This is a genomic window from Flaviflexus salsibiostraticola, assembly GCF_003952265.1.
Lineage (GTDB): Bacteria > Actinomycetota > Actinomycetes > Actinomycetales > Actinomycetaceae > Flaviflexus > Flaviflexus salsibiostraticola.
On sequence record NZ_CP034438.1, the window covers coordinates 687995 to 803337 of the forward strand.

A 115343-nucleotide genomic window follows, 5' to 3' on the forward strand; every position below is an offset into this window, starting at 1 on the left:
CGCTGTGAGGTTCTCACTATGCGACTCCCGCACCGCATCCTCTGCCCCCGGCAGGGTGACGATGACGATCGCCTGGCCCTCAAGGGTGCCCGCGATCATCTCGGGGGCCAGCGATTCGAGGCCCTCCCGGTAGGCGGCGGACCGACTCTCCGCCTCATCGGCGACAATGCGGGCATCGTCCCTCGACTGGCGAAGCGACTCGACCTGATCGTTGAGTGCGGAGCCGATCGAGTTCTGCAGCGGCCCGGCGCCGAGGACGATCCCAATCGCAAGCGCCATGAAGACGGCGATGAGGGAGACGAGGTGGTAACGGAAATCAACCATGATGTGCTTTCACTCAGCGGAACAGGTTCGTGAACCAGTTCCCGATGTCGAGGAACCAGGCCTGTGCGAGTCCCAGCGCTGTCTGTCCGACTTCGGTCGTTGTGAGCGCGGCAGCCATGGCGAGCACGCCGGCGAGGACGAGAGCGACGAGCTGCCAGGATGAGATGCGGGACTGGTAGAGCTGGGAGGCGCCCTTGGCGTCGATGAGGCGACCGCCGACCTTGAGCCGGGTGAGGAATGTCGAGGCCATTCCCTCGCGGCCCTTGTCGAGGAATTCGATGAGGGACGAGTGGGTGCCGACGGCGACGATGAGTTTGGCGCCCTTCGAATCTGCAAGGATCATGGCGGCGTCCTCGCTGGTGCCCGTCATCGGGAACACGATGTAGGGCACGCCGAGCTCCTCGACCCTCTTCACCCCCGGAGCGCTGCCGTCGCGATAGGCGTGGACGATGACTTCGGCGCCCGAATTGAGCGCCTCGTCCGAGACGGAATCCATGTCGCCGACGATGACGTCCGGGCGCATCCCGAGCTCGAGGATCGCGTCCGCACCGCCGTCGACGCCGACGAGAACCGGGCGATAGTCACGAATGTAGGAGCGCAGCGACTGGAGATCGTCCTTGTAGTGGTAGCCGCGGACGACAATGAGGACCTGACGGTCGTCGAAGTCGGTCCGGACCGAGGGGATGCCGACCGAGTTGAGGATGAGGTCCTGCTCCCGCTCGAGATAGGACATCGTGTTGTGGGCGAAGGCGGAGAGCTGGACGGAGATGCCCGACCGGGCCTCCTCCATCTTCGCCGAGTTCAGCTCGTCGGTCTGCCATTCGCCCTCGGCGATGAGATCGTTCCCCCGGTGGACGGCGCCGGACTCATCGACGCGGACCACATCACCTTCGTGCAGGTCCATGATCTGCGAGCCCAGATCATCGATGAGGGGGATGCCGGCGTCGAGGAGGATTCCGGGCCCCATGTTCGGGTAACGTCCGGATGTCGACTTCGCCGCGTTGAGGACAGCGGCGGGCTGGCAGGCAACAAGGGCCTCGGCGGAGACACGGTCGATATCTTCGTGGTCGATGACAGCGACGTCACCGGCTGATAGCCGCTTCGTCAGATTCTTGGTGCGCGAATCGACGCGCACGTGACCGCCGAGGGTGTCGGGCTCGGCGGGTGCGGGTCGGCGTCGGAACTTCCAGGTCACGTCTCTATCGTCCCACGGTCGACTCAGAAAGAAGATCTGCGGCATGTCGACGTGCCGAGTCGAGGTCCGCCGAGCCGGAGAGCATCCTCGCGAGCTCAGTGACGCGCTCGGAATCGGCAACGGCACGCACTTCCGTTGCTCTCTCACCGCGAGCGACGACGATCTGCCGGTCCGCCCACGACGCGACCTGGGCGAGGTGGGTGACGACAATCACCTGAGCATGCTCGGCCAGGGCCGCCAGTCGGGCACCGATCGCCTTGGCCGCCTCACCGCCCACCCCGGCATCGATCTCGTCGAAGACGAACGTCGGCGGGACGTTCGGTGCGGACCTGGACAGGACGAGCTCGATGGCGAGCATGATGCGCGAAAGCTCACCGCCCGATGCCGACGTCGACAGTGGGACTGACGCGGCGTGCGGGTCGGGTCTGAACATGAATGTCACTCTGTCCATCCCATCCGCCCTCGGTTCGACAGATTCGACGTCGATCGAGATCTCGGCGCGGCCAAGCGCAAGCTGGGCCAGCTCGCCATTGACCTCCTGCGCAAGCGTCTCAGCGGCGGCTGACCGAACCTCGTGAAGCAGTTTCCCGCGGCTGCGCAGGTCCGCCAGTGTCGTCGCGACCGCCGCCTCGAGTTCTGCGGCTCGGAGTTCGGGATCGTCGAAGACGGCGAGCATGGCGCGAGCACGGTCGGCTTCGCCAATCGCCTCGTCGATGCCCATGCCGAGCTTCTTCGACAGCGATCGCAGCTTCGCGCGCCGGGCGTGGAGCTCATTGAGGTCTTCGTCCGTCTCGAGCCCGCTCAGCATGGCCCCGACATTGGCGATGAGGTCACGTGCCTCGACCTCGGCCGCGGCCGCCCGCGCACCGGATTCGGCGGCACCCGGCTCCTTGAGGGTGGCCAGTGCCTGTGCGGTCTGACCGAGCAGGTCAGCCGCGCCGAGCATCATCTCTCCATCCCCCGACAGGGCTGAGAGCGCCCTGGCGAGACCACTGCGCGTCTCCTCGATCGAGTCGAGGCGTTCGATCCGATGCTTGAGGTCCTCCTCCTCGCCCATGACTGGCTCGACCTCATCGACGGCCTCGACGAGCGCGGTCAGTGCGAGACGTCTGGATGCAATGTCGCGCTCGTCAGCTCGGAACTGCTCCAGCTCTGCGAGGGCCCGGCGGTGGCCCTGCCAGGCTTCGGAATACGACGTGAGTGCGGACTCTGTCTCTGCCCCGCCAGCACTGTCGAGGGCCTGCAGCTGCGCGGACGCGCTGCGCAGCCGCATCTGCTCCGACTGACCATGGATGGTGACGAGGCGGCTTCCGATGCTGTCGAGTACAGATCGCGGGACGCTGCGACCTCCGAGGTAGCAGCGGGAACGGCCCTCGGCTGGGACCTGGCGGGCGACGGGGACCTCAGTTCGGCCTTCTTCGGCGTCGAGATCGGCTCCGGCATCAGCGGCCTCCGCAGCGACGTCGCTGTCACTCGGGACGTCGAAGATGCCTTCGACAAGGATTCGGTCGGTGCCGCGGCGGACTTTGGACGAGTCAGCCGGCGCTCCGAGGAGCAGCCCGAGCGATGTCAGCAGCATGGTCTTGCCGGCGCCGGTCTCGCCTGTGATGGCGGTGAGCCCGGGGGCGAAGGAGATGGCGGCCGTGTCGATCACGCCGAGGTTCTCAATGCGGACCTCGTCGATCACTGCCGGCCCCGATCACGCCAACCCCGGACAGGCAGAGCGAATTTCTTGACGAGACGTCCGGAGAACGGGGTCTCATTGAGGCGTGCGAGATAGACCGGGTAGTCCGACTTCCGAGCCGTGATGAGACTGCCGGCGTCGACGGGCAGGTCGCGCCGGCCGTCGCAGACGAGGACCGCACCGTTCGTATGAAGGGCGATCTCGAGCTCCGAGCCCGGGCCGACGACAAGTGGCCGTGTGAAGAGCGCATGCGCCGCGATGGGGACGAGAAGCATGGCCTCGACGTCCGGCCACACAACGGGACCGCCCGCGGAGAAGGAGTAGGCTGTCGACCCGGTTGGAGTCGACATAAGGACCGAGTCGCAGGAGAAAGACGACACGCCCCTGCCGTCCACGCCGAGGCTCACCTCGATCATCGGCTTCCCGTGCTTATCGAGGGCCGCCTCGTTGAGGGTCCACGTGCTCGCCTTCCTCCCATCCGAGAGGGTGACCTCGATGTCCATCGTCATCCGCCGGTCCAGGGTCCACTCCCGCTCCGTGATCTGCTCGACCACGCGCGCGAGACCCTCTGGTTCCACCTCGGCGAGGAAGCCGACATGGCCGTAGTTGATGCCGACGATCGGGACCTCGGTGCCACGGGTCAGCTCGGTGGCGGATAGGATTGTCCCATCACCGCCGAGGACGACGACGATCTCAGCGTCCCCGAGCGGGCCGCTTCTGCGGACCTCGAAGCCGTGACGGGTCAACTCGTTCTCGATGATGGCTGCCGAATGCTGGGCATCCGGCCGGTACCTGTGGGTGACCAGATAGATCTCGCGGGTCATCGTCCCTCCTTCGGAGAGACTCTACCGAATAGCCCGGGCGCGGGGCCGTTCATGACGGCGCTGTGGACCGCCTCCGGCAGATCACGAACTGGGTCCGGATGGTCGTGGCGCATCGACAGGAAGTACTCAACGTTGCCCGCGGGACCCGGCAGTGGCGACGCTGCGACGGCAGCAACGTCCAAGCCGAGTCCGATCGCGCAGTCCGCCACCTTGAGGACAGTCTCAACATGATGGTCGAGATTGCGGACAACGCCGCCATGCCCGAGCCGGTCCTTCCCGATCTCGAACTGGGGCTTGACCATGAGAAGGAAGTCGGCATCCTGGCGGCAGGCGGCGACCAGGGCAGGAAGAATGAGGGTGAGGGAGATGAAGGACAGATCCCCGACGGCCATATCCGGCGCCGGTGCCACATCCTCCGGCTTGAGCTCGCGCACGTTCATGCGCTCCATGACGGTGACGCGGGGATCCTCTCGAAGCCGCCACGCGAGCAGGCCATAGCCGACATCGATGGCGAGCACCTCTGCTGCGCCTCGGCGCAGCAGCACGTCGGTGAAGCCACCCGTGCTGGCCCCCGCGTCGATGATGCGGCGGCCCTCGATCCGCGGGGCACGGTCGCCCAACAGATCGAGGACGCCGGCGAGCTTGTAGGCTCCGCGAGACGCGTAGTGATCAAGATCGGCGTCATCGACGACAATCGCCTGAGCGGGATCGACCTGCCGCGCCGGCTTCGTCACCGCGGCGCCATCAAGGCGCACTCGCCCGCTCTCGATCAGCCGCTTGGCATCGTCGCGTGACGCGGCGAGTCCGCGCCTCACGAGCTCCGCGTCGATCCGCCTCAGCCTGCCCACTAGCCCTGGGCCCTGCTCAGAGCTTCTGAGAGCTCTCGCGCGATCTGATCGAAACGCCCCGCAGCCGAATCGAGGCCCTCACTGTCGTAGGGCTCGTCCGGCATGAGACCCTCGACGATCGCCTCGAGGTCACGCCCTGGTGTCGGATCCATGGCGTCAGGCGACGACGAGATCGGCGATCTGGTCGGCAAGTGCGTCACGGCCTGCACCAGCATCGGCCGCAGCCCAGCAGGCGGCGACGACGCACCGATACAGATCGAGGGAGGCCCCGGCGAGCGGACCGGACGCCGTGAGTGCACCGTCGCTGAACTCGGCCCATTCCGTGCCGAGCTCGGCCCGTGTACCACTCACCATCGGCGCTTCGTGGGCCTCATTGAGCCCGACGAGGGTCTTCGACAGGTAGGTCGGTCGCTCCTCGGGCACCGCGAGAGCAACGTCCCTCTCATCATTCACACCCGTGAGGACGTGGAGGGAGTCGACATCGGCGGCGACTGCGCCCCGGATGTCGGTGTTGAGCCGGTCGCCGACTGCGAGGGGGCGCGTTGCGGACACGCTCTGCGCGGCCTGATGAAACACCCTGGGGAGGGGCTTTCCGGTGGCGATCGGGACGACCCCAGTGGCATGCTCCACTGCTTTGACGAGCGCACCGTTGCCGAGCATGAAACCACGCTCCTGGGGAAGGGTCGCGTCGAGGTTCGAGGCGATGAAGACTGCTCCCCTGTTGATCGCGAGAGCTCCCTCGGACATGAGTTTCCAGCCGACGGACGGATGGAATCCCTGAACGACGGCCGCCGGTTCGTCGTCGGCCGAATCGACGACCGCGAAGCCCTTCTTCGTCAATGCTTCGACGAGACCTTCGCCGCCGATGACGAACACCTTCGAGCCTGCCGGAATCTCCTCCGACGCCAGCTCGGCGGCCGCCATCGCTGCCGTGTACACCTCCGAATCCTCCGCCGGTATGTCGAGGGATCGAAGGTGATCGCCGATCGCGTGCGGTGTGCGGGCGGCGTTGTTCGTCAGGTAGACGGCGAGCTGGCCTCGACCGCGTGCCTCAACAATCGAATCCGCAGCGTCCACCACCGGGAGATTCCCGCGGTAACACACCCCATCCAAGTCATAGATCGAGGCGTCGTAGGCCTCCGACAGCGGCGCAGCCGATGACTTCAGGCTCACCGGTCCTCCTCGTCTTCGTCCAGCTTCGCGGCGATCTCGTCGTCGACGCTCTCGAGCTCTGCCTCAAGTTCGGGGTCCGACTCTCCCGTGTCGAGCGCGGTGACATCGGCATCGACCGGTGCAGCCTCCGCGGGGACGTCAAGGTCGGCCGGAAGGTCCCCCTGATCGATGAAGTCATCCGACTCTGCGTCGTCGATGAAGTCGTCCGCGTCGACCTCGGGATCACCATCGGCGTCAACGTCAGTTGCGTGTCCGGCTCGAACGTCGCCGAGATCGTCCTCCCCGGCTGTCAGGTCATGAAAATCCCGATCCTCGTCGTTCACTTCGGAGTTCTCGATTCTGTCCATGTCATCCTCCTCGGTCATCGGTGCGTCGTCGTCCGAAAACGTCTCGTCGTCGGGCGCATCGCCCGCCTCAACGGCTGCGGTCCTCGGCTGCCGAATGTCCGCGAACCGGTCATTCTCCGACTCGCTCAGATCATCCAGGTCGGCATCGAGCTCATCCTGAGTGTCGGGCGCCTCGAGCTCCTCGAGATCGTCCTCGTCGTCCCACTCGTCGAACGACTCGGGATCGGCATCATCGGCTGGCATGGGTTCGTCGAAGACCTCGATGGTCTCTGAGTCCCACAGCGGAGCCCACTTCGCGCGAATCTCAGCTGCCTCCTCATCGCGCCCGAGCTCCTTGAGACGCTCGACACGGACGAACTCCACCGGTGCCCGCATCTCTTCAGAGAACGTGTCGACCTTGAGGGTCTCAATGAGCTTGAGGCCCATCTCCGACTGTTCAATGTCCGCGTAGGCTCCGGAGATGACAAGGGCAAGCTCGATCTGTGCAGTCGGTTCGAGCTCCTGGATGTTGATGTCTTCGAGATACTTGACGGCGCGCTCGGGTTTGCCCATGCCGCGCTCGCAATCAGCCTCGAGGTAGGCATGTGAGATGTCGCCCGACATCCTGCGGTAGGTGCGCAGCTCGCGAAGAGCCTCGCCGTACTTCTCATTGGCGTAGGCGGTCAGACCGAGCGCCTCTCGAACGATATCGATACGGGCAGCACGGCGGTACGCAGCCTTTGCATGCTCGTATGCAAGCTCGGGGTTCTCATCCATGAGAGAACCCGCCATGACCAGCTGGCGCGCGACCCGATCGGCATTGTCCTTATTGAGCGACAGCAGATGGCGGCGCGCCTCCCTGCTCAGATCCTCAGCGGTGATCTCGTCAGGGATGTACGGCTCCGGCTCACGGTCGCTGCGACCTGCCCCGGCCCTCGGGGCGTGCTGACGATCTCCGCCGTCTCCCCTACTGTCGAACCCGCGACCACCGCGGTCATCGAAACGTCGCCCACCACGGTCCCCGCGATCATCGAACCTCCGGCCACCATCACGACGGTCACGATCGTCGAACCGGCCGCGATCGTCCCGACGCTGACCGCCACGATCCTCGAACCTGCGACCACCCTCACGATCGAACGAACGACCACCGCGATCCCCTCGGTCGTTGGACGTGCGACCGCCATCGAAGGAACGCCCACCGCGCTCATTGGGCCTGCGCTCACCACGATCCTCGAAGCGACGCCCGCCCTCACGATCGAACGAACGACCACCACGATCGCCACGATCATCGAACCTGCGCTCACCGCGGTCGAACGAACGACCGCCCCGGTCGTCGAACCTACGCCCACCATCACGACGGTCACGGTCATCGAACTTACGGCCACCGTCACGATCGAACGAACGACCGCCATCGGACCTGCGCTCACCACGATCCTCGAAGCGACGCCCGCCCTCACGATCGAACGAACGACCGCCACGATCATCGAACTTACGGCCGCCATCACGATCGAACGAACGACCGCCATCGGACCTGCGCTCACCACGATCGAAGGAACGGCCACCCTCACGACGCTGACCACCACGCTCATCAGACCTGCGTTCACCACGATCGAACGAACGACCACCGCGGTCGCCACGGTCGTCAAACCTGCGACCACCGCGATCATCGGACCTGCGCTCACCACGGTCAAAGGACCGACCACCCTCACGACGGTCACGATCCTCAAAACGGCCACGATCCTCGCGACGCTGACCACCACGCTCATCAGACCTGCGCTCACCACGATCAAACGAACGACCACCGCGGTCGCCACGGTCGTCAAACCTGCGACCACCACGATCATCGGACCTGCGCTCACCACGGTCAAAGGACCGACCACCCTCACGACGGTCACGATCCTCGCGACGCTGACCACCACGCTCCTGAGAGCGTCGATCCCCCTGGCCGCCACGACCCTGGTCACCGTCGCTCGAGCGAGATCCCCTGCGTCTGTCGGAGGCGGACTGCCAGGAGGATCGGCGGTCACCTGATTCGTCATCAAAGCTGTTGGACATGGGAGATCTCCACTCATTCAGTTCTAAAAAGGCGGCCCATACGGCGCGCAACACGATCAAGACTAGTTCATCGAGGTGAGGGATGGGCGGGTCGGGCCGTGTTGTTTCGACCACCGCGAAACGCGAGCAGCGGCTGGAGCGGTGCTCGTGTGGCACGCCAATGACTGCACGGGCGCCGACTCTGGCGCTGCTCGATCGAGCCGCGTCGCAGTGGTGATTGAGATGGTGGACATGACCGCGGCCCCCTGCATGATGCAGAGGGCCACGGTCATCATTGACGCCTAAGACTACTTGGCAACCTCGTGGTCGACGAGCTGGTGGATCGAGTCGCGAACCTTCGGGTAGAGCTCCATGTAGCGCTCCAGGTAGAACTGGTACTGCTCATGGACGTCCATGCGAGGCTCGATGGTCTCACGAACCTTGACCATGTTCTCGGCCGCCTCCTGCAGATCGGAGTAGATTCCGGCGCCCACGGCGGCCATCATCGACGAGCCGAGTGCGACCGCGTCGCCGACCTCAGTCAGCGTGATCGGCACACCGGTGACATCCGAGTGCATCTGCATGAAGCTGCGACCGCGGGTCGCGCCGCCGGCGGCGACGATCTCCTTGGGCTCGAAGCCCTGGTCGCGCATCACCTTGAGGTTGTGCGCCGTGCCGTAGCAGATGCCCTCCTGGATCGCCTTGTACAGGTGCTCCGGGCCGTGCGAGAGGGACAGGCCGTAGATCGCGCCACGGGCCTTTCCATCGACGTACGGGGTGCGGTTGCCCTGGAAGTACTCGTTGACGATGAGGCCGTCGGAGCCCGGGGGGATGTCCGCCGACTTCATGTTGAGCACGTCGTAGATGCTGAGGCCAGCACGCTCGGCGGCCTCGACGAGATCCGGGGTGAACTTGTCCTTGAACCACTTCATGACGGAGCCGGTCGACACCTGGCCGCCCTCAACGGTGTACTGGCCGCGGACGACGCCATCGGTGTACGAGCCGAAGAAGCCCGCGCCGTGGATCGGCTTGTCGGACTGGCCCGTGATGACGTGCGAGGAGCCGGTGATGAGGGCGAGCTTGCCGGCGTTGACCACACCGAGGCCGATCTGGCCTGCCCATGCATCCGCCGCGCCCTGGGCGACCGGGATGCCGGCGACGAGGCCGAGGGTGTTGGCCATGCGCGGGGTGAGCGTTCCGATCGGCGTACCGAGATCGAGAACGTTCTCCGGGAGCTTGCCGAACACGTCGCCGATGCCGAGGTGCTCGTACAGGTCGATGGGCCATCCGCCCTTGTCGCGGTTGTAGTACATACGGTGCGCAGCGGTGTTGATCGAGATCGACCATTCGCCGGTCAGCGTGTAGGTGAGCCAGTCAGTCGCATCGACGATGCGGAATGCCTTGTTGTAGGTCTCGGGCTCGTTCTCCTTGAGCCACGCGGTCTTGAAGGGGTACCACTCGGCGGAGGCCGGGGCGGTGCCGTTGCCGTTGTAGAGCTTTGCGACGGAGTCAACACCGGCGATGCGGCCGGCCTGCTCGGTCGCGCGCACGTCCATCCACATGATGGCAGGACGCAGAGCGGTGCCGTTCTCATCGAGGGCGACCACGGTCATCGTCGTCGCGTCGTACGAGACGCCGAGGATCTTGGACGGGCTGATGCCGGACATGTCCAGGACCCGGTGGCAGGACGCGGTCAGGCAGGCGAGCCACTCGTCCGGGTGCTGCTCCGCCCAGCCCGGACGGGGGTGCGACGTCTTGTACGGGGTTGCGGCGAACGTAATGGGAGTGCCCTTCGTGTCATAGAGCGCAACGCGCACGCTCTCTGTACCGAAGTCGATTCCCATCAAGTAGCCATCGTTAGATGCAATTGTGTTCGTCATTGAACGCCTTTCAACTGGGGTGGCCGGACAGTTGCCCGGGAGGCCATTCATCTTGCTCATCGCAGCAGAATCGCCGCTCCGAAGGTTCTGGCGCACCCGACTTTGGGCTCGCCGTGGCACGAGTTTACACAGATACAGTCCGATTCACCAAATATTCTGTGAAATTCGCATGAACATCTGTGTCAACCGCTCGGAGAATGATCCGCCCGGCCCGCCTGCTTCTCGAGTAGGCTCACGGCGCGCTGCTGATCGAGGCCAGAGATCCGCAGAATGTCGACGACTGCAGATCGCACCTGGCCGATGAAGACGCTGTCGGCCGGCGTGGCGCCGCGGTAAGCCGAGGACGCGGTTGCGGCGGCTTCGACCGCTGCGGATTGGAGTGACTCTGTCGAGCACTCGCCTCGTGTCCATTCACCGACGACCAGGACAGCATCTCGGAGCTCCTCGAGGGAGGCGATCAAGGCTCGATTGACGCGTGCGCCGTGTCTGATCACGTTCGCACCTGCCCGGCACAACGACCGCCCAGAGGTCATGAGGAGCCCTATGCGAGCATCGAGCAGACGCAGCGCGTCCACTCGTCGTCGCCTTTCGATGCGCACGTCCCGCCGAGCGAGGCGAATGCTCTCGCCCACCGCGGCGAGCGCATCTGAGAGATCCTGCCGGGCTCCGCCCAGGTGCTCCATGCGATCGAGCGCGGCCTCCACTTCCGTCAGCGAGCCGGCAGCGACACCATCCTGGAGTTCACGCAGCACTCCCGCATATCCATCGAGGACTCTTTTCACGGCGATGTCAGCGGATCGCAGAGGGTCGGGCGCCAGAAATGAAGTGAGGACAATTGCCACCACTCCCCCGACGAGTGCGTCTCCCAACCTGATCCACGGGCTCGAGTCGAGGAGCGGAACGAGGATCATGACGACGACCGCGGCAACGGCAGCCTGGTTGCTGAGAAGACCACTTGCTCGGAAGGCGACGGCGGCTGACATGGCCAGGAGAACAGCCAGGGACAGCTGCCAGGGCCCCGCGCCCAGCCAGCGCGTGAGAAGATCTGCGGCGATGATTCCCAAGACCACGCCGACGGTGATCTCCACTGCCCTCCGGTGTCGCTGACCCGCTGTCAGACCGGTCGCCACCACCGCGGCGACAGGAGCGAATACCGCCTCCTGTGGACCGAACAGCGCGCCCGCGAGGAGATAGGCCAAACCCGCCGCGGCTGAGGCGAGCAGAAGAGAGAAGATGTGCTGGCGGATTCGTGAGGCGACGCCGGCGAGGACGGTGCGCAGGCGCCTGAACAACCGACGGATCATCAACGACCGGGTGTCCCCGGCAGTGCCGTGACCGCGAATCGACCGTCGGCCGTATCGACGTAGACGAGCTGGGCAGCGACTCGCACATCGGATGTGATGGCGAGCCCGTAGGGCACGCCATACGGCACTGCCTGCGGATCGATGAGATCGTTGATCCGCACATGGCGCACCCGCTTCGCCGGCAGGCTGATCCGGTACGGGCCGACCGGCTCGCGATCCTCGTGGAAGATCATCACCTCGGCACAGCCATCAGACTCCGTGGCATTGAGAAGACACAGGACGTTGCGGCTTGTGTTCTCCGGCTCTCGACCGCTGCTGCGTTCGGGGATCATTCCCGCCGCAAACGTCCACTCCGTACTCGTTGCAGAATCCATTGTCATCCTCCCGTGCCGAGAAGTTCGCGCAGATAATCATTGAGGAAGAGACCATGCGGATCGTGACGCGCTCGAAGCCGCTGGAAGGCCTGCCATTCCGGATAGTGAGGCTGCAGCTGCTCCGCCACCATCGTATGCTTCTTGCCCCAATGGGGGCGCCCGTCGAAACTCTGGAGGATCGGTTCCATATCGTCGAAGTATGGTCTGTACGGCAGACCGACGTTCTGGAGCAGTGCGATTGTCATCGTCGGCCGAGAGTGGGCGTTGCTCAACATCGCACGGTCCGGTGCGATTGTGCGGACAAGCACTCGCCATCCAACATAGGAGCGGTGCTTCTCCTTGATCCGCTTTCGGACCTGCTGGAAGGCTGTCATTCCAGCTTCGAGCGGAAGCATGTATTCCATCTCCTCAAAGTGCAGATGGCGATCATTCGGCAGGATCTCGTACGAGGGACCCATCTCGTCGGTGCGCAGCTCTCCAGGAGGCAGGAGCTCCGGCTCATCGCCGGGGATGTTGACCATGCGGACCTGCGCCAGATCGCTGCGGGGATACCAATAGAAGTCGAGCGATCTGTTCTGCTCGATCAGCTCCCCAAAATTGTCCATCACCCAATCGATGTGGGTCATCCAGTTGAGCCGGTGCAGATCGAATGCAGGTCTGACACGGAGGGTCAAGGTTGAGAGGACCCCAAGGGCGCCCAACGACACCTGGACCGCCCGAAGGAGCTCGTCGTCCTCGCCGCGATCGGTCTCCACCCCGAACGGAACACTCTGCCCCGTCCCATCAACGAATGTACCTCCCACCAAGAAGGAGGAAAGATTGCCCAGGCGCTTCCCGCTGCCGTGCGTGCCGGTGCTGATCGAACCCGCAATGGTCTGATAATCAACATCCCCGTAGTTCTCGATGGCAAGGCCGGCCTCGGCGAGTTCGGATCCCAATGCAGATAGACCCGTCCCGGGCCGCACCGTCGCGAGCCCCCTCTCCGAATCAGTGGACACCACTCCACTCATTCTGTCGAGCGACACCATGATCTCATCGGTGGCAGCAAGCGGAGTCGACGAATGCCCGGATCCGACCGGCCGAACATGGGCGTGGGCCTCGCCTGCGCGAGAAATGATCTGCACCAGCTCAGTTTCGGTTCGGGGATACAGCAGATCAGACGGCTGGGATTCGATACTGCCGGACCAATTGGTGAATGTCTCTGGTGGGCTCATGTTCCCCACCGTAGCCCGCAGATGCGGCGCAGGTCACCTTTTACTCTGCTCGTGAACCGAGTTCGCTGCGGCTCTCAGGCAAAAGGAAAGGGCCCGGGACTGGTGTCCTGGGCCCTTTCCGGGGGTGTTATGGCGGCGGTGTCCTACTCTCCCACACCCTCCCGAGTGCAGTACCATCGGCGCTGGTGGGCTTAGCTTCCGGGTTCGGAATGGGACCGGGCGTTTCCCCACCGCTAGAGCCACCGCCAAAATCTTGGGGTCACGTCAAACGTGTGGTTATTCAGTTATGGACTGGTCACGGGTGGGTTGGGTGGTGACCGTACAGTGGACGCGGAGCATCGGAGCTCGTATGGAACAGTGTGTTCCCTTTTTTGTGTGTTGTGAATTCTTTGGCCATTAGTACCAGTCAGCTTCACACCTTGCGGTGCTTCCACGTCTGGCCTATCAACCCCGTGGTCTTCAGGGGGCCTTCACCAACAATGTTGGATGGAAACCTCATCTTGAAGCAGGCTTCCCGCTTAGATGCTTTCAGCGGTTATCCCTTCCGAACGTAGCCAACCAGCCATGCACCTGGCGGTACAACTGGCACACCAGAGGTTCGTCCGTCCCGGTCCTCTCGTACTAGGGACAGCCCTTCTCAAGTTTCCAACGCGCGCAGCGGATAGGGACCGAACTGTCTCACGACGTTCTGAACCCAGCTCGCGTACCGCTTTAATGGGCGAACAGCCCAACCCTTGGGACCTACTCCAGCCCCAGGATGCGACGAGCCGACATCGAGGTGCCAAACCATGCCGTCGATATGAACTCTTGGGCAGGATCAGCCTGTTATCCCCGGGGTACCTTTTATCCGTTGAGCGACGGCGCTTCCACAAGCCACCGCCGGATCACTAGTTCCTGCTTTCGCACCTGCTCGACCTGTCAGTCTCACAGTCAAGCTCCCTTGTACACTTGCACTCGCCACCTGATTACCAACCAGGCTGAGGGAACCTTTGAGCGCCTCCGTTACATTTTGGGAGGCAACCGCCCCAGTTAAACTACCCACCAGGCACTGTCCCTGAACCAGATCATGGTCCGAGGTTAGATGTGCAATACGACCAGAGTGGTATTTCAACAATGACTCCACACCCACTAGCGTGAATGCTTCACAGTCTCCCACCTATCCTACACAAGCCGTACCGAACACCAATACCAAGCTATAGTAAAGGTCCCGGGGTCTTTCCGTCCTGCTGCGCGTAACGAGCATCTTTACTCGTCGTGCAATTTCGCCGAGTTCGTGGTTGAGACAGCGGAGAAGTCGTTACGCCATTCGTGCAGGTCGGAACTTACCCGACAAGGAATTTCGCTACCTTAGGATGGTTATAGTTACCACCGCCGTTTACTGGGGCTTAAATTCCCAGCTTCGCCCACCACAAGGGTGAGCTGACCAGTCCTCTTAACCTTCCAGCACCGGGCAGGCGTCAGTCCGTATACATCGTCTTACGACTTCGCACGGACCTGTGTTTTTGATAAACAGTCGCTTCTCCCTGGTCTCTGCGACCCTCGCCCCTAACCCGCATGGGGTTTCAAGGCTCGGGTCCCCCTTCTTCCAAAGTTACGGGGGCATTTTGCCGAGTTCCTTAACCACGATTCTCTCGATCGCCTTAGTATTCTCTACCTGACTACCTGTGTCGGTTTCGGGTACGGGCGGCTGGTACCTCGCGTCGAGGCTTTTCTAGACAGTACAGGATCACCCTACTTCCCCCATACGGGGTCATCATCAGACCTCACCCTCATGTCTCCCGGATTTGCCTGGGAGACGGGCTGCGTCCTTAAACGTGCCAAGCCATAAGACACGCGGTGGCTACCTCTCTGCGTCACCCCTGTTAATACGCTTGCCTACCGTAAGATCAGGTCCCACGCGCACCACCACACCATCCCGAAGGACGCTGCGGCGGCTTGGGTGGTTAGTATCCCTCACCTCAGCATTGGACGGTACTTCGCCGGTCACCAGAATATCAACTGGTTGTCCATCGACTACGCCTGTCGGCCTCGCCTTAGGTCCCGACTAACCCAGGGCGGATTAACCTGGCCCTGGAACCCTTAGTCATTCGGCGGACGGGTTTCTCACCCGTCTTTCGCTACTCATGCCTGCATTCTCACTCGTCACCATTCCACCGACGCTCACGCCCCGGCTTCACCACGATGACGACGCTCCCCTACCCAGCAACACGACTGTGCTGCTGCCATGGTTTCGGCGGTGTACTTAAGCCCCGCTACATTGTCGGCGCACAATCACTTGACCAGTGAGCTATTACGCACTCTTTCAAGGGTGGCTGCTTCTAAGCCAACCTCCTGGTTGTCACTGCAACTGCACATCCTTTCCCACTTAGCACACGCTTAGGGGCCTTAACCGATGGTCTGGGCTGTTTCCCTCTCGACTACGAAGCTTATCCCCCGCAGTCTCACTGCCACGCAAACGTAACCGGCATTCGGAGTTTGGCTGACGTCAGTAACCCGGTGGGGCCCATCAGCCATCCAGTAGCTCTACCTCCGGCACGCTACACGCAACGCTGCACCTAAATGCATTTCGGGGAGAACCAGCTATCACGGAGTTTGATTGGCCTTTCACCCCTACCCACAGGTCATCCCCTCCATTTTCAACTGAAGTGGGTTCGGGCCTCCACACGCTCTTACACGTGCTTCACCCTGCCCATGGGTAGATCACCCCGCTTCGGGTCTAGAGCATGCGACTCAAACGCCCTATTCAGACTCGCTTTCGCTACGGCTACCCCACACGGGTTAACCTTGCCACACACCACTAACTCGCAGGCTCATTCTTCAAAAGGCACGCCATCACCCCAACAAAGGAGGCTCTGACGGATTGTAGGCGCCCGGTTTCAGGTACTATTTCACTCCCCTCCCGGGGTACTTTTCACCATTCCCTCACGGTACTTATCCACTATCGGTCACTAGGGAGTATTCAGGCTTACAAAGTGGTCTTTGCAGATTCACACGAGATTCCACGAGCCCCGTGCTACTTGGGATACGCATAAGACAACATGCTGCAGTTTCATCTACCGGGCTCTCACCGTCTACGGCCCTGTTTCCCACCAGGCTCGACTACCACAACACATCCATCCCGGCCCCTTTACGGAGGACCGACAACACGCTCCCACAACACCGCATGCGCAACGCCCGTAAGCTCTCACACACACACGGTTTAGCCATCATCCGCGTTCGCTCACCACTACTGACGGAATATCTCTTCCTGCGGGTACTGAGATGTTTCACTTCCCCGCGTTCCCCCCACACACCCTATACATTCAGGTGCGGGTAACCCACCATAACGTGGGCCAGGTTTCCCCATTCGGACACCCTCGGATCACAGCTCGTTTGCCAACTCCCCGAGGCTTATCGCAGGCTACAACGTCCTTCTTCGGCTCCCAGTGCCAAGGCATCCACCGAACGCCCCTACAAAATTCACAACAAAAAGAACTCTTCGATTCACACAAACCAAAGATGCTCGCGTCCACTATACAGTTACCAAACAACCCACCCACACCACACACACCAACCACAGGCCGGCGCACACAGCGGAGCAGCCAGGGCTGCTGACCCCAAACCCCAACAGCATGCCGTTTCTCATTCAAAAACATCGTGTCCCGAGTGCACACTCAAGCAGCACACCACTCGCTACCCCATCGGCAGGAACATCGCCACCACACCACCAGCACAGACAAAAAGCCTGTGAACACTGACCATGTGGATTTCGGGAAAAAATTCTCCCTAGAAAGGAGGTGATCCAGCCGCACCTTCCGGTACGGCTACCTTGTTACGACTTCGTCCCAATCGCCAACCCCACCTTCGACCGCTCCCCCCACAAGGGTTAGGCCACGGGCTTCGGGTGTTGCCAACTTTCGTGACGTGACGGGCGGTGTGTACAAGGCCCGGGAACGTATTCACCGCAGCGTTGCTGATCTGCGATTACTAGCGACTCCGACTTCATGGGGTCGAGTTGCAGACCCCAATCCGAACTGAGACCGGCTTTAAGGGATTCGCTCAGCCTTACGACATCGCAACCCTCTGTACCGGCCATTGTAGCATGCGTGAAGCCCAAGACATAAGGGGCATGATGATTTGACGTCATCCCCACCTTCCTCCGAGTTAACCCCGGCAGTCTCTCGTGAGTCCCCACCATCATGTGCTGGCAACACGAGACAAGGGTTGCGCTCGTTGCGGGACTTAACCCAACATCTCACGACACGAGCTGACGACAACCATGCACCACCTGTACACCACCCCGAAGGCTGCCCCATCTCTGGAACATCGCAGTGTATGTCAAGCCTTGGTAAGGTTCTTCGCGTTGCATCGAATTAATCCGCATGCTCCGCCGCTTGTGCGGGCCCCCGTCAATTCCTTTGAGTTTTAGCCTTGCGGCCGTACTCCCCAGGCGGGGCACTTAATGCGTTAGCTACGGCGCAGAAGTCAAAGACCCCCACACCTAGTGCCCAACGTTTACGGCATGGACTACCAGGGTATCTAATCCTGTTCGCTCCCCATGCTTTCGCTCCTCAGCGTCAGTTATAGCCCAGAGACCTGCCTTCGCCATCGGTGTTCCTCCTGATATCTGCGCATTCCACCGCTACACCAGGAATTCCAGTCTCCCCTACTACACTCAAGCCTGCCCGTACCCACTGCAAGCGCGGAGTTAAGCCCCGCGTTTTCACAGCAGACGCGACAAGCCGCCTACGAGCTCTTTACGCCCAATAATTCCGGACAACGCTCGCGCCCTACGTATTACCGCGGCTGCTGGCACGTAGTTAGCCGGCGCTTCTTATGCAGGTACCCTCAACCAGGCCAAAACCTGGACTTGTTCCCTGCCGAAAGAGGTTTACAACCCGAAAGCCGTCATCCCTCACGCGGCGTCGCTGCATCAAGCTTTCGCTCATTGTGCAATATTCCCCACTGCTGCCTCCCGTAGGAGTCTGGGCCGTATCTCAGTCCCAGTGTGGCCGGTCACCCTCTCAGGCCGGCTACCCGTCGACGCCTTGGTAGGCCATCACCCCACCAACAAGCTGATAGGCCGCGAGCCCATCCCCTCCCAATAAATCTTTCCAACAACCACCATGCGGCAGCCGCTGAATATCCGGTATTAGACCCAGTTTCCCAAGCTTATCCCGAAGAAAGGGGCAGGTTACTCACGTGTTACTCACCCGTTCGCCACTAATCCACCCCCAGCAAGCTGGAGACTTCATCGTTCGACTTGCATGTGTTAAGCACGCCGCCAGCGTTCGTCCTGAGCCAGGATCAAACTCTCCGTAAAAACCTTACAGAAAAGCTGAAACAGCTCCATAAAAATACAGAACAAAAAAATCATCAAACAAAAAACGACACACTATTGAGATTCAAAACAAGCAACCCACAACCGGAGAAATGCTGGGCATTCCGCCGAAAGAGGCGTTTCACAAGCTTACAATCAGCGGGCTATCCCGTCAAGATCTGTGACCGAGCGAACTCGTCCACCTGCTTGGCTTTGGGGCGCATGAAGCCCAGGATCAATTTCCTGACTGGCTTTCCGCTTCCCCGCGGCGAGACATAACTTTACGGATCCGACCCCAGTCGGTCAAATCCGGTGCGGGTGAGCCGCGCCACCAAGCGACTTTTCGGCTCACCCGCGCGGTTTTCCCGCCTTTGGCTCAGTCCGCCCGACCGACTGCGAGGTTCTTCTTGCCCTTGCGGACCAGAATGATCCCGCCCGGCAGAATCTGGCTGCCGTCGATCACGGCGTCGACATCGACGACTTTGACGCTGTTGATCGACAGGCCGCCGGCCGCGATGGTGCGGCGTGCAGCGCCGCGGCCCTTTTCGAGGCCAAGCGATTCGACAAGCTCGACGACGGGCATACCCACATGCGCGGGGCGCTCGGCAGTTCGGCGACTGCGTCTTGGAGGGTTGCCCCGTCCAGGTTGGACGGATCCACCGTGCCGAAGAGTGCAGCTGAGGCCTCCTTGACGCGAGCAGTGGCCTCTGCCCCGTGCACGAACGTCGTCACCTCGTCTGCGAGCCGGCGCTGCCCAAGCCGCAGGTGGGGCTTGTCGACAGATTCCGCGACAACGTCGGCGATCTCCTCGAGATCAACAAAGGTGAAAACCTTGAGCAGCCTCTCAACATCACTGTCGGCCGTATTGAGCCAGAACTGGTAGAAGGCGTACGGGCTCAGCATCTGCGGGTCGAGCCAGATCGCCCCACCTTCGGTCTTGCCGAACTTCGTACCATCCGCCTTGGTGATGATGGGCGTCGTGAGCACGTGGGCCGACCTGCCCTCGGCTTTATGGATGAGATCGACTCCGCCGACGAGGTTGCCCCACTGGTCGTTGCCGCCGGTCTGAAGGACGCAGCCGTAGCGACGGTAGAGCTCGAGGAAGTCGTTCGCCTGAAGGATCTGGTAGGAGAACTCCGTGTAGGAGATGCCCTCGTCGGACTCGAGCCGCCTCGCCACTGTGTCCTTCGCAAGCATCGTGCCCAGCCGGAAGTGCTTCCCGAGTCCGCGCAGGAAGTCGATCGCCGACATCGCCGACGTCCAGTCGTAGTTGTTGACGATGGTCGCGGCGTTCTCCCCCTCGAAGTCGAGGAAGCCGGAGAGCTGCGATGCAAGCCGTCCGGTCCACTCCTGAACCTGCTCCGCAGGGTTGAGCGTGCGCTCCCCCGATGCGCGCGGGTCCCCGATGAGTCCGGTCGCCCCACCCACGAGGACGAGGGGCCGATGACCCGCGTTCTGCAGGTGGCGCATAAGGATGACGGCGACGAGGTGGCCGTGGTGGAGGGAGGGGCCCGTCGGGTCGAATCCGCAGTAATACGTGATCGGTCCCCCGTCCAGCGCCGCGCGCAGCTGAGCCAGATCCGTATGCTGGGCGATCAGGCCACGCTGCTGAAGCTCGTCAAGAATGTGGGACACGTACCTCTCCTCGTGTTGAAAAATTCCCCCACAGTATCGCACGCAGGCAGATCACGTCCGTGCGGCGGGGATGTCGGTCTCAGTGAACAGAATATTCCAGATCGTCGCTGCCGCCTCATCGGGCAGGCGCGTGCCCGACTGACGCGGCGTCCAGATCACACCGGGCGCCGCCGCACGGAGCTCATCAAGGGTGACGGGGTCATCGAGATCGATGACCGCCTTCATGGCGATGTCGACGTAGCCGGCCTCCAGAGAGCGGGCCTCGGGGTTCCAGTGTGGGCCGACCGAGACCTCTGAGACGACCTCGCAGGCACCGACGAGGCCCCGGGGCTCACTGCCGACCCTGACGATGAGACCGCGGTCGCCCGGGGTGATGCCATGCCTGCGCGTACCCGTGTTCCAGCGCGACTGCGGCGTCTGACCTGCACGGATGAGAGGCGCCCACCGCTCCCAATCGGGGTACGGATCATAGGCGAGCTCGGGGTTGACGAGGAAGAGGAACGTCGCCGTCACGGTTTGCCCGGGCGGTAGGGGCTGACGTGTCGGTCGCCGGGAATCCAGAAGCGCAACGGGTATTCGTTCGTGCCGCCGGCTCCGGACACGCCGACTCGCGGGCCTGAGGTCCACTCGACGGGCTCCGGCGATGCCTCGAGCCTGATGCGATCACCGATGCGGGTCCCGTTGAAGGATCCGTCGATGCCGAGAGCCTGGGCGAGCCGGGCCGGTCCACGCGCCAGGTCGCGGTCCGTCTTTGCCGCAACCCTCCGGGTGCGGGCCACCTCGTGATTGTCGACCACCTCGCCGGCTCGGAGGAGGACACCGCCGGCCTGACCCTCGGGCCAGCACACGATGTTCGCCGACCAATGCATCCCGTAGATGTAGTAGACGTACAGATGACCGGGCGGGCCGAACATCGAGGCGTTCCGCGCTGTCCTCCCCCGGAACGCATGCGAGCCGGGATCGAACTCACCGCGGTACGCCTCAACCTCAACGATCCGCACCGCCACGTCGGTCGAGATCGTCGCGCCGAGCAGCATAGGGGCGACCTCGCACGGGTCGCGCATGAGGTCGATCACGACTGGACGAAGCCTCGAAGTCGCTCGAGTTCGGCTGCCGCGCGGCTCCGCTGCTCTGCCACGCGCACCGGCGCAGTCCCGCCCCTGCCATCGCGCGACGCAACGGATCCTTCGATCGTGAGAACGTCGCGCACATCCGGAGTCAGGCGCTCGTCAATCGCACGGAAGTCCTCGTCGGAGAGCTGATCGAGCTCGATGCCGCGCTCCTCGCACACTCGCACACAGGAGCCGGAGATCTCGTGGGCATCCCGGAACGCGACCCCCTGCTTGACGAGCCATTCGGCGATGTCTGTGGCGAGGGAGAACCCTTGGGGCGCCAACTCCGCCATGCGGTCGCAGTGAAGCGTCATAGTCGCGATCATGCCGGTCATCGCCGGCAGCAGGGCGTCGAGCGTGTCGACCTGGTCAAACACCGGCTCCTTGTCCTCCTGGAGGTCACGGTTGTACGCGAGCGGCAGCCCCTTGAGCGTGGCGAGCAGGCCGGCGTGATCGCCGATCAGTCGACCGGACTTGCCGCGGGCCAGTTCTGCCACGTCCGGGTTCTTCTTCTGCGGCATGATCGACGAGCCGGTCGAGTAGGAGTCGTCGAGTGTGACGAAGGAGAACTCCTTCGTGTTCCAGACGATGATCTCTTCGGCGAGGCGCGACATGTCGATGCCGATCATCGCGAAGATGAACGAGTATTCGGCGACGATGTCCCGCGACGCGGTGGCATCGATCGAGTTCTCGGCGACGGCATCGAAGCCGAGCTCGTCGGCGATCGCCGACGCGTCCATCCCCAGTGTGTTCCCCGCGAGCGCACCCGCTCCATAGGGCGAGACGGCGGCGCGGGTGTCGGCATTCTCGAGCCGTGCCACGTCCCGCAGCAGCGGCCACGCGTGGGCGAGCAGGTGGTGGGCGACGAGGACGGGCTGTGCGTGTTGGAGGTGGGTGCGGCCGGGCATGATCGCGTCCCCCGCTCTCTCGGCCTTCGAGAGAAGGGCGGCCACGAGATCGAGGACACGGGTACCGATCCTTCGGGACTCGTCGCGCAGGTACATGCGGACGAACGTCGCGATCTGGTCGTTGCGCGACCGGCCTGCGCGCAGCTTTCCGCCAAGGGCTCCTGCGCGTTCGAGGAGTCCGCGCTCGAGCGCCGTGTGCACGTCTTCATCGGCCTGCGACGGCGCGAACGCGCCGCTGCGGACATCATCTTCGAGACGATCGAGTGCGGCGATCATCTCTCCGACCTCGGGCTCGGTGAGCAGGCCGGCTCGGCCGAGCTCGCGGGCGTGGGCGCGGGATCCCCTGATGTCGTAGATTGCGAGTCGCCAGTCGAAGTGCGTCGACTTCGACAGGTGGGCGAGAGCATCGGCGGGGCCGCCCTCGAAGCGACCTCCCCACAGGGCCATATTCTTGTCGGTCATTCCTCCATTTTGCCCCACGCGCCACCGACGGGAGAATCTTCCCTGCCGACCGTGAGATATCCGCCTAGGATGGCGCCATGATCGGCAGAGCAGCCCACCGCATCCTCCCGCCACGGCGACGGGATTCGTTTGAACGACCGCGCGACGGCGGGCCAGCCGAGCTGTGAGGAGCCCGGTGCGGGCGCTGATCGCACCCATCTATCTGCCGTCGCTCGTCTACTCGGTCGGCAATGGGGCACTCCAGCCGGTAGTCGTGCTCGCCGCACTCGAGATCGGGTTCTCGCAGGCCGGTGCATCGGCAGTCCTGGGCGTGGCCGGCCTCGTCGGCGTATTCTCCGCCCCCGTCCTCGGCCGTGTCATCACGCGGCTCGGGGACCGAAGGTCCCTCATCTGCGCGAGTGTGCTCGCGCTCTTCGCGCTCGGAATGTCGATCAGCGCCATGCTCGTCCCCGACACGCCGTACGCGACCGGCGCCTTCATGGTCGGCATCGCCCTCGTCGCCATCTCCCTCAATGTGTGGATGCTCGCACGGCAGGCCTACATCGCCGATGCTCTGCCGGGTGAGTGGCGTGGCCGGGGTCTGTCGACACTGGGCGGCATGCTTCGGCTCGGGGTTCTCATCGGCCCGCTTGCGTCGACGGCGCTCATTGCCCTCTGGGGCCTGGAATCGATCTTCGTCATGAACGCGGTGACCGTGGCGATCGCGCTCGCTCTCATCGTCCGCTTCCTGACGCCGCTGCCATCACGGGCACCGAGCGAGACCCGTGCGGACCACAGTCCGGATGCGCATCCCGGCGGCGTGGTGCGTCCGGATCTCCGCTCGACGGCGATCGCCGGCATCGGCGTCTCGACCCTCATGGTGCTCCGCTCGAACAAGAACGTCATCATTCCCCTCTGGGGGACAACTCTGGGGCTGGACAACGAGATCATCACCCTCGCTTTCGCCGTCTCCGCACTGATCGACACTGCGATGTTCTATCCGGGCGGTCGACTCTCCGATCGCCACGGTCGGCTGTGGGGGCTGGTGCCCAGTCTCGCGATCATGTCGGTCGCCATCGGGCTCATGGTGGTGTGGGTGGATTCGCTCGGTTTCTTCGTGGCGAGCGCCCTGCTCGGCCTGGGCAACGGCTTTGGCTCAGGCATCCTCATGACGATCGGAGCGGATCTCTCCCCCTCGACCAATCGTGCACACTTCCTCGGCTACTGGCAGGCGATCTCCAATTCTGGCATGGCCGCAGGGCCATTCGTCGTCTCGACGATGACCGCGGCGATCGGGATCTCGGCCGCGCTGTGGGCGACGGCCGGCATCGGAATCCTTGGGGCGGTATGGTTCAGCGCGCTGCTGCCCCCGACATATCGGCGCCTCGGCCTCACGCTCAAGGGCATGCCGCTGCGCGAGGACTTCGAGTGACATGCGGCGGCGCGGGGCCCTCTGCAGGTGACAAGCCCCATCGCCGGAGGCGACTCCGTCGGACATCGCGGTCGCGCGTATGCCTGTGGTGAGGCTTACACTGGGGCCATGGACGACACGATCGACATCAAGCCCCGCTCACGCGATGTCACCGACGGATTGGAGCGGACGGCCGCACGCGGCATGCTCCGTGCCGTCGGCATGGGGGACGACGACTGGGAGAAGCCCCAGATCGGAATCGCCTCGTCGTGGAACGAGATCACGCCGTGCAATATGACGCTGTCGAAGCTCGCAGGATTCTCGAAGGAGGGTGTCCACCAGGCGGGCGGATACCCGCTCGAGTTCGGCACCATCTCCGTCTCCGACGGGATCTCGATGGGCCACGAGGGCATGCACTACTCCCTCGTCTCCCGCGAGGTCATCGCCGACTCCGTCGAGACGGTCATGTCCGCGGAGAGGCTCGATGGCTCGGTCCTCCTTGCTGGATGTGACAAATCGATTCCCGGCATGCTCATGGCCGCTGCCCGGCTCGACCTCTCGTCCGTGTTCCTCTACAACGGCTCGATCATGCCGGGTACGGCGAAACTCGAAGACGGCACCGAGCGGGAGGTGACCCTCATCGACGCGTTCGAGGCGGTCGGGGCCTGCCGGGCCGGGACCATGTCCGAGAAGGACGTCGATGCGATCGAGCGGGCTGTCTGTCCCGGCGAGGGTGCCTGTGGTGGCATGTACACCGCGAACACCATGGCCTCTGCGGCCGAGGCCATGGGAATGTCCCTGCCCGGGTCGGCCGCGCCGCCCGCCATCCACCGCGACCGCACGCTCTTCGCCCACTCCTCGGGCAGCGCCGTCGTCGAGCTCCTTCGCCGCGGCATCACCGCCCGCGACATCATCACACGGGAATCGCTGCTCAACGCGATCGCCGTCGTCATGGCGTTCGGCGGGTCGACCAATGCCGTCCTCCACCTCATGGCGATCGCCCACGAGGCTGAGGTCGAGCTGTCCCTCGACGACTTCAACCGCGTGGCGGACAGGGTTCCCCACCTCGGCAACCTCAAGCCGTTCGGCGAGTACGTCATGAACGACGTGTTCAAGGTGGGGGGCGTTCCCGTTGTCATGAAGGCTCTGCTCGACAACGGTCTCATCGACGGTGACTGCCTAACGGTGACCGGGAAGACCGTCGCCGAGAACCTCGCCCACATCAATCCCCCGGATCCGGATGGCAGGATCCTGCGCGCCATGGACAACCCGATCCATGCCACGGGTGGCCTTGCCATCCTCCGAGGCTCCCTCGCCCCAGACGGCGCGGTGGTCAAGACCGCCGGTTTCGACGCGGAGGTGTTCGACGGCACGGCGCGCGTCTTCGAACGGGAGCAGCCGGCGATGGACGCGGTCCTCGCGGGCGAGCTCAAGGCCGGCGATGTCATCATCATCCGGTACGAGGGACCCAAGGGTGGGCCCGGTATGAGAGAGATGCTCGCCATCACCGGTGCGATCAAGGGAGCCGGCATCGGGAAGGATGTCCTCCTCATTACTGATGGCCGGTTCTCCGGCGGATCGACCGGGCTCTGCATCGGTCACGTCGCCCCCGAGGCCGTCGATGGCGGCCCCATCGCACTCGTCGAGGATGGGGATCGGATCCGGGTCGATATCCCGAACCGGACTATCGACCTTCATGTCGATGAGGAGATCCTCAAGCAGCGCCGCGAGCGCCTCGTCCATCCCGACAACCCGCGGCTCCACGGCGTGCTCGGCAAGTACACCAAGCTCGTTCAGTCGGCGGCCATCGGTGCCGTCTGCTGGTGACGTGCTCAGGCCTCGAGCCTGAGCACGTAGCGGGCTGACGTCTGCTCATCGCCCGTCACCGTCGTCGTGACCCGGAGGATCTCATCCTCGTTCGGCACGGCGAAGGTGACGCTGCGCCGTGTGCCGTCCGACCCGAAGACAGCGTGGAGGTGGCCGGCTGTCAGGTCAAACGCATCGATCTCGAGGGGGAACATGAGCGCACGGCGGACACTGTGGAAGAAGCCCACGGTGACGATGTCCGGCACGGCGTCCCCATCGACCCAGAGACGGACCCTGCCGTCCCGCACCGGCACGAGGATCGGCTGGCAGGCGGCGCGTGCGAAGTGACCGTGCACGATGTGGAATTGTCGCACCCGCTGGACGGGATTCACTGCTGCGACACTGGAGGGGCCGCTGTCGATGTAGATGACCGGCCCGCGCGACGCCTCGTCTGCCATTCTGTCCTCCCCCATCCATCCCGACCGATCAGCGGTCCGGCCATATCCACTCGGGGCCGTCGGCGTGCGAGGAGGGGCGGTGCAGCATGCCGGACACAGGGGTGAGGACAAGTGCATCGGTCTCATCGGCGCCCGCGACCAGGCGCGGGCTCGCAGGATCGACACGTCCGTCATAGATCAGTGTCCACCCGTGGGCGACAGTCGGCTGCCAGACGATCGTCATCCGGCTGTCGCCGGCGGCGGCGTCGAGGATCGAGCCGCGCACCCCGGTGATCGCGGCGCTGCCCTGCTCGTCGAAGTCGGGGTCGACCGTGAGGACTCGAATACCCTCCTCAGGGTGGTGCGCGATGAGAACACCGCTGGCAAACGCCTTCGTCACTCGGGCGAAGCGTGCTGGTTCCACAGGGATTGACATGGCGGCTCCTTCAACACGGCCATGCTATCGACCGCGAGCGCTCGGCGGATCAGACTTCCGGCCCTTCCCTCCGGGCGATCCGCCTTACCCGCGCCACCGAAGCCGCGCCGGTCACACATCATAAAGGGGCCGGGGCGATTGTGAACTGTTCCCCATTTGTTGGACAAGTTAATTAAACACCTAGGCTGCAGCGTGGCGTCGACCAGACGCTCGGGCTTCTGCTCGGCGAGCGCGACGGTGCCCGGGTTCTCCGACTCGAAACGCTGTCGTTCAGCTGCATCAGCGAAGCTCGCGTCGTGGCAAACCACGGTATAGCCATCCCGCGTAAGCGCCTCGACGGCGGCGGGGCCTGCAAAATGCCGTGCATGAGTCACGAGGGCGATCTTCATTGTTCATTTCCTCTCAATTGGTTCTGGAATTCACGGAGGTCGGCGACCAAGAGGTCGGGCACCTCCAACGCGGCGAAGTGTCCACCGCGAGGCATATCTGTGAAGCGCTCGAGCCGAAACATCCGCTCCAACCACTCGGCCGGCGGTCGTCGAATTTCGGCGGGGAATCGAGCGTACGCAGTGGGCACGTCGATGATCTCGCCCGGAGGAAAAGTCCACCCTTCCCGCGCTCGTTCGGCGTACAGCCGGGATGAGGAGTCAGCCCACTCCCGCGCGCAGCATTCAAATCATCTGCTGACATCGATTGTTAGGCACATATGTGCAGAGTTGTTGTGCAACGACGCGTGTGTACGCAAAGCTGTTCCCAGCTCGACCTGTAGGAGGAATGAGGAATGATGAACGAAAACAGCGATTCGCTGGTCTTCGTGCTCCAGCACAAGAACGACCGCTTCGACCCGATGCCATTCAGCATCGCTCGGAGCTGGACAGAGGATCTGGGCGCCGACATCGCGCTGTACGTGATGTATGACGCGCTGGAACTGATCAAGAAGGACGCAGTCGAGGGCGCGCCCGATATTCGGGAAAGCTTGGACGCACTACTCGCTGCCGGCGTGTCCATCTATGCATGCGGGTTCTGCTCTCGTGCTTGCGAGCTGTCGACCGACGACTATTACCCCGGTATCCAGGTCGCCAACCGGCAGATTTTCCACGGCCTCATGTCTGACCGTCGTCCGCTCTACTGGTGACCGCGGTGAGTCCCACGCCGTTCGAGATCGCCGTGCCAGACGAGGTACTTGACGACCTCCACAAGCGGCTCGCCAACACTCGATTTCCCGCGTCGATAGAAGGTGCTGGATGGTCCTACGGCACCGATGTCGGGTATCTCCAGAGTCTGGTCGACTACTGGCGCACCGATTTCAATTGGCGTGAAGCCGAGCGGCGTCTGAACGAACTCCCGCAGTATCGCGCGCGGATCCAGGACGTCGACCTCCACTTTGTCCACGTCCCTGGAAAGGGACCGGCTCCGACGCCGCTCCTGTTCGTGCACGGTTGGCCAGGATCCTTCTCGGAGGTTTCCAAGATCATCGGCCCGTTGACCGATCCGGCGGCACACGGCGGCGATCCGGAAAACTCCTTCTCCGTGGTCGCGCCGAGCCTCCCAGGCTTTGGATTTTCGTCAGATATCGGACGTCCTGGTATGAATCCGGGCACCATGGCGGAGATACTCGCCGAGCTCATGACGGACGTTCTCGGTTATTCCGAATTCGTTGGGCAGGGCGGCGACTGGGGTTCTACCGTCCTCACCCGACTCGCGCACGCGCACCCCGACCTCGTGACCGGCCTGCACCTTAACTACAGCTCGGTACAGCCCAGCATGATCGATGCTGCCCCGCTCAGCGCAGCCGAGCAGCAGTACCTCAGTGCGAACCAGGAATGGAGCGCGCGCGAGGGTGCGTATAACAGTCTGCAGTCGACGAAGCCCCAGAGCCTCGCAGTCGCACTCAACGATTCGCCCGCGGGGCTCGCGGCGTGGCTGGTGGAGAAGTACCGCAGCTGGTCGGACTGCAACGGTGATGTTGAAAGCTCGTTCTCGTCGGACGAACTGTTGACGCAAGTGATGATCTATTGGGTGACCCAGTCCATTGGACTGCGAGGGCGTGGGTCCGGTATTCGATCGGGCTCATGCCCTTGAGCGTTAGGGATAGTCGCTGGGTGTTGTACCAGGCGATATAGGTGTGCAGGGCTGATTCGAGAGCGGCGATGTCGTCGTGGGTGTCGTGGTGGAACATCTCTTCCTTGACGTGTCCGAAGAAGTTCTCCATCACCGCGTTGTCCAGGCAGTTGCCCTTGCGTGACATCGATTGCCGTGCCCCTGCGTTGGCCAAGGCAGCACGCCAGGCTCCATGCTGGTACTGGAATCCCTGGTCTGAATGGACAAGCACAGTCGCTCCTGGAGGCAGGGCGCTGAGCGCGGCTTTAAGCGGGGTCAGGGTGAACTCCACTGTCGGGCTGGGACCGATCGAGTAGGACAGCACCGAGCGGTCGAAGAGATCCATGATCGGTGACAGATACAGCTTGTCGGCTCCGATGCGGAACTCGGTGACATCGGTGACCCATTTCTGGTTCGGCTCGGTGGCGGTGAAGTCCCGATTGAGGACATTGTCCGCGATGGTGCCGACCTGTCCGCGATAGCTGACATACCGTTTCCGTGATCGGGTCTTGCACTTCAACCCGAGCTCGCGCATCAGTTTCCATACCGTCTTCTGCGATATCTGCATGCCGCGGCGGTGAAGTTCCAGACGAATGCGTCGGTGCCCGTACCTGCCCTGCCTGCTGGAGAAGATCTCCGTGATCAAGGCTTTGACTGCAGCGTGGCGGTCGGGACGGTTCAATGCGCGCAGATGGTAGTAGAACGTGGACCTGGGCAGGCGTGCGATCTCCAGCAGCACCGCCAGATTGTAGTCCGACTTGAGGGTGGCGACAGCGAGGGTTCTCACCTGTGCCCCTGATCCCTCAAGTCCCGCAATTTTTTCAGGTACGCGTTCTCCGCCCGCAACCGCTCGTTCTCCCGCTGGACCTGCTCGAGCTCACTGAGCTGGCGCGGCGGAGCATCATCGTCTTTACGTGGACGGCCTTTGGGCTTGGGTCGAAGGCCGGCCTCACCCTCATCTCGATAGCGACGCACCCATGCATCGATGAGCTTAGGAGAGGACAGCTGGAACTCCTGAGCCAGGGCTGGTTTCGACTCCCCGGCCAGGACACGCTCTACGACGACCTTCTTCTTCTCATACGAGTGCTGAGTCCTGGTTGGCTTGTTCATGAGGCACAATCTGCCATGGATCCGCCACCGGTCATAGAGCCGCGCCACGCGACCTTCAGGCACGCACAGCCGAGTCGCAACAAACCATGCGCCGTAGCCCCGTTCGAACAAGCCAACAGCCTCTTCACGCTGCTGTGGCGATAACAAAGACCTCAAATACATGAAATACTCCCCGGAAATCGGAACTGACTTCTACAGTCCAACTTCCGGGGAGCACTTCAGATTGCCCCGGCCCCTCCTGTTCTGGTCGGTCAGCGAACCACGCGGTTCACACCGGGTGTGTCAATGCCATCGCCGTTCCAGTCGCCGACGAGGACGGAGTCGCCTGCTCGACCGTAGACAAGGGTCGTGTCGGCGCTTCCACCCGTGTGGGCGTTGTTGATGTAGAAGACGTTGCCGCGCACGAGCGTGATCGTGTCGGCGCCGTCCCCATCGAAGTCTCCCGCGAGCGCCCGGTCACCGAGGCGGCCATAGGCGTAGGAGGTGTCGGCGATGCCGCCGCGCAGCTCGTTCGAGACGAAGAACGTCGTGCCGCGGCGAACCGTGATCGTGTCCGAGCCGGACGCGTCCCAGTCGCCGACGAGCGCCTCGTCGCCGACTCGACCGTAGTCGAAGACGGTGTCGGCGGCGCCGCCGCGCAGCTCATTCGCGATGTAGTACGTGTTGCCACGACGCACCGCCAGGGTGTCACCGCCGGTGCCATCCCAGTCACCGACGACGACCTCGTCCCCGACACGGCCATAGTTGAACTCGTGGGTGGCCCGGCCGGTGGCGAGTGCATCGTTGAGGAAGAAGGCATTGCCGCGGCGGACGCCGAGCGTGTCCTTCCCGTCACCGTTCCAGTCGCCGACGAGGACCTCATCGCCGATGCGGCCGTAGGAGAACGCGTCGTCATGGGTGGTCGAGGTCCAGCTGTTCGAGAGGTAGAAGACGTTGCCCTTCGGTGCCGGTCCGGGCTCCTCCGGTTCGGGGGTGACGACGGTCGAGGACGAGACCGTCCAGTTCTCGACGAAGAAGTCGGCCGGATCGATCGTGCCGGCCTCGATCGCCCAGTCGATCATGAGGTCGCGGATCGCCTTCTGCTCGTTGTAGACGACGGGAGCATCGACGACGTGCGGGTAGCCGCTGCCGCCGGACTGGCGGTAGTTGTTGAGGACGAGCACCATCCGGTCGTCGTCGCCGACCGGCGTTCCGTCCGGGTAGGAGAGGTTCTCGATGCGCTCGCCGACCGGCTTGGAGATGTTGATGTGGTAGTCGACGCCGGCGAGGATGTCGTAGGCGTAGTCGGGGATGCCACGGGTCTCTCCCGGGTACAGCGCGTTCGTCACGTCGAACCAGTCGGTGATCTCAGCGTCCTCCTCGACCTGCTTGTAGTAGCGGGCGGCGTACTCGAGGTAGTCGCGCACCTGCTCGCCGGTGAGCTCAACCGCCATGAGCGTGTTGTCGTAGATGTAGAGGGCTGCCATGTCGGCCACCGTCACGTCACCCTCGCGGAAGATCGCCGTGCGGGAGAACGGGGCCGCTGCTGAGAGGAGCGGCAGGTCCGCGTAGTCCGTCCCGGCGAGCGCGCGCTCCGCCTCGTCCATCTGAACCCGGGAGATGAAGTCGACGATCGCGGTGTCCTCGTAGACGGACGTTGCGGCCGACATCGTCTCGGTCGCCTGCGCAACGACCTGCGAGACCCACGCGAGCGTCTTGTCATGCCAGGGCGCGATGACGTCTTCGATTGCGGGATCCGGTGCGTAATCGGGGGCGCCTACGGCAACCGCGGTCGGCTTGACCGTGTCTGACCAGATGACCTCGGGCGCACCGTCGGTGTCGAGCTGGAGCGGGATGTCGACGTTCGACAGGAAGCGGGCATGGTAGCCCGGCTGAGTGAAGAGCACCTGCTCACCGTCGGCGTTCTGGAAGTACTCCTGGACCTTGTCCAGGCGGTGGGAATGCCCGCCGACGATGACGTCCACCCCACTCGTCTGCCTCGCGATCGAGGTGGCGACGTTCTCCTCGAGATCAGCGGGGTCCCATACGTAGCCCTCTGCGTCGAGACCGGTGTGGGCGAGGACGACGACGACATCTGCGCCTGCCTCCTCAACCTCCGGGACGAATTCCTGGACGGCGAGAACGGGGTCCTCGAAGGTGAGCCTGTTTTGCACGTGGAGCCGGTCCCAGATGCGGACACCGGGGGTGACGACGCCGACGACGCCGATGTTGACCTCTTGGCCGGCGGTCGACGTCTTCGTCACCATCGTCCACGGCTCGAGATAGGGGTCGCCGGTGTCCACGTCGATGACGTTCGCTCCCAGCAGCGGCATCTCCAGGTTCATCTCATACTGGGCGAGATCCTCGAGTCCGTAGTTGAACTCGTGGTTGCCGACGACGCCGGCGTCGTAGCCCAGGTGGTTGAAGACGGACGCCATGGGATCGACCGTGTCACCCGCGCGCTCCGAGTGGTAGACGCTCTCAAGTGGATTGCCCTGATTGGCGTCACCATTGTCGAGCAGAATAACGGATTCCGCGCCCTTCTCGGCGCGGATCTCGGTGATGGCAGTGGACAGGCGATCCATACCGCGCGCGTTTTGGGCGTTCGACGCTCCGAACGTCGTTCCGGTGAAGTAATCCCAGTCGAGCGCGGTTCCGTGAAGGTCAGTCGTGGCCAGCAGGGTGAGGCTGTCCTCCGGCGCCTCCATCTTCCGGATTTCGGCGTGGGCTATCGATGGTGTGAGGGCGACAGCGGCTGCAATGCCGGCCACCCCCAGTGATCTGGATAATCTCATTGGTCATACTCCTTCGTTGAGACCAAGGGAAACCCGCGCGCGTGTGCGGGTGGGCACGGGTCTCCAGCCTAAAGTCTCACAACTCCAGCGTCCACCGATTTCGGTTGTATACCCATGGCAGGGACCGCGGCAGGACCGAGTTCGACCAGGGCGTCCGGCACGCAGTCGCCCCGCCACGCAGAAGGGCGGCGGTCCGAAGACCGCCGCCCTATGCTGGATCAGCTGAGAATCGACTCCCCCAACGCCTCACCGTGGCCGAACGCCACGTCACGGGCTGCTGCGAGCTTCGACGGGAGGCCCGTGATCTCGATGAAGCCGCGGGCCGCCGACTGGTCGAACGTATCGCCCGCGTCGTAGGTCGCGAGGTTGAAGTCGTACAGCGACGTGTCGGAGCGCCGTCCGGTCACGGTGGCGCGGCCGCCGTGGAGCGTCATCCGCACATCGCCGGACACGTAGCGCTGGGTGTCGGCGATGAACGCGTCGAGGGACTTCTTGAGCGGCGAGAACCACTGGCCCTCGTAGACCATGTTGGTCCACTGATCGGACACGGTCCGCTTGAAGCGTGCCTGGTCACGGTCGAGGGTGACGTCCTCGAGCTGGCGGTGCGCCTCGATGAGGGTCATCGCACCCGGGGCCTCATAGATCTCGCGCGACTTGATGCCGACCATGCGGTCCTCGACGATGTCGATGCGGCCGATGCCCTGGGCGCCGGCACGCTGGTTCAGCTGCTGGATGGCCTGCAGGGGGGTGACGCGGGCGCCGTCAATCGCGACCGGGATGCCCTCCTCAAACGTGATGATGACCTCGTCGGGCAGGGGCGGGTACGTCGGATCGTCCGTGTACGAGTAGACGTCCTTTGTCGGTGCGTTCCAGATGTCCTCGAGGAAGCCGGTCTCAATGGCGCGGCCCCACACGTTCTGATCGATCGAGAACGGGTTGCTCTTCGTCGTCTCGATGGGGAGGCTGTGCCTGGTCGCGTACTCAATCGCGAACTCGCGGGTCAGCGCCAGGTCACGAACCGGGGCGAGGCACTGCAGATCCGGGCCGAGGGAGGTGATGCCGACCTCGAAGCGGACCTGGTCGTTGCCCTTGCCCGTGCATCCGTGGGCCACCGTTGTCGCGTTGAAGCGGCGTGCCGCCGTCACGAGATGCTTGACGATGATCGGCCTCGAGATCGCCGAGACCAGCGGGTACGCATCCATGTACAGGCCGTTGGCGGCGAGCGCCGGCATGCAGTACTCCTCCGCGAACTCGTCGCGGGCATCGGCGATGTAGGCTTCCACAGCTCCGCAGTCGAGCGCGCGCTGGCGGATGACCTCAAGGTCTTCGCCTCCCTGCCCGACGTCGACGGAGACGGTCACCACTTCGGCGCCGGTCTGTTCCGCGATCCATCCGATTGCGACGGAGGTGTCGAGCCCACCGGAGTAGGCGAGGACGACACGATCCTTGTGTTCGCTCATGCGTTATTCTCTTTCTCTGGTGACCGCTGTTCGGCCAGATGTAGAAGGTACGTTGCCAGTGATGTCGCCCGATCTCCGGAATCGGTGACGAGGAGGACGGTATCGTCGCCCGCGACGCAGCCGAGGACGCCCTCGAGGACTGCGCGGTCGACTGAGGAGGCGAGGATCTGTGCGGCGCCGGGCGGAGTGCGGAGCACAACCTGGTTGAAGGCGACCCTCGCGGTGAGCAGGAAATCGCGGCAGTAGCGCTCGAGATAGTCGCGCGCGGCGACCGTCGCATCCGGCATGTCATCCGGGTTCGGCAGGACGTAGGCCTGCCGGCCGCTGCTGAACCGGACCTTCGTCGCCCTCAGGTCGTCGAGGTCGCGGGACAGCGTCGCCTGGGTGACGACGATTCCGCGATCGGCGAGCTCGACCCGCAGGGCCTCCTGTGACGCGATGTGGGAGGTGTTGATGATCTCGGCGATCACAGCGTGACGGGCGGCCCGAGTGGTCGGCGTCGTCTTCACGTCATCCCCTCAGGTCCCGCAGGGTCTCGACGAAGGGCTCGAGATCGGTCGGGGTGATGATGAGGGGCGGAGCGATCCGCAGCGTGTCCTCACCGGTGGCGTTGACGATGAAGCCGCGCTCCCTCATCTGTCCCACCAGTCCGGGGGCGTCCTGGACCGTGATGCCGAGGAGCAGGCCGGCGCCGCGAACCGCGAAGCCCGCATTCTCAATGGCCTGCCTCAACCATGCACCCGTCTCCGCCACGTTCTCGAGCAGCCCCGCAACGCGGTCGATGACGGCCAGGGAGGCCGCCGCGACAACGGGGTTGCCGCCGAAGGTGCTGCCGTGGCTGCCGGGGGTGAACAGCTCGGCGGCCGGGCCGGTCGCGATGATCGCACCGACCGGCATGCCGCCGCCCAGACCCTTCGCGAGGGTGACGACGTCGGCCTCGATGTGCTCAGTATGGGCGAACCAGCGTCCGGTCCGTCCCATGCCGGTCTGGATCTCGTCGACGACGAGGAGGGCGCCGACGCGGTCCGCCGTCCGCCTCGCGGCAGCGAGGAACTCGGGGCTGAGGGGGACGACGCCGCGCTCGCCCTGAATCGGCTCGATGAAGATCGCGGCGACATCATCGCCGAGGGTCTCAAGGGCCTCGACGTCCGTGCTGATGAACCCGCATCCCGGGATCTGCCCGAAGGGCTCACGGATGGCGGGCTTGTGGGTGATCGAGAGGGCACCCAGGGTGCGGCCATGGAAGCCGCCCTCGAGGGCGATGATCCGCCCGCCGGGCTTGTGCAGCATGGCGAGCTTCATCGCCCCTTCGTTCGCCTCCGCGCCCGAGTTCGCGAGGAACACCTTGCCGGAACGGCCGCCCTCGCCGACAAGGAGGTCGACCAGCTTCGCGGCCAGCGCGATCTGCGGCTCGGTCGTGAAGAAGTTGGAGACGTGGGCGAGCTTCGCGGCCTGGTCCGCGATCGCGCGCACCATCGCCGGGTCCGCGTAGCCGAGGGCGTTGACGGCGATGCCGGCGAGCAGGTCGAGGTGCTTCTTCCCGTCGGTGTCCCAGACGTAGGCGCCTTCGCCTCGGTCCATGACGAGCGCGGGGGTGCCGAAGGCGTTCTGGTACACCTTCTGGTAGGTCTCAATCATTCGTTGTCCTTCGTGACGAGTGTGCCGACTCCGGCATCGGTAAAGATCTCGAGAAGCATGGAGTGGGCCATGCGGCCGTCGATGATGTGGGCGGCCTCCACTCCGGCGTCGATGGCATAGAGCGCCGCCTCCATCTTCGGCTTCATCCCCGCATCGAGGGACGGCAGGAGCTCGCGCACCTGCTCGGCCGAGACGGTTGGCGCGAGGGAGTCCTTGTTGGGCCAGTCGAGATAGAGACCCTCGACATCGGTGAGCATGAGCAGCTTGCTCGCACCGAGAGCACCGGCAATTGCGGCGGCCGCGGTATCGGCGTTGACATTGAGGATCCCATCACCCTCAACATCGGTCGCGATCGTCGAGACGACCGGGATGCGGCCGGCGTCGAGCAGCTCGAGGATGCCGGCGGGATTGACGTGGTGGATGTCCCCGACCTGGCCGAGGTCGATCTCCTCGCCCTCGATGGTCGTCGTGCGCTTCGTCGCCGTGAGAAGGCCGGCATCCTCCCCCGACATGCCGACCGCGTAGGGCGCATCTCTATTGATGAGGGAGACGAGTTCGCGCTGCACCTGGCCGGTCAGCACCATTCGGACGATGTCCATCGCCTCCGGAGATGTGACCCGCAGTCCCCCGCGGAATTCCGACTCGATGCCGAGCCGACCCAGCATCGAATTGATCTGGGGTCCGCCGCCGTGGACGATGACGGGGCGAAGCCCGACATGGTGGAAGAACATGACGTCGTGGACGAAGGCCTGCTTGAGCTCGTCATTGACCATCGCGTTGCCGCCATACTTGATGACGACGGTCTGGCCGGCGAACTCCCTGATCCAGGGCAGTGCCTGAACCAGGACCTCCGCCTTCGTCTGTGCTGCCTGCAGCCTGTCGAGAATGCTCATGTTGTGTACGCCGAATTCTCCGTGACGTAGTCGTACGTCAGGTCGTTGGTCCAGATCTGTGCCGACTCCTCGCCGGAGCCGAGCTGAAGCTCGATGATGACGTCCCTCTGGGCCGCCATGTCGACCTCGTCGCGCCTGCCGGTGTCGACACCGTTCTGCGCGACCGGGACGCCATTGATGATGACGGCGAGGTCGGCCGGATCGAAGGGGGCCACCGCCTCGGGCACCGTGCCCGCCGCGGAGATGATCCTGCCCCAGTTGGGGTCGTTGCCGAAGATCGCGCACTTGAAGAGGTTAGACTGGGCGATCGCGCGGGCGACCGCGAGGGCACCCGCTGCGGTGGCCGACTTCGTCACCCGCAGGTCGATATCGTGGCTGGCACCCTCGGCGTCGGCGATGATCTGCCTCGCGAGGTCCCCGCACACCGCCCGCAGGCCCGCCTGGAACTCGTCCGGATCGGGTGCGATTCCGCTTGCTCCGGACGCAAGAAGGAGGACCGTGTCATTGGTCGACATGCAGCCATCGACGTCGATCCTGTTGAAGGTGAGGTCGACGGCGACCGCCAGTGCGTCCTGTGCCGATGTGGGGTCGAGGACGGCGTCGGTCGTGATGACGCACAGCATGGTCGCCATGCCCGGAGCGATCATGCCGGCGCCCTTCGCCATGCCGCCGATCCGGAAGCCCGCCGCGAACTGCGCCTCTTTCCGCTTCGTGTCCGTCGTCATGATCGCCTCAGCGGCGGCGGAGCCGCCGTCCTCGCTCAGCGCCGGGACGGCGCTGATGACGCCGGTGACGAGGGGCTCGGCCGTGAGCGCGGTCCCGATAACGCCGGTCGAGCAGATGGCGACGTCATGGACGTCGATGCCGAGACTGTCGGCAGCCTGCTGCGCGGTCGCCTCCGTCACCGCCATGCCGCCCGGTGTCGCGACGTTGGCATTGCCGGAGTTGAGAACCACGGCCCGAATGGTGCCATCCTCGATCGCGCTCTTCGTCCACGTGACGGGCCAGGCGACGACACGGTTCGTCGTGAACACGCCGGCGGCCGTGTGGTGGGGCCCGTCGTTGACGACGAGAGCCAGATCGGGCCTGCCCGATGCCTTGAGGCCGGCGGTGACGCCGGCGGCGCGGAAGCCGAGGGGATACGTGATCATGGCGCGACTCCGATGCTGGTCAGGCCCATCTCCTCGGGGAGTCCGAGGGAGAGGTTGAGTGCTTGGATGGCGGCGCCCGCGGTGCCTTTGACGAGGTTGTCCAGCGTGCAGACCGCCGTGAGCCGCTCGCCCTCCCGGTCGAGGACGGCATGGACGAGAGCTGTGTTGGCGCCGATCGTGACCGCCGTGTTCGGCGGGGTCGGCGACCACCGGACGAAGGGTTCGCCGTCGTAGGCCGAGCGGTAGGCGTCGGTCACGTCGGCCGCGGTCGTGCCCGGGACGACGGGAATCGACACGGTGGCGATGATGCCGCGGACGACGGGGGCGAGCACCGGGGTGAAGGACAGGCCGCCGAGCGTGCCTCCGGCCAGGCGGAGGTTCTGCATGATCTCGGGGATGTGGCGATGGGTGCCGCCGACGGCGTACGGGTTGAGATTGCCAACCGCCTCGGAGGCGAGCAGGTGGGGCTTAAGGGCCTTACCGGCTCCGGAATAGCCGACGGCGAGCACGGCGACGATGTCGTCGCCGGTTGCGATCCCTGCACTGACGGCGGGCTGCGCGGCAAAGGTCACGGCCGAGGCGTTGCATCCCGGGGCAGCGATGAGGCTGGCGCCGGCGAGGATGTCGCGCTGGTTCCCGTCGGTGCGGATGAGCTCCGGCATCGCATACGCCCACGGCTCGGACCACCCCTCACCGTAGTAGGCCGCCCAGTCGGCACTGTCCAGGAGGCGGTGGTCCGCCCCGAGGTCGACCATGCGCACGTCCGGGTTGATCTCGAGGATCTCGGCCGTGAGCCGGCCCGACGCTCCGTGGGGTAGTCCGAGGATGACGACGTCGGAATCGGCGAGGATCTCGGGATCGAGACCGACGAGCTCGCGATCCGCCAGCGGCGCCAGGTGCGGCTGGTGATCGCCGAGTGGACCTCTCGAGGAGTGGGCCGCGAGCGCCCCGATCTCGAGCTCCGGGTGGGCAAGGAGAAGGCGTAGAGCCTCTCCACCCGCATATCCGCTTGCTCCTGCAACTGCTGCCATGACCATGCGAATAACTATACGCCGGCATGTATTGAATGTGGAAATCCAGTTCTGTTAGCCCGGTTACACCGTACGCGCCGGAGCCGGACCGCGCGCCGGGATCCCGCCCTGCGGGACGGCGGGAACGGCTATCTCACCGGGTGACCGGAGACGATCGAGATCCGATTGAAGGTGTTGATCGCCGCTGCGACCCAGGTTGCGGCCGAGAGCTGCTCCGGCGTGAGCACGGCGGCGGCCTCCTCGTAGCGCTCGTGTGCGTCGCGGGGCTGGGGAAGGTCCGTCACAAGCTCGGCGACCTCGAGGACCGCGCGCTCCTCGGGCGTGAAGATCTCGGAGTCGCGCCACGAGGGGATGACGGCGATCTTGACCGAATCAAGGCCTGCTCGCACCAGCTGCGGGACGTGGGCCTTGAGGCAGGCAGGGCACGCGTTCATCTGTGAGCAGCGGACGTTGATGAGCTCGACGAGATCCCGCCCGAGACCCGCCTCCTCGGCGGCCTTTGTCGCGGCCCGGGCGAAGCTGAGCGCCGACCGGTTGACGATCGGGTGCTCCTGGTCGATGTAGAGGCGACGCGATGATTCCATGGATCTCTCCCCAGCACGAGATTTTCCCCCTAGTCTATGGCCAAGGAGGAGAGCGATGTTTGCGATACAGGTGAAAGCGTCAGGCGGTCCCGAGGTCCTCGAGTGGGTGGAGGTGCCCGATCCCGTCCCGGGTCCAGGAGAGCTCCTTGTCGAGGTCGACTATGTGGGCCTCAACTTCATCGATACCTATGAGCGAAGCGGCGTCTACAGCGTCGACTACCCCTTCACCCCCGGCAAGGAGGGTTCCGGCCGCGTCATCGGCCGCGGCGACGACGTCGAGGGCTGGTGGGATGGGACGCGCGTCGCGTGGGGAAACGCCGCAGCCTCCTACGCGCAGAAGGTTGTCATCCCGACCTCCGCGGCCATGTTCATCCCCGACGACGTCGACATGGACACGGCGGCCGCGCTGCCGCTCCAGGGGATGACGGCGCACTACCTCATCCGGTCCGTCTTCCCCGTCGCGGCCGGCACGACGATCCTCCTCACCGGTGCGGCGGGCGGAGTCGGCAGACTCGCCGCCCAGCTCGCGTCCGCACGCGGGGCGACGACGGTGGGGACGGTCGGCTCCGCCGAGAAGCTCGCCTTCTCCCTGGCGACCCACACGATCATCGCCGGCGAGTGGGCATCGGTGCCCGAGCGGGTCGAGAGCCTCGTCGGGAAGGTCGATGTCGTCTACGACGGGATCGGCGCCGATTCCTTCGACCACACGATCACGTGCCTGCGCCGGCGGGGCCTCATGTGCCTCTTCGGCGGCGCGTCAGGGCAGGTCCCGCCCTTCGATCTGCAGCGGCTCAATCGGCTGGGCAGCCTGTTCGTCACCCGGCCGACCCTCGCCCACTACCTGGGCGATGAGCAGGACTGGCGGTGGGGCGAGCTCATGGGCCACGTCTCCACGGGCTTCCTCGACGTGCTCATCGGCCGGGTCTTCCCGCTGTCCGAGGCGGCTGCCGGCCACGCCCATATCGAGTCGGCCCAGTCCGTCGGCAAGACTCTCTTCAAGGTCAGCCGGTAAATCGTCCTTCGGCCCCGTTCGTTATTCTCTTCACGCGGAACCGTGCATCCCTGGCGGTGAAGTCCGTTGCCGTTACTATGGTGCTCGTGGATAAACCTCCGAATTCAGACCCTGACAGTTCTAAGACCATCTTGCCCGGCCTGAAAACACTCATCCCGAGTGAGGTGGTCTTCTCATGAGCGATCTTCTGCTCGACATCGCTATGGTGTTCCTCTTCGTCATCATCGGCGGCGTCTTCGCCGCATCGGAGATGGCCCTGGTCTCGCTGCGCGAGAGCCAGCTGCGCCGCATGGAACGCGAATCCAAGCCCGGCGCCAAGGTCGCCGAACTGGCCCGAGACTCGGGCACCTTCCTCTCGGCCGTGCAGATCGGCGTCACCTTCGCGGGTTTCTTCTCCTCCGCGTTCGGTGCCTCCACGCTCGCACCCCAGCTCGTCCCCGTCCTCGAGGACATCGGCGTTCCGACCGGCGCCGCCTCCGGACTCGCCCTCGTCATCCTCACAATCCTCGTCTCCTACCTCTCTCTCGTGCTCGGCGAACTCGTTCCCAAGCGCATCGCGCTCTCCCGCAACGAGGGCACCTCGAAGGTTCTCGGCCCGCCGCTCGCGAAGTTCGCCGTTCTGCTCAAGCCCGTCATCTGGATCATCGATAAGTCGTCCCGCGCTGTCCTCCGCCTCATGGGGATCAACCCCGACGAGGACGGCTCGGCCATGAGCGACGAGGAGGTCCGCGACATCGTCGTCAGCCACGAGGGCTTCGATCGCTCCGAGAGGGACATGGTCGAGGACGTGTTCCAGGCCTCGAACACCCTTCTGCGCGAGGTCATGAAGCACCGTCGCGACGTGACGGCGATCCGGGACGACGCGACGCTGGGCGAGGCCATCGCCGCCGTCCGCGACCACCCCTACTCCCGCTACCCCGTCTTCCACGACGAGATCGACGACGTCGTCGGCTTCGTCCACATCCGCGACCTCTACGAGGCGTGGCACGCATCGTCGGATGACGGGCCGATCGACTCGATCATCCGCGAAATCCTCATGGTCCCCGGTACGTCAACGATCATGCCGGTCATGAACCAGATGAGGTCATCGGGTCACCACATCGCCGTCGTCGTCGACGAATACGGCGGGACGGACGGCCTGGTCACCCTCGAGGACATCATCGAGGAGCTCGTCGGCGAGATCTGGGACGAGTACGACTACGAGCAGTACCGCGAGGAGATGAAGCTGCACGAGTCGAAGATGTTCGATGGGCAGACCTCGCTCGAGGACTTCGCGGAGCGCTCGGGCATCACCCTCCCCGACGGCCCCTACGAGACGATCGCAGGCTGGATGCTGTCCCACATGGGCAGGCTCGCTCGGACCGGGGACATCGTCCCCATCAACCATCACTTCACCGAGGATGACGAGGACGACAGCGTCACCATCCGCTATCAGCTCGAGGTGGCCGCGGTCGAGCACAACCGCATCACCGCCATCAAACTCCGAAAGACCACGGTCCCCCACGAGAGCGAGGAGGAGACCGCCCCGTGACGCCGAGGTGGACGCCGGCGATCGAGAACACCCACCTGCTCGCACCCAGCGTGGCCAACTCGATCCTGGCGTTCGGCGCCCAAAACCCGGAGATGGCGAGGCACATCCTCGTCTCAGAGATCAATCCCAACCACGCGGATACTGCGGCGCTGACCCTCGGCACCGCCCTCTTCGATTCGGTCAACTGCGTGATCGTCGCGGGCCGGCGGAACGGCGTCGAGAGGCTGGCGGCCTGCTGCGTGCGGGCCACCACCCGCGCCAACGTCAACCACACGATCAAGCGGAGACTCGACGTCCGCAAGTGCTCATTTCTCCATATGGAGGACGCCGTCGAACGGACCGGGATGGAGTTCGGCGGCATCACACCGCTCGGACTCGACAGCACCTGGCCCGTGTGGCTCGACACGCTCGTGCTCAACGGCCCCGCCATCATCGGCTCGGGCCTGCGCACGTCAAAGATCAAGCTCCCCGGCACGGTCCTCGCCCAGTTTCCTGGATTCGAGGTGATCGACGGGCTCGCCATCGACCCCGTCACGGCGGCCCAGGCGGACCGCCCCTGAGTCCCGCTCAGTCCTGCCAGGGCGTGAGGCGCAGCCTGCGCTCACCGGGGCCCGCACGTCGCGCGGCACGCACCCGAAGCTCATCGAGCGAGTCGACGCCTGCACGGATGTGGGTGCCCGCAAGCCCATCGAGCTCGCCATCGGCAATCGCCGCGATGATGGAGGACACCTCGGAGGGGTCGGTCCACTGGCTCCTGCCGTCGTGCATTCTCATCCCCAGGGTCATGTCGGTCTGGACGACGCCGGGGGCGACTTCGAAGACCATGAGACCCCTGCCGTGCCCGGCCTCATGGAACGACCCGCCAAGCCTCATGAGGGCGGTCTTCGAGACCCAGTAGTCGGCGGAATCCGCGCGGTCGGTGACGGCGGCGCCAGACGACAGGTCGACGATGCGGCCGCCCCGGTCGAGCATGGCCCGTGCCGCTGCCGAGGACAGGATGAACGGGGCGAGGACGTTCGTCATCAGCGTCTGCGCGAACTCCTCCGGAGTGATCTCCCAGGGCAGGCGCTCCGTTCCGGATACACCTGCGTTGTTGACGAGCATGTCGAAGTCCGCGACCTCCGTCGCGAGACGGACCGCGTCCTCCGTCAGTGAGAGGTCCGCGCTGTGGAGGACCGTGGCGGCGCCGGCGGCGCGGCACAGTGCCTCGGTCTCCTCGAGCGCGTCGACGGAGCGCGCATGCAGGTGCAGCTCCCGGCCGGGCCGTGCCAGCGCCTCGGCAATGGCGCGACCGATGCCGCGCGAGGCTCCTGTGACGAGGATCTTCATCGGGGTCCCTGCCTCTCGAGGACGGTGGCGGCCGAGGGCAGCGGCTTCTCGGCCTTCATCTCCGCCCTCATGTGTTCGACGACGGCATCGAGCGATCCGCCGTGCCGCTTCGCGACCTCCGTGAAGCGCTGGTAGGCGGCACCGATCTCGAGGATGTCGGTGAGGCCTGCGAGTTCGTCGAGGCAGCCGAGCCTCTCGGCCGTCGGCTCCAGAGAGACGAGCATGTCCTTGACCGTGTCGGCGACATGCTCCTCGTTGCCGTGCCGGTCGACGATGAGGATCGCGTCCATCCCATAGCGGGCGGCGCGCCACTTGTTCTCATCGACGAACCACTCGGGCATCGTCGGCATGTCGCGGCCGGCATCCAGCTCGGTTGAGAAGTGGTCGATGAGGCAGTGGATGAGGGCGGCGATCGCGCGAAGCTCGTGGAGGTTCGTGTTCGCGTCCGCCACTCGCGTCTCGATCGTGCCCCAGCCCGGCGAGGGGCGAATATCCCAGCGGACCTCGTTGAAGTCCTCAATGACGCCCGTCTTCTTCAGATCGGCCGTGTACCGCTCGAGCTCGTGCCATTCGATGAACTGCCGGGGCGTCCCCGCCGTCGGAAGCTGCTGGAAGACCATCGCCCGGTTCGAGGCGTACTGCGTGTGCTCGCCGGCCCAATACGGTGAGGACGAGGATAGCGCCTGGATATGGAAGGCCCTGCTCAGCATGGCGCGGACGATCGGGAGCACCTTGTCGCGCCGGTCGATGCCGACGTGGACGTGGGTGCCGAAGAGCAGCATCTGCCTGCCCCAGTACTGGGTGCGGTTGACGAGCTCCTCGTATCTGGCCGAATCGGTGACGCGCTGGTAGGCGGGATCCGCGAAGGGGTGGGATCCCGCGGATGCGATGTCAATCCGGAGAGGGTCGGTCACCTCTCGGAGTCGCTCGGCGCCGCGGATGAGGTCATCGACGCAGCCATTGATCGTCGTGTGGACGCCCGAGGTGATCTCGATCGTGTTGAGCAGCATCTCGGCGTGGATGAAGTCATTGTCCTTGAGCTGCTCCATGACGAACCCGGCCGCCTGACGCAGGTCGTTCGAATCCTTGTCGATGAGCTGCAGCTCCCACTCGATGCCAACGGTGGACTGGGCAGACGTAGCGAAATCCATGGGCTCAGCTCCGATATCGGTCGATGAAGGTTGGGAGGATGCTGTCCTCAGTGTAGGCATTCATACACTCCGCCATCACCTTGTCGTGCTCCTCGGCGTCATAGTAGACCCCGCCGTAGAGCCCGATGCGGACCCGCGCCCCGTCCCGGCTGATCTCGGGATGGAACTGCGTGCCGTAGACGTTCTCCGTGATCCTGCCCATCTGGACCGGGACGATATCGGAGCTCGCGAGGACCGTCATCGACTCTGGAACGCGGCCGACCGACTCGGCGTGTCCGACATAGCTGCGGAAGCTCGGCCCGAGGTCTCGCAGGAGCGGATCGGTCAGACCCTGTTCCGTCACCGTCAGAGCGGGCGCCGAGATCGGCTCGGCATGAGCCCGCGTGAGACTGCCGCCCGCCCGCAGGGTCAGCACCTGAAGTCCGTAGCAGAGCCCGAGCGTCGGGTAGTCGCGATCGATGATCTCATCGCACAGGTCGGCGAGCTTCTCCTCGACTGTGATCTGCGCGGTCGTCTTCGCCTTGTCCGCCGTCATGATGTTGTAGGGCGATCCGGAGATGAGCACGCCGCTGTAGTCATCGAGACGCGGCAGCGGCCCGGGCAGATCGAGGCGATGGCTGACGAGCTCATCGGCCTCGATCCCTCCCCGGTCCAGCATCTCCTGCCGCTCCATGTCGGCGATCGTGCCCATGGGTCGGCAGACGAGGAGGAGGAATGGCCTCACGCGCGAAGGGATGCCCCGACCGCCTTCCCCGCGCGCTTGACGATCCGCGAGCGGATCGCGGCGGTCTCCTCGGCGGTCAGCGTGTGATCCGCACGGAACTGAAGCGCGTAGGCGAGAGACTTCGTGCCCTCCGCCATCTGCTCCCCCGTGTAGACATCGAACAGCGTGACGGACTCCAGTGCATCGCCCGCGGCGGCGCGGATGATGGCCTCGACCTCGGCCGAGGTCACGGAGTCAGCGACGACGAGGGCGATGTCCTCCTTCGCGGCCGGGTGCGTGCGCACGTGGCCGACAGCGATCGGCGCGTCGCCGCGCACCGCGTTCATGGCGTCCGTATCGACCTCGAAGGCGATCGAGCGGGCGGGCAGCTCGACGGCCGTGCAGACAGCCGGTGCCAGCTCCCCGGCGTAGCCGATGATCGTGCCATCCGCCTCAATCCGTGCGCACCTGCCTGGGTGGAACGGGGCACGGGTGTCGGCATGGACGGTGACGGCAAGGCCGATGATCCGGCTGATCGAGCGGACCGCTTCAACAGCATCGCGCCAATCCCACACGACCGGGTCGAAGCCGGCACGTGCGCCGAGAGCGCGGGGCACGGCAACGCCGGCGACGTGGTGGGGTTGACTGGGGATCGCCGCCTCGAGGGCGGCGAGCTCCTCGTCCGAGGGCTTGACCCCACCCGGCAGTGCCGGGGAGGGGGTGATGCCGGCGGGGCGGGTGACGAGCCCCGCCTCGATGACGGCCGTGCCCGCATTCTGACGCGCCACGTTGAGGGCCGCCGTCCGCAGGAGCGAGTCGAGGATCGAGGTCCGCATGAGCGGGACGTCATCCTGAAGCGGGTTGCGCAGGCGCAGGGCTGTTCTGCGCTCATCGTCCTCGCCGATGCCCTGATCGTCGTGGATCGAGGAGCTGACGAACGGATAGGAGAGAACCTCGGTCCACCCCATCTCCGCAAGCGTCCGCATGATGTCCCTGCGGCGTCGCTGGGAGTCGGTCAGTCCCCTCCCTGCGGGAGCGGCCGGCAGGAGGGTGGCGATCTCGTCGTAGCCGATGAGGCGGGCCACCTCCTCGACGAGGTGGGCGGGGCCGACCAGGTCGGGACGCCAGGTCGGCGGGATGACCTCGAAGTCGTCGGACACGGCGCAGCCGATCTGGCGGAGGATGCCGGCGACCTCGGCGGGCGTCGGGGTGAGCCCGGTCAGGCGCGTGACCTCGGCCGGGTCGAAGACGATGCTCGGCATCGGAGTCGTCTCGTCGACGTCGGTGACCTCGTCGGAGGCGGTGCCGCCGCCGTACTCGACAAGCAGGTCGACGACCCGCTGGGCGGCGACGTCGGCGATCCGGGTATCCACGCCGCGCTCGAAGCGCTTCGAGGCCTCGGACGGCAGGCGGTGGCGGCGTGCGGTGCGGGCGATGCTCGTCGAGTCGAAGTGCGCGGCCTCGATGAGGACGTTGACCGTGCCGTCGCCGATCTCGGTTGACTCCCCGCCCATGACCCCGGCAAGACCGAGGATCCGCTCACCGCCGGTGTCGGTGATGAGGAGGTCCTCCGGGTGAAGGGTGCGCTCGACATCGTCGAGGGTCGTCAGCCTCTCCCCGCCCGTGCCCGGCGCACGACGATCGGGAGATTCATCAGGTCGAGGTCGTAGGCGTGGAGCGGCTGGCCGAGGTCGAGCATGACATAGTTCGTCACATCGACGGCCAGGGAGATTGGGCGCATGCCCGCCTCGGTGAGGCGGTCCCTCATCCATTTCGGACTTGTCGCCGTCGGATCGATGCCGCGGACAGCGCGGGTGGCGAACCGGTCGCATCCCGCACGGCCGTTGATGGGAGCAGGATCTGACAGGACGACGTTGGGCTCACCGGAGGGTGCGGGAATGGCGCTGCCGAGGTTCTCCGGCAGGCCCGGATCCGTGAACCGGGCACCGGTCGAGTGGGCATATTCGCGGGCAACGCCCCTCATGGAGAAGCAGTAGCCGCGGTCCGGAGTTACGTTGATCTCGAGCGTCTCCCGGCCGAGGCCCAGATGCGGCATGACATCCTCGCCCACTGCCGGAATGTCGGCAATGGCCGCGTCGTCGCCGCTTGTCGCGAGGACGATGATGCCGTCGTGGTCAGTCCCGAGGCCGAGCTCCGCCATCGAGCAGATCATGCCGTCAGAGACGTGCCCATAGGTCTTGCGGGCCGAGATCGCGAAGCCGCCGGGCAGGACGGCTCCCGGGAGAGAGACGACGACATAGTCGCCCTCATTGAAGTTGTGCGCGCCGCAGATGATGCCGCGGGAGGGGACATCGGCGGGTTCACGGCCCTCGCCGGGCTCGTCATTGAAGTCGCCGACATCAACCCGGCAATAGTTGATCGTCTTACCGTTCTTCTGCTCCTCCTTGGAGATGGAGAGTACCCGGCCAACGACGATGGGGCCGGTGATGTCGCCGCGGTGGATCTCCTCCTCCTCAAGGCCAACCTTGACGAGGTCGGCCGCGAGCTGGTCAGCGGTCAGCCCCTCGGGGGTCTCGACGTGGGCGGAGAGCCAATCGATCGGGATGAGTGGCATGTCAGATGCTCCTTCCGTTGGTCGAGAACTGTGCGGAGAACCGGACGTCCCCTTCGACCATGTCGCGCATGTCGGCAATGCCGTGGCGGAGCATGAGGGCGCGCTCGATGCCCATGCCGAAGGCGAAGCCCGTGTACTCGTCGGGATCGATGCCCGCAGAGCGAAGAACATTGGGATTGACCATGCCGCAGCCGCCCCATTCGATCCAGCCCGCGCCGCCCTTCTTCTGGGGGAACCAGATGTCGAGCTCCGCGCTCGGCTCGGTGAAGGGGAAGAACGAGGGACGCAGGCGGGCCTTGGCATCGGGGCCGAAGAGCGCCTTCGCGAAATGATCGAGCGTGCCCTTGAGGTGGGCCATCGTCAGCCCCCTGTCAACGGCGAGGCCCTCGATCTGATGGAACACGGGGGTATGCGTCGCGTCGAGCGCGTCCGTGCGGAAGGTCTTGCCCGGCACGGCGATGTAGAGCGGAACGCCGCGGGACAACATCTCGTGTGCCTGAACCGGTGAGGTGTGGGTGCGCAGGACGAGGCCCGGCTGCGGATCGACTTCGCCGCCGTGCTCGACGCCCTCCACATAGAACGTGTCCTGCATCTGGCGGGCCGGATGGTCGGGGCCGAAGTTGAGGGCATCGAAGTTGAACCACTCATGCTCGACCTCGGGGCCTTCGGCGATGTCCCAACCCATGGAGATGAAGAAGTCGCTGACGTCCTCGAGCAGAACCGTCAACGGGTGGCGCGCACCGAGCGGGGTCCTGCGGGTCGGCACCGTCACGTCGACGGTCTCCTCCTCGAGAACCCGGCGGGCCGCCTCCTCCTCGAGGCGCGCGGTCGCCTCCGCGAGCGCGGCCTGGAGGGCCTTGCGTGCCCCTCCCATGATCCTGCCCGCAATCGGCTTGTCGGCCTTGTCGAGCTCCTTGATCCTCTGGTTCGCGATCGTGATGGGAGCGTGGTCGCCGCTGTGGGCGAGCCGCGCCGCCTTCAGCTCTTCAAAGGTCGTCGACGCATGGAACGCGGCACGTGCCGCGTCGACTGCTGCCGCCACTCCTGCTTCATCGCGCGGGTCGAGCCCCGGTGCCTCAGACATATCTGCCTTTCATTCTCACTATCACTCGCCATCCTAACGCGCGCCCGCGGTCGGCTCCGCATCGACTCGTCACCCGGACCGCCCCCGTTCCGCCCCGTGCCGTGGACCTCGGGGGGAGCCCAGCACGGGCAGACACCCGAGCGCGACGAGGCGATACCGAACTGGACCCCAGCGCCAGATTCGCTGGGAAACCGCTGGTAGGAGCCTCCTCTCCGAGCGTAATGACACTGCACATCCTCACTCACCACCGCACACTGGTTATGTACATCACCTCAACGAAGGAGAATTCCATGGGTGTAGGAGACAAGGCAGACAACCAGTTCGAGGACCTCGGCGGCAAGGCCAAGGAGGGCGTCGGCAAGGCGACCGGAGACGAGAGCCTCGAGCGCGAGGGTCAGGGCGACCAGCTGAGCGCGAAGGCGAAGAAGGTCGGCGAGTCCGCGAAGGACTTCGCGAAGGATGCCGGCGATAAGGCCAAGGACCTCTTCAATAAGAAGTGATCATCCCCGCCGTGTGCGGAGAGGAGGGGGCGGGAACCGAATCGGTTCCCGCCCCCTCTCTATGCTCGCCTGATGCCCGCGCCCGCGCCCGCGCGACGATCAGCCGCTCGCCGATTACGACCACAACCCCCTGCGCGAGCGCGCTGATCGCCGCTAGCCTTCACACATGAACATCACACAGGCCACATGGACCACAGCGAATAGGCTGCCCGGCGTCACCTTCGCCGTCCTCAACTCCGGCCAGTTCGCCGCTGCCCACGTGATGGTCGACGTCGCGCGCCTCGAGAAGGGTGCGTCGCTCCCGCTCAACCTGCGCGGTCGACATCGTCGCCTCTTCGTCGTGTCGGGCCACGGCCGCGTCGTCGGCGCCGATGACGTCGAGCATGCGATCGGTCCCGACACCCTCGTTGAGTGGGAGCGTGCGGAGGCCCAGGCCGCCTGGGCGGACAGCGACATGGTCGCTGTCATCGTTGAGGAGCACAGCTGACGCTGGACCGACCGCACGCCGCTCAGTCGCAGTCGGGCAGGTCGGCGACGACCTCCCTCGAGGGCGGTCAGTCCTCCCGGCGGAACGACATCGTCGCGCTGTAGGCGCCCGCCTCCGAGGGCCAGCGTGTGGTGATGGCCTTCGCGCGGGTGTAGAAGCTCACCCCTTCAGGGCCGTGGATGTGCCGGTCTCCCAGGAGGGATTCCTTCCAGCCACCGAAGGAGTAGTACGCAACGGGGGTGGGGATGGGGACGTTGATTCCGACCATGCCCGCCTCGACATCGAGAGTGAACCTGCGGGCCATGCCGCCGTCGTTCGTGAAGATTGCGGCGCCGTTGCCGAAGGGCGAGGAGTTGACGAGGCTGATCGCCTCCTCGTAGGAGCCCGCCTCGATGATCGTGAGAACGGGCCCGAACACCTCCTGTCGGTAGAGGTCGCTGGCGGTCGATGCACCGGTGACGATCGTCGGCCCGAGGAAGTGCCCGGCCTCGCGCCCCACAACCGTGAGGCCCCGACCGTCGAGGACGACTGTCGCACCACCGCTCTCGGCGTCGTCGATGAGGCTGATGATGCGCTGGCGCGCGGATGCCGAGATGACCGGACCCATCTGCACGCCCTCGACCATGCCATCCCCGACCCGGATCGTCTCCGCGTGGGTCTTGACGAGCTCCGCGAGCCGGTCTCCGACACCGCCGACGGCGACGACGACGGGCAGCGCCATGCACCGCTCCCCCGCTGCCCCGAAGGCGGCGGCAGAGATGTGGGTCGCCGCGAACTCGAGGTCGGCGTCCGGCAGGACGATCGCATGATTGTTGGCCCCGCCCAGGGCCTGCACCCGCTTGCCGTGGGCTGTGGCGGTGTTCTGGATGATGTGGGCCACGGGCGTCGAGCCGACGAAGGAGACCGCGTCGATGTCGGGATGCTCGAGGATCCGGGTGACGATGTCGCGCTCGCCAGAGACGACGTTGAAGACGCCGTCCGGCAGCCCGGCCTCTTTGTACAGCCGGGCGATGATGAGCGACGCGCTCGGGGTCTGTGCGGCGGGCTTGAGGATGAAAGCGTTGCCCGTCGCTATCGCGATCGGGTGCATCCACATCGGGACCATGACCGGGAAGTTGAACGGGCAGATCCCCGCGACGACACCGACCGGCTGGCGGATCGAGTGAACATCGACGCCGGTTGAGACATCGGAGGAGTATTCCCCCTTGAGCGCCGATGCGATCCCACAGGCGAAGTCGAGGGTCTCTCGGCCGCGCTGAATCTCTCCGATCGCGTCCGAATAGTCCTTACCGTGCTCGGTGACGATTGCGCGCGCAATCTCGTCCTGGTGGGCGAGTACCAGCTCCCTCATCCGGAACATGATCGCCGTGCGCTTTGCGAGGGGGGTCTTCGCCCATTCCCGCTGTGCCTCTGACGCGGTGCGGACCGCATGATCGAGATCGACCCCCGACGCCTCGAGAAGCTCGCCGATGATCTCACCGGTCGCCGGGTTCTCGACTGGAATCCGGCCCGCCGGGTTGCCAGCGTACTGCTCGCCGCCAATCCACTGCTGAATCGTCCTCATGTCGGAGCTCCTTCGCTCATTGCCGCCGGCACCGCGCACCGGGGATCAAATGTTCTGACAAATATCTCAAAACTCCGGCCCAGTTTCAAACATAAGCGCTGGCATCTTGAGACTGTCGGCCATCACGAGACGCATTGCCACCGCCGCAGGGTCCAGCCGGGAGGCTCAGAACCACCTCTGCTCGCGCTTCGCCTCGACGTAGGAGGCACGGGCCTTCTGCGTCGATTCGATGCGGGACACCTCCGAGACCGGCACATCCCACCACGAGGTGCTGGGCGGGTTCGGGCCGGTGGGGTCCGTTTCGATGTAGATCATCGTCGCCCGGGTCGACGCCTGTGCGGCACGGTAGGCCTCCCTGAACTCGTCAATCGTCGCCACCCTGAGGACGTGGACACCCCAGGACTCCGCGTTCTTCGCCAGGTCGACCGGGACGAGGTCACCATCATCCGTGTGGGACCCACCCATGCGGTACCGCGTGCCGAACCGCTGCGAGCCCACGGACTCCGAGAGCCCGCCGATCGAGGCGAAGCCGTGGTTCTGCAGAAGCACGACGATCACCTTGAGACGCTCCTGCACAATGGTCGCGAGCTCCATCGGCAGCATTTGATACGTTCCGTCGCCGACGATGGCGACGACCTCAGAGTCGGGACGCGCCATCTTCACGCCCATGGCAGCAGGGATCTCGTACCCCATCGCTGAGAACGCATACTCAACGTGGTATTGCACCGGCGTCCTCGCGCGCCAGAGCGCCTGGAGATCGCCCGGCATCGAGCCCGCCGCATTGATGAGGACGTCGTCATCACCCATCATCTCGTTGAGCGCACCGAACACCTCGATCTGGGCCGGCAGCGGATCATTGCGCGTCGAATAGCACTCGTCGGTGACCTTCTGCCACGCCGCCCGCTCCCGCTCGATCCTGTCGGCGTACTCGGTGGAGACTCGATGGTCACCGAGTGCCGCGGTCAGGTCCGCCAGCGCCTCCCGCGCGTCCGCGACGAGCATCTCCGCGCCGTTCTTCACGGCGTCGAACGGCTTGACGTTGATGTTGAGGAAGCGGACGTTCGGGTCCTTGAACTGCGTGCGCGACGCTGTCGTGAAATCTGAGTACCGGGTGCCGATGCCGATGATGAGGTCCGCCTCTTCGGCGAGATGGTTGGCCGAGGCCGCACCTGTCGAACCGACTCCGCCGACCGACTGCGGGCTCTCGAAGCTGATGGCACCCTTGCCCGCCTGGGTATCGGCAACGGGGATCCCCGTCGCCGCCGCGAAGGCCCGCAGCTCCTCCGCTGCCTCGGAGTAGATGACGCCGCCTCCCGCGATGACGAGTGGGCGCTCCGCGGATCTGATGAGGTCGATGGCGCGGGCAAGGGCCGCCCTGTCCGGGCGGGGGCGGCGTACGTGCCAGACGCGCTGTGCGAATGCGTCGGCGGGGAAGTCATAGGCCTCGGCCTGAACATCCTGTGGCATGGCGAGGGTGACCGCGCCCGTGTCGGCAGGGTCCGTCAACGCCCGCATGGCCTGCATGAGCGAGGGCAGGAGCTGCTCGGGCCGGTTGATCCGGTCGAAGAAGACGGAGACCGGCCGGAATGCATCATTGACGGAGGTGTCGAGAGTCTGGGGGTTCTCCACCTGCTGGAGGACGGGATCGGGGATCCGGTTGGCGAACTGGTCCGAGGGCAGAAGCAGAACCGGCAGCCGGTTTGTCGTCGCGACCGCCGCGCCCGTCACCATGTTGAGGGCACCGGGCCCGATGGACGAGGTGCACGCCATCGTCTGGAGCCTGTTCTTCGCCTTCGCGAAGGCCGCCGCGGCGTTGACCTGGCCCTGTTCGTTTCGCGGCATGTAGTAGGGCATCGACCCGCCGTCCGGTGCCGGGTCGATCTCGTTCTGGAGCAGAGCCTGGCCGAGCCCAGCGACATTGCCGTGCCCGAAGATTCCGAAGGTGCCGGCGAAGAAGCGCTGGGTGTGCCCGTCCCTCTCGACGTACTGGTTGATGAGGAAGCGGATCGTCGCCTGCGCGACCGTGAGCCGGATCGTCTCCATGTCAGTTCTCCTCGTTGAGGGCCGTGAAGGGCACTCGAGGGTCGATGTCGCCCTCGTGCCATGTCTCCCGCTGCCAGGTGTGGCACGGGTCGTCGGTCATGAGCCAGGTTGCGTCCTCGGCAGGCCCACCCATGACATTGAGGTAGTAGAGGTCATGGCCGGGGGCGGCCACCGAGGGGCCGTGGTAGCCCCACGGCACGAGGACCGTGTCACCGCTCCGCACCTCCGCGCACACGTCGATGGACTTCGCGGAAGAGTAGACCCGCTGGAGTCCGAATCCCTCGGTCGAGCCACCGGGGCCGCCCTCGCGGACCTCGAAGTAGTAGATCTCCTCGAGCTCGCGCTCGACTTCGGAGTGCTCGTCATGTTTGTGCGGCGGATAGGATGACCAGTTCCCACCCGGGGTCAGGACCTCGCACACGAGCAGACGGGACGTCTCGACCGCGTTGCCGAGCGCGTAGTTGTTGACCTGACGCGTCATGATCCCCGAGCCGCGGATGCCGGTCTTCACGTCGGTGCGGGGACAGTGCCGAACGGGCAGGTCCTTCGATGCCACCGCCGCCGGCAGGGCGAAGCGACCCGACCTCGTCGCCGTCAGTCGGAAGGACTTCCCTCGCGGGATGAAGAGGTAATCGGTGATGTCGCTGAAGACCGACTCCCGACCCGCGAGCTCATAGGAGACACCGTCAACGATGACGGTCGCTGCGCCGGACAGGGGCAGAACGAGCAGCTCGGTCACGCCGGTGTCGACCTCGACCGTCTCGCCCTCGGCGAGTGCCGCGATTCTGAGCGAGCAGAACTCCCACCCGGCGCGGGCAGCTGTCACGACCGTGTCGAAGGGGCCCTCCGCGGTCTCCCCCGCCCGAATCACGTACCTGTCATTGTCATTCATGTTCACTCCGCTTCATGATCGTGGGCCGTGCCGATGAGGTCGAGGACCTCGCGCTCGTAGGGCATGGCCGTCGAGCATTCGAGGCGGGAGGCGACGATGGCGCCCGCCGCCGAGGCGAACTCGATCGCCCGCCGCAGATCCCAGCCCAGGATGAGCGCGTGACTGAGCGAACCCGCAAACGCATCACCGGCGCCCAGACCGTTGACAACCTCGACGGGGGTGACGGGAACCTCGATCCGCTCATCCGCCGTCTTCGCGAGGGTTCCCCGGGGACCCTGCTTGACGATCGCCAGTTCAATGCCGCGCTCGAGCAGCGCATCCGCAGCGCGATCCGGGTCGCTCTCACCCACGGCGATCTCGCACTCCTCGCGATTCCCGACGGCCACATTGACGCTCTCGAGGACGGCCGAGATCTCACGAGTCGCCGTCTCTGCGCTCTCCCAGAACATGGGGCGGTAGTCGAGGTCGGCAATCGTCCACCTGGCCCTGTCCCGCAGCCGGAGCGCGAAGTAATGCGCCGAGCGCGAGGGCTCCTCGCACAGTCCCGTGCCGGAGAAGAGGAACACCTTCGCGTCCCGCACCGCATTCTCCGGAATGTCGGCGGCGCGCAGCTGCAGATCCGGGGCCGAGGGCTCCCGGTAGAAGTAGAGCGGGAAATCGTCGGGCGGGAAGATCTCGCAGAAGGTCACGGGCGTGTTGAAGGCCCTGTTGATGATGACGAACTCATCGGAGACACCCAGCCGGGTCATCTCCGAGCGGACGAAGCGTCCGAACGGATCGTCGCCGACCCCGGTGATGGCGGCGGCCGAATGGCCCATGCGGGCTGCCGCCACGGCGACATTCGTCGGCGATCCGCCGAGGAACTTGCCGAAGGACGTGACGTCTTCGAGACCGACGCCGATCTGGAGCGGGTAGATGTCGACGCCGGACCTGCCGATCGTGAGGACGTCAACGGCCATGGCATCTCCTTCCGCGTCATCGAGGCATTTCCCATCATCGGCGACCTGTCATATTTAGTCAATTGCGCGCGAACTCCTGCCATGACCGCGACGATGGAGGAGAACGTGCTTTACAAATACCGGCTCTGGCGGCTTAATGTTAAGTTGCCGTTCCCATCCACGAGAGATCATCGCCATGACCCCCGACACGCTTGATTCGCCCTACATCGTTGACATCCGCCTGGAGCGCGAGTCGACGGTCCCGCTGTATCAGCAGATCGCCGAACCGCTGACAAAGCTCATCATGTCAGGCGCCATCGAGCCGGGCCGACTCATCGAGGACGAGGTCTCCCTCGCCCAGCGCCTCGATGTATCACGCCCGACTGCGCGGCGCGCACTGCAGGAGCTCGTCAGCAGCGGCCTGCTCGTCCGCAGGCGCGGAGTGGGAACCCGCGTCACGCCGACACACGTCCACCGCCAGATCGGGCTCACCTCGCTCAATGCGGATCTGGAGGCGGCCGGCTACGTGACGCGGACGGAGGTGCTGAACTACCAGGTCCAGCTCGCCGACGAGGACCAGGCCGCGAGACTCGCCTGCGACATCGGCGACGAGGTGGTCGTCATCGAGCGGCTTCGGTGGATCAACGACAGGCCGCTGGGGATCATGCACAATACGATCCCTGCACCGGTCGCCCCCTCGCTCACCGAGCTCACGCAGAAGGGCCTGTACGCCTGCCTGTCCGAGCGCGGTGTCAGGCTCGCGACCGGGGCGCAGACCATCGGCGCACGGGTGGCCAGCGAACGCGAGGCGAACCTCCTCGCCATCGCGACCGGCGCGCCGCTTCTCTCAATCGAGCGGACGGCCTACGACGCCTCCGGGGACATCGTCGAGTTCGGCAGGCACGTCTACGACGCAACCCAGTACAACATCACGATCCCCCTCGTTGCGGACTGACGCAGTCTCGGGATACGTCGCGCGGCCCCAGCAGACAAGGACGCTTTGTCATAACAATTACTTGACAGGGCTCGGCCATGTACCTAACCTGGGGCCAAAATCTTCCCGGCCGGCAAAGGAGCAGACATGGGCGGTTTCCGCTACACCGAGGGACCTCTTCTCGACGCGACGCGCCGGTTCGACACTGTGCTGTGGAACGATTCGTCGGATCTCGACGAGCTGAGCCTGTCCCTCACATTCGGCGGTGTCGGCGCGACGTGCAATCCCGCGATCGCCTACACGACGCTGAGCACACGCCGCGACCTGTGGAATCCGCGCATCAGGACCATCGCCGATGAGCACCCGACGTGGGGTGAGTCGCGGATCGCCTGGCAGGCGATCAAGGACATGTCGGTCGAGGCGGCTGCGCTTCTCAGGCCCGCCTTCGAGGCGTCGGGGGGACGTGATGGTCGGCTCTCCATGCAGACGGACCCGCGCCTCATGCGCGACGCGGCGGCCCTCGCCGATCAGGCCGAGGAGTTCCACCGGCTCGCCGACAACATTGTCGTCAAGATTCCGGCGACGAAGACCGGCCTTGAGGCGATCGAGGAGGCGACGGCGCGCGGCGTCTCGATCAACGTGACCGTGTCGTTCTCCGTGCCGCAGGCGGTCGCCGCCGCCGAGGCCATCGAGCGTGGACTCGAGACGCGCATGCGGGCCGGACACGACGTCTCGCACATGGGCCCCGTTGTCACGATTATGGTCGGCAGGCTCGATGACTGGCTCAAGGCCGTCGTCGCACGCGACCGCATCTTCATCGATCATTCCGCCCTCGACTGGGCCGGCATCGCCACCGTCAAGAAGACCTATGGGATCTTCCAGGAGCGCAGATTCACCCCGCGGCTGCTCGTCGCGGCCTTCCGCAACCCACTCCAGTGGGCCGAGTTCCAGGGCGGTGACCTCGTCGTCTCTCCGCCCTTTGCGTGGCAGACGCTCATCAACGACTCCGACTACGTCGTCGAGGAGCGCATGTCAGTGCCCGTCCCCGATCACGTCATCGACCAGCTCCGCCGCATCCCTGATTTCGTGCGGGCCTACGATGAGGACGGGATGACCATCGACGAGTTCGAGAGCTTCGGACCGTCCGCGCGCACACTGCGCCAGTTCCTCGAGGCCGACAACGACCTCGACGTGCTCGTCCGAGATATTCTCCTGCCCGCCCAGTAGCAGGGCCGCGCAGACCTATGCTTGACGTATCCCACCCGCCTAGAGAATCGACTGCTCACGTGATCAAGATTGGCATCATCGGCGCCGGCCGCATCGCCCACGTCCATGCGAGGTCCGTGCTGAACCATCCGGATACAGCGCTCACGGCCGTCATGGAGCCGAACCCCTCCTCCGCAGCGGCGTTCGCCCAGACCTACGGCGCCCGACCCGCCGACCAGATCGAGGAGCTGTTCGACCAGGTCGATGCCGTCATCGTCTGCTCCCCCACCTCCTTCCATCCCGAGCACATCCTGGCGGCGGCCCGGGCCGGCAGGCCGGTCCTCTGCGAGAAGCCCGTCGCCGCAGACCTCGCCGAGGTCGACGCGCTCGAGACCGCTCTCGCGGGCCTGGATTCGACGGTCATGATCGGTTTCAACCGACGCTTCGACCCGTCCTTCGCCCGCATCCACGAGCTCACCCAGTCCGGTGCCATCGGCGCGGTCGAGCAGGTCACCATCATCTCCCGGGATCCGGCCCCGCCGCCCGTCGACTACATCCCGACCTCCGGTGGGATCTTCAAAGACATGACGATCCATGATTTCGATATGGCGCGCCACTTCCTCGGCGACATCGTCTCCGTCGTCGCCATCGGCCAGAACCTCGACCCCGCCCTCGCCCAGACGGGCGACTTCGATGGCGCCGTCATCACGCTCGTCAACGCTGAGGGCAGGACCGCGACCATCACGAACTCCAGGCATTGCGCGGCCGGCTACGACCAGCGGCTCGAGGTGTTCGGCGAGCGCGGCACGCTCAATGCCGACAATGTTCGCCCGACGACGGTGAGGGTGTCGAACGCGGAGCTCACCGATGCTCAGGACCCCTACCTCGACTTCTTCCTCACCCGCTACGAAGAGGCCTACATCCGGGAGCTCGACGAATTCCTGCGTGCGCTGGCCGAGGGCAGGCAGCCCACCCCGACGATCGAGGACGGCCGCAGGGCGCTCGAGATCGCGGAGGCGGCCGAGAGGTCCGCCCGCACGGGCACCATCGTCACACTCTGAATGGAAGGACACCACATGAGGATTGCAGGAGCCCCCATCTCGTGGGGAGTGTGTGAGGTGCCGGGCTGGGGTCACCAGATGTCGCCGGACCGGGTGCTGGCGGAGATGAAGAGTATCGGCCTCACCGCGACCGAATTCGGACCGCAGGGCTGGCTGCCGGCCGACCCGCAGGCCCGGGCCGAGGCCGTCGCCCGGCACGGGCTGGAACCGGTGGGCTCCTTCTTCCTCGCGGTCATGCACGATCCCGACATCGACCCGCTCCCGCAGGTCGAGAAGGAACTCGATGCCTTCGACGCGGCCGGGGGTTCCTATCTTGTCCTCGCCGCGGACTCGGGACGAGAGGGCTATGACGATCGCCCTGTCCTCGACGAGACGGGCTGGTCGACGCTCTTCGCCACCATGGATCGCATCACCCGCGCGTGCGAGCAGCGCGGTGTCGAGGCCTGCATCCACCCTCACTGGGGCACCATGGTCCAGAACGTCGATGAGGTCATCCGGGTTCTCGACCATTCGTCGGTCGGACTCTGCCTCGACACGGGCCACCTCACGTGCGGCGGCGCCGATGTCGTTGAGCTGACGAAGACCTACGCGGACCGCGTCTCGATCGTCCACGCCAAGGACGTGCGCACATCGATCTCAGACCGGCTTCTCGCCGAGGAGATCACCTGGAGCGAGGGAATCCGGGCCGGCATGTTCGCCCCCGTCGGCCAGGGCGATATCGACTTCGAGACGATTGCGGCAATGCTGGAGCAGGCGGGCTTCGACGGGTACTACGTCCTCGAGCAGGACATTATGCTGACCGAGGAGCCCGCCGAGGGTGAGGGACCGATCGAGAGCGCCCGCGCCTCCCTCGACGCCCTGCGCGCACTGGCCTGATCAGCGGGCACGGCCCGTTTCCCGATCCGGCACAGCGTCTGGCCCGACCAGAGTTGCGGCACTGAGGTCGGCACGGCCCACTGGCGTCCTCTATCTCACAGGACCGACCGCCCATCGGTCGATGTTCAGACAGGGCTAGACTGGTATGAGACGCGGCGAAGTCGCCGCCGAACCAAACTGCAAAGGAGCCGTTATGCTGATCAGCCTCAAGGAAGCCCTCGACTACGCGGAGAGGAATGACTGCGGTATCGCCGCCATCAACACGCCGACGTACGAGATGCTGCTCGCGACGGTGCGTGTGGCCGAGCGCCGCAATGTTCCGATCATCATCCAGCACGCCGAGGTCCATGAGCCGATCAACACGATCGAAGATATCGGTCCGGTCATGGTCGAGCTCGCGAAGCGCTCGACCGCACCGATCGTCGTCCACGTCGACCACGGCGAGTCGTTCGATTACGTCAGGCGCGGCTTCGACGTCGGCTTCAACTCGGCGATGATCGACGCCTCGCGCATGCCCTACGAGGACAACCTCGCGGTCACGCAGCAGGTTGTCGCACTGGCGAACGAGTATGGCTACGGCGTCGAGGCGGAGCTGGGCGTCATGCCCGGCCGCGAGGACGGCTCCCAGTCGACATCGTCCGATCCGGAGATGCTGTACACGGACCCGGAGATGGCGGAGGCATTCGTCCGCGACTCCGGCGTCACCGCACTCGCGTGCTCCTTCGGCACCGTCCACGGCCTCTACAAGGCTGAGCCGCACCTCAACTTCGAGCTCATCAGCGAGCTGCGGGAGCGCACTGGCGTACCGATCGTCATGCATGGCGGGTCCGGCCTGAGCGAGGCCGAGTACCTCGAGTGCATCAAGCGAGGCGTGCGCAAGATCAACTACTACACGTACGCGGACAAGGCCGCCCTCGAGGCCGTTCAGCAGCTCCTCGAGCAGACGCCCGATACGTACACGTTCTCCCCGCTGACCGTCGCCGCGACGCGGGCAGTCGAGGCGAACATCGAACAGCTCGTCGACGTCCTCTACCGGGGCGCTGCCAGCTGATCAGACGTGAGGGGGCGGGTGCAGTTCACTGCACCCGCCCCCCTCACGCGTGGATCAGCTCCGCACAAGACCTCGATGGTAGGGCTGGGCAAACTCGGGCTTCTCGCGGAGCCTCGTCCGCCAGGCCTGGAGCACATAGGGATCTGACAGGAGCACGCGGCCGAGCATGACAACCTCCGCGCTCTCACGCACGATCTGCTCGGCCTGAACCGCTTCGGTGATGAGTCCGACCGTGCCCCGCGGCACGCCCGCACCCGCGAGTTCGCGAGCGAAGCGAACCTGATAGCCCGGACCGGCCGGGATCCTCACATCGGGAAGATTGCCGCCGGACGAGACATCAACAAAGTCGAGGCCGAGGGCCTTCGCCTCGCGAACGAAGGCGGCTGTCTCCGCCACCGTCCATCCCGTCCGCGCATCGCCGACGAACTCGCACCAATCGGTCGCGGAGACGCGGATGGCGAGGGCGCCCGGGACTTCGCGCCGAACGGCGCGGATGACCTCAAGCGGGAACGCGGTCCTGTTCTCCCCGCCCCAACGGTCGGTGCGGGTGTTCGACAGCGGCGACATGAACTCGTGGAGCAGGTATCCGTGGGCGCCGTGCAGCTCGATGATCTCGAAGCCCGCCTCGACCGCCCTGCGGGCCGCCTGCGCGAAGGCATCGATGAGGGCCTCGATCTCGTCCCCGGTCAGCTCGCGCGGGTCGGTGTAGACGTCCGCAAAGGGGATCGGCGACGGCGCGACCGGCTGCCAGCCGATCTCTGAATCCGCCGGGTAGAGGAGAGCCTGCTCCTCCCACGGGCGCGGGCCGGAGGCCTTCCGGCCGGCATGGCCGAGCTGAATGCCGGGCACGGCACCCGTCGACCTGATGAGATCCGCGAGGCGGGTGAACGAGGGGATCTGCTCATCGCTGTGCAGCGACAGATCGTAGGGGGAGATCCTGCCATCGGCCGTGACGGCTGTCGCCTCAACGATGACGGCGCCGACGCCGCCCCACCCGCGAGACGCATAGTGGACGACATGCCAGTCGTTGGGCCTTCCCATCTCCTCCCCCGACGGCTGCGCCGAGTACTGGCACATCGGTGACATCCACGCCCGGTTGCGCACGGTCACCGGACCGACGGTGATGGGGCTGAAGAGCTGCGACACTGAATCTCCTTATCTGATGGTCATGACCTGACCGCGAGGCCCGGCGCACTGCCGGACCGTTGATGACCGTCCGAGGCGATGTTCCTGGACGGAGGACTATGCCCACGGCTGGAATGGCGCGACGTCGGCCACGTCGACCGTGGGAACGTCCATGACCGGCGCGATTGTATCCACCCACAGCTGCGCCCAGTGCTGGTAGGCGTGGGTATTGGGGTGGAAGAAATCCGAGGAGTGATAGCTGAAGAGGTAGGACGACAGCGGCAGTCCCGAGGTGAAGTCCTCGAGCGGCACGTGGTGGTGGCCGTCGCGATCCGAATAGATCCGGATGAGCTCAGAGATCTCCCTGGCCCTGCGTCCGTGCGGAGTCGGGCCGAAGCTCGGCACGTCGGCGACGTAGGTGCCCGGAGGCAGCGCAGTCGTCATTGCCTGGACGAACTCCGCCATCGTCGACCCGTCGAGACGATAGCCGACATCGTTGCCGCCCACCTCGCACGTGACAATGTCGGGGATGATCCCCTCGTGGCGCTCCAGACCCTTGAGGGACATGAGCTGGTGGGTGAGGACGGAGGGGATGACAGCACCGGAGACCGAGAGGTTGATGAGGGCGACGTCGCGTCCTGTCATATCCTCGAGCGCGGCCGCCAGCCTCGGCACGTAGCCGTCGACGACTGAACTCGCCCCAAGCCCCTGTGCCGCCGAGTCCCCGAGCGCGACGTAGATGAGCGGATCAGGCAGGCCGGAACGCCGGTTTCTCTCGAGCTTGCCGATGACTGCGAGGTTCGTGCGCTCCCAGAAGCGCGCATACGGCCTGCGCTGGTCGGAGACCCGCCGGGCCCTGCGGGCCAGCACCTGTGATCCTGCGAGCAGCGCGCCCGCGCCCCACAGTGCGGCTCGTGTCCGTCCCGCCATCACTCCCCCGCTTCCGTCACTCACCCAGCGTAGTTCAGGATTGTCTCATCTGCGCGAACACGCTGGCGTAGAGGCAGACGGCCGCCGCCGCCGACACGTTGAGCGATTCCGCCCTGCCGGGGATGGGAATGGCGACCGATTCGTCGACACGAGCGAGCAGGTCGGCGGCGAGCCCGCGCGCCTCGTTGCCGAGAACCCACAGCGTCGGACGTCCGAGGTCAAGTCCGGATCCGCCGAGTGTGAGGCGCCCACTGCCATCGGCGCCGAGCACCTGCATGCCCTGCCGCTTCGCGCGAGAGATCACGGTCCGCGGGTCGGCGCCGCCGACGATCGGGAGATGGTATGTCGACCCTGCCGCGGATCGGATCACCTTCGGCGAGTTCGGATCGACCGAACCCGATCCGAAGAGGACTCCGGCTGCACCCACGGCATCGGCTGTACGAATGAGCGTGCCAGCATTGCCCGGGTCCTGCATCTCAACCGCGAGAATCGCGAGCGAGGCACCCTCGAGAACCTTCTCGACGGCCGGGACGGGGGCGGTGTTGAGAACGACGAGCACGCCCTGGCTGTCAGCCGTGATCTGGCCGAGCACCTTTGACGGGACCACATGGGTCCAGTGGGGCTCTGCGAGCCGTGCGATGTCGGGATGCCGGTCGAGGGCCTCCTCGGTGATGACAATATCCCGGACGCGATCACCGGCCCACGTCAGGGCCTCGCGAGCGGACTGTGGTCCCTCGGCAATCTCCTGCGAATAGGCGGCCCGGTTCTTCGCCTGGTAGAGGCCCTGGATCTTGAGGAGCTGACCTGAGATCGAGTCGTGGTATCTGCGCATGCACTTCTTTCTGATATGAGAGAGGGGCCGGCTGATGCCGGCCCCTCACATGCAGTCTTAGGCTGCTTCGCCCTTCGGGGCGTTGACGTCCTCGGGGAGTGCGTTCTTCGCGGTCTCGACGAGCGCCTTGAAGGCGGCGGGCTCGTTGACGGCGAGCTCGGCGAGCATGCGGCGATCAACCTCAACCTCGGCAAGCTTGAGGCCCTGCATGAACCGGTTGTAGGTCATGCCCTCGGCGCGGACGGCCGCGTTGATACGGGTGATCCACAGCTTGCGGAACTCGTTCTTACGGACCTTGCGGTCGCGGTAGTTGTAGACGAACGAGTGGGTGACCTGCTCCTTCGCCTTGCGGTAGAGGCGCGAGCGCTGGCCGCGGTAGCCGCTGGCCTGCTCGAGAACGGTGCGGCGCTTCTTGTGTGCGTTGACTGCGCGCTTGACACGTGCCATGATCTGCTTCTCCTTTTCGGCCTAGCGGCCGAGCATCTTCTTGACGTTCTTGGCGTCTGCCGGGCTGACGACCTGGTCCTTCGACAGGCGGCGGGTGCGACGCGACGGCTTGTGCTCGAGGAGGTGGCGCTTGCCGGCCCTCTCGCGCATGACCTTGCCGGATCCAGTCACGCGGAAGCGCTTCTTGGCACCGGAGTGCGACTTCATTTTAGGCATAGATGTTTCCTCTTTCGTTGGCCGCGGGGATCACCCACGGGCAGGGAGTGCTACTCGGACTTCTGAGCCCGGCGTGCTTCGCGCTCCGCCTCACGACGGCGGCGCTGGTCGGACTTGGCCTCGGACTTCTTCTTGACAGGCGCGATCACCATCACCATGTTCCTGCCATCCTGGCGGGGGTGTGATTCGACGGTGCCGAGCTCAGCCAGATCCTCTGCCATTCTCTGCAGCAGCTTGACTCCCATTTCGGGTCGGGACTGTTCGCGTCCACGGAACTGGATCATCACCTTGACCTTGTCGCCACCGTTGAGGAACCGCTCTGCGTGGCCCTTCTTGGTCTCGTAGTCATGGGTGTCGATCTTGAGGCGAAGCCTGATCTCCTTCAGCTGCGTGTTCACCTGGTTACGGCGTGCATCACGGGCCTTCATCGCGGCCTCGTACTTGTACTTGCCATAATCCATGAGCTTGGCAACCGGCGGTTCAGAGTTCGGTGCAACCTCGACCAGATCAAGATTGGCTTCCTGTGCCAGCCGGAGTGCGTCTTCTACGCGGACGACACCGACCTGCTCGCCGGCGGGGCCGACAAGACGTACCTTGGGCACCCGAATCCGCTCATTGACTCTTGGTTCGTTGATAATTGCTCCTCTGTATCTCGACGTGTACGCGCACGGAGCAGAGGTGTCACGGGCAGGGCATACCTACCCTCTGTGACTCTCATAACCCGATGCCAGAAGCACCCAGGTGGGATCTCTCCGCTTGCGTCCCGGTCCGTTGACCGGTCGGTCGCTAAGAAGTCTAGCAGAACGCCGGACATTCGCGACTATGCGATGCATTACCGCATCCGTGTATCCAGTGGCGTTCGTTACGCCACTGGATACTCAGGCCACGCGTGCGGGCACGAGCTCAATGGAGTCGAGCCGGTGGGTGAGCTCATCGACGGCGGCGAGCCTGCTGCTCGCCTCTGCCAGCGCCGCACCCACAGCCTCGCGGCTGGCCTTGCCGTCGACCGCGAGGACGATCGCCGTCTCTGCGTTCCGGCCCGGGGTGATCTGCAGGCCCTTGAGGCCCTCGATGCCAGCGAGCGCACGAGCGACGATCGTCGGAAGCTCCTCGTCCCGCCACGGCGCCGTCCACCGCTCGCCCGTCGCCAGGGCATTGACGGCGGGCCGGCCGAGCAGCATAGGCCGCTCGGATGCGGCGTCGAGCACGAGGAGCCCGTCGGCCTCGGCAACGGCGGCGATGGCCGCGTTCTGGGTGTGGACCGGCACGGGCCTGGCCTTCGGGTTCCAGCGCATGAGCGCCTCGACGGAGGAGAAGATCGGCATGGCGGCCCGGCCATCCGGGGCCTCGACCGCGAGCATCGCCGCAGCCTTGCAGGGATCCTTGTCGACCGAGGCGTGGTCGACCACTCCCCCGTCATCGGTACGGCCCGGATGCTCATGGGCGAGGACGGGCACGAGGACTCGGGCGGCCGGCAGAACGTCGATGATCGCCTCGAGCCGCGGGGCGAACTCCTCGAGTTCGAGCGCCGCGGCGAGGGTCGGGTCCGCTCTCCCGTCGTCACCCGCGAACGGGTTCGGCTTGAGCTTGTCCGCGGCGGTCCCGCCGCTCAGGGTCCCCTGGAGGTGGTCGGCTCCCATCACTGCTCGCCCGCCACCTCGATCGCCTCGGGCAGGGTGAACGCGCCGGCGTAGAGGGCCTTGCCGACGATCGCGCCCTCGACACCCTCATCGGTCAGTGCGCGCAGCGCCCGCAGGTCATCGAGCGTGGCGACGCCGCCGGAGGCGACGACCGGGGCATCGGTGCGTGCGCAGACCTCTTGGAGAAGCACGGTGTTCGGCCCCTCCATGGTTCCGTCCTTCGCGACGTCGGTCACGACATACCGTGCGCAGCCGGCCTCGTTGAGACGGTCGAGGACCTCGAAGAGGTTGCCGCCATCGCGGGTCCACCCACGGGCGGACAGGGTGTGGCCGCGAACGTCGAGGCCAACCGCAATCTGGTCGCCGTACTCCTTGATGACCCGCTCGGTCCAGTCAGGATTCTCCAGGGCCGCCGTGCCGAGATTGACGCGCGTCGCACCGGCGTCGAGCGCAGCCGTCAGGCTCTCGTCGTCACGGATGCCGCCGGAGAGTTCGATCCGGACGGAGCTCTCGGCGACGATCTCGCGGATGAGGGCCCGGTTGTCGCCCCGCCCGAAGGCTGCGTCGAGATCGACGAGGTGGATGAAGGTCGCTCCACCGGCGATCCAATCCTGGGCGACGTCCTTCGGCTCGCCGTAGCCGGTCTCGGTCCCGGCCTCGCCACGGAGGAGGCGGACGGCCTTACCCTCGACGACATCGATGGCGGGCAGGAGCTGGAGGGGTTTCGTCATGACTGTCCTTCAAGGGTGGAGAGCCAGTTTCGCAGCAGGGCGATTCCTGCCGGGCCGGACTTCTCGGGATGGAATTGGGTTGCGGAGAGAGGGCCCTGCTCGATGGCGGCGACGAAGCGCCCGCCATGCTCGGACCAGGAGATGAGGGGCGGGGCGAAGACAGGGTCGGCACCCGCGGCCGGGTCGGTGTGGACCGCGTAGGAGTGGACGAAGTAGAAGCGCTCGTCCTCGATCCCACGGAACAGCGTCGAACCTTCCGGCACGGAGACGGTCGACCAGCCCATGTGCGGAGTGATGGTCGACTGCAGCCTCGTCACGCGCCCCGGGAACTGGTCGAGGCCCGGCTTCGTGCTGCCGAACTCGTCCGACCCCTCGAAGAGGACCTGAAGTCCGACGCAGATGCCGAGCACGGGACGGCCCCCGGCGAGGCGGCGCTCGATGAAGCGGTCCCCGCGCAGACGTCGCAGGCGGTCAACCACCGTGTCGAATGCGCCGACACCGGGGACGACGAGCCCATCGGCCGCCATGACCTTCTCAGGATCGGCGGTGAGCTCAACATCTGCCCCAGCCTCTGTCAGTGCGCGTACGGCAGAGTGGACGTTGCCCGAGCCGTAGTCGAAGACGACGACCTTCACTTGGAATCCCTGCCGAAGAAGCGCCGGGGACGGCGCGGGGGCAGCTGGGTGCCCTCATCCCTGCTCCCGCCGGCGAGCCGCTCGATAGCGGAGGTGTCGATACTGCCCGAACGGATCGCACCCGACACGTCGCCGGGCGACGTGGCGCCGATGAGGAGATCCTCGAGGATCTGCTCGCCGGTGGCGACGATGAGACCCGCCGGGGTGTCGGATGTGAACCCGCTGGAGTCGACGACCTGGGCCGTGACAAGGCCGGAGACGCCCTCCTCGTTGCCGACATCCTCGCCGAGCTCGGCTGTGAGGACGAGGACCCCGGCACGAGAGAGCTTCGCCAGCGCCCTCGCGACCGCGTCCCGGTCATCGGCGGACAGGCTTCCCGGAGTCGGTTCGTCCTCTGCATCCGCGTTGTCATTGTCCGTGACATCGTCGTCCAGCGTCGGGACCGAGGAGACCGTCGCATCGCCGAAGTGCGATGACATCTTCTCTTCGTCAAAAAGTGACGGTGCGGACTCGTCGTCGAAGAGCGACGTCTGTCCGGGGATCGGGTTGAGGTCCGCCGGCTCCGAAGCCTCGGCGTCCGTGTCTGAGCCGCCGGTGCCTCCGCCGAGCAGCTCGGAGATGTCCCAGTCGTCGAAGACCGGAACGGGGAGATCATGGACGACCATGGCGCCCTGAGCCGACGGGACGACCCACACATCGAGGCCGTGCATCTTGCAGAAGCCGGCGAGGACGTCGACCTTCTTGAAGGGGGTGACGATAACGTAGCGTCGGGAATTCCCACTCATAGCGAGCCCTTCGTCGATGGGATCGTCGTGACCCGCGGATCGGGCTCGACGGCCGTGCGGAGCGCCCGGGCGAAGGCCTTGAACTGGGCTTCGACGATGTGGTGGGGGTCGCGGCCGCGGATAACGTCGATGTGCATGCAGATGCCCGCGTGGAAGGCGATCGATTCGAAGACGTGCCGGGTCATGGAGCCCGTGAAGTGGCCGCCGATGAGGTGGTACTCCTGGCCTGCGGGTTCACCGTCGTGGACGAGGTAGGGCCGTCCGGAGATGTCGACGACGGCCCGGGCGAGCGACTCGTCCAGCGGAACAAGGGCATCGCCGAACCGGCGGATGCCGCGCTTATCCCCGAGCGCCTCGCGGAGCGCCTCACCGAAGCAGATGGCGGTGTCCTCCACGGTGTGGTGGACATCGACCTCGATGTCGCCGCGTGCGTGGACGTCGAGGTTGATGAGCGAATGGCGCGACAGCGAGGTCAGCATGTGATCGTAGAACGGGACGCCGGTGTCGATTGTCGACGTGCCGTCGCCGTCGAGATCCAGCGTGAGCGTGATCGTCGATTCGCTCGTCTGACGATTGATTGTTGCCGTTCTCATTTCATTGCCTCTTCCAGTGCGTCGAAGAACGCCTCATTCTCCTCGGGTGTGCCGACCGATACGCGCAGCCAGCCCGCCGGGCCGACCTCGCGGATGAGGACGCCTCGGTCGAGAACTCGCGTGAAGATCTCGCTCCGGTCCGGGAACGTCCCGAACATGACAAAATTCGCGTCCGTCGGTGCTGTGTCCAAGCCTAGCGAATGCAGTCGCCGAACGATCGCATCCCTGCCCTCGCGGAGCGCGGCGATCTGGGACAGCTGGCTCGCGGAGTGCCTGAGCGCGGCCCTCGCCGCCGCCTGGGTGACGGCCGAGAGGTGGTAGGGCAGCCGGACGATCTGCAGCTGGTCAACGATCTCCTTCGCGGCCCCAAGGTATCCGAGGCGCAGGCCGGCAGCACCGAAGGCCTTCGACATCGTCCGCGACACAATGAGATTGTCGTGATCGGCGAGCAGTTCAAGCGCCGAGGGAACGCCATCCCGGCGGAACTCTCCGTAGGCCTCATCGACGACGACAAGGCAGTCCGAACCCGGAGCATCGGCCGGGCCATTGCCCTTCGCCGCGTCGAGAACCGCCGACAGCTCATCGCCCGTGAGCGCCGTGCCCGTCGGATTGTTGGGGCTGGCGAGGAGGATGACCGCGGGGCGGATGCGGGCCAGCTCCTCGGGGAGCTTCTCGAGGTCGAGCGAGAAATCATCCCGGCGCGGGAGCGTCTGCCACTCCGAGAACGTGTCCCTCGCATATTCGACGTACATGGAGTACGTCGGCGTGAAGGAGATGACCGTCCGTCCGGGTCCCGCGAAGGCGAGAAGGATATGGAGCATGACCTCGTTCGACCCGTTCGCCGCCCACACCTGCTCAGGGCTGAGGCGAACGCCCGACTCGGCCGCCAGGTAGTCCGCGAGATCCGCCCTCAGGGCGAGGAAGTCCCTGTCCGGGTAACGGTTGAGGCTCGCCGCGGCGTCGGCGACGGCGGCGGCGATGTCGGCGATCATCTCCGCACTCGGGGGATACGGGTTCTCGTTGACGTTGAGCGTCACTGGAACATCGAGCTGGGGTGCGCCGTAGGGCTCAAGGCCCGCGAGTGCCGGGCGGTAAGGAATGGTCACCGACACAGTGTACGAGAGACCGCCGCGGACCGACAGCATCGTCCATCATGCCTCGGCAGGGAGTCCGGCTCCGGGTGGCGCCGCACTACCGGGCGACGAGCACCGTGGGTGCGTGGTGGAGGACTGCGAGGGCGACAGAGCCGAGCGTCCTGTCCTTGAGGCTTTGCCCATTCGGTGCGACGACGACGAGTCGCGACATCCGCGACGCATCGATGAGCGAGTCCGTTGCGTGCGCCTGAATGTGGAGGAACGTCGACGAGACATCCGCATGCTGTTCCGCGATCTCGTCGAACTGCTGGCGCGTCTGCTCGACCGACGTCATGATCTCGCCCCGCAACCAGTCCTTGTGCTCGCCCTCGAGCATGTTGCGCAGGCCGGCCGCCGCATGCTGGTGCGCGCGCAGGGCGCGAACCGATGTTCCCTCGACGCGGGCCAGCCGCAGCCCGCACTCGAGGGCGCGCAGCGACGTCTCCTCGGGGGCGAGCCCAACAGTGATCGGGCCGTCCGGGTTGAATTCCCCTGATCTCATGACAAACACCGGGCATCGAGCGAGGGTGGCAACCTTCGTCGCGACAGAACCGACGAGCATGTGATGCATGGCGCCCTGACCGCGGGCGCCGACGACGAGCGCGGCTGCTGTCTTGGAGGCGGCAACGAGAACGGTGGACGGATCACCGACGTGCCATTCGAGCTCGATCGGGACGTCGTGGTACCGGTCTCGGACGGCACCCTCGGAATCGGAGAGGATGGTCTCAAGCCGCTCGATCTCCTCCGAGGTCGGCTCCGGATCGAACGACGTGATCGCGAACAGAGGCGAATGTGCGGTGATGATGCGCAGGGGAAGGGAGTGGGTCCGAGCTATTCGGGCCGCCTCGAGTACCGCGTATCGTGCACGGATTGAGCCGTCCGTGCCGACGATAATGGGAAGAGCATCTGCCACGGCCACTACTGTAGCCGATCCGTGCCCGCGATTCCTCGGCTGGTTTGTGGCCGGACAGCATGGCACGATCTGCGCATGTCGGCTATCGATGCACTGCCGGGCCGCCTGGCCGGCCTCGTGACTGCACTCCTCGCGTCCCGTGAGCCGGTGCAGATCGTTTTCGACAGCGACGTCCCCTTCGATCTCATCGCCCGCGTGTGCCGCGAGTGCGCAGCACCGGTCTCGCCCGTGGCGGCCCGTCGGGAGCAGACCGCGATCCGCGAGGTCACGACCGGTGCGAGCCGCGGCTATCTCACGACCTCATCGGCGCCTCTGCCGGGCGCGGCTGAGATCCTCAGATTCGACGGGATCACGCCTCACCAGAGCCCGGCCCTCGCCGCCAAGATCCAGGCCATCCTCGACGAGGTCTGGCGTGCCGGCATCGAACTCCCCTCCCTCGCGGTGTGGCCCGGCGGCCAGCGGCTTCCCGCCGGGTCACGCCTCCAGCCCGGCAGGGCCCTCGCGGACCTGCGGGACCTGGGTCTCGGTGAGGAGGTGGCCGCCTGCCTCGACGGCCCGGACGGCGGGTTGCCGCACGTGCTCCGACGCCCCTGCGCGGACGTCATCGGGTCCTGGCAGCAGCTGCGCGGTCGCGCCTCGGTCGGGGCGGTCGTCGCCGCTCCACTGCCGAGCCATCCCACCCTGTCCATCCACACGGCACGCGGTCTCGCCGCTCTCCTCGGTGTGGAGTATGCGGGCGAGTTGACGGGCAACCGCCCGCCGGCCGACGTTGAGGAACCCGCGTCGCGGGTGAGGCGGCTCGCGTCGCAGCTGCGGCTCGACCCGGCGCTTGTCGATGTGGGGAAGGTCGCAGGCAGGCACGTGCTGCTCGTGGGATTGCGCTGGACAGAGGGCTGGACGATGACGGTGTCGGGTCAGCTCCTGCTGAGCGCGGGCGCTCTCTCCGTCAGGCCGTTCACTCTGAGTAGCGATAGTCGACGGGAACCCCGTCGATGATGGTGCCGAAGCGGTCGGGTCCCGCGTCCGCCGCGTACTGCGACGAGGCGAGGACGACCACGCCCGTCTCGTCCTCGTTGAGCTCGGCGGCGAAGTAGTCGTCACACCCGTAGCCGGTGATGAAGCTGTACGCGACCTGGTCGGGCTTGGCGTCCTCAGGCAGGAGCTCGACGTCGGCATCGACCTCATAGGCGGCCAGCAGTTCGACGATGCCGCCGGATTTGGCGGGGCCCGACACCCACACGACGACGTCGCCATCGAGCACGCTGAAGCCCTCGTAGATGTGGGCGAAGTTCTGTTCGACGTCAAGGAGTCCGAAATCCCTGTTGTCCTCGCCGAGGTACCACGTGTAGGCCTCGCGCCACGACATGTCGAAGTTGTCCATGTAGGTCTCGACGTGGCCCTGCACCGTCTCCGAGGCCTCGGAGGCTCGCGGTACGTCGCTGCTGAAGATCACGTCATCGAGGTAGGAGGGCTCGACGGAATCGCTGCCGCCGCCGATTCCCATCAACGTCGCTACGAGCAGTCCAGTCAGCACAGCTTCCTCTTCAGGTCGAACATGTCAAGAACTGGCACAGATGATACCCACAGAACTCCCACTCCTGTCACGCGGATCGGCAACCGTTATCCCACCGTAATCACTGGTGTGACGCGGATCTCACCTGGAGTGAGTGCCCGTGGGCGGGCAGATCCTCCGCATCGGCAAAGGTCACAAGGGGTGTCGTGATCTTCTCGAGCGCCTCTTTCGAGTACTCGACCTGCTGGACCGACTTGAGGAAAGCGTGCACGTTGAGACCCGAGCTGTAGCGCGATGTCCCACCGGTGGGCAGCACGTGATTCGAGCCCGCGAGGTAGTCTCCGGCGGGTACGGGAGTATAGGGACCGACGAAGATGGCACCGGCGTTGTCGACACGCCTGGCCACTCGCTCCGCATCCTCCGTGTGGATCTCCAGGTGCTCGGCGCCGTAGGCGTTGACGACCGCGAGACCGTCGTCGAGGGAGGCCACGAGCACCGTGCCCGATTGAGGGCCTGTCAGCGCTTCGCGGACCCGCGCGGCGTGCGTTGTCGCCTGTGCCTGCGCTGCGAGCTCCCGGTCGACGGCGTCGGCGAGCTCGACCGAGTCGGTGACGAGGACGGAGGCGGCCGCGGGGTCGTGCTCCGCCTGGGAGAGAAGATCGGCGGCGACGAACCGCGGATTCGCGCTCGCATCGGCGAGGATCGCGATCTCCGTCGTGCCCGCCTCGGAGTCGATGCCGACGGTGCCGAGGACGAGACGCTTGGCGGCGGCGACGTAGATGTTGCCGGGGCCGGTGATGACATCGACGGGGAGGCAGGAGCCCGCACCATAGGCGAACATGCCGATCGCGCCGGCACCGCCGGCGGCGTAGACCTCGTCGATGCCGAGCAGGGCGCAGGCCGCGAGGATCGTCGGGTGGGGAAGGCCGCCGAACTCCTTCTGCGCGGGCGAGGTGAGGGCGATCGAGCCGACACCGGCGACCTGGGCGCAGACGGCGTTCATGACGACTGACGACGGGTAGACCGCAAGCCCGCCGGGGACGTAGAGTCCGACGCGCCGCATGGGGATCCACCGCTGGGTGACGCGACCGCCGGGCACAATCTCGACCGACTTCTCCTCCGGCATCTGGATCTCATGGCCGATGCGGACATGCTCGATGGCGAGGTTGATCGCGTCGACGAGATCGCGGTCGAGGCTGTCCAGCGCGTCGGTCATCGCCTTCGCCGGCACCTCGATCGTCTCTGGCCGCACCCCGTCGAATCTCTCGGCCTGGTCGAGAAGAGCCTCGACGCCCCGCTCCCTCACGTCCGCCACGAGAGGACGGACGGCGGTGAGCGCAGCATCGATGTCGAGCGCGGCGCGGGGCAGGGAATCGGCGAGAGCGTCGGCCGTGAAGCCGCCGCGAAGGTCAAGTCGAGAGAGCATGGTCCTATCCTATTCCTCGGTGTCGGACGCGGCCGCCATGTCCACCGCACCGCCCCAGCGCCTGTGACGCTTCGCATACAGCGCGATCGCGTCCCACAGGTCCCTGCGGTCGACCTCGGGCCATGGCTTCTCCGTCACGACCATCTCGGCGTACGCGGCCTGCCAGAGGAGGAAGTTCGAGAGCCTCTTCTCGCCGCCGGTGCGCCAGAAGAGATCGATGTCGCTCATCGGCTGATAGAGATAGGAGCTGAAGAGCTCCGCATCGATCTTCTCGGGCCTGATCCTGCCCGCCGCTGCATCGCGTGCCAGAGCCGCCGCCGCGTCGGCGATTTCAGCCCTTCCCCCGTAGTTGACACACATGTTGACGATGAGCCCGGTGTTGTCCTTCGTCAGCTCCTGCGCGACCTCGAGCTCCTTGATGACGGATCCCCACAGGCGGGGCCTGCGCCCCGCCCATCGCACGCGGACACCCCACTCGTGGAGCGTGTCGCGCTGGCGGTGGATGACATCACGGTTGAAGCCCATGAGGAAGCGGACCTCCGAGGGGCTGCGAGACCAGTTCTCTGTCGAGAACGCGTACGCCGACAGCTCCTTCACGCCGATCTCGATCGCGCCCGCGATGATGTCGAGCAGGACCGGCTCGCCCTTCTTGTGGCCCTCGGTCCGCGGCAGCCCCCGCGCGTTCGCCCAGCGACCATTGCCATCCATGACGATCGCGACGTGCCCGGGGACGAAATCGGAGGGGATCGGCGGCGGTGCTGCTCCGGGCAGGGGTTCAGGTCGTGTGGGCATGGTGATCCTAGACGAGGGACAGGGACTTGATGCGGTGCTCGAGGTGCCACTGGGCGTGGGCCGCGGCAAGGGCCTTGGCCTGACTGCGGGTCGCGCCAGGCAGGTCGTCGGCACCATCCCACTCGCCCGCGATGAGGGAGCCGAGGAGCGTGACCGACTCCCGGGACGGGGCCGCCGACCCCGGCGGCCGGCACCCCATACAGACGGAGCCCCCGGCGGGCACCGAGAACGCGTCGTGCGGTCCGGGCTGGCCACAGGACGCGCAGTCGCGGACCGACAGCTCGAAGCCCGCCAGAGCGAGCGACCTGAGGAGGAAGGCCGTGAGGAGAAGTTCGGGGCGATGCTCATTGTTCGCGAGGGCGCTGAGGGCTCCATGGAGGAGGAGATACTGCTGGACGTCGGGAATCCCCTCATCCCAGACGATCTTCTCGGCCGTTTCGAGCATGACAGCGCCCGCGACATAGCGGTCATAATCCCATGCGATCTCGGAACCGTATGCATGGACCGATTCGACCTGGGTGACGGTGTCGAGTGTCCTGCCCCGATAGAACTGGGCGTCGACGAGCGAGAACGGCTCGAGTCGCGCACCGAACCTCGACTTCGTCCGCCGTGCGCCCTTCGCCACGGCGCGCACCTTGCCATGCTGAACCGTGAGCAGGGTGATGATCCTGCTCGACTCCCCCATCTTGTGGGTGCGCAGGACGATCCCCTTGTCGCGGTACAGCTTCACAGCACCATCCTATCCGTGCGCTGAGCCAGACGACGAGGGCCCGCTCCCCGAGTGACACGAACCCCGCGCACCCGGGTAGTCGAGAACTGCTGACCGTCGGAATACTCTCCCGGCCGGAGCGAACCTGTGGTGGGATCCTCTCCGGCCGGGTCAGTGAGCGGAGCTCAGCGCCTGGTCCGGTTGAGCGCGGAGATGATCGCCTTGAAGGAGGCGTTGATCGTGGACGGGTCGATGCCGACACCCCAGAGGATCTTGTCGTCGATGTCGGCCTCGATATAGGCGGCAGCGGTCGCGTCCCCGCCCTCGGAGAGGGCATGTTCGGCGTAGTCGAGGATGTGGACCCGGTGGCCCAGCTGTTCGATCGCGGCGACAAATGCATCGATGGGTCCGTTGCCGGAGGAGGAGATGACCCGGTCCACGCCGCCGACCGCGATGGTGACGGTCAGCTCGGACCGCTCCCCCTCGCCGGAGGACAGGGACATGCTCCGCAGAGTGTAGTGGCCCCACGGCTCGAGTCCTGCGACCTCGGAGGCGGGCAGGTACTCATCGGCGAAGATGTGCCACAGCTCGTCTGCGGTGACCTCGCCACCGCTCTCGTCCGTGTGGTCCTTGACGATCTGCGACAGCTCGATCTGGAGGCGGCGCGGCAGGTCGAGGTTCTTCGTCGTCGACAGGAGGTAGGCGACGCCGCCCTTGCCGGACTGGGAGTTGACGCGGACAACAGCCTCGTACGAGCGGCCGAGGTCGGCAGGGTCGATCGGCAGGTACGGCAGGTCCCAGGTGACGTCGCCGGTCTCGGCGATCTTCCTCCGACGCGCCTCGAATCCCTTCTTGATGGCGTCCTGATGGGAGCCGGAGAAGGAGGTGTAGACGAGGTCACCGACGTATGGCATTCGTGCCGGGACCTCCATCCGCGTGCAGTATTCGACGACCGAGCGGACCTCATCGATGTTGGAGAAGTCGATCTGCGGGTCGATGCCCTGCGTGTACAGGTTGAGGCCGACGGTGACGAGGTCGACGTTGCCGGTGCGCTCCCCCTGCCCGAACAGGCAGCCCTCGATCCGGTCGGCGCCGGCGAGCATGGCGAGCTCGGTCGTCGCGACGCCCGTGCCGCGGTCATTGTGGTTGTGGGCGGACAGGACGATGAACTCGCGGCGGGACAGATTCCTGCTCATCCACTCGATCTGGTCGGCGTAGATGTTCGGCGTGCATCGTTCGACCGTCGACGGCAGGTTGAGGATGATCTCGCGGTCCGCTGCGGGCTGCCACACGTCCATGACCGCCTCGCACACCTCGAGGGCGAAGTCGAGCTCGGTGTCGACGAAGATCTCCGGCGAGTACTGGTAGCCGACGATCATGTCATCGCCGAGGGTCTTCTCCATGTAGTCGATGACGTCCTGCGTGCCGCGGATCGCGAGATTCTTCGTCGCCTCCCGATCGTTGCCGAACACGACATTGCGGAAGACTGGAGCCGTCGCGTTGTACATGTGGACGGTGGCGCGAGGGAATCCCTCGAGGGCATCGATTGTGCGCTGGATGAGATCCGTTCGCGCCTGGGTGAGCACCGAGACGGTCACGTCGTCGGGCACCGCGTCTTCATCGGCGAGGGAGCGGACGAAGTCCCAATCCGTCTTGGAGGCGGCGGGGAAGCCGATCTCGATCTCCTTGTAGCCCATCGAGACGAGCAGATCGAACATCGCGCGCTTGCGGGCGGGATCCATCGGTTCGATGAGGGCCTGATTGCCGTCGCGCAGATCGGTCGAGAGCCAACGAGGCGCCTTCTCAAGCCGCCGGTCGGGCCACTGCCGATCGGTCAGCGATACGGGATTCGTCTCAAGGAACGGCCGGTACTTCTCGACCGGCATGGGAGAGGGCTGCTGATTGTTCTGGGGTCCTGAAGTCTTCACTTTTCCTGCTTCGCTCTGTTACGGGGGACCAGCGCGCCGTGACTCCGCGGTGAGGGGCCGGTCGGATCAGGCCTCGCCGCGGCGACTAAGCAGGAGGGTGCGCATGCACACAGTGTACGACGCATCAATGGATATGGAACAACCCGCGCGGCTCGTGTCTCGCATGACGGGCACCTGGCGGAGTGCACGCCTGGGCCGCGCACCCATCGCACCTCGCCCTCGAGTTCCTCTCTCAGCCTGCGTCGTCGTACTGCGCCGGATCGTCGAGCCGGTACAGATCATCGGCCGTGACGAGCCTCGTGGCCACCGCATGCTCGACAAGGCGCGCACGCCTGTTGACCGCGAGCCTGCCCGGACCACCGTGGAGCCCCCTGATCCCGTGGCGGGTGAGACGCTCACAGATGTGGTCGAGTTTACGGTTGAAGCGCGTGATCGGCCATCCGAGCCTATCGGCGGCCTGCTGGGAGGACGGGATCGAGGACGTCGTCCCCCTGCCCGTGAGCACGGGCTCGGCAAGCGCGAGGATGAGGAGGAGCTGGGAGGGCGTGAGTTCGACCGGGCCGATCGTCGTCTCCCCCGAATCCTCCAGGTGTGACGAGTGCGCCGGCAGGTAGGGCGGATCATCATTGAAGATCGTCATCTCATACGTCGTCGGCCCTGCCGTGAACAGAAGGAGGGTTTGGGCGTAGACGATCGGCAGCTTCGCGCCGGGGGCGAGAATGGCCTGGGTTGCCCCGTCCGTATCTGCCAGCGTTGCCGTCAGCCGCGACCCGACGTTCTCGATCCAGCACAGGCCGTCGACGAAGCTGATCGTGAGGAACCGGCGGTGCAGGTATGGGTTGTCCTCGAGCTCGAGCGGGCCCTCCCGCCCGATGAGGAACGGTTCGTCGGGGTCGAGCGTGTACCACTCACCGACGAATTCGATCGAAACTGTCATGGCTCGAGTGTAGGGGAAAATACCCCTCCAGAATCAGGCGGACGCCCGGGCGAGGACGACGGTCGCGTTGTCACCGCCGCCCGCCTCGAGCGCCGCCTCGACGAGTGCCTGGGCGATGTGGTCGAGGCCTCCGCCCCGGCCCAGAATCTCGGCGATCTCCCACTCGGACAGCTCATCGGTGACCCCATCCGAGCATGCGAGGAGGATCTGCCCGCCGGCCGCCACGTGACGGAAGGCGGGATCGGCACAGACATCCGCCCCGACGGCACGGGTGACGATGCTGCGCCGAGGATCGTACCGGGCCTCCTCGCGGCCGAGCATGCCGGTATCGATCAACTCCTGGACGAGGGAATGATCGGTGGTGAGCGCCTCGAGCTCCCCATCCGCATAGGAGTACATGCGTGAGTCACCGACGTGGAAGACGAGCCAGGAGTGGGTGGCGGTTGCGCGGGCGAGGACGGCCCCGACGACCGTCGTTCCCGACCGGGGGCCGATGGCGCGGGCGGCGCGGGCGATCGCCCGCTTGATCTCGGCTCGGGCCTGGGCCGTGCTGCCGTCCAGCTCCATGGCGGTCAGCTCCTCGATCATCCGCTCGGCGGCCATGTCACCGTCCTCAAGCCCGCCCATCCCGTCGGCCACTGCGATGATCGGAGGTACCGCGAGCAGCCGGTCCTCCTGGCGCTGGCGAACATGCCCGATCGCCGTCGCGCTCCCGATCTCGATGTCCGCTCCGCGTCGGAGCCCCCCGCCCATCACAGCGCCGTCAGCAGCGAGGGGTAGACGTTCCAGTAGGCCAGGCCTGCCAGCAGCGTCGCCAGTCCGAGGATCGAGGAGACGATCGTGAAGTGGGGGAAACCCGTCAGGGGCCGTGCCCGCAGCCACGCGAAGACCAGGCGGACAACCATTCCCACGGCGATGATGGCGAGGATCTGGCAGGCGAGCCATCCGCCGCGGACGACGAGCACATCGGTCTCATACGAGAGCGCGAGGTCGGCGACGGTGAGCAGATACCAGATGAAGGCGGCCCAGGCGATGACGACGGCGACGCCGGCCTGTATAAGGGGACGTGCCGTGCCCTTGAGGTCGAGGAGCGGCTTCTTCTTGACACGGATCCGCCCGATGAGGCCCGCGACGAAGCCGACCACGGTGAGGGCGAGCCCGACGATGAGGATGATGATGGGGGTGGCACCCGAGGCGTACCAGCGTGGTGTACCCGGCTCTTCGGCGGTGAAGTGCTGGACGGGCTGGGCCCCGGCGATCTGAGGGTCCGCCGAGGCAGTGGCGGGCAGGCCGAGGATCCAGCGGGAGAGATCCTCACCCGCGTTCGCCGACAGGGACAGCGAGCCGCGCTCCAGCACGCGAAGCCCATGATCGGCACCCTCGTAGTAGCGCAGCGTGTAATCCGTGTTGCCGTTCGTCGCGATGTCATCGATGATCTGCTGGGCGCCCTGGATGACCGGCATCGACAGGTCGCCCGTCCCGTAGAGGATGAGGACCGGCTGGGTGATCTGCTCCTGGTAGGGGCCGACATCGAAGTCGATGTAGTCGAAGCCGCCGGGAAGCTCGCCGCCGATGAGGCGCGGGATCGCCTGCAGCAGCTGCTCCGGCACACCCATCCGCCGCAGATACGTGTCCGCCGCGAGCGCCCCCTGCTGGCGGATGGGAAGGACCGGGGAGGAGACGAGGACAACGAAGGCGACCTCGGGTTCCGCCGCGGCCACCATGGGGGCGATGAAGGCCCCCTCCGATTCGCCATAGACGCCCACACGCGACGGGTCGACGCCCTCGAACTCCCGCAGCCAGGCCCACTGCTCTCGGTAGGCGGAGGCGAGCTGGCCGTAATCGCGCTCCGTCGTCGAATAGGAGTCCAGCGGCTTGTCCCCAACGAGGGTGACGACTCCCGCGCTGGCGAGGGCGGTTGCATGCTGCGTGAAGGCCGTGTGGCGGTAGGTTCCTGTGCCGTGCATGAAGATGACGGCTGGGCTGAGGCCCCGCTTGTCGACTGGTCGTCGCACGGTCACCTCGAGGTCCCCCGCCTCGGTCTCCACCGTATGGATCTCGCTGTCGACCTCATAGGTGCGGGGCGGATCAGTTGTGACGGAGGACCCGATCGCCGTGTCAGACGTCTCGGGGACGATCTGGTTGAGGTAGGGATCGGGCGACCAGCCGGGGCCCGCGACTGTGCCCCACATACCGAGGATGAGGACGACGACGATCGTCGTCACCACCCTCGGATGGCGCACGTCGCGGGACACTAGAAGCCCAGTCGGCGCAGCAGCTTGGGGTCGCGCTGCCACTCTTTGGCGACTCGCACATGGATGTCGAGGTAGACCCGGCAGGCGAGGAGCTTCTCGATCTCCTCGCGGGCCGCCTTCCCGACCTCCTTGAGGCGGGCGCCCTTCGCTCCGATGACGATGCCCTTCTGGGAATCGCGCTCAACGTAGAGGTCGGCGTGGATGTCGATGAGCGGGGGCCGCTTGTCGCCCTTGCGCTGGGGACGCTCGTTCATCTCCTCCACGAGCACCGCGATCGAGTGCGGCAGCTCATCGCGCACGCCCTCGAGCGCCGCTTCTCGAATGAGCTCGGCGACGACGATCCGCTCGGGCTCGTCGATCGTCTCCCCCTCCGGGTAGAGAATGGGAGACTCCTCCATGAGGGAGACGAGGACGTCTGCCAGGTGCTGGACATTGTCGCCGGTCGCGGCGGAGACCGGAATGATCTCCGTGAAGGCGGCGAACTGTGCGACCTCGACGAGATGCTCGGCCAGCTGCTCCCTCGTCACGAGGTCGGACTTCGTGACGATGGCGATGACGGGAGTCCGCGAGTTCTTGATCTCCTCGAGGAGGTAGGCGTCGCCCGGTCCGAGCGTCTCGTTCGCCGGCAGGCAGAGTGCGACGAGATCGACGTCGCCGAGCGTCTGCCGGACGAGGTCGTTGAGCCGCTCCCCGAGAAGGGTGCGCGGCCTGTGCATGCCCGGCGTATCAACAAGGATGACCTGGCCGCCCTCGCGATTGACGATGCCGCGGATGACGCGTCGCGTCGTCTGCGGCCGCGCGGACGTGATGGCGACCTTTTCCCCCACGAGCGCGTTCGTGAGGGTGGACTTACCCGCGTTGGGTCGGCCCACCAGGCTGACGAATCCGGCTCGTGTCATTGATCCTCCAAAGTTACTGCTGCAGGCTCGCGATGAGTGTCGCGAGTCGCTTGCGGCGCCCCTCGAAGCGTTCGGCGACGAGGTGCAGTCCCAGGATATCCGTCTCGGAGCCGAGGATCGGTATCTGGCCCAGCCCCTTGGCGAGCAGACCTCCGGCAGTGTCGACATCCTCGTCGTCGATGGCGAGCCCGAAGAGGTCTCCGAGCTCGTCGATCGGAAGGCGGGCCGGGACCCGGTAGACGCCATCCTCGAGCCTCTCGACCTCAGGCGCCGCCTGGTCATGCTCGTCGACCATCTCCCCCACGAGCTCCTCGAGGAGGTCCTCGATGGTGACGAGTCCGGCGATTCCGCCGTACTCGTCGACGACGAGCGCCATGTGGAAGTACTTGGCCTGCATGTCATGAAGCACGTCGTCGACCGGCTTCATCTCCGGGATGAAGACGGCCTCACGCATGACGTCCTTCGCCGTGATGTCGTCCGTGTCGAGCCTGCGGTGCGTGCGGCGGACGATGTCCTTCGAGTAGAGGACACCGGCGACGTCATCGACGGTGTCACCGATGACGGGGATGCGGGAGTATCCGGAGCGGACGAATAGGCTCTGAGCGGAGTCGAGGTCCGTGTCCATGTGGACCGTCACCATGTCGGTCCGCGGCACCATGACCTCGCGCACCATCGTGTCGCGCATATCGAACACCGACTGGAGGAGGATCCGCTCCTCGTCCTCGAGCTCGTTCGACTCCGACATCCGTTCGACCATGACCGCGAGATCATCATCGCCATCCTCGTCATCGTCCCTCTTGACGAAGGGCGAGAAGATCGTCGTCAGCCACGACAGCGGCCGGGCAACGGCACGCAGCGTGGTGACCGGGTGGCGGTAGCCGATCCGGCGCGGCGAGAGGAACCCGAGGAGGATCGAGAGGACAAGGGCCGCCCCGAGCGTGACGAGGACGACCTGCCACCAGGCGCCCAGGACATCGGCGAGCAGCAGTGCGACGCCGGCACCGGCCATCATGTCCGCCACCGTCCGCAGGGTCGCCAGTCCCGCGCGGGCGGCGGTCTTCGACGCGACGATCGACGCGATCCTGTGGGCGCCCTTCTTCCCGCTGCCGACCGCCTCGGCCGCCTCCGTCCGGGTGATCCTCAGAAGCGCCGAATCGGCCATGACCGTGACGGCCGAGAGGAGGACGAGAAGGGTGATGGTGAGGATGACCGGGAGCTCCGGGACCTCATCGATCATCGGGGTCATGAGCGCGTTGCGAGGAATCCGAGCAGCAGCCTGCGCTGGAGCCCGAACATCTCACTCTCCTCCTCCGGTGTCGCGTGATCGTAGCCGAGGACGTGAAGGATGCCGTGGGTGACGAGGAGGAGGATCTCCTCGATCGTCGCATGGCCGGCGGTTCGCGCCTGCTGTGCGGCGACGGTGGGGCAGACGACAACATCGCCGAGCAGCCCTTCGACGGGCTCCTGACCGGGCGGCGGGGGCCGCACCTCGTCCATGGGGAAGGACAGAACGTCCGTCGGCCCCTCTTCATCCATCCACTTGACGTGGAGGTCGGACATGACCGCCTCGGTCACGAGCGTGACCGACAGGTCGGAGCCGGGGTGGATCCTCATCTCGCCCAGGACGTACGTCGCGAGCTCAACGATCTCCTCCCCGTCGATCGCAGGCTCGAAGCCTGACTCATCCGCGTATTCGATCAACGCCGCCTCCTGCGGTTGTCGGTCTCGGGGTGCTCCGCACCCCACCTGTCATAGGCATCGATGATGTCGCCGACCAGGCGGTGCCTGACGACGTCGGCGCTCGTCAGCTCGATGAACGCCAGATCCTCGATATCGGTGAGGATGCGGCGCACCACCCGCAGCCCCGATTGGGTGCTGCCGGGCAGATCCACCTGGGTGACATCACCGGTGATGACGGCCTTCGAGCCGAAGCCGAGCCGGGTGAGGAACATCTTCATCTGCTCCGGCGTCGTGTTCTGGGCCTCGTCGAGGATGATGAAGGCATCGTTGAGCGTGCGTCCGCGCATGTAGGCCAGCGGCGCGACCTCGATCGTGCCGGCGGCGATGAGCTTGGGGATCGCCTCGGCGTCGAGCATGTCGTGGAGCGCGTCATAGAGCGGACGCAGGTACGGGTCGATCTTGTCCGTCAGCGTGCCCGGCAGGAAACCGAGAGACTCCCCCGCCTCGACGGCTGGCCGAGTGAGGACGATGCGGGACACCTCGCGGCGCTGAAGGGCGACGACGGCCTTCGCCATGGCGAGGTAGGTCTTGCCGGTGCCCGCGGGGCCGATGCCGAAGACGATCGTGTTGTCGTCGATCGCGTCGACGTAGCTCTTCTGGCCGACGGTCTTCGGGCGGATCGTCTTGCCGCGGTTCGAGAGGATGTCGGTCGAGAGAATGTCGCTCGCAGCGGCGAGCCCCTCTTTCGTGATGCTGATCGCGCGCTGGACGGAGTCGACTGTGAGAGCGGTTCCGCCGCGCACGACATCGATGAGCTCCCTCAGGAGGGAGGCCGCCAGGGCCACGGGACCCTCGTCCCCGCTGATCGTGATCTCCCGCTCGCGCACGTGGATGACGGCCGGCGCGAGGCCCTTCTCCATGGCGCGCAGAACCTCATCCCGGTGGCCGAGGAGGTTGATGAGGGGAACATCGTCCGGGACGTTGAGGACCTGTATCGTCACGTTCTGCCTTCCTTGTTGTGCGCCAGTCTAACGCCAAGAACCGCTGGTCACCTGGAGCACGGCAGCCGCCACTGTACCGGCGGTGCCCGAGCGGAGCACGGACCTGCCGAGCAGGACCGGCTCTCCCCCGGCCTCGATCAGAGCGGCGAGCTCAGCGTCGCTGATCCCGCCCTCCGGACCGACGATGATCCACAGCGGTCCCGGACGGTCGATCGCCAATCCCGCGAGAGGCTCGGTGGCGGACTCGTGGCAGATGAAGGCGCGTCCGCCGGAGGCGACCGCGGCCCGCACGAGCTCGGCCAGGTCGCCACTCGTCACCGGCTCGGACACGTCGGCGAGGTGGGACTGGCGCGACTGCTTCATGGCCGACGCCGCGATCTGCTGCCACTTCGCGCGACCCTTGACGGCCTTCGGGCCGCTCCACCGAACGATGGAGCGGTCGGCCTGCCAGGGGACGATGCCGAGAACGCCGACCTCAACGGCGGACTCGATGGCCGCCTCGTCCCGCCCGCCCTTGGCGAGAGCCTGGACGAGCGTGATCGGGTTCGCGGGGGCCGGCTCGACTGTGCGGGTGAGGACGGTGCCGCGCACGAGAGCGGGCGACACCTCGCTGACCTCGACCGTCACGCGTGTGCCGCGACCATCGACGATGTCGATCTGTTCCCCTGGCTGGGTCCTCTTGACGTGCGCATGGTGCGCCTCGGCGCCGGACAGGTCGATCCGCGATCCCTGCTCCTGGGCCCCAAGTTCGGGGTCGATGTAGACCGGCAGGGTCACAGGAAGCGGTCCCGGAAGCGAGAGAACACCGACGGGCTATCGGAGACGAGGCTCCCCTCGGGGGCGGTCTCCCCGCGGATCTCGGCCAGCTCCCGCAGGAGCTCCCTCTCGCGGCTCGACAGCTTCGTCGGGGTCACGACGTGAAGATTGATGACGAGGTCGCCGCGGTCGGCGCGGTGGAGGCGACCGACACCCCTCCCGCGCACGCGCAGCGAGACGCCCGCCGAGGTGCCCGGTTCGATGGTGATCTCCTCGGGGCCATCGAACGACTCAATCGTCATCGTCGTGCCGAGGGCAGCGGCCGTCATCGGGATCTCCAGCTCGCAGACGAGATCATCGCCATGGCGGGTGAACTGCGGGTGGTCGGCAACGTGGACCTCGATGAAGAGGTCGCCCTGCGGGCCGCCGGCCGGGCCGACCTCGCCCTTGCCGGCCATGCGGATCCGCATGCCGTCCTCGATGCCGGCGGGAATGCGGACGTTGAGAGTCTGCTGGGCGCGCACGCGCCCCTCGCCCGCGCAGTCGAGGCAGGGATCGGTGATGACGGTTCCGTGGCCTTGGCACACCCCGCAGGATGTGGTCGACATGACCTGGCCGAGGAAGGAGTTGGTGACCTTGCGGACGGAACCCGTACCGCCACAGGCCGTGCATGTCTCAGGCGCTCGTCCGTCACGCGAGCACGTGCCGTCACAGGTCGAGCATCGCACGGCCGTCTCGATGGTGATGTCCGTGTCGAGACCGAAGACGGCGTCGCGCAGCTCGATCTCGACCGGCACGAGGGCATCCTGCCCGCGCCTGCCGCGCGGCACGGGGCCGCGGGCGGCGGTCGCCCCGCCGAAGAAGGTGTCGAAGATGTCCTGGAAGGATCCGCCGAAGCCGCCGGGGGCTCCGCCGTTGCGGACGGCCTGCTCCCCGCCCATGTCGTAGAGTCGACGCTTCTCCTCGTTCGAGAGGACCTCGTAGGCCGCGGTCACCTCTTTGAACTCGTCTGCGCTGTCGGGCCCGGCAACATCCGGGTGCAGTCTGCGGGCCTTCTTGCGGTATGCGCGCTTGATCTCATCCGAAGTTGCGCTTCGGGACACGCCGAGAATGTCGTAGTAGTCAGCCACTGACGCCGATTCTTTCTGGTTGGGGAAGGTGGACTCAGGAGCCGAGGATCCTGGTGAGATAACGGGCGACAGCCCGCACGCTCACCATGGCCCCCGGATAGTCCATCCTGGTCGGACCGACGATGCCGAGGCGGGCTGTGCCGCTCGACCCGTAGGTGGATGTGACGATCGAGGCCTCGGAGAGGCCCTCGTCATTGTTCTCCGAACCGATCGTGATCGCAAGGTCGCCGGTCACCTCGGCGAAGAGGCGAAGCAGGACCACCTGCTCTTCGAGCGCTTCGAGGACGGGGGTGATGGTGTGCGAGAAGTCGATATCGGTGCGGGCGAGGTTCGCGGTTCCGGCCATGACGATCCGCTCCTCCGCCTCGTCCGTCATGACGTCCTTGAGAACGGCGACGATCGAACCGGCCCTGCCGCGCTCGGACGGAGCCAGCTCTCCGAGCGCATCCTCCGAGATCTCGTGGGCGGCGCGGTTGACGAAGACGGCGTTGAGGCGTGCCGACAGATCGAGCGCCTGCTCGTCGGTCATCCCCAGCTCGAGGCTGCGCTGCTCGACGGCGCCGGAATCGGAGATGACGATGAGGAAGGTGACGTGCTGGGAGATCGGAACGAGTTCAATGTGACGAACGGCGCTGCGGGCCCGCGTCGGGTATTGGACGACGGCGACCTGTTTCGTCAGCTGGGCGAGGAGCCTGCCCGCGCGGAGCACGACGTCGTCGAGATCGGCCGCGCCCTCGAGCCAGGTTTCGATCGCCCTCTTCTCCGCCGAGGAGAGAGGCTTGATCTGGGCGATGGAGTCGACGAACGTGCGGTAGCCGCGGTCGGTGGGCACACGCCCTGCGGATGTGTGCGGCTGATGGATGAGGCCAACCTCTTCCAGGGCCGCCATGTCATTCCTGATCGTCGCCGAGGACACGTCGAAGCCGTGCCGTTCGGCGATCGCCTTCGATCCGACCGGCTCCCGGGTGTGGACGTAATCCTGGACGATGGCCTGCAGAACCTTCAGCCGTCTCTCGTCGCTTCGCATGCCATCCCCCTTTCTTGCACTCGACATGCCCGAGTGCTAATTCTACGCAAGATACCAGACATTGCCTACTCTGGACCCGTGTGTGCTTCGCGATCAGCTGACAGATATGGGCGGGATGTCCTCTCCTCGCCCAGGCCCAACCGCCTTCGGGCCCAGCAGGATGTGCCCGCCTCCGCCGGGCTCCTGCTCGAGGATGTCGAGTCCGGATTCGTCGGCGAGGTCATCGCCGTCGAAAGAGTGGCGGGCGAGATGCTCATGACGCTCGAGGGGCGCGGGGGCGTGCGCCGGCGGTTCCCGCTCGGCCCCGGATTCTGGATCGACGGTGAGCCGGTCAACATCGTCCCGCCACCGAAGAGGCCGGCGCAGCCTGTGGCTGAGCGCACCGCCTCGGGCTCGCTCAGGCCGGATGCGAAGCCCGCCGTCATGTTGCCCTCCCGCATGTGGGTCGAGGGCAGGCATGATTGGCAGCTCATCGACCGCGTGTGGGGTGAGGACCTGCGCCACGAGGGCATCGCAGTCGAGGAGCTCGCCGGCGTCGACCGGCTCGCAGAGATGCTGGCCGTCTTCGAGCCGGGCCCCGGCCGACGCGCGGGAGTCCTCGTCGATCACCTCCTGCCCGGCACGAAGGAGAGCCGCCTCGTCGGCGAGGCGCTCGCCGAGTATGGAAACGAGCACGTCCTCGTCCTCGGCCACCCCTACGTCGACGTATGGCAGGCGATCAAACCCGCCCGCGTCGGGCTTGACGAGTGGCCCCACATCCCCAAGGGAACCGACATCAAGGCAGGCACGCTCAAAGCCCTCGGCTTGCCTCATAGCAGCGTCCATGAGATCGGCATCGGCTGGTCGAAGATTCTTGACCGGGTGCGGGACTGGCGCGACCTCGAGCCGTCCCTCCTGGGGCGCGTTGAGGAGCTCATCGACTTCCTCACCGACACCAGCGCCAAGAGCTGACATCGAATCCGGATCGGACTGACGTTGAAGCTGTGCTGATCAGGAGGCCGTGGCCGCGCGCGGCCAGGGACCCCAACCGTCTGGAAGGGACCGGAGGATGGGTTCGGCGTCTTCGAGGAGCTGGACGGGAAAATCTTGAGAGCGTGACTTTCCTGAGCTCGCACCGTCCGGATAGGTGAAGGCGAATTCGACCCAGAGGCGAAGCCCGCGCTCGATCTTCTCGCGGTATCGACCGCCGACGACCGCGAACACCTGCTGCTCCAGCTCATCAGCTTCGGCCTGCCAGTTCGAGTCGCATGCGTCGCAGCCGCAGACTGGATAGTGGAAGTCGTGCAGAAGACCGGCGTGCATGGAGATCCCCGGGTAGGCGGTGAAGACCAGCGTCAATGGCGCACATCTCGAATCATTCGGCCGTATGCGCACAGCGCGCTCGATCTCGTGGAACGTGGGAGTCAGCAGATCGTCCGCCGTCTCAGCACTGTCATCGATCTCGACGTCAAACATCTCTGCGAGGTGCGCGATCACGGCGTCGGCGACAACATGGAGTGGCGCGAACCGCTCGGGATGCGGGTCGACCGAATAGGTGCCCTCCGGAGGCGACCCACGCCATCGATTGCCGTAGTTGATCGCAGCACCATCAGCGTCAGGAAAAAACGGGCGCTTCGATCACAGGGCGGGAATAGGTCCCCATCCCGTCATCCTTCCACAGCGGTGCCGTCCTGTCACTATCCCTGCCCCGGTGCCCCGCCGCTCAGGGCATCATCTGTGGCTGCACCGCCGTGGACGACCCCCTCGCCCGCAGCTGAGAGCATGCAGGGGTCGCGCCAACGGGTGGAGCCTGCTCAATCCCAGAGCTCACGGATGACAGTGTCGGCCAGCAGTCGCCCCCGCAGGGTGAGGACCATGCGGCTGAGCGCCAGCTGATCGCTTCTCAGCAGGCCATCGGCCGCCAGCACCATCGTCTTATGCCGCCGCCGTGCCAGATCGGCACGAGACGGCGCCTCCCCCGGCTTCGCGATTCCGGCGGTCAGTGGGAGCCCCTCGGCGAGGCGGATGCCGAGCATGATCTGCTCGTCGGCCCGCTCCTTCTCGCTGAGGATCTCCCGCGCAGCGGCAGGAGACACCCCCGAGTTGAGGCGCTGCGCCCACGCACGCGGGTGCTTGACGTTCCAGAAGCGGGTGCCGTTGATATGGGAATGGGCGCCGGGTCCGAATCCCCACCAATTATCGCCACGCCAGTAGGCGAGGTTGTGCCGGGCGGCGTGGCCGGGCTTGGCCCAGTTCGACACCTCGTACCAGGTGTACCCTGCGGCTGACAGCATCTCGTCGGCGATCTCGTACTTCGCCGCGAGGTCGTCCGGGTCGGTATTGGGCAGCAGGCCGCGCTTGACCTGCTGGCCCATCTTCGTTCCGGGCTCAATGCCGAGCCCGTAGGCAGAGATGTGATCGGGGGACATGGCGATGGCGGCGGACAGCGAGGTCCGCCAATCCTCGAGCGACTCCCCGGGAGTCCCGTAGATGAGATCGAGGGAGGCCGATAGGCCTGCTTCGCGCGCCCAGCCGATGACGTGCGGCACCCGCTCGGGGGTGTGCAGTCGGTCGAGAGTCGCGAGCACGTGTGGCACGGCGGACTGCATGCCGACCGATACTCGCGTGAAACCGGCCGCTCGCAGCTCCTGAAGGTAGGCAAGATCGACCGTCTCGGGGTTCGCCTCGGTCGAGATCTCCGCACCGGGTTCGAATCCGAACACCATCTCGAGCACACCGAGGATGTGCGTGAGCTGGCCGGCCTTGAGGTACGTGGGGGTGCCGCCGCCGAAGAACACGGTCTCGAGGGGTCGCCCACCGTCGAGCACAGTGCCCGCGAGCGCGATCTCCTTGAGCAGCTCCCCGTCGTACTCCTGGGGCGTCGCCCCCGGCCCCAGCTCATCGGAGGTGTACGTATTGAAGTCGCAGTACCCGCACCGCACCTCACAGAAGGGCACGTGAATGTAGGCGGACAGCGGCCGCTCCATGGAGATGTCGGGAAGAGAGCCGTCCTCGGGAGCCTTCTCACCGTCGGGCAGGTCAGCCACGGCGCACCTCCAGGTCGTGGATCCGCCGGCCCTCGTCCAGCCCGCGGGTTTCGAAGCGGGTGATGATTCGCCCCTCCCAGCGGGGCGCGAATCCGCCGGAGATCCCGGCCTCGGCCGGGTCGTCATCGTCGATACGCTCGCCGAGATGGAGGTTGATGAGTTCAGGGACAGCCGCGATCGAGTCCCTCATCTGCCACGCATAGTCGTCCCAGTCAGTCGCGAGGCGCCAGATGCCGCCCTCGGGCAGCGTGTCGGCGACGATGCGGGCGAAGTCCGGCGTGATCATCCGGCGCTTGTGATGCCGGGCCTTCGGCCACGGGTCGGGAAAGAACGTCCACACCTCGACGGGTTTAGGATTGGAGCCGAAGAGGAGCGGCAGCGCGAGGACGGCGTCCGCTGAGATCAGCCGGACGTTCGTCACGCCTTCGCGGACGATCCGGGACACGGCGGATGCGACGCCGGGCCACCACACCTCGAAGGCCAGGTAATTGTTCTCCGGGTGCTGCGCGGCGTGGGCGACGACCTGATCGCCGGCCCCGGCCCCGATCTCGACGATGAGGGGCGCCTCCCGGCCGAACGACGCCGTCAGGTCGGGAGCCTCGAGCAGCGTGTACTCATCGCGCGCGGCATCGATGATGTAGGTGTCTCCGTGCCGCTCCAGGGTCCTCTTCTGGCGGTCGGGAATACGTCCCCCGCGGGGGACAAAGCTTGTGATCCTGCGGTATCCGCTCATTGCACCTGCTCGTCTCTTGGCATGATGCCCTCTCTCAGTTCGCTCGGCATGTGCTTGATGACATAGGGGGCGAGCGTGAACTCGCCCTGGTTGTGGGAGTCGATGAGGTCCTGCGCAGGGGCGGGGCGCTCGCGGAACCAGCCGCCGGCCGACACCCCGTGGTTCGGCACTGACAGCACCTCGAGCCGGTCCCCCGCCTGGGCGTGCCCCGGTTCGATGACACGGAAGTAGGTCCCCGAGCGGCCTCGGGCTATGAAGCGCTTCATCCAGCCCTTCTCGCCGCGCCACCATTCGAAGGTCCGGCAGGGAGTCCGGCAGCCGGTCGCCTCGAGCAGCGCGGTGCCGAATCGGATCCGACTGCCGATGATGAGATCATCGACGCGGCCGTCGACCCGGAGGTTCTCGCCGAACACCCCCGGCGCCAACTCCTCACCGAGTTCGCGTTCCCACCACGCCATCTCCTCGTTGGACATGGCGTACACGGCCTTGTCCGCACCTCCGTGGTTGGCTCGGTCCGCCTGAACGTCGCCCCAGAGTCCGAGCCGTCCGACGCGGACCGGCCCCTCGACGGGCTTCTTGTCGATGGCGGTCACGCCGACGCGGCCGATATCGACGGGAGTCAGCGCGGAGACAGTGCAGATATGGGTGACGAGCATGGCTTCACTCCCCCGACGGTCGGCTACCTTTCGGAGGGCGGGTTTGACCGCCCCACAATGATGAGGACGACGACGATGATGACGACGAGAAGGAGCCACTTCATTTTGCTGTGGGCTGGTCGGAGGTGAGGGCTGCGACGAACGCCTCCTGCGGAACCTCGACCCTGCCGATGTTCTTCATGCGCTTCTTGCCCTCCTTCTGCTTCTCGAGGAGTTTGCGCTTGCGGGAGATGTCGCCGCCGTAGCATTTGGCGAGCATGTCCTTGCGGAGTGCCTTGATCGTCTCTCGAGCGATGACTCGAGAGCCGACCGCCGCCTGGATGGGGATCTCGAACTGCTGCCTCGGGATGAGGCCCTTGAGCTTGCCGGTCATGTCGACGCCGTAGGCGTAGGCCTTGTCGCGGTGGACGATGGCGGAGAACGCATCGACCTTCTCGTGATTGAGGAGGATATCGACCTTGACAAGATCGGCGGCCTCCTGGCCGTCCATGTCGTAGTCGAGGGACGCGTACCCGCGGGTCCGCGACTTCAGCTGGTCGAAGAAGTCGAACACGATCTCCGCAAGCGGCAGCCTGTAGTGCATCTCGACCCTGTCCTCCGACAGGTAGTCCATGCCCCCCATCGACCCGCGCCGCTCCTGGCACAGCTCCATGACTGCGCCGATGTAGTCGGACGGCGTGAGAATCGTGGCCTGGACCATCGGCTCCGAGATCTCCGCGAGCTTCCCGTCGGGGAATTCGGATGGGTTCGTCACCTCGATGGTCTCGCCGTCGTCAGTCTGCACCGCGTAGATGACGGAGGGTGCGGTGGCGATGAGGTCGATGCCGAACTCGCGCTCGAGACGCTCGCGGATGATCTCGAGGTGGAGAAGTCCCAGGAACCCACAGCGGAAGCCGAAGCCGAGCGCCGCCGATGATTCGGGTTCGAACGTGAGGGCTGCGTCGTTGAGCTGCAGCTTGTCGAGCGCCTCACGCAGCGCGGGGAAGTCGGAGCCATCGATCGGGTAGATGCCGGAGAAGACCATCGGCTTGGGCTCGACATATCCCGGGAGCTGATCCTTCGCCGGACGCGCCGTCATGGTGATGGTGTCGCCGACTCTCGTCTGGCGCACGTCCTTCGCCCCGGTGATGAGGTAGCCGACCTCGCCGACCCCGAGACCCTTCGACGGAATCGGCTCCGGAGAGATGACTCCGATCTCCTGCAGCTCGTGACTCGTGCCGGTCGACATCGTCGTGACCTTCGTGCGGGGCGTGAACAGGCCGTCCTTGACGCGCACATAGGTCACGACCCCGCGGTAGGAGTCGTAGACGGAGTCGAAGATCATCGCTCGCGCGGGTGCGTCCGGATCACCCGTCGGTGCGGGGATCTCGCCGACGATGCGGTTGAGCAGCTCAGCGACGCCGACACCGGTCTTGCCGGACACGCGCAGACAGTCCTCGGGTTCGCCGCCGATGAGGGAAGCGAGTTCTTCCGCGTACTTCTCGGGCTGAGCCGCCGGCAGGTCGATCTTGTTGAGGACGGGGACGACCGTCAGGTCGTTCTCGAGTGCCATGTAGAGATTCGCGAGCGTCTGGGCCTCGATACCCTGCGCCGCGTCGACGAGGAGAATCGCTCCCTCGCAGGCCGCCAGCGACCTGTTGACCTCGTAGGAGAAGTCAACGTGACCGGGAGTGTCGATCATGTTGAGCACATACTCGGTGCCGTCGACTGTCCACGGCATGCGGACGGCCTGCGACTTGATGGTGATCCCGCGTTCGCGCTCGATGTCCATCCGGTCGAGGTATTGGGCGCGCATGGCGCGCTCGTCGACGATGCCGGTCAGCTGCAGCATCCGGTCGGCAAGGGTCGACTTGCCGTGATCGATGTGTGCGATGATGCAGAAGTTCCGCAACCGGTCAGCGGGCGTATTCGCCGGCTGCAGCGACTGGGTGGGATTCTTGGACACTGGTCTCCTTCGGATATTCCGCACCAGTCTACCCACGTCCCGCCTTCATGCGGCGATCCACCTGTCGTGACCTCTCTCGCCGTGTTCGCTCTGCGATTACGTGGGGCCAGATCCCACCAGTGCGGCCGAGAATTCTGGAATGCTGTGCTCATGAGTGCTCTGCCCGGTGCCCTATCCGTGTTCCTGCCCCTCCTCGTGCGCCTGCTTCGGGGACCGGGGAAGCTCATGGTGTGGGTGAACGGCGTCATCGTCGCGATCCTCCTGTGGCTGACAGTCTCGGCAGTCGCCGAGGGAAGCCTCGGAGCGTGGATCCCCCTCGTGCTCGGCGCCATCCTCGGCGCCGGCGTCCTCGTCTTCGGAATCCGACTGGCGCGGCTCTCTCGGTACGTCGATGAGCTCGAGAAGCTCCAAGACCAGACCATCGGCACCGAGATCGTGACGCGGGACGGCCGGACACTGTCGGAGGATGATGCCCGCCAGCGGTTCCAGGACGCCTCCTTCGAAGCCTCCCAGCGCACGGCCAGGGTCATGCCCCGCGTCCACGCGGCACAGCGTGCAGCCATCGCAGCCGCGGGCGGAACGGTCGAGGCCCCCTACCTTCGGGACGACCTCAGGATCACGATCATCTCCGGGGCGCTCGCCGCCCTCGCCGGACCATTCGGCTTCTTCCTCCTCATCGTCACCGCCATCATCACGTGAGGCAGGCGGCCTCAATGGCAGTACGGAAACCCACCCGCTGTGCCACTATTGCCGTATGGGCCTCCCTCGCAGATACCTCGGCCAGGACGAAGTCGTCGTCCGCCACATGCACAGCCATGTCAAAGAGCTGTTCCTCTCCGGCATCATCGCCATCCTTCTCATCGCGGCCGTCGTCACCGCAATCCTTGTCATGCCCAATTCCGCGGACCCGTGGGGCACGTACGCCGTCATCGCCGCGAGCGTCATCATCGCGATCTGGAGAGTCGTTGTGCCCTGGCTGCGCTGGCTGACCGACACCTACACCATCACGTCCCGGCGCATCATCACCCGCACCGGGATCCTCTCGAAGAACGGGCATGACATCCCCCTCGCCCGGATCTCGAATGTCGCCTACGAACACGATCTCATCGATCGGATCTTCGGCTGCGGCACCCTCATCCTCGAGACATCGGCGGACAACCCGCTGCGGCTCCAAGACATCCCGAAGGTTGAAGAGGTCCACGTCGAGCTCACCGAGCTGCTCTTCAGCAGCGAGGGCTTCCGGCGGCAGGACTGAGTGCATCGGCCCCACATCCGCCAACCGGCGCGATGTGACCACGTCGACCCGGCTTTCCGTCTACGGTGGATGGCGTGAGTCTCTTCAATCGTGCAGTCAACCTCGCCAAGTCCGTCGCCAACGCCCCGGAGACACGTCGTCTCGTCAGGGACGTGCTCTCCCGAGGCGACCGCTCTCAGAGCCCGCGTCCGGCTGCGCGGGAGCGCGGCCAGGCGCCTCTCGGACCACAGGACGACGCCGTCGAGTACTCGCCGGCGATCCATGGCAGAGCCTCCTTCTCCTACGATCCCTCTCCCGACGGAGATGCCGACCCGGGGGAGGTCGTGTGGACGTGGGTGCCGTACGAGGACGATCCGACACAGGGCAAGGATCGCCCGGTGCTTGTGCTCGCCCGCCTGGGCGACGCCGTTATCTATGCGCAGATGACCTCGAAGGACCACGTCGACTACGGCGGAGACTCGAGCCGCGAGGATCATCTCGGCCGGAGCTGGGTCGACATCGGCAGCGGCGATTGGGACCGGCAGGGAAGGCCCTCCGAGGTGCGCATCGATCGCCTTCTCATCGCCCACAAGGACTCGATCCGTCGCGAGGGCGGCCGTCTCGATAAGACGAGGTTCACACATGTGGCGCGGGCTGTCAGTTCGATTCACCGCCGCTAGCTGATATTCTTGTTCATCGGACTTGCTATCTGGTCGATACGCAGGTCGTAAGCCACCGACCACTCCACGGGGTGCCCCACGCCCCAGTCCCGGTCATGGCGGAGCCCTCACTGACCGAGCAGACATTCGCATCCGTATGACGAAAGAATTGAGAACGTGGCAAATATCAAGTCGCAGAAGAAGCGCAACCTCACCAACGAGAAGCGTCGCATCCGTAACCAGGCCTACAAGGCCGAGCTGAAGACGTACGTGCGCAAGGTTCGCGCCGCCGTCACCGCCGGCGACAAGAACGAGGCCGACGTGGCCCTGAGGACCGCCAGCCGTAAGCTCGATAAGGCCGTGTCGAAGGGCGTTATCCACAAGAACCAGGCTGCGACCCGCAAGTCGAAGCTCGCCAAGGCTGTCTCCTCGCTCAGCGCGTAGTCAGCAGGTGTGAAGAAGGGCGGCACGATGTGCCGCCCTTCTTCTGTCGATCGCGCCGCCCGGGTCGCGCGGCATCGCCGCTCAGAGGCGTCGCGCGGCGCTGATCTGACGCAGGCATCGCTCGACCGCGTACTGGGCATCCTGAGATTCGCCACGGAAGCCCTTGACGTCCCCATCCGCCTTGGCGATGGCGGTGATCGCTCCGGCGAGAGCGGCATCCGACCAGGAGCGGAGGCTGTTCTGGGCCTCTCGGATCTGGCGAGGGCTGCCCGGGACGGTAACGTCGCGCCCACCGCGACCCATCGATGCCGACACGTGCGCCAGCTGACGGAACTTCCACGCAAGGTTGGCGATGATGAGGACCTCGGACGTGCCGGTCGCCAGGGCGTGACGCAGCAGCTGGAGGGCGCGGCCGGTGTTGCCGGCGACGACAGCATCCGCGATCTCGAAACCATCGGCCTCAACGCGGCTGCCGAAGTACGTCTTCACGTGCTGCTCACCGACGGTGCCCTCGACATCGCTGAAGAGCTGCCGGAGCGCGGCAAGCATCTCACGCACATTGTTGCCGAGGCTGTCGACCAGCGCGTGAGCCGCGTCTTCGGTGAGGGCGCGCTTCGCCCGTCGAGCATCGGACTTGATAAGCGCGAGCTTATCGCTGTCCCACTTGACCTCGTCGATGCTGATGACCGGCAGGCCCGCCTTGTCGCAGGCGGTGAACACCTTCGCGCCACGGTTGCCGCCGTTGCGGACCCCGACGAGGAAGAGGTCGGGGCTGGGATTGCCGATGAGCTGGATGAGGTCGGACTGCAGCTCCTCCCCCATATTCTCGAGATCCCCGATGAGGGCGATCTTCGCACCGCCGAACAGCGACGGGCTGGCGAGAACCGCCAGGTCGCCCGCGGTGTAGGAGAGCGAGTCGAGCTTGACGACCTCGATATCGGGATCCTGCCGGCGGGCCTGGCCGAGGAGGGACTCCCACGTTCGGTCCGCGAGCGCCTCCTCCTTCGACTTGATGAGAACGACTGGTGCCAGTGTCGCCGAGTCCCATGAAACGCCCTTTGCCTGTGCCATGGTCCCAGTATTCCATGGTCGCCCGACAGGTCCGATCGGGCGCCCGCTCACTCATCGATTCGGAGGAAGATGTCACCGCCGTCGGTTGCGAGGATCTCGGCGCTGCGGCTGTAGCGCTCGACCGTCTGCGCGGCCGGGTGCCCGAAGGTGTTTTCCCCGTAGGAGAGGAGTGCGAGCGTCGCCCCGACCGCATCGACGAAGGCGTCGCTGCGGTTCCCGGACCCGTGGTGCGGGATGAGAACGATGTCGGCAGCGATATTGCGTCCGGCAAGTCTGCGCTGCGCGGATTCTTCGAGGTCGCCGGTCAGGAGGAGTGAGCGACTGCCCAGGTGGACTCTGAGGACAACGGACTGGTCGTTCTCGCAGCTCTCATCCCAGCAGTCGGCCGGTCCATCGGGCCACAGGATGTCGAGACCACCGAACCGATCGCCCGCCGACACCTCCCGCACAGGCCGACCCTCGGCCCGGCCGTCGATCTGAACCGTCATGCCCGGCCCCACCCAGATTTCGCGTACGCCGCGGTCCAACGCGGTCTCGATCCCTCCGACATGGTCGGCGTGGAGGTGGGTGAGGATGAGGACATCGACATCTGCGCCCGCAGCCGACAGGCACTCCCCCAGACGTGACTCGGGCGGGCCCGTGTCGACGAGGTAGACGAGACCGTCGAGTCGCACCAGCGTGGCGGCGCCCTGGCCCACGTCGCATTGGACGATGTCCCAGTCGGGTACTGGAGCGGGTACGAGCCGGTGCGCGCTGAGTCCGATCGCTCCTGCAAGAATCCACGTGGCGCGCAGACCGGTCCTGGCGATGAGCCAGGAGACCACGAGGATTGCGGTGTAGACGGCGATGACGAGCCGACCGTCCATTCCGGACCCTGGCCATCCCGACAGCTCACCGGCGACAATGTCGATCCATGACACGCACCGGGCCGCCAGCCACGCGAGCGCGGGGCCCGCCGCGGGGACGGTTGCGAGGATGAGGCCCCCGAGGGCGAAGATCGTCCCGGCGGGAACGAGCGGTGCGACGAGCGCGTTCGCGAGGGCCGACCAGAGGGAGGCTGTCTCCGACAGGAGGAGGATGATGGGCGCGCACGCGAGGTGCGCGACGATCGGGACGGCGAGCAGGTTCGCTCCCGGCACGGTGAGAACGGGCGCGAGGAGTGCCGCCGCCGGACGCGCCCACGTGATGATCGACGCGGTCGAGACGACAGACAGGATGAACCCGTAGGCGAGAGCGAGGGGCGGCTCGATCGCCACAAGGACGACAATCGACACGCCTAGGGCGGGAAGGGCGCTGCTCGGGCGCCGCAGCCATACCGCTGCCAGCACAACCACTCCCATGACACCCGCCCGGAGCACCGAGGGCTGTCCGCCGGTTGCGACGATGAGGGCGGCAAGGACTCCGCCCGCCGCAGCGACTGAGATGATGCGCCGCCGGCGCCCGACGAGTGCGACGGCCAGTCCGCAGATCATCGACACGTGGGAGCCCGAGACCGCCGTCAGGTGAGTGAGGTTGACGGCCGCCAGGGCCTCACCGTGCTGCTCCGGCAGTCCCGAGTCGTCGCCGATTGCGAGTCCCGGGACAAGGCCTTGGATCTGTGGCAGCTCACCGCTGAGGTTGGCGGAGAGCCCGGCTGCACGCGCAGCGATCCAGCGTGACACGGGCCCGGCTGGCGCAGTCACTCGCATGTCACCGACGATGGTCGCCCACGCGATCTCCCGGGAGCCCCGCTCGGTCGGCTCCAATCGCGTGAAGACGTCGATGCTCTCATCCAGATCGAGTGCTAGGAGCTCGTCACCTCCGAGCAGTGTCACCGACGAATAGGCGACGGAGGTCTCGCCCCTGCCGCTCACCCGATCGACGCGCATGGTCCTCAGGACGCAGTCACCCGCGGGATTCGGGTAGGACGTGATCGTGCCCTCCAGCCGTGCGACGGCGCCCTCCTCGGTGAGGCGGGCCAGGATCCCCTGGGACGCCAGGTGCTGATGGGCGGCGGTGAGGCCGGCGGAGCAGATCGCGGCTGCGGCGAGCACGGCGAGCGTCGGCGCCCAGTAGCGGATCCCCGAGTCCCGTCCGACGTGCCGCAGCACGAGCCGCGTGCAGTAGAGGGACCCTGCGCCGAGGAGGACAAGCGTGATGACGAATCCGGCGCCCTCGAGGAGGGTGCCGACTGCGGCCAGCCACCAGGCCGCCGACGCGAGCAGGATCCGAAGATCCCCGTGGCTCATACGGTCACACGATCGCGCAGATCCTCGTAGGTCGCCGGGCCGATGCCGGACACCTCCATCAGCTCCTCGGTGCTGGTGAACTGCCCGTTCGTCTCGCGCCAGTCGATGATCCGCTGTGCGATGGCGGGGCCGACCCCTGGGAGGGACTCGAGCTCGGCGGCGCCTGCCGAATTGAGATCGATGAGGCCCGGCGTCGCGGAGTCCTGCCCACCGGGCTGCTCGGGCTGGATCACGGGCGCCGCCTCTCCGGGTGCGGGCACAACGATGTGCTCACCGTCGGTGAGGACGCGGGCGAGGTTGAGAGCATCCCAGTCGGCCTCCGCGCTCATGCCGCCCGCCCGCTCGACTGCAAGAGCAACTCGCGAGCCCTGCGGCAGCTCGACGATGCCGGGGCTGTTGACCCTGCCTGAGACATAGACCGTGACCGTGCCCGGCTCCTCGCTCGGCTGCGGTTCCGCGAGGGACGCCGGGGCCGCTGAGCTCTCCTCCTGTGGGGCGCCGGCCGGGGCGGTCGTCGCGGGCGGGAGTGCGTGGACCTCGACGGGCCGTGACATCGTCCACCCGACGAGAACCCCGGCCACGAGCGACAGAACAAGGATGGCGAGGGCCGCTGACCGCCCGTCGAAGGCGAGGCGCGCTGTGCGCCTGCCCTGCTCGGGCGGCGCCATGATGTCCTCGCCCGTGCCGACGCGGTACGCGGTGCGTACGAGGTCTTTCGCTTTCATGCCCCCACTGTTGTCTGTGCGGAGGATCGACGAGGGATGAGGAGAATTCTCTGAGGACAGACGATCCGCGGGCGCGCTGGGGACCGCGCCCCTATGCTGACCCTTATGGATGATGCAGAGATCGCACGTCTCGAAGCTGCTGCGGCGGCCGCGAAGGCGGAGGCCGCCCGCGCGGCGGCGGAGGCAGCCCAGGCAGCGCTCGACGCGGCACGGGCGGCGCGACGCGCCACGAGCCCGGATGCCGAGCCCGAGGCCCCGACAGAGCCACCCGCGTCGGAGGGTCTGTCGGACTACGCGCGCCAGGTCAAGGACGCCTACGCGGTCGATGACGCCCTGCAGATCGGCGTGCTCCTCGAGGAGGGCCTGCCGCAGGCCGATGTCCCAGTCACCCTGTCACTGCCGATGCTCAATCGCCACGGGCTCATCGCCGGCGCGACTGGCACGGGCAAGACCCGCACCCTCCAACTGCTCGCCGAGGGGCTGTCTGCCTCGGGCGTCCCTGTGTTCCTCACGGACATCAAGGGCGATCTCACGGGACTGGCCGAACCGGGCCAGGACAGCGAGAAGCTGGCCGCGCGCTGCGCCGACCAGGGCCAGCAATGGCAGCCACGCGCTTTCCCCACGGCGTTCTATGCACTCGGCGGCGTCGGCACCGGCATTCCCATTCGGACGACCGTGACCGAGTTCGGCCCCCTGCTGCTCGCTCGGATCCTCGATCTCAACGCCACGCAGGAGGCCGCCCTCAGCCTCATCTTCCACTGGGCGGACAGAGAGGGTCTCGCCCTCATCGATCTCGGCGATCTGCGTTCGGTCGTCTCTTTCCTCACGGACCAGGGCAAGGACCTCCTCAAGGACATCGGTGGCATCGCCTCGGCGACCGCCGGTGTCATCCTCCGGGAGATCGCGGTGCTGCAGTCGCAGGGCGGAGATGAGTTCTTCGGCGAGCCGGCCTTCGACCCCGAGCACTTCTTCCAGACCCGGGACGGCACCGGAGTCATCTCCATTCTCGAGCTGCCGAGCCTCGCCGATCGGCCGCGCCTGTTCTCCACATTCGTCATGTGGCTGCTCGCCGAGCTGTTCGAGATCCTCCCCGAGGCCGGCGATCTCGATCGGCCGAAGCTCGTGTTCTTCTTCGACGAGGCACACCTGCTGTTCAACCGGGCCTCCCCCGCGTTCCTCGACGCCATCACACAGACGGTGCGCCTCATTCGATCCAAGGGTGTCGGCATCATCTTCGTCACCCAGACCCCGAAGGACGTGCCGGCCGATGTCCTCGCGCAGTTGGGAGCCAAGATCCAGCACGCCCTGAGGGCCCACACCCCCAACGACCAGAAGGCCCTCCGCGACACCGTGAGGACCTTCCCGGAATCGCCTCTCGACCTCGAGGAGATCCTCCCGGGTCTCGGAACCGGCGAAGCGCTCGTCACGGTCATCGACACGGCCGGGCGGCCCTCCCCCGTCGCACCCACACGCCTATGGGCGCCGGCCGCTGACATGGGACCGGCCGATGACGCGACGGTCCAGCACATCCTGTCCACGTCTCCGCTTGCGGCGACCTACGCCGAACGCGTGGACCCCCAGTCCGCGACCGAGCTTCTCGCTGCCCGTATCGAGTCCGAGGAGGCGGCAGCGCTGCAGGCGGAGGCCGACGCGGCACTGCGTGAGGAGCAGGAGGCGCGGGCGCGGGCGGCCGAGAAGGAGGCCGAGCGCCACAGGAGAGAGGCCGAGCAGGCCGCGAGGCGTCAGCAGACCGGGCGCGGCCGTGACAGCGTCGTCGACGCGCTGCTCAAGTCGGGTGCCCGCACGCTCGGTCGCGAGATCTCTCGCACGATCTTCGGCACCCGCCGTCGCTGAGCGGATTGCCTACGAGTAGACGAGGGTCGCCGTCATCGACCGCGTCGCGCCCGGCATGAGGCCGATCGACGCCGACGCATCCGCCCTGTTGACCGCGTCGGGCACGTGGGAGTAGGGCTCGAGGGCGATCGCCTCGCGAGCGCCTCGCTCAAGCCCATCGCCCGTCCACACAACGACGACGGGCGCCTCGGCGGGCTCCTGGATGAGGGAGATCGTCTTCCCTGTCAGCGGGTTCGACACGGAGGTCTTGACGACACCCTCGTCGTTTGGAACAAGGCCGGTGTAAGCGGCATCGATCCTCTCGCTGCCGACGCGGTCCATGATGACGGGCGCGTGGATCCCGGCGTAGGCGGACTCGCCGGGCAGCGGGATGAGGTCCTGTGAGGTGAGAACGCGCTTGCGGGCGGGAATTGTCAGTCCCAGATCCGTGATCCTCCCCCCGCCGGGGAACCGCAGAAGAGGGTGCCAGCCGATGCCGACCGGTGCCTTCTCCGGCGACAGGTTCGTGACGGAGATGTCGATCGAGAGGCGGTAGGACCCGACCTCGCCGACCCCGAGGGCGTAGATGACGTCGACCGCGAACGACCACGGCCAGATGTCATCCGCCTCGTGCTCGGCCGACAGTTGCAGGGTCGGACCCCGGGATACGGACGTGAAGTCCAGTCCCGAGACGAGGCCGTGGCGAGCGTGCCCATCGGAGGCGAGCGGCAGGCTGATGGAGCGGCCGTTCCAGGTGAAGGTACCGTGGTTGATCCGGCCCGCGAAGGGTGCGAGGATCCGGCTCCGCGAACCCCTGCCCTCCGCAAGCTCCTCGGGGGTCTCATAACCCGCAACGATGCTCTCGCCGACGCCCGGGTCCCACGAGATGAGGGTGGCGCCGCGCGCGGCCACGAGGGCGGTCGCCCCGGCATGCGTAAGCCGCCAGGCCCTGCCGCCGAATGTCGCCTCGCTGACGCTGTCCATATCTCTCCTTAGGGAACGATGTTGATGAGGTTGGGTGCCCGGACGATGATCTTGCGGGGCTCACCCTCGAGGAATTGCTGGATCCTCGGCAGCGCCAGTGCGCGCTCGGTCAGCTCCTCGTCGGAGATCTCGGCCGCAACATCGATGCGGTCGCGCACCTTGCCCTTGACCTGGACGACACAGGTGACCGTGTCCTCAACGAGGAGAGCCTCATCGATCGTCGGGAAAGGCGCGTAGACCACCGAGGATTCGTGGCCGAGGCGGGCCCACAGCTCCTCCGCGATGTGCGGGGCGACAGGGCCGACCATGGCGACGAGCTGCTCTGCGACCTCGCGCGGGACCTCGTCGAGCGAGGTCAGGTGGTTGTTGAGCACGATGAGCTTCGCGATCGCCGTGTTCGGCCGCATCGCCTCATACTCCGTCCGCACGTCGGTGACAGTACGGGCGGCGAGGCGTGCCGTCTCCTCCGAGACCGGTACGTCGGCGACGATCGTCTCACCCGTCTCCTCGGAGACGATATTGCGCCACAGGCGCTGGAGGAAGCGCTGAGCACCGACAACCGCGCGCGGCTCCCACACCCTCGACTGCTCGATGGGGCCCATCGACATCTCGTACACGCGGAAGGTATCGGCGCCATACTCGGCGCTGATCTCCTCCGGCGTCACCGTGTTCTTGAGGGACTTGCCCATCTTGCCGTACTCGCGGCTGACCCGCTCGCCGCGGTAGGTGAAGATCTGCTCCCCGTTCTCCTCGTTCGTCTCCACCTCATCGGCCGGAACATACTGTCCGCGAGAATCGGTGAAGGCGTAGGCCTCGATCATGCCCTGGTTGAAGAGCTTGTGGAACGGCTCCGAGGACGAGACATGGCCGAGGTCGAAGAGGACCTTGTGCCAGAAGCGGGCGTAGAGCAGGTGGAGGACAGCATGCTCGACGCCGCCGACGTAGAGGTCGGCACCGCCCGAGTGGTTGCCCGCCTCCGGGCGCGGCCCCATCCAGTACTCCTCGTTCTCCCGGGCCGCAAAGGCCTCGTCGTTATTCGGGTCGAGGTAGCGCAGCTCGTACCAGCACGAGCCGGCCCAGTTCGGCATCGTGTTCGTGTCGCGGTAGTACGTCCGCTCACCATCGCCGAGATCGAGGGTAACCGCGACCCAGTCCTTCAGCCTCCCGAGGGGCGGCTCCGGCATCGACTCCGCATCGTCCGGGTCGTACGACCGCGGCGAATAGTCGGGGGTCTCCGGCAGTTCGACGGGAAGCATCGACTCGGGCAGGTCGTAGGCGCGGCCGTCCTCGTCGTAGACGATGGGGAACGGCTCGCCCCAGTAGCGCTGGCGGGAGAACAGCCAGTCGCGCAGGCGGTAGGTGACGGCCGGCAGGCCCGTCCCCTTCTCCGCGAGGTAGTCGGACACGGTGGCGATGGCGGCGGCCTTGTCGAGACCGTTGATCGAGAACTCGTCGTTCGCCGAGTTGATGACCTCGCCGTCGCCGACGTACGCCGAATCCCCGGGGAAGTCCGCGGGAGGCTGGATCGTGAGGACGATCGGCAGCTCGAACGCGGTCGCGAAGTCATAGTCGCGCTGATCGTGGGCGGGCACGGCCATGATCGCGCCGGTGCCGTATCCCATGAGGACGTAATCGGCGGTGAAGACCGGGACCTGATCGCCGTTGACGGGGTTCGTCGCGTAGATGCCGGTGAAGACGCCGGTCTTCTCCCGCTCATCGCTCGTCCTCGCCGTATCGCCGAGCTTCTGCGCGGCGGCCTGGTAGCCGGACACTGCGGAGCGCGGGTCGGCGGCACCACCGGTCCACGCGTCCTTCGTGCCCTCGGGCCACTCCGTCGGCACCGCGCCGTCCTGGAGCATCGGGTGTTCCGGAGAGACCACCATGAACGTCGCGCCGAAGAGCGTGTCAGGGCGGGTGGTGAAGACTGTGAGGTCGTGGTCGCGGTCGGCGCCGTGGGCCGCGAACGTCACGTACGCGCCGTTGCTCCTGCCGATCCAGTTCCGCTGCATCGCCACAACCTTCTCGGGCCAGTCGACCGTGTCGAGATCGGCGGCGAGTCGATCGGCATACGAGGTGATCCGCATCATCCACTGGCGCAGCTGGCGGCGGAAGACGGGGTAGTTGCCGCGCTCGGACCGGCCCTCGTTCGTCACCTCTTCGTTCGCCAGCACGGTGCCGAGCCCGGGGCACCAGTTGACGGGGGCGTGAGAGATGTAGGCGAGGCGATGGTCGTCGATGATCGCGGCCCGCTCGGGCTCGCTCAGATCAGCCCAGTGCGCGCCCGACGGGACGGGACGATGGCCCGACTCGAACTCGGCGATCAGCTCGGAGATCGGGCGGGCACGCCCAGTTGTGCCGGGAGTGCGGCCTTCGGCACTCTCGTCGTAGAACGAGTTGTAGATCTGCAGGAAGATCCACTGCGTCCACCGGACGTAGTCGACATCGGTCGTCGCAAACGAGCGGCGCTGATCGTGCCCGAGACCGATCTGGCGAAGCTGCCGCTTCATGTTCTTGATGTTCTGCTCGGTCGTGATGCGGGGGTGCTGGCCGGTCTGGACGGCGTACTGCTCGGCTGGCAGGCCGAACGCATCGAACCCCATCGTGTGCAGCACCGACTTGCCGAGCATGCGCTGGAAGCGGCCGACGACATCGGTGGCGATGTATCCGAAGGGGTGGCCGACATGAAGGCCCTTGCCAGACGGGTACGGGAACATGTCGAGGAGGTAGAACTTCTCCGGCGAGACGTCTCCAGCAAGGTCACCCACCGGATTCGGCACGTGGTACGTGCCCTCCTCATCCCATCGATCCTGCCAGCGGCTCTCAATCTCGCCTGCGAGCTCTGCCGTGTACCGATGCGGATGTTCGGTCGTCTCGGACATAGTTCTCCCTTCGTATCGCCGTCAACTCTAGCGCAGCGCCCACACCGTTCCTCCCCCGGTCCACGGGATGACAGGGAATAGACTGAGCACATGAGCATTTTCACGAAGATCATGGCAGGCGAAATTCCCGGCAGGTTCGTGTGGGCCGACGACGTGTGTGTCGTCATGGCGACGATCGAGCCGCATGCAGACGGCCACGTCATGGTGGTTCCCCGGGAGGAGATCGACAAGTTCATCGACCTGGACGACGCGACAGCCGACCATCTGTTCCGAGTGGCCCGGATCATCGCCCGGGTCCAGGAGACGGCCTTCGACGTGCCACGGTCCGGCCTCGTCATCGCCGGGTACGGGGTGCCGCATTGCCACCTCCACGTCATTCCCATGGTGAGCGAGAAGGCCCTCGCATTCGCCTCGGCACGCAAGAACGTGCCGGCCGAGGAGCTGGACGCGTCGATGATGACCCTGCGCACCGCCCTCATCGACGCCGGTCACGGCCAGCACGTGCCGGCGCAGCTCACGTCGCTCGACTGAGCCTGCCGTCAGGAGAGGATCATCCTCCACGTGTCGAGGAAGTAGATGCCGGCGAAGGCGATGACGGCTGCGAACCAGAGCCCGATGATCGCCCAGCGGTAGCGCCACAGCGGGCTTGTCCCATCCGTGAGATTCGCGTGGGCCTGGCCGGCGGCCTGGGTGATGAAGGGGATGAGGGCGGCCCAGATGACGAGGCACCACGGGCAGAGCGTGCCCGCGCTGAAGGACGTGTACTGGAACCAGAGGATGGCGAGCAGGCCGAGCGCAGCCGCCGCTGCCATGCCCGCCCACATGAAGGTGGGCAGGCTTCTCCTCGCGAGGAGATAGACCCCCGTGAAGATCATGGCGAGGAAGGCGGCAATGCCGAGGTAGCTGTTCGAGAATCCGAGCAGGCTGCCCTCCCACGACGTGAGGAAGGTCGAGCACGACAGGAGCTCGTTGACGTCACACGACAGGTTCGCGAAGGGGTCTGCTTCGAGGGCGCGCTGGCCGAACAGGAGCTGCAGGGATGCGAACGCTCCGACGAGGCCGCTCACGACCATGAGCCAGCCGAATTCGACCGCCCCCGGGGCGGCGGGACGCGGTGTCTCGCGCGCGGCGAGATAGGCGTCGAGCTCCTCGTCGGTCATGCTGTCAAAATCGGCCATCGGGGATCCGTTTCGTCAAAGTGAGCTGTCGCACCTACGGTGCCGGCGACCTCATGGTAGCAACCGATCCACGACTGGGAACACCTGTTCAGACGTGGTACTCAGCCCATAGCCCCCTCCAGATCCGCCGGCGGATCGGCCCCCGCCGACGACGACACCAGCCAGCCGGAGCGGCGAGCCGGGCGGACGCTTGGAGCGAACATGGAATTATCGCGCGCACACGGCAGTTGACACCCGTAGACATGAAAACCTACGGAGGGAGAGCTGTGGCTGACAGTGAGCGTGCGGAACATACGACGGGCGGGGTCTACTCTGTGCCGGGCCAATCATTCGAACGGGATTCCCGGTACATCACGACTCGCGTCACCCGCGGCGGCGAGAGCGGCTACGCGGTGGAGTCGGGCCGCTACCGGCTCATCGCCGCACGTGCGTGCCCCTGGGCCAACCGCACCCTCATCGTGCGACGCCTGCTCGGCCTTGAGGATGTCATTCCGGCCGGCATGCCCGGCCCGACACATGACGCGGATTCGTGGACGTTCGATCTCGACGAGGGTGGAGTCGACCCGGTCCTCAAGATCCACCGACTGAAGGACGCCTACCTCAAGCGGGACCCCGACTACCCGCTCGGAATCACGGTCCCCGCCCTCGTCGACACCCGCGACGGCGCGGTGGTGACGAACGACTTCGCGCAGATGACGCTCGACTTCTCGACCGAGTGGGTGGAGCATCACCGTGAGGGCGCACCCGATCTCTATCCCGAGCACCTACGGGAGGAGATGGACCCCCTCATGCGGTACATCTACACCGAGATCAACAACGGTGTCTATCGCTGCGGATTCGCCGGCTCCCAGTCCGCCTACGACGAGGCCTACGCGAGGCTGTTCGACGCACTCGACACGATCTCCGATCGACTGGAGACCCGCCGCTTCCTCATGGGGGACACGATCACGGAGGCCGACGTGCGGCTCTTCACCACGCTCGTGCGCTTCGACGCCGTCTATCACGGCCACTTCAAGACCAACCGCTCGAAGCTGAGCGAAATGCCGGTGCTGTGGGCCTACGCCCGGGACCTGTTCCAGACCCCCGGCTTCGGGGACACCATCGACTTCCAGCAGATCAAGAGCCACTACTACGAGGTCCACACGGACATCAACCCCTCCGGGATCGTTCCCGCGGGCCCCGACAACTCGGGGTGGCTGTCCGAGCACGGCCGGGAGGCACTCGGCGGCCGCCCGTTCGGCGAGGGTACTCCCCCGGGTCCCGTCGCACCGGGCGAGGAGGTTCGCCCCGAGGGTCGCGCCGATGCCTGATCTCGTCCTGTTCACGACGGGGTTCTGCGCGCCGTGCCGCGCCGCCCGCCAGGTACTCGACTATGCGTCGAACGACCTCGAGTTCACGCTGACCGAGGTCAACGCGTCCGATCACCCGGAGCGTGCCATGGCGGCGGGCATCACCTCCACCCCGACCCTCCTCGCGCTCGGCCCCGAGGGCGAGGAATGGCGGCTGGTCGGCGTGCCGAGGCTCGCCGAGCTGCGGAGGCTGCTGGCCGGAACGTAGATCGGAACGCTGATCGCTCGGCGCAGAGGATCCAGGTCTAAGCGAACTGCTCCCCAGTTGTGAACTCATCTCAGTTCACTTCTGGGGAGCAGTTCTCACTGCCGTCAGACAGAGGCCTTGCGCGTCTCCGCCGGAAAGCAGTCGACAAGCCTCTCAACGAGATCGGCGGTGTCCTCCCAGTTCCGCACGGCGTACGTCTTGCAGCCGAGGGCGACGACGGGGTAGTCGTTGCCGCCCGGGTCGAGTCGATCGCCGACGAAGATCATGTCGTCGAATGCGACGCCCGTGTACTCGGACAGGCGGGTGATCCCGAAGGCCTTATCGACGCCCGCCCGGGTGATGTCGATCGAGGTCGACCCGCCGGAGCGGACCTCAAGGTCGGGCAGGTCACCGGCGACGGCCTCACGGAGGGCCTCCTTCTTCGAGCCGTCCGGGTCCCACGCCCGCTTCGCATCGATGGGGGCCTCCTGGCCGAGGGCCGAGAAGGTGATCTGTGATCCACGATCTTCGATGACGTCGCCCCACGTCTGGTCCTCCCACAGCCCCAGCTCCGCGGCGCGCTCACGCAGCGAGGTCACAGCGGAGGTGCGCTCATCGTCGGTCAGATCGTGGGCATAGACCGTCACCCACCGGCCGTCCTGGAAGCGCATGTAGCGCGTTCCGCATGTCGGCATGAGGTGGAGGTGTTCCAGGGCGGACTCGCCTGCCACGAGCTGGTCGAGGACCTGCTTCTCGAACTGGGTGACGTTACCCCCGGAGATGATGCAGACGTCGGCGCAGTCGAGAAGCTCGACCAGCGCCTCTGCCATCCGAGGAGGCATCGGGGACTTGGAAGGCGCGAGTGTGTCGTCAAGGTCGAAGGCGACCATCCGGTAATGGGAGCTCAATTGATCTACTAATCGGCTTTCTTGTCGGTGCGGGCGACGTGCTCGAGGATCACACGGAGCAGACCCAGGAGGACGAGACCGATCGCCACGCGGAACGCGAAGCGAAGTATGGAAGTCACGATCCCCATCGCACTCGGACCATAGTCAGCGGTCAGGATGGTCAGGAGATCAAATAGAGCGTAGCCACCAAAGATGCCGAATGCAACGATGCCGAGAAGCATGACGATGCTGAGCAGCGACTGGGGGCCGCGGTGCGGGAAGCTCGTGGAGAAGAGCGACACGAATCCGCTGGGCTGATGCGGCGCACCGTAGCCGGATGGCTGGCCGTAGCCGTGGCCGTAGGGGTGCGGCTGCCCAAGAGGCGGCTGCCCGGGCTGCATACCCGGCTGACCCGGTTGCGGTGCTGAGTAGGCGGACGGGGCGGGCTGATGGTTCATGCCCTGGTCATAATTGGGGCCCTGCGGCCCTCCCTGCTGGGACATAGAGCTTTCCTTTCGCTGGCGCCGTCGGCACGGCTCTGCCCCATTGTGGCTGATCGACCGCGCCACCGCACGGTGACGCGTGTTCCCGGCCGGTGCGACCGGCGGGGCTCGTCAAGAGAATCCGCGTGCCGTTACGCCGCCGTCGAAGGCGGCGCGACCGTAGACTGGCCGATACCAATCGATTCTGAAGGAGCACTATGCCCACCCCACACATCAGCGCCCCGAGGGCTCCATCGCGCCCGCCGTCCTCATGCCCGGAGACCCGCGTCGTGCGGAGCGGATCGCGAACCTTCTCATGCCGGACGCGGACAAGGTCTCAGACGTCCGCGGCATCGGCGCCTACACCGGCGAATATAATGGCAAGCCGCTCTCCGTCATGGCATCGGGCATGGGCCAGCCATCGCTCGCGATCTACGCGAGCGAGCTCTTCATGTTCTACGGCGTCAAGCGGATCATCCGCGTGGGAACGTGCGGGGGCATGGCGGCGAAGGTCAAGGTCGGCGACGTCGTCGTCGCCATGGGCGCCCACACGGACTCCTCGGTGACCGACGTCGTCCCCGGCATCAGCCTCTCGCACACGGCTTCGTGGAGGCTCCTCTCGGCCGCGGTTGCGGCCGCCGATGGCGACATGGCGGTCCATGTCGGTCCGGTCGTCTCACGGGACAAGTTCTACGGGAACGACCCTGCGCAGGTGCAGAAGCTCGCGGACATGGGAACCCTCGGTGTCGAGATGGAGACGGCGGCGCTTTACATGCTCGCCGCCCAGCACGGCGCAGAGGCCCTCACGGTCCTCACCGTGTCCGATCATCTCCTCGACGATTCACAGAACATGTCGGCCGAGGACCGCGAGCTTCGCTTCCAGGGCGCGCTCACGCTCGCCGCAGCCGCCGCTCACTGCTGACCCTCGCGTCGATCCCACTGACCAGCTCTTCGAGCTGCTCAGCACCAAGCTGACTGGAGGCGAGGTCTGCGCTGCGGTACCGGATCGCCTCGGCGCGATCGACCGTGGCCAGCCCCGCCTCCGTCGCATGGAACAGGCCCGTCGGTGCCGCGAGCACGAAGCCGCGCTCGATAAGCGAATCGACGATGGGGGCGGCCGCCTCGTCGATGAACCCAAGTCGGATCGACAGCGTCTCGAGCGTGCACGGGCCGCCTGCGATCACCTTGAGGGCATTGACCTGGGCAGGCTTAAGATTGAGGGCCTCCTCGACGGCTCGGTCGAGGACCTCGCCCATCCAGCGGGCCTGATCGATCCGATCGAGGAGGCCGACTGCGATCGACATGTTCTCGGTCGGCTCCTCACGTCGCAGCAGGCGGAGGATTCCCGATTCATCGGTGGCGTCTTCGTCACGTTGATCATTCACATACATACTCAACCTCAACAACCTTGGGTTTGTTCCCGGCGGGCCTGACAATAGCCTTGGAGTCGAAGGAGGGGCTATGGCGGAACTGACGAGGGCAACACAGGATTATCTCAAGCGCATCTGGTCCGCGACCGAATGGTCTGACGAACCGGTGACGACGGGACGGCTCGCACGTGACCTGGGGCTGTCGCCCTCGACCGTGTCAGAGTCGATCGCCAAGCTGGCGCGCGAGGGACTTGTCGAGCATCGCAGGTATCAATCGGTCACGCTCACCGAGGAGGGCACGAGGCACGCGCTGAGGATGGTGCGCGCCCACCGCCTGATCGAGACCTTTCTGCACAGCCGCCTCGGCTACTCCTGGGACGAGATCCATGACGAGGCCGATGCTCTCGAGCACGCCGTGTCGCTGCGCTTCATCGAGGCGATCGATGAGCATCTCGGCAGACCCGAGTACGATCCGCACGGAGACCCGATCCCGCGGCCCGACGGAACCGTCCCCCCACGGCAGGCGATTCCCCTGGAAGAGGCCGCCGACGGCGAGGCGACGGTCCTGCGGGTGGACGACTCAGATCCCGAGCGGCTGCGCGAGGCCTCGACCATCGGCCTCTACCCGGGGCAGGCCGTCAGGATCGACGATGGCGTCGTCTCCATCGATGACGCAGCCGCTGAGATCGGCCGCTTCGAGGGCGGCGTGTGGGTGACGGACAACCGCTGACGACGGGCGACTGTCGCCGTTGGGCCATCGCGCATGTCGCCGCGAAGGCCCAACGATCAGCGTCAACGCACGACGGGTCTCAGCGCCACTGATCGTGGCGCTTCATCGACCGCGTGGCTGTCAGCGGGCCGATCATGGCGTTGCGCGAGTAGTCGGTGATATCGCCGACGATGAGGTTGCTGCTCCGACCCCACGTGATGTACTTCATGCCGAGGTTGACCATGGAGGAGATCCTGTTGCGGCCGCCCATGAGCGTCGCAATGTGGACCGAATTCCAGATCATCCACGCGGTGAATCCCTTGAGGACGGGAAGGCCGGCCACCTCGGCAACAGCGTCGGCGCGGCCGATCGTGGCGAGGACGCCGAGATCCTTGTAGTCGAACGGGTCGGTCTGTTTTCCCTCGATGAGGTTGGTGATGACCTTCGCGGCGTGCGCGCCGGTCTGCTTGGCGGGCTGAGCCAGCTGCGGGAGCGGGCCCCCCTCAATGGCGGCAACGTCGCCCGCGGCGAAGACCCGGGGAAGACCCTCAACCTGGAGGGTGCCCGAGACTGCGATTCGGCCGCCGCGGACCTGGGGAAGGTTCCAGTTGGCGATCGGCGGGACAGCAACGCCCGATGCCCAGAGCACGGCCGCTGCCGGCATCCACGTCTCCTCACCCGACTCGTCCATGGACCGGAGCGTCACTCCGTCCGCACGAACCTCCTTGACGGACTGACCGAGAACGACGGTGACGCCGCGCTTCTCGAGCTCCTCGCGGGTGTAGGTCGAGGACGGCTCGCTGAAGGCGCCGAGGACGCGATCGGCCATGTCGACCAACATGATCTCCATCGCCTCCGGATCAAGCTCCGGATAGAGGACGGGCAGATCCTTGTCCTTGAGCTCCGCGAGCGCGCCGGCCGTCTCAACTCCGGTCGGCCCGCCGCCGACGATCATGATGCGCACCTTCTCATTGGGGCGCTTCGTCGCCGCATCGAGCAGACCATTGATACGGTCCCGGACGTCGATCGCCTCCTGGCGGGTGTAGAGGGGCAGTGCATGCTCCTCTGCGCCGGGGATGCCGAAGAAAGCCGCAGAGACGCCGCTGGCGACGATGAGGTAGTCGTAGCGGATCGTCCTGCCATCGTCGAGGACGACCGTCTGCTCCTCGTGATCCATGAACTCGACCGAGCCGAGCTCAACGCGGAGATTGGGCTGCTTCCTCCTGATTGCTCGGAGGAAGTAGGTGACATCTCCCGGATTGAGCGTCGATGTCGCGACCTGGTAGAGCAGCGGCTGGAATGTCGAATAGGGGTTGCGGTCGACGAGGGTCACGCGCATCCGCGCTCGGCGCAGGCCGCGGGCGGCGGCGATGCCGGCGAATCCACCGCCGACAATGACGACGTGTGGCAGCGAGGAGGTTTCGGAAGTCATAGCGTCGACATTAATGATGCGGGGAGATTTGCAACAGAGTGCGAAGTTTAACGTCCGTCACCTGCGCGAATACCTGCGGCCGGGATTCTGCGGAACTGCGTCGAAAAAGGACAACTCCGGCATTCGACTCGTTCTCTCACCGCTGAAACGGCGTTTGTGCTCCCTCAGGCCGTGGCGAGCTCCTGGATGTCGCGCGGTCGAAGCACCCTCGTCCATCGTCTACCGGAGTCGATGATGCCCTGCGCCTTCCACCTGCTCATCGTCCGCGAGACCGACTCGGGGGTCGATCCCGCCATCGCGGCGAGATCGACTCGGCTGAGCGGAAGGTCGATGAGGATGCCCTCCTCGTCGCGCCGCCCGACCTTTCTCATGAGCATGAGGAGGACATCGGCCAGCCGCTGGGGCACAGGCCGACTGCCATGGGTCTCACTGTGGCGGGAGCGGGCGAGCTTGTGGGCGAGATCGTCGACGACGTTGACCGCCACCGTCGGGTAGGTCAGCATGATCGACGTGAAGCGCTCCGCCTCGATCCGCAGGGCACAGGTCACCGAGAGGGTGGCCACCGAGTCGGTGTAGACGGGCGCGCCCAACTGGGGCAGGACACCGACAAGATCCCCCGGTACGGCGATGTCGACGATCCTCGTCGTCCCATCGGCCGACACCTTCTCGACCTTGGCCATGCCCTGGGCGATGACGTGGAGAGCATCCGCATGGTCCCCCTCGATCTGGAGGTACTCCCCCGGCGACCACGCATGCGACGTGATCTCTCTGCTGATGGCATCGATCTCGTCATCGCTGAGGTCCCTGAACCACTTGACCGCGCGCAGAACGCGCAGCCGCGTCTCCTCGGAGCACTGATGCGGCTCTCCGGCAGACTTCGTCACCGGCGATCGAGCCATCGACACACCCACCTTCTCTTCGATCATCTCCAGTGTAGGCGACTGCGCGTTGATTGACGCAGGTCATGGTCGCCCCGGAGCCGCCGCCATAGCCTGGGCACATCAGCACGTTCAAGGAAAGGACACACCATGTCAGCCACCACTCTTCTCCGCGCTCAGGGCTTCTCCTGCCCCTCCTGCGTCGACAAGCTCGAGAAGGCTCTCGGCAAGGTCGACGGGGTTGAGAAGGTCGAGGTCCAGTTCGCGACCGGGAAGATCACCGTCGATCACGCCGAGTCGGTCGATGCCCAAATCCTCGCCGACACGGTGACCAAGAGCGGCTATCCCGCCAAAGTCGCGGCCTTCTGACCGGACGCAGTCCGGCAGCGGACCGACGGTCGACCGCTGAGCTCAGGTGAGCCCCGCACCGCAGATCGTGCTGCCTCGTCCCGATTGGGCGAGCAGCCGGTCTGCGATCGCCACATTCATTGCCGTGCGATCGAGAGTTTCGAGGACGCTCGCGGGGAAGGCTCCGATGCCGGAGGCGGCTCCCAGCAGGGCCCCGGTGAGGGAGCCGATGAGGCAGCTCTCGCCACCGAGCTGGGCTGCGGCACACAAGCCACGGTACGGGTCGCGAGCATAGGCCTTGGCCAGCACAATCGCTGCCGGAACCGCCTCGCCCGCCGTGTTCGACAGGCCGACGATGTCATGGAGGTGGCCGATGAGCTCGACGATTCGCAGGTCGGCCGACCAGTCGATGGCCTGGAGTGTCCGGGCGATGACAGAGGCCTCAGGTGTCCGCTGGGCATTGTTGCCTGCGCTCGCGGTCTCGGCCAGAGCGATATCGACGGCATCGTGAATGGACGCCCCATCGACTGCGGCGCTGACCATGGCCGCAGCGAGCATCGCGGCCTCAATGGATTGGTGCGTTTCACCGGTCACGGAACACAGGCGTGCGACCGTGTCGAGAAGACGATCACGATCCTCCGCCAGCGACTGGGCGATGCCGATCGGCACCGCCATGGCCGCAGAATCAGCTGTCGAGGAGCCGCTGCGCTGGACCGGTTGCCCGTCAACCGCCGCCCATACATTCGGGCCGAGCACGTCGTCGCCGGCTCGGGTCGCATCGTGCCAGCCGCGCAGCGCGGTGATGGAGCGACGAGTGTCGATGCCGTTCTCGTCTATGAGGCCTGCGGTGAGGAGCATGAGTCCTGTCCGAGCACTGACGGATCCAGCCGGTGCGCCGGGACTGAGGGGATGTCCACTCCACGCGTCGCCGAGGCCCGTGATGAGGCCATACTGCGTGACGACGTCCTCCTCCGTCATCCCCTGAGTGGGGATCCCGAGGCTGTCTCCGAGAATGAATCCGGCGAGTGCGCCCCTCGCCCGGTCTGTGAAGTGGTCCATCTCTCTTCCTGCCGCTATTCGTTGATCGGACGCTATCACCGGTATTTTTCGGCCTCAGGGCATACGGAAACCTTCGGAGTGTCCTTCTACCTGCAGCCGCTCTGCGACACCCTCGAGCTCGTCAAGGGCAAGGCCGATCTGCGGAATTGAGCGGCCGGGGGCGATGACGCCGTAGCCCGGCAGCTGCCAGGGAAGGTCACCATGTCCGCCCAGAAGATTCGACGAGAGGAACTCCCCGCCCGCCTCCTGGACGAGGGCGATGCCGCCGGCGGTGTCCCAGGGGCTGGCGCCGACACCGTATGCGGCATCAGCCCAACCCGCCGCGACGCACGCGATCTCAATGGCGGCGCTGCCGAGATTGCGGACCCCGAGCACGCTGCCGCTCAGCTTCGCGGCGACGGCGAGGCCCTCGGGCCCCCATGTGTGGTGATCGCGCGCGCTGGGGAACCCTGTGAGGACGAGACTCTCGGGGGCCGTTCGCTCGATCGGCTCGCCCAGACGAATCGGCTCCTCCCGACTGAAGGACTGCACCCACGCGCCGTGCCCCGTCGCGGCATAGAACTCGTGTCCGAGCAGCGGCGCGTTGACGACGCCCGCGATCAGCTCGCCACCCGCCTCCGCGCCGACCGAGAAGGCAAAGGTCGGCATGCCAGCCGCAAAGTTCGCAGTAC

Annotated in this window: 107 protein-coding genes, 3 rRNA genes and 5 pseudogenes (2 of these 115 running past the window's edge); 28 read left to right on the forward strand and 87 right to left on the reverse strand. The window is 65.8% G+C overall.

The genetic code is table 11. From position 1 onward, the window contains the following. The 8 genes in view from EJO69_RS03250 to EJO69_RS03280 are tightly spaced (at most 13 nt apart) and all read right to left on the reverse strand, a layout consistent with a single transcriptional unit that may run on beyond the window. Positions 1-324, reverse strand: the start of a protein-coding gene (locus EJO69_RS03250; RefSeq protein WP_126039177.1) for a copper transporter. 678 nt of this gene lie to the left of the window's left edge; only the first 324 of its 1002 coding nucleotides appear in the window; its start codon is at positions 322-324; its stop codon lies off the left edge, out of view. A 13-nt stretch (positions 325-337) separates the two neighbouring features. After that, on the reverse strand, positions 338-1519 hold the full coding sequence (gene steA / locus EJO69_RS03255) for a putative cytokinetic ring protein SteA (RefSeq protein WP_245993742.1): 1182 nt from the start codon (positions 1517-1519) through the stop codon (positions 338-340). A gap of 4 nt (positions 1520-1523) precedes the next feature. Further along, positions 1524-3206, reverse strand: coding sequence for a DNA repair protein RecN (recN, locus tag EJO69_RS03260; protein ID WP_126039183.1), 1683 nt, complete (start codon positions 3204-3206; stop codon positions 1524-1526). Next, positions 3203-4027, reverse strand: a complete 825-nt coding sequence (locus EJO69_RS03265) for an NAD kinase (protein ID WP_126039186.1) — start codon at positions 4025-4027, stop codon at positions 3203-3205. The genes recN and EJO69_RS03265 overlap by 4 nt, the downstream gene beginning before the upstream one ends. Beyond that, a complete protein-coding gene (locus EJO69_RS03270; RefSeq protein WP_126039189.1) occupies positions 4024-4875 on the reverse strand; it encodes a TlyA family RNA methyltransferase in 852 nt (283 codons plus the stop codon). Before EJO69_RS03270 ends, EJO69_RS03265 begins: the two co-directional genes overlap by 4 nt. Then, positions 4875-5027, reverse strand: a complete 153-nt coding sequence (locus EJO69_RS12265; RefSeq protein ID WP_164519853.1) for a hypothetical protein — start codon at positions 5025-5027, stop codon at positions 4875-4877. The genes EJO69_RS03270 and EJO69_RS12265 overlap by 1 nt, the downstream gene beginning before the upstream one ends. Before the next feature lie 4 nt (positions 5028-5031). Beyond that, the gene (locus EJO69_RS03275) at positions 5032-6048 is read right to left on the reverse strand and encodes an HAD-IIA family hydrolase (RefSeq protein ID WP_126039190.1); all 1017 of its coding nucleotides are present in this window, start codon (positions 6046-6048) and stop codon (positions 5032-5034) included. Beyond that, complete coding sequence (locus tag EJO69_RS03280; protein ID WP_126039193.1) at positions 6045-7151, reverse strand: hypothetical protein; 1107 nt, start codon at positions 7149-7151, stop codon at positions 6045-6047. The genes EJO69_RS03275 and EJO69_RS03280 overlap by 4 nt, the downstream gene beginning before the upstream one ends. Between EJO69_RS03280 and EJO69_RS03285 the strand changes: the two genes are divergently transcribed. Continuing rightward, positions 7119-8405, forward strand: coding sequence for a hypothetical protein (locus tag EJO69_RS03285; RefSeq protein ID WP_126039196.1), 1287 nt, complete (start codon positions 7119-7121; stop codon positions 8403-8405). The genes EJO69_RS03280 and EJO69_RS03285 overlap by 33 nt on opposite strands. Positions 8406-8716: 311 nt before the next feature. On the opposite strand, the gene EJO69_RS03290 is transcribed toward EJO69_RS03285, so the two are convergent. The 11 genes and pseudogenes from EJO69_RS03290 to argH all read right to left on the reverse strand — a co-directional run bounded on the left by EJO69_RS03290 (position 8717) and on the right by argH (position 22596). Continuing rightward, positions 8717-10288 (reverse strand): FGGY-family carbohydrate kinase, encoded by a 1572-nt coding sequence (locus tag EJO69_RS03290; RefSeq protein WP_126039199.1) that lies wholly within the window; start codon positions 10286-10288, stop codon positions 8717-8719. Positions 10289-10470: 182 nt separating this feature from the next. Next, a complete protein-coding gene (locus tag EJO69_RS03295; RefSeq protein ID WP_126039202.1) occupies positions 10471-11592 on the reverse strand; it encodes an FUSC family protein in 1122 nt (373 codons plus the stop codon). Continuing rightward, positions 11592-11966 carry a sensory rhodopsin transducer gene (locus EJO69_RS03300; RefSeq protein ID WP_126039205.1) on the reverse strand — a complete coding sequence of 125 codons (375 nt, stop codon included), beginning with the start codon at positions 11964-11966 and terminating at the stop codon, positions 11592-11594. The genes EJO69_RS03295 and EJO69_RS03300 overlap by 1 nt, the downstream gene beginning before the upstream one ends. A gap of 2 nt (positions 11967-11968) precedes the next feature. Further along, positions 11969-13180 (reverse strand): D-arabinono-1,4-lactone oxidase, encoded by a 1212-nt coding sequence (locus EJO69_RS03305; RefSeq protein WP_126039207.1) that lies wholly within the window; start codon positions 13178-13180, stop codon positions 11969-11971. Between the two features lie 130 nt (positions 13181-13310). Then, a 5S ribosomal RNA gene (rrf, locus tag EJO69_RS03310) occupies positions 13311-13427 on the reverse strand. Between the two features lie 130 nt (positions 13428-13557). Then, positions 13558-16644 (reverse strand): 23S ribosomal RNA (locus tag EJO69_RS03315). 305 nt (positions 16645-16949) lie between these two features. Then, positions 16950-18482, reverse strand: a 16S ribosomal RNA gene (locus EJO69_RS03320). The 16S, 23S and 5S rRNA genes sit together here, the layout of an rRNA operon. A gap of 373 nt (positions 18483-18855) precedes the next feature. Next, a pseudogene (gene tyrS, locus EJO69_RS03325) lies at positions 18856-20114 on the reverse strand (tyrosine--tRNA ligase). Between the two features lie 51 nt (positions 20115-20165). After that, complete coding sequence (locus EJO69_RS03330) at positions 20166-20627, reverse strand: EVE domain-containing protein (protein ID WP_164519854.1); 462 nt, start codon at positions 20625-20627, stop codon at positions 20166-20168. Next, entirely contained in the window at positions 20624-21178 is a 555-nt protein-coding gene (locus EJO69_RS03335; protein WP_126042302.1) for a DNA-3-methyladenine glycosylase, read from the reverse strand. Before EJO69_RS03335 ends, EJO69_RS03330 begins: the two co-directional genes overlap by 4 nt. Positions 21179-21186: 8 nt before the next feature. After that, complete coding sequence (gene argH / locus EJO69_RS03340; protein ID WP_126039213.1) at positions 21187-22596, reverse strand: argininosuccinate lyase; 1410 nt, start codon at positions 22594-22596, stop codon at positions 21187-21189. Positions 22597-22771: 175 nt separating this feature from the next. On the opposite strand from argH, the gene EJO69_RS03345 reads away from it, so the two are divergent. Together EJO69_RS03345 and ilvD are read left to right on the forward strand one after the other, a co-directional pair. Beyond that, on the forward strand, positions 22772-24007 hold the full coding sequence (locus tag EJO69_RS03345; RefSeq protein WP_164519855.1) for an MFS transporter: 1236 nt from the start codon (positions 22772-22774) through the stop codon (positions 24005-24007). Positions 24008-24115: 108 nt separating this feature from the next. After that, entirely contained in the window at positions 24116-25813 is a 1698-nt protein-coding gene (ilvD, locus tag EJO69_RS03350; RefSeq protein WP_126039218.1) for a dihydroxy-acid dehydratase, read from the forward strand. 5 nt (positions 25814-25818) lie between these two features. Here ilvD and EJO69_RS03355 read toward each other — a convergent pair whose 3' ends face one another. Genes EJO69_RS03355 through EJO69_RS03365 form a run of 3 tightly spaced genes read right to left on the reverse strand, consistent with a single transcriptional unit; the run spans position 25819 to position 27054 of the window. Then, complete coding sequence (locus EJO69_RS03355) at positions 25819-26250, reverse strand: hypothetical protein (protein ID WP_126039221.1); 432 nt, start codon at positions 26248-26250, stop codon at positions 25819-25821. A gap of 28 nt (positions 26251-26278) precedes the next feature. Beyond that, positions 26279-26665: a hypothetical protein gene (locus tag EJO69_RS03360; protein WP_126039223.1), complete on the reverse strand. Its 387-nt coding sequence runs from the start codon at positions 26663-26665 to the stop codon at positions 26279-26281. Further along, on the reverse strand, positions 26626-27054 hold the full coding sequence (locus EJO69_RS03365) for a Rossmann-fold NAD(P)-binding domain-containing protein (protein WP_126039226.1): 429 nt from the start codon (positions 27052-27054) through the stop codon (positions 26626-26628). The genes EJO69_RS03360 and EJO69_RS03365 overlap by 40 nt, the downstream gene beginning before the upstream one ends. A gap of 392 nt (positions 27055-27446) precedes the next feature. Here EJO69_RS03365 and EJO69_RS03370 point away from each other — a divergent pair, with 392 nt between their 5' ends. Then, positions 27447-27800, forward strand: a complete 354-nt coding sequence (locus EJO69_RS03370; RefSeq protein WP_028708018.1) for a DsrE family protein — start codon at positions 27447-27449, stop codon at positions 27798-27800. A 32-nt stretch (positions 27801-27832) separates the two neighbouring features. Further along, positions 27833-28747, forward strand: coding sequence for an epoxide hydrolase family protein (locus EJO69_RS12745; RefSeq protein WP_484083218.1), 915 nt, complete (start codon positions 27833-27835; stop codon positions 28745-28747). Here the strand turns inward: EJO69_RS12745 and EJO69_RS03380 are convergent. From EJO69_RS03380 to EJO69_RS03420, 10 genes and pseudogenes are all read right to left on the reverse strand, one after another. Beyond that, positions 28719-29552, reverse strand: a pseudogene (locus tag EJO69_RS03380) (IS3 family transposase); the annotation flags it as partial. The gene EJO69_RS12745 and the pseudogene EJO69_RS03380 sit on opposite strands and share 29 nt — an antisense overlap. Then, positions 29549-29875, reverse strand: a complete 327-nt coding sequence (locus tag EJO69_RS03385) for a helix-turn-helix domain containing protein (RefSeq protein ID WP_164519830.1) — start codon at positions 29873-29875, stop codon at positions 29549-29551. The pseudogene EJO69_RS03380 and the gene EJO69_RS03385, both read right to left, overlap by 4 nt. Before the next feature lie 251 nt (positions 29876-30126). Beyond that, the gene (locus tag EJO69_RS03390) at positions 30127-32649 is read right to left on the reverse strand and encodes a bifunctional metallophosphatase/5'-nucleotidase (protein WP_245993744.1); all 2523 of its coding nucleotides are present in this window, start codon (positions 32647-32649) and stop codon (positions 30127-30129) included. Between the two features lie 218 nt (positions 32650-32867). Then, positions 32868-34109 carry an argininosuccinate synthase gene (locus EJO69_RS03395; protein WP_126039231.1) on the reverse strand — a complete coding sequence of 414 codons (1242 nt, stop codon included), beginning with the start codon at positions 34107-34109 and terminating at the stop codon, positions 32868-32870. Then, positions 34106-34618, reverse strand: a complete 513-nt coding sequence (locus tag EJO69_RS03400; RefSeq protein WP_126039235.1) for an arginine repressor — start codon at positions 34616-34618, stop codon at positions 34106-34108. The genes EJO69_RS03395 and EJO69_RS03400 overlap by 4 nt, the downstream gene beginning before the upstream one ends. Before the next feature lies 1 nt (position 34619). Next, on the reverse strand, positions 34620-35747 hold the full coding sequence (locus tag EJO69_RS03405; protein WP_126039238.1) for an acetylornithine transaminase: 1128 nt from the start codon (positions 35745-35747) through the stop codon (positions 34620-34622). Continuing rightward, positions 35744-36640, reverse strand: coding sequence for an acetylglutamate kinase (argB, locus tag EJO69_RS03410; RefSeq protein WP_126039241.1), 897 nt, complete (start codon positions 36638-36640; stop codon positions 35744-35746). Before argB ends, EJO69_RS03405 begins: the two co-directional genes overlap by 4 nt. Next, entirely contained in the window at positions 36637-37791 is a 1155-nt protein-coding gene (gene argJ, locus EJO69_RS12270; protein WP_164519858.1) for a bifunctional glutamate N-acetyltransferase/amino-acid acetyltransferase ArgJ, read from the reverse strand. Before argJ ends, argB begins: the two co-directional genes overlap by 4 nt. After that, positions 37788-38822 (reverse strand): N-acetyl-gamma-glutamyl-phosphate reductase, encoded by a 1035-nt coding sequence (argC, locus tag EJO69_RS12275; RefSeq protein WP_245993746.1) that lies wholly within the window; start codon positions 38820-38822, stop codon positions 37788-37790. Before argC ends, argJ begins: the two co-directional genes overlap by 4 nt. A 128-nt stretch (positions 38823-38950) precedes the next feature. Next, positions 38951-39406, reverse strand: coding sequence for a carboxymuconolactone decarboxylase family protein (locus tag EJO69_RS03420; protein WP_126039244.1), 456 nt, complete (start codon positions 39404-39406; stop codon positions 38951-38953). 55 nt (positions 39407-39461) lie between these two features. Between EJO69_RS03420 and EJO69_RS03425 the strand changes: the two genes are divergently transcribed. The 3 genes from EJO69_RS03425 to EJO69_RS03435 all read left to right on the forward strand — a co-directional run bounded on the left by EJO69_RS03425 (position 39462) and on the right by EJO69_RS03435 (position 42509). After that, positions 39462-40418, forward strand: coding sequence for a quinone oxidoreductase family protein (locus EJO69_RS03425; protein ID WP_126039247.1), 957 nt, complete (start codon positions 39462-39464; stop codon positions 40416-40418). A 175-nt stretch (positions 40419-40593) separates the two neighbouring features. After that, positions 40594-41949 carry a hemolysin family protein gene (locus tag EJO69_RS03430; RefSeq protein WP_126039250.1) on the forward strand — a complete coding sequence of 452 codons (1356 nt, stop codon included), beginning with the start codon at positions 40594-40596 and terminating at the stop codon, positions 41947-41949. Continuing rightward, positions 41946-42509, forward strand: a complete 564-nt coding sequence (locus tag EJO69_RS03435) for a YbaK/EbsC family protein (RefSeq protein WP_245993748.1) — start codon at positions 41946-41948, stop codon at positions 42507-42509. Before EJO69_RS03430 ends, EJO69_RS03435 begins: the two co-directional genes overlap by 4 nt. 7 nt (positions 42510-42516) lie before the next feature. On the opposite strand, the gene EJO69_RS03440 is transcribed toward EJO69_RS03435, so the two are convergent. From EJO69_RS03440 to pheS, 5 genes and pseudogenes are all read right to left on the reverse strand, one after another. Beyond that, the gene (locus tag EJO69_RS03440) at positions 42517-43278 is read right to left on the reverse strand and encodes an SDR family NAD(P)-dependent oxidoreductase (protein ID WP_126039253.1); all 762 of its coding nucleotides are present in this window, start codon (positions 43276-43278) and stop codon (positions 42517-42519) included. Then, positions 43275-44429: a glutamate--cysteine ligase gene (locus EJO69_RS03445; RefSeq protein ID WP_245993750.1), complete on the reverse strand. Its 1155-nt coding sequence runs from the start codon at positions 44427-44429 to the stop codon at positions 43275-43277. The genes EJO69_RS03440 and EJO69_RS03445 overlap by 4 nt, the downstream gene beginning before the upstream one ends. Before the next feature lie 4 nt (positions 44430-44433). Then, the gene (locus EJO69_RS03450; protein WP_126039259.1) at positions 44434-45153 is read right to left on the reverse strand and encodes a glutamine amidotransferase-related protein; all 720 of its coding nucleotides are present in this window, start codon (positions 45151-45153) and stop codon (positions 44434-44436) included. Continuing rightward, positions 45150-47707, reverse strand: a pseudogene (pheT, locus tag EJO69_RS03455) (phenylalanine--tRNA ligase subunit beta). The gene EJO69_RS03450 and the pseudogene pheT overlap by 4 nt, the downstream one beginning before the upstream one ends. Before the next feature lies 1 nt (position 47708). Further along, positions 47709-48791: a phenylalanine--tRNA ligase subunit alpha gene (gene pheS / locus EJO69_RS03460; RefSeq protein ID WP_126039262.1), complete on the reverse strand. Its 1083-nt coding sequence runs from the start codon at positions 48789-48791 to the stop codon at positions 47709-47711. Positions 48792-49081: 290 nt separating this feature from the next. On the opposite strand from pheS, the gene EJO69_RS03465 reads away from it, so the two are divergent. After that, a complete protein-coding gene (locus EJO69_RS03465; protein ID WP_126039265.1) occupies positions 49082-49291 on the forward strand; it encodes a CsbD family protein in 210 nt (69 codons plus the stop codon). A 166-nt stretch (positions 49292-49457) separates the two neighbouring features. After that, positions 49458-49778 carry a hypothetical protein gene (locus tag EJO69_RS03470; RefSeq protein WP_126039268.1) on the forward strand — a complete coding sequence of 107 codons (321 nt, stop codon included), beginning with the start codon at positions 49458-49460 and terminating at the stop codon, positions 49776-49778. A gap of 67 nt (positions 49779-49845) precedes the next feature. On the opposite strand, the gene EJO69_RS03475 is transcribed toward EJO69_RS03470, so the two are convergent. The 4 genes from EJO69_RS03475 to iolC form a co-directional block, all read right to left on the reverse strand. Beyond that, positions 49846-51342 carry a CoA-acylating methylmalonate-semialdehyde dehydrogenase gene (locus tag EJO69_RS03475; RefSeq protein ID WP_126039271.1) on the reverse strand — a complete coding sequence of 499 codons (1497 nt, stop codon included), beginning with the start codon at positions 51340-51342 and terminating at the stop codon, positions 49846-49848. 165 nt (positions 51343-51507) lie between these two features. After that, complete coding sequence (gene iolD / locus EJO69_RS03480) at positions 51508-53385, reverse strand: 3D-(3,5/4)-trihydroxycyclohexane-1,2-dione acylhydrolase (decyclizing) (protein ID WP_126039275.1); 1878 nt, start codon at positions 53383-53385, stop codon at positions 51508-51510. Position 53386: 1 nt separating this feature from the next. Further along, positions 53387-54277, reverse strand: coding sequence for a 5-deoxy-glucuronate isomerase (iolB, locus tag EJO69_RS03485; RefSeq protein ID WP_126039278.1), 891 nt, complete (start codon positions 54275-54277; stop codon positions 53387-53389). Between the two features lie 2 nt (positions 54278-54279). Next, on the reverse strand, positions 54280-55236 hold the full coding sequence (gene iolC, locus EJO69_RS03490) for a 5-dehydro-2-deoxygluconokinase (RefSeq protein ID WP_126039281.1): 957 nt from the start codon (positions 55234-55236) through the stop codon (positions 54280-54282). Positions 55237-55411: 175 nt separating this feature from the next. Between iolC and EJO69_RS03495 the strand changes: the two genes are divergently transcribed. The 5 genes from EJO69_RS03495 (at position 55412) to EJO69_RS03515 (ending at position 60343) form a co-directional block, all read left to right on the forward strand. After that, on the forward strand, positions 55412-56170 hold the full coding sequence (locus EJO69_RS03495) for a GntR family transcriptional regulator (RefSeq protein WP_126039283.1): 759 nt from the start codon (positions 55412-55414) through the stop codon (positions 56168-56170). Positions 56171-56296: 126 nt separating this feature from the next. Beyond that, positions 56297-57376, forward strand: a complete 1080-nt coding sequence (locus EJO69_RS03500) for a transaldolase family protein (protein WP_126039286.1) — start codon at positions 56297-56299, stop codon at positions 57374-57376. 59 nt (positions 57377-57435) lie between these two features. Beyond that, the gene (iolG, locus tag EJO69_RS03505; protein ID WP_126039289.1) at positions 57436-58416 is read left to right on the forward strand and encodes an inositol 2-dehydrogenase; all 981 of its coding nucleotides are present in this window, start codon (positions 57436-57438) and stop codon (positions 58414-58416) included. Between the two features lie 15 nt (positions 58417-58431). Continuing rightward, complete coding sequence (locus tag EJO69_RS03510; protein WP_126039292.1) at positions 58432-59292, forward strand: sugar phosphate isomerase/epimerase family protein; 861 nt, start codon at positions 58432-58434, stop codon at positions 59290-59292. Between the two features lie 193 nt (positions 59293-59485). After that, positions 59486-60343 carry a class II fructose-bisphosphate aldolase gene (locus EJO69_RS03515; protein WP_126039295.1) on the forward strand — a complete coding sequence of 286 codons (858 nt, stop codon included), beginning with the start codon at positions 59486-59488 and terminating at the stop codon, positions 60341-60343. A 54-nt stretch (positions 60344-60397) separates the two neighbouring features. Here EJO69_RS03515 and EJO69_RS03520 read toward each other — a convergent pair whose 3' ends face one another. The 13 genes from EJO69_RS03520 to EJO69_RS03580 form a co-directional block, all read right to left on the reverse strand. Continuing rightward, complete coding sequence (locus EJO69_RS03520) at positions 60398-61489, reverse strand: NADH:flavin oxidoreductase/NADH oxidase (protein WP_126039298.1); 1092 nt, start codon at positions 61487-61489, stop codon at positions 60398-60400. A gap of 96 nt (positions 61490-61585) precedes the next feature. Further along, positions 61586-62422 (reverse strand): SGNH/GDSL hydrolase family protein, encoded by an 837-nt coding sequence (locus EJO69_RS03525; RefSeq protein ID WP_126039301.1) that lies wholly within the window; start codon positions 62420-62422, stop codon positions 61586-61588. Between the two features lie 10 nt (positions 62423-62432). Continuing rightward, on the reverse strand, positions 62433-63230 hold the full coding sequence (locus EJO69_RS03530; RefSeq protein WP_126039304.1) for a TrmH family RNA methyltransferase: 798 nt from the start codon (positions 63228-63230) through the stop codon (positions 62433-62435). 57 nt (positions 63231-63287) lie between these two features. Further along, positions 63288-63677 carry a 50S ribosomal protein L20 gene (gene rplT, locus EJO69_RS03535; protein ID WP_126039307.1) on the reverse strand — a complete coding sequence of 130 codons (390 nt, stop codon included), beginning with the start codon at positions 63675-63677 and terminating at the stop codon, positions 63288-63290. A 21-nt stretch (positions 63678-63698) separates the two neighbouring features. Then, positions 63699-63893 carry a 50S ribosomal protein L35 gene (gene rpmI / locus EJO69_RS03540; protein ID WP_126039310.1) on the reverse strand — a complete coding sequence of 65 codons (195 nt, stop codon included), beginning with the start codon at positions 63891-63893 and terminating at the stop codon, positions 63699-63701. Between the two features lie 50 nt (positions 63894-63943). Continuing rightward, positions 63944-64495 (reverse strand): translation initiation factor IF-3, encoded by a 552-nt coding sequence (gene infC / locus EJO69_RS03545; protein ID WP_245993752.1) that lies wholly within the window; start codon positions 64493-64495, stop codon positions 63944-63946. Positions 64496-64771: 276 nt separating this feature from the next. Further along, entirely contained in the window at positions 64772-65533 is a 762-nt protein-coding gene (locus tag EJO69_RS03550; RefSeq protein WP_126039316.1) for an SseB family protein, read from the reverse strand. Beyond that, the gene (gene priA, locus EJO69_RS03555) at positions 65533-66264 is read right to left on the reverse strand and encodes a bifunctional 1-(5-phosphoribosyl)-5-((5-phosphoribosylamino)methylideneamino)imidazole-4-carboxamide isomerase/phosphoribosylanthranilate isomerase PriA (RefSeq protein ID WP_126039319.1); all 732 of its coding nucleotides are present in this window, start codon (positions 66262-66264) and stop codon (positions 65533-65535) included. Before priA ends, EJO69_RS03550 begins: the two co-directional genes overlap by 1 nt. After that, the gene (gene hisH / locus EJO69_RS03560) at positions 66261-66899 is read right to left on the reverse strand and encodes an imidazole glycerol phosphate synthase subunit HisH (protein ID WP_126039321.1); all 639 of its coding nucleotides are present in this window, start codon (positions 66897-66899) and stop codon (positions 66261-66263) included. The genes priA and hisH overlap by 4 nt, the downstream gene beginning before the upstream one ends. After that, positions 66896-67684, reverse strand: coding sequence for a hypothetical protein (locus EJO69_RS03565; protein WP_126039323.1), 789 nt, complete (start codon positions 67682-67684; stop codon positions 66896-66898). The genes hisH and EJO69_RS03565 overlap by 4 nt, the downstream gene beginning before the upstream one ends. Further along, positions 67681-68277: an imidazoleglycerol-phosphate dehydratase HisB gene (hisB, locus tag EJO69_RS03570; RefSeq protein WP_126039325.1), complete on the reverse strand. Its 597-nt coding sequence runs from the start codon at positions 68275-68277 to the stop codon at positions 67681-67683. Before hisB ends, EJO69_RS03565 begins: the two co-directional genes overlap by 4 nt. Beyond that, on the reverse strand, positions 68274-69389 hold the full coding sequence (locus EJO69_RS03575; RefSeq protein WP_211331483.1) for a histidinol-phosphate transaminase: 1116 nt from the start codon (positions 69387-69389) through the stop codon (positions 68274-68276). Before EJO69_RS03575 ends, hisB begins: the two co-directional genes overlap by 4 nt. A gap of 79 nt (positions 69390-69468) precedes the next feature. Beyond that, positions 69469-70323 (reverse strand): universal stress protein, encoded by an 855-nt coding sequence (locus EJO69_RS03580; protein ID WP_126039328.1) that lies wholly within the window; start codon positions 70321-70323, stop codon positions 69469-69471. Between the two features lie 75 nt (positions 70324-70398). Here EJO69_RS03580 and EJO69_RS03585 point away from each other — a divergent pair, with 75 nt between their 5' ends. Continuing rightward, on the forward strand, positions 70399-71319 hold the full coding sequence (locus EJO69_RS03585) for a hypothetical protein (protein WP_126039331.1): 921 nt from the start codon (positions 70399-70401) through the stop codon (positions 71317-71319). Here EJO69_RS03585 and EJO69_RS03590 read toward each other — a convergent pair. The 15 genes from EJO69_RS03590 to hrcA form a co-directional block, all read right to left on the reverse strand. Further along, positions 71279-71857: a hypothetical protein gene (locus tag EJO69_RS03590; protein ID WP_126039333.1), complete on the reverse strand. Its 579-nt coding sequence runs from the start codon at positions 71855-71857 to the stop codon at positions 71279-71281. The two genes, EJO69_RS03585 and EJO69_RS03590, sit on opposite strands and share 41 nt — an antisense overlap. A 100-nt stretch (positions 71858-71957) precedes the next feature. Further along, on the reverse strand, positions 71958-73262 hold the full coding sequence (gene hisD / locus EJO69_RS03595) for a histidinol dehydrogenase (protein WP_126039336.1): 1305 nt from the start codon (positions 73260-73262) through the stop codon (positions 71958-71960). Between the two features lie 9 nt (positions 73263-73271). Then, positions 73272-74054 carry an isoprenyl transferase gene (locus EJO69_RS03600; RefSeq protein ID WP_126039338.1) on the reverse strand — a complete coding sequence of 261 codons (783 nt, stop codon included), beginning with the start codon at positions 74052-74054 and terminating at the stop codon, positions 73272-73274. 7 nt (positions 74055-74061) lie between these two features. After that, positions 74062-74784, reverse strand: coding sequence for a DNA repair protein RecO (gene recO, locus EJO69_RS03605; protein ID WP_126039340.1), 723 nt, complete (start codon positions 74782-74784; stop codon positions 74062-74064). A gap of 164 nt (positions 74785-74948) precedes the next feature. Continuing rightward, the gene (leuA, locus tag EJO69_RS03610; protein WP_425454736.1) at positions 74949-76691 is read right to left on the reverse strand and encodes a 2-isopropylmalate synthase; all 1743 of its coding nucleotides are present in this window, start codon (positions 76689-76691) and stop codon (positions 74949-74951) included. A 232-nt stretch (positions 76692-76923) separates the two neighbouring features. Continuing rightward, entirely contained in the window at positions 76924-77628 is a 705-nt protein-coding gene (locus EJO69_RS03615) for an FHA domain-containing protein (protein ID WP_126039343.1), read from the reverse strand. Between the two features lie 33 nt (positions 77629-77661). Further along, complete coding sequence (locus tag EJO69_RS03620) at positions 77662-78381, reverse strand: PP2C family protein-serine/threonine phosphatase (RefSeq protein WP_164519860.1); 720 nt, start codon at positions 78379-78381, stop codon at positions 77662-77664. After that, a complete protein-coding gene (locus tag EJO69_RS12280; RefSeq protein ID WP_164519861.1) occupies positions 78381-79853 on the reverse strand; it encodes an alpha/beta hydrolase family protein in 1473 nt (490 codons plus the stop codon). Before EJO69_RS12280 ends, EJO69_RS03620 begins: the two co-directional genes overlap by 1 nt. A gap of 29 nt (positions 79854-79882) precedes the next feature. Continuing rightward, positions 79883-80782 carry a GTPase Era gene (gene era, locus EJO69_RS03625; protein WP_126039347.1) on the reverse strand — a complete coding sequence of 300 codons (900 nt, stop codon included), beginning with the start codon at positions 80780-80782 and terminating at the stop codon, positions 79883-79885. 13 nt (positions 80783-80795) lie between these two features. Then, complete coding sequence (locus EJO69_RS03630; RefSeq protein ID WP_211331484.1) at positions 80796-82028, reverse strand: hemolysin family protein; 1233 nt, start codon at positions 82026-82028, stop codon at positions 80796-80798. Further along, the gene (gene ybeY, locus EJO69_RS03635; RefSeq protein WP_126039349.1) at positions 82025-82483 is read right to left on the reverse strand and encodes an rRNA maturation RNase YbeY; all 459 of its coding nucleotides are present in this window, start codon (positions 82481-82483) and stop codon (positions 82025-82027) included. The genes EJO69_RS03630 and ybeY overlap by 4 nt, the downstream gene beginning before the upstream one ends. Further along, positions 82480-83463, reverse strand: coding sequence for a PhoH family protein (locus tag EJO69_RS03640; RefSeq protein ID WP_245993753.1), 984 nt, complete (start codon positions 83461-83463; stop codon positions 82480-82482). Before EJO69_RS03640 ends, ybeY begins: the two co-directional genes overlap by 4 nt. Before the next feature lie 27 nt (positions 83464-83490). Then, the gene (locus tag EJO69_RS03645) at positions 83491-84240 is read right to left on the reverse strand and encodes a 16S rRNA (uracil(1498)-N(3))-methyltransferase (protein WP_126039351.1); all 750 of its coding nucleotides are present in this window, start codon (positions 84238-84240) and stop codon (positions 83491-83493) included. Then, complete coding sequence (gene dnaJ, locus EJO69_RS03650; RefSeq protein WP_126039353.1) at positions 84237-85349, reverse strand: molecular chaperone DnaJ; 1113 nt, start codon at positions 85347-85349, stop codon at positions 84237-84239. The genes EJO69_RS03645 and dnaJ overlap by 4 nt, the downstream gene beginning before the upstream one ends. A gap of 34 nt (positions 85350-85383) precedes the next feature. Continuing rightward, complete coding sequence (gene hrcA / locus EJO69_RS03655) at positions 85384-86376, reverse strand: heat-inducible transcriptional repressor HrcA (protein WP_126039355.1); 993 nt, start codon at positions 86374-86376, stop codon at positions 85384-85386. A 78-nt stretch (positions 86377-86454) separates the two neighbouring features. Here hrcA and EJO69_RS03660 point away from each other — a divergent pair, with 78 nt between their 5' ends. Next, positions 86455-87327: a DUF3097 family protein gene (locus tag EJO69_RS03660; RefSeq protein ID WP_126039357.1), complete on the forward strand. Its 873-nt coding sequence runs from the start codon at positions 86455-86457 to the stop codon at positions 87325-87327. A gap of 39 nt (positions 87328-87366) precedes the next feature. Here EJO69_RS03660 and EJO69_RS03665 read toward each other — a convergent pair. The 5 genes and pseudogenes from EJO69_RS03665 to lepA form a co-directional block, all read right to left on the reverse strand. Continuing rightward, positions 87367-87969, reverse strand: a pseudogene (locus EJO69_RS03665) (DUF6226 family protein); the annotation flags it as partial. A gap of 200 nt (positions 87970-88169) precedes the next feature. Next, a complete protein-coding gene (gene hemW, locus EJO69_RS03670; RefSeq protein WP_126039359.1) occupies positions 88170-89402 on the reverse strand; it encodes a radical SAM family heme chaperone HemW in 1233 nt (410 codons plus the stop codon). Beyond that, positions 89395-90135, reverse strand: coding sequence for a tRNA (guanosine(46)-N7)-methyltransferase TrmB (gene trmB / locus EJO69_RS03675; protein WP_126039361.1), 741 nt, complete (start codon positions 90133-90135; stop codon positions 89395-89397). The genes hemW and trmB overlap by 8 nt, the downstream gene beginning before the upstream one ends. After that, entirely contained in the window at positions 90132-90791 is a 660-nt protein-coding gene (locus EJO69_RS03680; protein ID WP_126039363.1) for an MOSC domain-containing protein, read from the reverse strand. Before EJO69_RS03680 ends, trmB begins: the two co-directional genes overlap by 4 nt. 100 nt (positions 90792-90891) lie before the next feature. After that, the gene (gene lepA / locus EJO69_RS03685; RefSeq protein WP_126039366.1) at positions 90892-92736 is read right to left on the reverse strand and encodes a translation elongation factor 4; all 1845 of its coding nucleotides are present in this window, start codon (positions 92734-92736) and stop codon (positions 90892-90894) included. A 150-nt stretch (positions 92737-92886) separates the two neighbouring features. Between lepA and EJO69_RS03690 the strand changes: the two genes are divergently transcribed. The 4 genes from EJO69_RS03690 to rpsT all read left to right on the forward strand — a co-directional run bounded on the left by EJO69_RS03690 (position 92887) and on the right by rpsT (position 95073). Beyond that, entirely contained in the window at positions 92887-93435 is a 549-nt protein-coding gene (locus tag EJO69_RS03690) for a hypothetical protein (RefSeq protein WP_126039369.1), read from the forward strand. A 55-nt stretch (positions 93436-93490) separates the two neighbouring features. Beyond that, positions 93491-93991: a PH domain-containing protein gene (locus tag EJO69_RS03695; protein ID WP_126039372.1), complete on the forward strand. Its 501-nt coding sequence runs from the start codon at positions 93491-93493 to the stop codon at positions 93989-93991. Between the two features lie 74 nt (positions 93992-94065). After that, the gene (locus tag EJO69_RS03700; RefSeq protein ID WP_245993755.1) at positions 94066-94650 is read left to right on the forward strand and encodes a type II toxin-antitoxin system PemK/MazF family toxin; all 585 of its coding nucleotides are present in this window, start codon (positions 94066-94068) and stop codon (positions 94648-94650) included. Between the two features lie 156 nt (positions 94651-94806). Beyond that, a complete protein-coding gene (gene rpsT / locus EJO69_RS03705) occupies positions 94807-95073 on the forward strand; it encodes a 30S ribosomal protein S20 (RefSeq protein WP_126039377.1) in 267 nt (88 codons plus the stop codon). Positions 95074-95154: 81 nt separating this feature from the next. Here the strand turns inward: rpsT and holA are convergent, their stop codons facing one another. The 3 genes from holA to EJO69_RS03720 are packed head-to-tail and all read right to left on the reverse strand — an operon-like array spanning position 95155 to position 99097. Continuing rightward, the gene (gene holA, locus EJO69_RS03710; RefSeq protein ID WP_126039380.1) at positions 95155-96144 is read right to left on the reverse strand and encodes a DNA polymerase III subunit delta; all 990 of its coding nucleotides are present in this window, start codon (positions 96142-96144) and stop codon (positions 95155-95157) included. Positions 96145-96191: 47 nt separating this feature from the next. Further along, entirely contained in the window at positions 96192-98372 is a 2181-nt protein-coding gene (locus EJO69_RS03715; RefSeq protein ID WP_126039383.1) for a ComEC/Rec2 family competence protein, read from the reverse strand. After that, positions 98369-99097, reverse strand: a complete 729-nt coding sequence (locus tag EJO69_RS03720) for a helix-hairpin-helix domain-containing protein (protein WP_126039386.1) — start codon at positions 99095-99097, stop codon at positions 98369-98371. Before EJO69_RS03720 ends, EJO69_RS03715 begins: the two co-directional genes overlap by 4 nt. Before the next feature lie 105 nt (positions 99098-99202). On the opposite strand from EJO69_RS03720, the gene EJO69_RS03725 reads away from it, so the two are divergent. Next, positions 99203-100951 carry a helicase HerA-like domain-containing protein gene (locus EJO69_RS03725; RefSeq protein WP_126039389.1) on the forward strand — a complete coding sequence of 583 codons (1749 nt, stop codon included), beginning with the start codon at positions 99203-99205 and terminating at the stop codon, positions 100949-100951. A gap of 9 nt (positions 100952-100960) precedes the next feature. Here the strand turns inward: EJO69_RS03725 and EJO69_RS03730 are convergent, their stop codons facing one another. Together EJO69_RS03730 and leuS are read right to left on the reverse strand one after the other, a co-directional pair. Further along, positions 100961-101914, reverse strand: coding sequence for an aldose 1-epimerase (locus tag EJO69_RS03730; RefSeq protein ID WP_126039392.1), 954 nt, complete (start codon positions 101912-101914; stop codon positions 100961-100963). Positions 101915-101922: 8 nt separating this feature from the next. Next, positions 101923-104793 (reverse strand): leucine--tRNA ligase, encoded by a 2871-nt coding sequence (leuS, locus tag EJO69_RS03735; RefSeq protein WP_126039395.1) that lies wholly within the window; start codon positions 104791-104793, stop codon positions 101923-101925. A gap of 90 nt (positions 104794-104883) precedes the next feature. On the opposite strand from leuS, the gene EJO69_RS03740 reads away from it, so the two are divergent. Beyond that, on the forward strand, positions 104884-105324 hold the full coding sequence (locus EJO69_RS03740) for an HIT family protein (protein ID WP_126039399.1): 441 nt from the start codon (positions 104884-104886) through the stop codon (positions 105322-105324). Between the two features lie 8 nt (positions 105325-105332). Here the strand turns inward: EJO69_RS03740 and EJO69_RS03745 are convergent, their stop codons facing one another. Next, positions 105333-105971: a vitamin K epoxide reductase family protein gene (locus EJO69_RS03745; RefSeq protein ID WP_126039402.1), complete on the reverse strand. Its 639-nt coding sequence runs from the start codon at positions 105969-105971 to the stop codon at positions 105333-105335. Between the two features lie 266 nt (positions 105972-106237). On the opposite strand from EJO69_RS03745, the gene EJO69_RS03750 reads away from it, so the two are divergent. Continuing rightward, positions 106238-107281: a glutathione S-transferase family protein gene (locus EJO69_RS03750; RefSeq protein WP_245993758.1), complete on the forward strand. Its 1044-nt coding sequence runs from the start codon at positions 106238-106240 to the stop codon at positions 107279-107281. Beyond that, on the forward strand, positions 107274-107528 hold the full coding sequence (locus tag EJO69_RS03755; RefSeq protein WP_126039408.1) for a thioredoxin family protein: 255 nt from the start codon (positions 107274-107276) through the stop codon (positions 107526-107528). Before EJO69_RS03750 ends, EJO69_RS03755 begins: the two co-directional genes overlap by 8 nt. A 104-nt stretch (positions 107529-107632) precedes the next feature. On the opposite strand, the gene EJO69_RS03760 is transcribed toward EJO69_RS03755, so the two are convergent. Together EJO69_RS03760 and EJO69_RS03765 are read right to left on the reverse strand one after the other, a co-directional pair. Then, positions 107633-108397 (reverse strand): HAD-IIB family hydrolase, encoded by a 765-nt coding sequence (locus EJO69_RS03760; protein WP_126042315.1) that lies wholly within the window; start codon positions 108395-108397, stop codon positions 107633-107635. 26 nt (positions 108398-108423) lie between these two features. Beyond that, positions 108424-108897: a hypothetical protein gene (locus tag EJO69_RS03765; protein ID WP_126039411.1), complete on the reverse strand. Its 474-nt coding sequence runs from the start codon at positions 108895-108897 to the stop codon at positions 108424-108426. A gap of 197 nt (positions 108898-109094) precedes the next feature. On the opposite strand from EJO69_RS03765, the pseudogene EJO69_RS03770 reads away from it, so the two are divergent. Beyond that, a pseudogene (locus tag EJO69_RS03770) lies at positions 109095-109798 on the forward strand (purine-nucleoside phosphorylase). Here EJO69_RS03770 and EJO69_RS03775 read toward each other — a convergent pair. After that, on the reverse strand, positions 109767-110261 hold the full coding sequence (locus EJO69_RS03775) for a hypothetical protein (RefSeq protein WP_126039416.1): 495 nt from the start codon (positions 110259-110261) through the stop codon (positions 109767-109769). The pseudogene EJO69_RS03770 and the gene EJO69_RS03775 overlap by 32 nt on opposite strands. 76 nt (positions 110262-110337) lie before the next feature. Here EJO69_RS03775 and EJO69_RS03780 point away from each other — a divergent pair, with 76 nt between their 5' ends. Further along, positions 110338-110976, forward strand: a complete 639-nt coding sequence (locus EJO69_RS03780) for a metal-dependent transcriptional regulator (RefSeq protein WP_126039419.1) — start codon at positions 110338-110340, stop codon at positions 110974-110976. A 79-nt stretch (positions 110977-111055) separates the two neighbouring features. Here the strand turns inward: EJO69_RS03780 and EJO69_RS03785 are convergent, their stop codons facing one another. Next, positions 111056-112387, reverse strand: coding sequence for an NAD(P)/FAD-dependent oxidoreductase (locus tag EJO69_RS03785; protein WP_126039421.1), 1332 nt, complete (start codon positions 112385-112387; stop codon positions 111056-111058). Between the two features lie 164 nt (positions 112388-112551). After that, positions 112552-113313 carry a Crp/Fnr family transcriptional regulator gene (locus EJO69_RS03790; protein WP_126039423.1) on the reverse strand — a complete coding sequence of 254 codons (762 nt, stop codon included), beginning with the start codon at positions 113311-113313 and terminating at the stop codon, positions 112552-112554. A 102-nt stretch (positions 113314-113415) separates the two neighbouring features. Here EJO69_RS03790 and EJO69_RS03795 point away from each other — a divergent pair, with 102 nt between their 5' ends. Then, entirely contained in the window at positions 113416-113634 is a 219-nt protein-coding gene (locus EJO69_RS03795) for a heavy-metal-associated domain-containing protein (RefSeq protein ID WP_126039426.1), read from the forward strand. A gap of 42 nt (positions 113635-113676) precedes the next feature. Here EJO69_RS03795 and EJO69_RS03800 read toward each other — a convergent pair whose 3' ends face one another. After that, on the reverse strand, positions 113677-114672 hold the full coding sequence (locus tag EJO69_RS03800; protein ID WP_126039429.1) for an ADP-ribosylglycohydrolase family protein: 996 nt from the start codon (positions 114670-114672) through the stop codon (positions 113677-113679). A 54-nt stretch (positions 114673-114726) separates the two neighbouring features. Beyond that, positions 114727-115343, reverse strand: the 3' portion of a protein-coding gene (locus tag EJO69_RS03805) for an inositol monophosphatase family protein (protein WP_126039432.1). The gene runs 280 nt beyond the window's last position; only the last 617 of its 897 coding nucleotides appear in the window; its start codon lies off the right edge, out of view — the gene reads right to left on this strand; its stop codon occupies positions 114727-114729.

Bases quoted from the DNA above. Each gene is read 5' to 3' on its own strand.
- EJO69_RS03385 (WP_164519830.1), bottom strand. From the start codon at position 29,875: ATGAACAAGCCAACCAGGACTCAGCACTCGTATGAGAAGAAGAAGGTC.
- EJO69_RS03630 (WP_211331484.1), bottom strand. From the start codon at position 82,028: ATGACCCCGATGATCGATGAGGTCCCGGAGCTCCCGGTCATCCTCACC.
- iolD (WP_126039275.1), bottom strand. From the start codon at position 53,385: ATGGAGACGATCCGGCTCACGGTCGCGCAGGCGACGATCCGCTTCCTC.
- EJO69_RS03740 (WP_126039399.1), top strand. From the start codon at position 104,884: ATGAGCATTTTCACGAAGATCATGGCAGGCGAAATTCCCGGCAGGTTC.
- EJO69_RS03790 (WP_126039423.1), bottom strand. From the start codon at position 113,313: ATGATCGAAGAGAAGGTGGGTGTGTCGATGGCTCGATCGCCGGTGACG.
- leuS (WP_126039395.1), bottom strand. From the start codon at position 104,793: ATGTCCGAGACGACCGAACATCCGCATCGGTACACGGCAGAGCTCGCA.
- EJO69_RS03365 (WP_126039226.1), bottom strand. From the start codon at position 27,054: ATGAAGATCGCCCTCGTGACTCATGCACGGCATTTTGCAGGCCCCGCC.
- EJO69_RS03265 (WP_126039186.1), bottom strand. From the start codon at position 4,027: ATGACCCGCGAGATCTATCTGGTCACCCACAGGTACCGGCCGGATGCC.
- EJO69_RS03795 (WP_126039426.1), top strand. From the start codon at position 113,416: ATGTCAGCCACCACTCTTCTCCGCGCTCAGGGCTTCTCCTGCCCCTCC.
- EJO69_RS03285 (WP_126039196.1), top strand. From the start codon at position 7,119: ATGCTCGTATGCAAGCTCGGGGTTCTCATCCATGAGAGAACCCGCCAT.
- argB (WP_126039241.1), bottom strand. From the start codon at position 36,640: ATGAGCATTCTCGACAGGCTGCAGGCAGCACAGACGAAGGCGGAGGTC.
- EJO69_RS03445 (WP_245993750.1), bottom strand. From the start codon at position 44,429: ATGGATTTCGCTACGTCTGCCCAGTCCACCGTTGGCATCGAGTGGGAG.
- rpmI (WP_126039310.1), bottom strand. From the start codon at position 63,893: ATGCCTAAAATGAAGTCGCACTCCGGTGCCAAGAAGCGCTTCCGCGTG.
- iolB (WP_126039278.1), bottom strand. From the start codon at position 54,277: ATGAATGACAATGACAGGTACGTGATTCGGGCGGGGGAGACCGCGGAG.
- hrcA (WP_126039355.1), bottom strand. From the start codon at position 86,376: ATGCGAAGCGACGAGAGACGGCTGAAGGTTCTGCAGGCCATCGTCCAG.
- EJO69_RS03715 (WP_126039383.1), bottom strand. From the start codon at position 98,372: ATGAGCCACGGGGATCTTCGGATCCTGCTCGCGTCGGCGGCCTGGTGG.
- EJO69_RS03475 (WP_126039271.1), bottom strand. From the start codon at position 51,342: ATGAGGACGATTCAGCAGTGGATTGGCGGCGAGCAGTACGCTGGCAAC.
- argH (WP_126039213.1), bottom strand. From the start codon at position 22,596: ATGACCGACAAGAATATGGCCCTGTGGGGAGGTCGCTTCGAGGGCGGC.
- EJO69_RS03465 (WP_126039265.1), top strand. From the start codon at position 49,082: ATGGGTGTAGGAGACAAGGCAGACAACCAGTTCGAGGACCTCGGCGGC.
- EJO69_RS03355 (WP_126039221.1), bottom strand. From the start codon at position 26,250: ATGGCAGACGAGGCGTCGCGCGGGCCGGTCATCTACATCGACAGCGGC.
- EJO69_RS03290 (WP_126039199.1), bottom strand. From the start codon at position 10,288: ATGACGAACACAATTGCATCTAACGATGGCTACTTGATGGGAATCGAC.
- ilvD (WP_126039218.1), top strand. From the start codon at position 24,116: ATGGACGACACGATCGACATCAAGCCCCGCTCACGCGATGTCACCGAC.
- EJO69_RS03585 (WP_126039331.1), top strand. From the start codon at position 70,399: ATGTCGGCTATCGATGCACTGCCGGGCCGCCTGGCCGGCCTCGTGACT.
- rplT (WP_126039307.1), bottom strand. From the start codon at position 63,677: ATGGCACGTGTCAAGCGCGCAGTCAACGCACACAAGAAGCGCCGCACC.
- EJO69_RS03360 (WP_126039223.1), bottom strand. From the start codon at position 26,665: ATGTCAATCCCTGTGGAACCAGCACGCTTCGCCCGAGTGACGAAGGCG.
- trmB (WP_126039361.1), bottom strand. From the start codon at position 90,135: ATGAGCGGATACCGCAGGATCACAAGCTTTGTCCCCCGCGGGGGACGT.
- EJO69_RS03690 (WP_126039369.1), top strand. From the start codon at position 92,887: ATGAGTGCTCTGCCCGGTGCCCTATCCGTGTTCCTGCCCCTCCTCGTG.
- EJO69_RS03800 (WP_126039429.1), bottom strand. From the start codon at position 114,672: ATGGACCACTTCACAGACCGGGCGAGGGGCGCACTCGCCGGATTCATT.
- argC (WP_245993746.1), bottom strand. From the start codon at position 38,822: ATGGCAGCAGTTGCAGGAGCAAGCGGATATGCGGGTGGAGAGGCTCTA.
- EJO69_RS03780 (WP_126039419.1), top strand. From the start codon at position 110,338: ATGGCGGAACTGACGAGGGCAACACAGGATTATCTCAAGCGCATCTGG.
- priA (WP_126039319.1), bottom strand. From the start codon at position 66,264: ATGACGAAACCCCTCCAGCTCCTGCCCGCCATCGATGTCGTCGAGGGT.
- EJO69_RS03395 (WP_126039231.1), bottom strand. From the start codon at position 34,109: ATGAGCGAACACAAGGATCGTGTCGTCCTCGCCTACTCCGGTGGGCTC.
- EJO69_RS03730 (WP_126039392.1), bottom strand. From the start codon at position 101,914: ATGGACAGCGTCAGCGAGGCGACATTCGGCGGCAGGGCCTGGCGGCTT.
- EJO69_RS03510 (WP_126039292.1), top strand. From the start codon at position 58,432: ATGAGGATTGCAGGAGCCCCCATCTCGTGGGGAGTGTGTGAGGTGCCG.
- EJO69_RS12265 (WP_164519853.1), bottom strand. From the start codon at position 5,027: ATGGATCCGACACCAGGGCGTGACCTCGAGGCGATCGTCGAGGGTCTC.
- EJO69_RS03495 (WP_126039283.1), top strand. From the start codon at position 55,412: ATGACCCCCGACACGCTTGATTCGCCCTACATCGTTGACATCCGCCTG.
- EJO69_RS03620 (WP_164519860.1), bottom strand. From the start codon at position 78,381: ATGGGCGGGGGGCTCCGACGCGGAGCGGACATCGAGATCGGGAGCGCG.
- EJO69_RS03470 (WP_126039268.1), top strand. From the start codon at position 49,458: ATGAACATCACACAGGCCACATGGACCACAGCGAATAGGCTGCCCGGC.
- hisB (WP_126039325.1), bottom strand. From the start codon at position 68,277: ATGAGAACGGCAACAATCAATCGTCAGACGAGCGAATCGACGATCACG.
- EJO69_RS03725 (WP_126039389.1), top strand. From the start codon at position 99,203: ATGGATGATGCAGAGATCGCACGTCTCGAAGCTGCTGCGGCGGCCGCG.
- argJ (WP_164519858.1), bottom strand. From the start codon at position 37,791: ATGATCACGTATCCCCTCGGCTTCCGCGCCGCCGGCGTCACCGCCGGC.
- EJO69_RS03420 (WP_126039244.1), bottom strand. From the start codon at position 39,406: ATGGAATCATCGCGTCGCCTCTACATCGACCAGGAGCACCCGATCGTC.
- EJO69_RS03515 (WP_126039295.1), top strand. From the start codon at position 59,486: ATGCTGATCAGCCTCAAGGAAGCCCTCGACTACGCGGAGAGGAATGAC.
- EJO69_RS03440 (WP_126039253.1), bottom strand. From the start codon at position 43,278: ATGAAGATCCTCGTCACAGGAGCCTCGCGCGGCATCGGTCGCGCCATT.
- EJO69_RS03335 (WP_126042302.1), bottom strand. From the start codon at position 21,178: ATGCGCGACCCGTGCGAGGTCGCCCCTATGCTGCTCGGCGCGACGATC.
- EJO69_RS03680 (WP_126039363.1), bottom strand. From the start codon at position 90,791: ATGCTCGTCACCCATATCTGCACTGTCTCCGCGCTGACTCCCGTCGAT.
- EJO69_RS03615 (WP_126039343.1), bottom strand. From the start codon at position 77,628: ATGACAGTTTCGATCGAATTCGTCGGTGAGTGGTACACGCTCGACCCC.
- EJO69_RS03280 (WP_126039193.1), bottom strand. From the start codon at position 7,151: ATGGATGAGAACCCCGAGCTTGCATACGAGCATGCAAAGGCTGCGTAC.
- EJO69_RS03550 (WP_126039316.1), bottom strand. From the start codon at position 65,533: ATGGGAGCCGACCACCTCCAGGGGACCCTGAGCGGCGGGACCGCCGCG.
- EJO69_RS03405 (WP_126039238.1), bottom strand. From the start codon at position 35,747: ATGATTGAGACCTACCAGAAGGTGTACCAGAACGCCTTCGGCACCCCC.
- EJO69_RS03765 (WP_126039411.1), bottom strand. From the start codon at position 108,897: ATGTCCCAGCAGGGAGGGCCGCAGGGCCCCAATTATGACCAGGGCATG.
- EJO69_RS03430 (WP_126039250.1), top strand. From the start codon at position 40,594: ATGAGCGATCTTCTGCTCGACATCGCTATGGTGTTCCTCTTCGTCATC.
- EJO69_RS03390 (WP_245993744.1), bottom strand. From the start codon at position 32,649: ATGAGATTATCCAGATCACTGGGGGTGGCCGGCATTGCAGCCGCTGTC.
- EJO69_RS03370 (WP_028708018.1), top strand. From the start codon at position 27,447: ATGATGAACGAAAACAGCGATTCGCTGGTCTTCGTGCTCCAGCACAAG.
- EJO69_RS03760 (WP_126042315.1), bottom strand. From the start codon at position 108,397: ATGGTCGCCTTCGACCTTGACGACACACTCGCGCCTTCCAAGTCCCCG.
- iolC (WP_126039281.1), bottom strand. From the start codon at position 55,236: ATGGCCGTTGACGTCCTCACGATCGGCAGGTCCGGCGTCGACATCTAC.
- EJO69_RS03600 (WP_126039338.1), bottom strand. From the start codon at position 74,054: ATGCCCACACGACCTGAACCCCTGCCCGGAGCAGCACCGCCGCCGATC.
- EJO69_RS03300 (WP_126039205.1), bottom strand. From the start codon at position 11,966: ATGGATTCTGCAACGAGTACGGAGTGGACGTTTGCGGCGGGAATGATC.
- hisD (WP_126039336.1), bottom strand. From the start codon at position 73,262: ATGCTCTCTCGACTTGACCTTCGCGGCGGCTTCACGGCCGACGCTCTC.
- era (WP_126039347.1), bottom strand. From the start codon at position 80,782: ATGACACGAGCCGGATTCGTCAGCCTGGTGGGCCGACCCAACGCGGGT.
- EJO69_RS03530 (WP_126039304.1), bottom strand. From the start codon at position 63,230: ATGCGCAGATACCACGACTCGATCTCAGGTCAGCTCCTCAAGATCCAG.
- pheS (WP_126039262.1), bottom strand. From the start codon at position 48,791: ATGTCTGAGGCACCGGGGCTCGACCCGCGCGATGAAGCAGGAGTGGCG.
- EJO69_RS03500 (WP_126039286.1), top strand. From the start codon at position 56,297: ATGGGCGGTTTCCGCTACACCGAGGGACCTCTTCTCGACGCGACGCGC.
- EJO69_RS03720 (WP_126039386.1), bottom strand. From the start codon at position 99,097: ATGAAAGCGAAAGACCTCGTACGCACCGCGTACCGCGTCGGCACGGGC.
- EJO69_RS03745 (WP_126039402.1), bottom strand. From the start codon at position 105,971: ATGGCCGATTTTGACAGCATGACCGACGAGGAGCTCGACGCCTATCTC.
- EJO69_RS03755 (WP_126039408.1), top strand. From the start codon at position 107,274: ATGCCTGATCTCGTCCTGTTCACGACGGGGTTCTGCGCGCCGTGCCGC.
- EJO69_RS03785 (WP_126039421.1), bottom strand. From the start codon at position 112,387: ATGACTTCCGAAACCTCCTCGCTGCCACACGTCGTCATTGTCGGCGGT.
- EJO69_RS03305 (WP_126039207.1), bottom strand. From the start codon at position 13,180: ATGAGCCCACCAGAGACATTCACCAATTGGTCCGGCAGTATCGAATCC.
- EJO69_RS03295 (WP_126039202.1), bottom strand. From the start codon at position 11,592: ATGATCCGTCGGTTGTTCAGGCGCCTGCGCACCGTCCTCGCCGGCGTC.
- EJO69_RS03695 (WP_126039372.1), top strand. From the start codon at position 93,491: ATGGGCCTCCCTCGCAGATACCTCGGCCAGGACGAAGTCGTCGTCCGC.
- EJO69_RS03565 (WP_126039323.1), bottom strand. From the start codon at position 67,684: ATGAGTGGGAATTCCCGACGCTACGTTATCGTCACCCCCTTCAAGAAG.
- holA (WP_126039380.1), bottom strand. From the start codon at position 96,144: ATGGCACAGGCAAAGGGCGTTTCATGGGACTCGGCGACACTGGCACCA.
- EJO69_RS03425 (WP_126039247.1), top strand. From the start codon at position 39,462: ATGTTTGCGATACAGGTGAAAGCGTCAGGCGGTCCCGAGGTCCTCGAG.